Below are 115343 nucleotides of genomic sequence, written 5' to 3'. Positions count from 1 at the left end.
ACAGGACACGATTCTCAAAAGTGGTCTGCATACGGTGATAGCTTTGTGCATCACGTGCAAGCAAAAACAAATGCGGATTTTTCTTGTAGGCCGCTTGGCTTAACCGCTGTTCTTTTTGGCCAAAAGGCGTCTCTTCGAAATGGATAGATTGCGGAAAAGAAATCGTCAAATTATTAACAAAAGTCGAGAAAACGGCACGGCGCGCAGTCTCGTGGTCCGTATAAAGGCTGCCCATGTTGCCGCCGCCAACAAAAGCGACGATATCTTGGGAAGTGATGATTTTCTCAACTGCCGCCATACCGCTTTCGTTATCATCTTCCATAATTTCAATGTATTCAAATTCAGGAAATTCAGCTTCAATATATTTACGTGCAGCTAAAGAGACAGCCTGATCACCCATGTTCGTATAACTAGGAACCCCAAACATAAAAAATTTCGGCCGGCTGTTAGTTGGCAGCACAGAAGCTGCTTTGGTCGTTTCAATAAAAAAATCAGGCATGTTTTTCTCCTTTTTGTGTGACATATTCGTTTTGCATATAGGCTGTGTGGACGCGGCGGCCGTCCAAAACAAAGATTGACAGCAGCACACTGACACCGTTTGCAGCCGTGAAGATAAAGAAGACTGCCGCAGTGCCGAGCGCTGTGATCAAGATAGGATAGATCAAAGCAATCAAAAAGTTCGTCATCCAAAGTGTCGTGGTTGATAAAGCCATAAAACGCGCTTTAACACTGGCTGGGAACATTTCCGACATAATCAGCCAGGTAACAGGGCTGACAACACCTTGGTGACTGGCCAAAAATAGTGCTAACAGGAGCAGAATCACAATGTTGCTAAGCCAGCCTGTCAATAGATGGAGCTGCAGAACCAAGCCCAGAAGCCCTAAAAAGAAGATGTTTCCGGCCAGGCCGATCAAAAGCATTCGATGATGGTCATAACGATCGATCATGCTCGTACCAATAATGCTGGCAATCACTGAGACAATCCCGATCAGAATATTGGCATACAGCGAAGCGCTTTGTCCCATGCCGCTGCGTTCCAACAGAATCGTGCCGTAATACATGACCGTGTTGACCCCCGAAATCTGCTGAATCAAAGCAACAATTGAGCCCGAAATCAGCAGATAAATCAAGCTGCGGCTTTTAAAAATACTGCGCCAGCTCAGTCCCTGAGATGCCTGCCCTTTGGCCGGCTGACTCTCTTTGATACGAACCAGGTCAGCTGCATCGAATCCGAGTTTTTTAAAGGCACGCCGCGCTTTTGCAAACTGCTTTTGCAACAATAGCCAATGCGGGCTGTTAACGATATGAAATGAATTAATCCATAGGACAATCGCAGGCACGCTGGCTAGTAAAATCATGATGCGCCAGATTGGGCCCCAACTGCCCCAGACGTTTCCCAAAAGGGCATTCATACAAAAGGCTGCTAATTGCCCCAAGACAATAAAAATGGCATTTTTGTTCACATTGAACGCCCGCACAGCCTCCGGCGAGATTTCAGCTAGATACATGGGTGACAGACTCGATGCTGCACCAACGGCTAAGCCGAGGATGAATCGAAAGACTGCCATAAAAACAAAGTTCATCGACAAAGCACAGAAGATCGTCGAGACAGTAAATAAAAAAGCGACCCATCGAAGGCTTCGGCGGCGGCCAACTTTATCGGCAACGCGTCCGCTGGCCAAAGCACCAAAGCAGGCGCCGAGAACCAAAGAACTCGACACAATTCCCTGCAGCGCCGGTGTTAGATTCAGCTGATCAGGTTTGCTCATGAAGACCAAAGCACCATTAATGACGCCAGTATCATAACCGAACAGAAAACCGCCCAGTGCAATCACATAGCTGCTGTATCGCAAAAAGCCGTTGCTAATTGAATTTTTCGACATTTTATTAAAGAAAATAACCGCCTCCTAACGGAATTTGTTCATGACGCCAAATAAAAAAGGAAAAAGATCTTAAATAACTTCAAGACTGGCAAGAAAATACCAACCCTGATTCCCGCAAACATGTTGCACAATGAAAACTCTCTTAAGAAAAGATTACCCTTTTTTTACTAATTTTTCAGCAAGACGGATGAATTTCAGTCGGAAAAAGCACAATAAAAGGGCGGAAAAGCCTTAAATGATCGGCATTTCGGCAATATAGGTTTTATCCAGCGCAGCCATCACATAAAGGGTTAATCGGCTTTTTTTGCCAGCAGTCTGTTTTTTGATTTCTGATAAATCTAGGTAAACATTCCCAGATTTAGTCGCGTGCGTATAGTAAAAATGCTGCCCCGCCAAATCCTGGTCTTCTGGATCAGCTGTCAAACTATAAGCCAAGCTGCCGGACTTAATTTTCAAAGGATCGCTGGCATCGGCAAAATCAGCAGGAAAAGCAAGTCGGTGCTGACCCAAATACAAAGCGAAAGTATTTTTTTCATCGGTCGGGCGCAAAAAAGCCTGCTGTCGTTTTGTACGGTCAGCAATCACAGCTGGCTTATTTTCATGAATGATATAGGCCATATGTGTCGACCAGGCGTTTTGAAATTGCGACAGACGATAGCGTTTGGCTGCCTGCTGATTGGAAGCGGCAAAAGGATCGTTGACTAAGACATACTCTGTGTCGTCGATCGTCTGAAAACCGCGTACCAGCAGCAAATGGCCGTGAGTCGGCCCATAGGTGTTTTCCAGATGAGGCAGTGTCTTATCATTGGGGTCATTTGTATACTGCACGCTGACCCCGACCGGATATCCAGCCGCAATTTCTTTTTTCAAGCCGTCAATTGTCGTGAATTCGGCATAAGCCTGAAAACCGTAACTGCCGGCCAAAGCCATGTTAAAAGCCCAATTGCCAAAACCTTGATAGACGTAATCGTAATCCTGATAAGCCGTCTCTTCGACTAAAAGATTGCGGCCCATCCGGTTCATCGCCATCGTGATCGTCGTCGGGCTGCAGATATTGGGCGCCAGCTTCGGATCCCGTACCAGTTGGGCATAGGCCGGCGTCGGGATGTCTTTATTCAACGGCATCCCACTATCATGATCGTGTTTTTGTTCATCTGTCAGAACAGAGAAACCAATCAGCTGCAGCGTCGGCGTCAAAGTCGTGTGATCGCTATGCAAGAAGGCCCTGATTTGGACTTGATCGGCCCGGGCATCGTGCCTGACAATCAGCGTATCTGTATCGACAAAAGCCAGAGAATCGGCATCGTTGGTCACGCTGGCAGAAGCGATCGTGGTTCCCCATTTGCCCCAAGAAAGCCAAGCCGACCACTGATCGCCGACTTTCACGCGTGCCTGCAATTCCAAATAAGTGCTCTGGGGTGTTTGACCATTCCAAGACATTAACAGCTGTGAAAAAGCCGGTGTTTTAAAGGTATCGGACTGAAAAACGCCTTGCGTCTCGTAGTTATCGTCTGTCTTTGCCAGTGCCAATTCCGCCTGGCCCTGATGCCGGTGCAGCGTGAGATCCGTCAAACTGCCGGCAGCGAACTGTCCCTCTTGATTAATTAAAAAAGTATTATCGGCTACTCGGATGAAATTCATGATCAGAAAGGCCCTTTCATGATGATTTTGCTGTTATCGTACCTTAAAAAAGCCGACAAATCAAAAAAATTCGTGAGTTTTCTGAAGGCGGTTTTTCTGTTTGATGCCGGAAGTTGCCGGTGATATTACTGTGATACAATAGCAATAATTATTTGGAGGCTATAGATGCGGAACTAAGCACTTGTTTCAAATTTTCAAAACGTGATGTTTTGTTAATTCAAAGCAATGGCTGCATGCGCATAAAAATAGTTTTTAAAGAGACGCGCATCAGCCCTAATTTCGAAAGAAAAGAGGGCTTTTTATTATGACAAATTTAACTTTTTAATTCACGAAATGTTAAAAAGGAGAATTTATGCAACTATTAACGATCACAAAGCTGCGAAAAGAAATCGCCGGCCAAGTGCTTTTTTCGATTGACCATTTGGCCATGTCCAAAGGCGATCGTATCGGTATCGTGGGCAATAATGGCAGCGGTAAAACAACACTATTGAAGGCAATTTTCAATAAAGACACAGCGATTCATTACCACGTGTCTGCGGCGATGCTGCCACAAATCCAAGACCTCAATCAGCAGAGCGGCGGCGAAAAACAGAAACAAGTACTGCTGCAGCTATTGAAAATGCCGGTTGAAATCCTGTTATTGGATGAACCCAGCAGCAACCTTGATGCAGACAATCAGCAATGGCTGATAAGCAGTTTGAAAAAATTCTCAGGCAGTCTGATGATTGTGTCTCATGACCGAGCTTTATTGGATAGCCTGGCAAACAAGATTTGGGCTTTTTCCGGCGGGCAGGTCACAGAATATAGCGGCAATTACACGGAATACCAAGCACAATTAAAGGCCGCCCAAGCACGCCAATCAGTCGCTTATGCGCTTAATGAGAAGAAGAAATCCCGCCTAGAGGCTCAGGTTATTAAGCGCACTCAAGCTGCTTACCGCGTGAAAAAAGGCAATCGCGGCAAGTTGTCGCAATCTGACAAGAAAGCGGTCAGCAGAAGCAGTCACGATCATTTGGAAAAGAAGCTCCAGAGCGGCGCTAAAGCTATAGAAAAACGGATTGCGCGCATGCCAAAATTGAAAAAACCAGCACATGAATCCCGACTGCAATTTGTTGATTTATCAAGTAAGGAAAAACATGGGCAAACTTTACTCCGTCTTTCGAATTTCACACTAATGCGAAATCACCAGCAGCTGATTGCCGGCATCGATTTAAAACTGATTTTCGGCGAGCACCTCGTTCTAAGAGGACCAAACGGCAGTGGTAAAACAAGCTTATTAACAGCAATTGCTGGCAGCAAAGACCCAAAAATCTGGCGGAATTCTTCGGCTAGAATTGGCTATTTCAAGCAGACACTGCCTCTAGCATCTCCTGATGAGACACTTTTTGCTCTTTTACGCCGGCAATCCAAGCAGACGAATCAAGTGATTCTTCACTTATTAGGCAGCCTCGGTTTTAATCAAACTCTATTTAACCGGCCGATGAAACTGCTTAGCGGCGGCGAACGCGTAAAAGCAAATTTAGCGGCCGTGCTGCTGGGCCGATTCAATCTATTGCTGCTGGATGAAGCGACCAATTTTTTAGATATCAGGGCCATGGATGCCCTGCGGGATTTCATTAATAGTCATCCTGGCGGTGTAATTCTTGTTTCCCATGACCAAAATTTTGCTGACCAAATTAAAGCAGGCCAATTAGAAATTCATCAAAAAGAGCTGATTAATCCAACTGTGCAGCCGAAATCGTCAAAAAGCAACCAGCTGCTGCTTTTAGAGCAGAAAAAAATCGAGCTCATGTCAGACCCCGAGCCCGATTTTATTGCCATTCGGAAAATAACAAGTTTGATTGCTGATTTAAGCCAGCAATCAAACTCATGCAACAAAATTTAATGATCCAAGTAAACAGCCAACTGGCCATCATGATTGATAAACAGCCACTTTTGCCTGCCATCCGGGTAAAAACGCATCTGGTGGTCGCCCAAATGGCGCATCCCCACCTGGCAGCCATCCCCATCAGTCCCTTCAGTCAGCTTCAGGTAATAGAGACCGCCAGGCAGATCAGCAAACAGCATCCGCCCACGCAGGTCTGAACGCGCCATGATTGGTCGCCCGCGGCGTTTTAAAGGTTTCTTACGGTTGACGGCCATTAAATAACCAGTGACACCGGCCATTTCTTGGCGGCGGCGGTCGTAAATCCGCAGTGCCAAATCAACATGATTTTTCGCTATCAATGAAGCATGAATACTGCGGTATAACCACCGTAATTGACCAGCGGCCAATAATAGAACTGCCGCTAAAATCGAGATTTGAATCCAGTTGTTGGCAGTCGCCGCCTGCCTGGCCTGCTGCCCCATGGCAGGATGATAAGCCACGCGATGGCCTGTGACCAAAAGCCGGTGGGAATTGATCATATAAGGCGTACAAGTCAGCAAAGTCACCAGATCACGGCCGGGCTCGATCCGCAAAGCACGATAATTATTCGGTTTAACGACACGAATCCGATCCACCCGATAAGCTAACTTCTTTTTCAGCACGGTCAGGATAAATAAATCGCCTTTTTTCAGCTGATTTAAATTCGTAAACAAAGTCCGTTGCGCCAAGCCGCGATGGCCCGTGATCACAGAGTGTGTGTTCGGTCCGCCCAGTGGAAAGGAAGTTCCCTGCAAAACACCCGCGCCGTAGTTTAAGATTTCTGAATTAGTCTCATCAAATAGAGGAATCCGCAGGCGTATCTTGGCAATTTCAACACTGCCGATCAAATGTTTTTTCAAATCAACACGGTGCGCGGTATCAGCCCCGGAAAAGGGGTCGACGCCTGGATGCAGGCCGAATTGCGTAATCTGCGCATTCTTTTTAGCCATGGCCGCTTCTTTTTTACTAATATCAGCAGCCGTCTCTTTTTCCAGCAACCTGATGCGCTGCTGGTCAATAAAATTATTCACAGCACCAACGTAAAAGGGATAAAGGGCAATCAAGGAACCAGCCATAAAGAGCAGGATCAGCCACAACTTGTTTTTGTGTTTTTTACGCGAAGAACGGTCTTTTTTCATGGCTGCTCCTTTGCTTTATCGCGATAAAAGCGGCGAATCTGCCAGTAGACAAAGTAGATAAATAATAATAAGGCTGCCGCAATCAGTGAGAGATAAAAGGTCAGATAGGTCGTCTGAGTGCTGACTGTTTTTTTCTGTGCCCGGTCAAATTGACGCTTATCCAATCCAACATGCCGGCCCGTCACTAACAGACGATGGGTATTAATCATATAGGGTGTGCAGGTGACAAGCGTGACAAGGTCCTGATCCTGTTTGATCTGAACATCTTTTAAATCGTCGGGCCGCACGACTTTGATGTCAAACACCTGATAAGCCAATCTTTTCCCAAGAATCTTCAGGAAAAATTTATCCCCTTTTTTCAGGCGGTCGATATGCGTAAACAACTGCTGGTCAGGCAGGCCATTGTGTCCGAGCAAGACAGCATGGGTACTTGATCCACCCGTCGGATAGGAACTGCCATCAAGTAACGTAATCCCTTTTTCCAGCAGGGTGTCGTTTGTCTTATCAAAAATCGGCAGGCTGAGCGATATTTTTGGAATAAAGATACTACCCAGTGAATGCTGATAATAATATTGGCGGCTTTTATTGGGCACGCGCTTGACAGCCCGACCAAGAATATCTTTAATCGGCGAAATCCCGATCTGTTGATTTTCAAGACTCTTCTGGCGGTTTTCTTTTTGCAGGCGTGTGATTTTAGCGGCCTGGCGATCGGCGTTACGTGAATTTTCCTGAGCAACCTTTTTGATCTGCCCTTGGTAGGCGAAATTAATCACACTGTCGGCGGCAAAAGGATAGAAGAAGACGAGAAATCCGATCAAAAACATCAAAGCAATGAACAGTTTTAACAAGACGTTGAAAGTTTCCGGACGATGTTTTTTCATCATTCCTGCTCCGCTTTCCAGCTAAGAAAAACTCCGGACCTAGAGAAACGGCATCCGAAGTTTTAAACAACTTTTGAAATTAGATTTCTGTTTGGTCTTGACGCTTCTTGTTCCAGAGATAGGCACTTGCCATCAAAATCGAACCGATGACCAGGAAGATCACAATTCCCGAACCGCCGGTAGCAGGCAGTATACCCTTTTGAATATTGACAATCGTGATTGTGTTTCTGTCACCATAGCTGCCCTGAGTCACAGTGAACTTAACAGGAGCGGTCAAAAGCGCATAACCTGTAGGTGCTTTTGTTTCCAACAGCGCATAGCTTTCGCCGGCTGCCAGCTTAGCAGAGTAGGCAAGGCCCTTCAGGCTCAGCATGCCTGCGGCATCAGAGGTATAAACAGTTGCGCCTGCTGCTGCGGCATTCCAAGTGTAGCTGCCGTCAGCAGCTTGTGTTGCGTAGGCAACGATGTCGCCACTGGCATTAACTCTCACAAGCTTGAATTCAGCACCAGCTAATTTAGCGGCACTTTGCTTGTCTTCCTTGATGAACTTAGCACCGCCAGTATAGATAACCGGTCCCGGTGTATCAGTTGTTGTCAAGTCTGTCCCATTTCCGATAGCCAGAGAAGCAGTGTTGTTCAATCCGGTATCGGGTGTTGCGGCGTTAGTCAGAACTGCCTGATAAGTAATCATTAATTTCTTACCAGCCTGCGCACGAACAGCTGCACTGCTTGTATCAAAGGTAATCTTGTAGCCCAAGCCTTTGCCGGCTGGCTGATTAGCAACAACTGTATAATCAGTGCCCTTGACCAAGCCTGCAACAGCAACTGAGGCTGTATTAATATCGATACCAAGATCAGGTGTATCAACAACAGTAAAGGTATCTTTGTCCTTGATGTTCCAGGGAACAGCGACCTGGATTGTATAACCGAAGGTCTGGCCGTAAGCAGCGTTGAAAATCTTGCTGCCATCAGGCAGAGTCACAGTCAAATCCAGTTTGCTTTGATCAGTCAAATCCTTAACGATCGGATCTGCCTTTTCATTTTTTGGATAAACATGAATATTGGTATTAATCTGTGTGTCAGAACCGTTAGCGTAGATTGGCATAGCCAATACGATTGGTGCGGCTTTGGCAGTCACGTTCGTTGGTGAATCAGTTTCAAGGAAAAGATAAACTTTATCCTTATTGCCATCTTTTAAAGCGAGATTCATAAACGTGTAGGTGCCGTCAGGTGCTGTGGTAACACCGCTGGAGAGCATTGTTGCATATGCCGGCGCACCATCCGTCGAAGCTTCCTGAATTTTAGCGATGGCCTGCTGGGCTGTATCGCCAGACCCACGGAATGTCAGATATTGATCGGTAACATCGTAGGCTGTAAAAGTAACGCCTGCGAGCGGCATGCCGCCAAAATCCGTTGTAACTTCACCGGTATTTTGTTTATCAGCCGGTAATTGTCCTTCATCGAAAACCCGCTTGTGCAGTGTCACATTAACTGTACTTGTGTCGGCTGCAAAAGCCTGGGTTGAAGCAACGAAAGATGAAAGTGTCAGCGGAAGCAGCAGAATTAAGCCGGCTATAAATGTCCATAGCTTATTTTTCATTTTTCAATGTTCCTTTTCTTTTTTTGAAGCCATATGAAACTGGTTGCTAATATTGCCAGCAGTCCGGCTAGAGAAATAAGACCGATTGATTCGCCCGTCTGGGGCAGGAATGGAAAGACCTGGCCGTTGCTGCTTTTAACTGCTTTTTCGTAGTTATAGACTCTTGGTGATGCGTTTTTAAAGACATCGGCGGGAATCTGCCCGGCTACTGTTTTTGCAAGTGCCTGGCCGTTGACCGTGATTGCCGGTATATTGGCCAATGCTGAAGCAGCGGGGATTTCGACTTTGATCTGCGTGGCCGCAGCCGAAATTTCATATCCTGTCAGTGTCTGCAATTCTTCAAAATAATAGCTGCCGGCCGCCAATGTGCTGTTATCCAAAGCTACCAGGCCATTAGACCCGGAAACGATTTTTCTAACAGCAGAATCAGTCAAAGGATGATCGCTTGCCTGCCAGCCGTTTACATTGGTCAGATAGCTTTTCTTGCCAGCGATCAGCTGATAGAAAGCGAATTTAGCGCCTGCAAGAGGCATCTGCGTATTCGTCCGTGTCCGCCCGTATTTGAAAAAATACGGAATCCGGTTGACGATGGCCGACTTCGTGTAAAGATGAATCACAGACAGTGGAACATTGCTGTTCATTGCGTAAATTGGCAGACTGAAGGCAATCGGATCCGACCGCTGTTCAAACATCAGCTGGTTAACCGACTGTTCGTTGTTTTGCAATTGCACAATCAGGTAAGCCTGCTGAAGGCCGCTTGTCAGGTTAAATGAGGCAATGCCCTGGGCATCAGTGGTTTTTTCAGCCACTTTGGTCAAGCTATGATCAGCAATATAGCTGTTGATGGCCGCTTGATCCATCGTCTTAAATTGGCTTAGGAAAACAGCCGAATCGCCCGAGTAGCTTTTCAATTGGCTACTGATGTCGTAAACGGCAAAAGCTGTATTTGCACCAGCAATCAGCCCATCCGAGCCGGCCCGTTCTAACCCGTCGTTTGCCGTTTGCGCCGGTAGATTATCCCAGCTCAAACGATGATGAAGCATGACAGTCACCTGCCCGCTTTCATCAGCTCGCGCAATCGAGGTCTTGACACCATTGACAGCAAACAAGACACCCATCAGAAGAGACGCAATAAGCAGTGATAATATCTTTTTAATCATGACTTATGCCTCCTCTTAATCCGAAATAGATACAGGCCGCTGGCTGCCAAAGCAGTCAGAATAAAGGAAAGCGAGATAACGGCATATTTTTCCGTTCCAGGTCCGCCCGTTGCCGGGAAGACGTTTTTCACAGTATTTTTAACTGTCAAAGCGATTTTATTATTGCCGTTAGCTTCCAATGAAGAAGTCCAGCCATCACTATTCGTCACTGTGACAGTGCCGTCAGCAGCAATTGTTACTTCAATCGTCTTATTGAAAGGCATATAACCGTTAGGGGCTTGCGTCTCTGTCAGCGTATATTTGCCGACCGGAAGGCCATTGAAGGTAAACGTTGCTGTCGCACCGCTCTCTTGAGCGTTAATAACATTGCCATTCGCGTCTTTTAACGTGAATTGTGCGCCAGTAAGCGACTTGCCAGTCGTCTGGTCAATCTTATTAACCACCAGATCAAAGGCTTTAAGCGCGTCATACTTTGCCAGCACAATCACAGGTGCGCCGAGAGCAGTCTTCTTAAGGTAGAAGTTGTCGACACCCAGCAGCGCTGCAGACGTGATTTCTTGATTACTTGCATTAAAGAATTTTCCTTGATCATCAACACGGAAATTAAAGGCCGTTGTCTCTAAAGCGTAGCCGTCCGGGGCTTTGCTTTCCCGGATTTGATAATAGCCCGGCGTAATTTTCGTATTTGCTGATTGGTTGCCGTTAATCGTAATCGGGCTGAAGGATGGATCGACAGTCGTCCAATTACCGATGTATTTCGTAATCACGAATTGCGATCCTGCCAAAGGAGCTTGATTGTTGCGGCTGTATTTCTCCGCATTGACGCCGAGTTCGCTGTTCGTGATTGTAAAGACACCGTTATTATTAGCAATATTGGAAACAAATCCTGTCACTGCATCTTCGGACACGACCGTATAAACGAAATTCGCACCTAAATTATTGAACTTAGGCAGATAAACCGTATTCGCGCCGCTTTGCAGCTGTGTGAAGCTTTTTGTCCAATTGTCGGACTGAGCCAAGGACCCTTTAGCTTGCTGCCAAGCTGTCGGTGACGTGGTCGAAGCACGATTGACAGTGAAGGCAACCGCTGATGGTAATGGGCTGGCAGATGTCAGCAGATTCCAAAGCTTGTTGACCTGTATCGAGACGCCCGGTGCTTTTGCCGAAGGTATCGCAAAGTCAACTTGGTTGGTCGGGTTGGCACTGTTAGGGGTTAACAGAGTCCGCCCGTTGGTCTGATACCAATGATCAGGCTGGAAAGCCGCATCTTCAGTATTAATGCGAATCTGATAATGAATCTGAACTTCCTGATTCAAGCCGATATTTAGATTTGTCGCCTGCAGATTGCTGCCTGAAATCACAGCCGTCGGCAAACTCGTAATCACATTGCTGCCGACACTGGTCACTGATAAACCAGTCGGATTGGCATACAAGAACTGGCTGCCAAGCGGGTCGTTAATAGAACCATTACTGATTGTGCTGAAATAGCTCAGTGCTAGTTGCGACTGTTCGTATAAATATTGCTGAATAGCGGCCGGCGTATTGGCAGCTTGATAATATGGCAAACCTGTTGAATCAGTACTTGCTAAGAGCTTCATTCGTTGTTCAACTTCAGCCTGTGTTAAGTAAGTACCATCGTTAGCTAATTGGATACCTAAAGCATGAATTTCAGCACCAGCCGCCTTTTGAATTCTAGCCTCACCAAGCGTGGCCGCCCAAGTATCAGCAATCGTAATACCACTCGCTGAATAACTACTGTTGAGTCGGGAAGTATTTCCTGGTTGATCCAGTGTCGTCGAAAAGCTTGTACCGTATGCCAGGCCACCGATAATGCTTGCATTCGTGACTTTGTATGAGAAAGTCGGAACGCCATCTGTCATCAGGATCATCATTTTCTTATGATTGGCCGGTAAAGATGCCAGCATAGTACTACCATCACGAATACCCGACTGAGTGAAGGTACCGCCAACAAACGTTGGTGACAAAGCGGTATTGATTGCCGCCGCTTGAGCACTTGTGACTGGCGCAGGATTCACATGTGCACTGGCATAATTATTACCAGGACTAGAATATCCGACTAAACCAACATTGATTTTATCAGCATAACCGGAATTCAATAATGTTGCTAAGAAATCTTTGACACCTTGCCTAGCAGCCGCCGCTTTGGCTGATTCCATACTGCCTGACATATCAACAACCAAAACAATATCCAGTGGATCAACCTGCTGCTGCTCATTACCTTTGACATTCAGATAAACATCATACAGACCAGGTACAGCAGTTTGTTTCGCATACTTCCGGATCGCAAAATCTGGATTATTTGTATTGCTGCCGTACTTGATATAGGAATTAGTCTTATTGGCAGGATCGCCATTCCAAGATGTCACCCCGTCCCAAGCACTAGCTGTACCGCCTTGATGATTAACAACATCCGTCTGTCCAGGGATGCTCCAGCTATTTGCCGGAGCCGGCCGCGTGCCGCTGCTATCGGTCTGATAATTCGGTGCGATATTAGAATAAACAGTCCCGGCAGCCTGTGCAGACCTATTTGCATGCAGTAGACCAGTCATTGGCAGGAAAATAGAAAAAAGCAAAACCAGCAGTGAAAAAATGGTTAAATTTCTTGTTCTTTTCAAGTCATCATTGTTCCTTTCTTCATAACACACGACCAAGAGAACTTATACGCAATTTCCACCATGGCCCAAAATGATCGTGGTTTATGATTGTTTTCCTCTTAAGATGTATACGAAGAAGGACAAAGTGATTTCCCAAAAACCTAGACTGAGAATACCTGTCCGCGTTAAATATACCATAAATTGTAAGCGCTTACAATATGTTTACCACTTGATTCTAATAAAGATTTGTGATAGCGATTCCACATTTTTCACATTTTCGATTATTCCAGAAAGAAAAATAGAACGATCTTGATCTTGACATTGACCTTAGGTCATACTCTAAGCTAATCTTTGTCAAGGAGGCAGCATGTATCAAACCAATGAATTAGCCGAGCTAGCCGGTATCACGCCCAGAGCCGTTCGATATTATGAAAAAGAAGGCTTGCTAAAAGCCAGACGCGAACCCGAAAACAACTACCGGCTGTTTGATGAGCAGCAAGTTGATCGACTCCAGCAGATTCTCTTTTACAGGGAACTCGACTTGCCCATCCAGCAGATTAAAAGAATTCTATCGTATCAACATATTGATCGTTTGCAGATCTTAACAGTACAAAAACAGGCCTTGCAAGCTAAAAGACAAAAGCTGGACGCGTTGATCAGGCTGGCTGATCAGACAATTATTGACGAGAAAGGACAAAAACATATGACAGACGAAGAAAAATTCACAGCTTTCAAAAGGCAGATGCTGAAAACAAATGAGCAAAAATATGGTGACGAAATCCGAGAAAAGTACGGCAGACAAATCGTCGAAGAAGCCAATGCAAAGATGCTGCACATGACTGCAGCAGATTACGAGCGTTTTCAAAATTTGGAAAAAGATCTATTCAAACAGCTGATCACACTGTTAGCAACTCAGGATCTCAATGGTCCAGAAGCCAAACAGGTTTTTGAAGACCATAAATCTTGGCTGAAAATGACGTGGACTAGCTATTCCCCAGCAACTCACCGCGGCCTAGCAGAGATGTACCTGCAGGATAATCGCTTCCAAAGCTACTACGATGATAAAGTCGGTGTCGGCGCCACGGCCCTGCTTTGTAAAATTATCAAAAAATACGCAAAATAAAAACGGGTTTTGCCCGTTTTTTTAATCATCATTTCCTGACAAACAAACTCACAACATGTTGCAAAACCCGGTCCAGATAACAGCCAGGCGTTAAAGGCGTCTCGCCTAACAGCATGCGGTACACAATAATTGCCAGGATCACGAACAGTTCGACTGCAGCCGCAAAAAAGAGTGTAAATAGCACACCATCTAAATAAGACTGTTTAATCTCTTGTTTGACCCGCTTATAATCGCGTGCCCATTTCAAATTCCTCTGTTCTGCCTCGGACAAATACCAAGTGTGAACACCGCCTTGATTCGGCGACTGATAAACTCCCTTTGATGCCATGCTGCTCCTAGTAAAATCAATTTTCAGTTAGAAATTAAGATCATTATATGGTAAAAATATGTTTCCACCATTTACCGAAAAGTGGAACTTAATATAAGCGTTAATTTTATCACGTATTTTGTCATCAATTTTCCTATATGAAGCAAAAGGAATCGCACTTTAGCCACTTATAAAACCCTTGAATTGTCCATATATGCCGATTCGGTGTTTTTCTATAACTGTTAGATACATCATCGCTTCTTGGAAATTGTTGTCCTAGAATCTTCACACATGGAAGCCGTTGCCTGCCAATGCTTTTTTTCAAAGATGCCGCTGTCTTTAGCAGCTCATCTTGGCTAATCGCCTGCTTCCAATATTGTTCTGTTGCAAATTTTAACTCTCGATGTGCACCTATCCTGGGAAAACCGATGATAGTAGTTGTCATAAAAACCTCTTTTCAAATATCTACTCATTGACAAAGCAAAACTTCTGGCACTTCCTAATGCGTAATCACACAAACACAACAGATTTCAATCCGGAAACAAAGGTATAAAAAAATCGCTCCTGAAATACAGAAGCGATTAACGCGTTACCATCCTGCTTTACTTGTTTTGTTACCAAAAACAAGTCTTGCCAACCATCTAAAGCAAAGCGTATGAGCTGCCTCTAATGGCGTGCCCGATAACGAGGGCCATTCCGTCTGGTGTTTTCCGTAAACGGTTCGCACCAGCCAATCACCGGCCATGTTCATCTCTCCCCGCACGTTGGCTTGCATCAAACGCCAACTTTCTCTGCTTTGGTTCAAAACTACTCTCCGGATCAAGTCGTTTGAAATCTATGACTCCCAAGATAACACAAAATTCCTAATTGTCAAACTAATCAAAAATTACAAAAATACCACAGCAAGTTGCATGACGACCAGTAGTACACTCGCAATCACGATATCTCTTTTTTTGATCACAACTTTTTTAAAGTGAGTCCGCGGCGCATTCTCAGTGAAGCCATGAGAAATCATGGCCGTCGACAGACGGGACGACCAGCGCATGGAAATCAGAATAGATTTAAAAAATAATTGCGGTGAATAGGGCGCCATTTTGACGCCGCGCATCATAGCAGCAACGCGAATTACTTTAATTTCCTGTTTGACGCGAGGAACAAAGGACAGTGCGCCGCGCAAACCGTAAATAAACACAGTCGGAAGATGAAAATTTTGTTCCAAAGAATCCAGCAGCCAGTCCATATCTGTCGTAAATGAGAAAGCAGCACCCAGATAAACATAAACTAGGATACGTGTCATCATGACCCAAGCCATCTCCCTGCTGCCAAAAGTATTAAAGGATGTCCAGGCGCCGAGCATGGGAATGATCGGCAAAAAGATCAGCAGCAGATAACGATACCAACTTAGTCTAGAGGCTAACAAGTAAATTATGGTACATCCAGCAACGACTAAATTAACACGATAATCCAAAATCACCGTGATTTCCAGACTGACAATCAGAATTAAAATAAATTTGATACTCGGGTTCATGGCATTCATGATAAACGCTCCTGATAATGCAAAGTCTGATTCTCTAGTCGCAGATAAAAATCGACTACCGGCAGCAATTGATCCAATTGGTGACTGATGATCACAAAACGCTGACGCTTGCGATCGGCAATTTCACGTAAAATGGCAGCCACCTGCCTAACAGATTGAAAATCCAATCCAGCTAAAGGTTCATCGAGCAATAAGACCGGCGTTTCCATAATCAGCATCACAAACAATTGCAATTTTTTCTTTTGGCCGCCAGACAGTTGATAGACAATGTGATCACCGAGGCCTGACATATTCAAACGCTGCAAGTAGGCCGCGACCGCTTCTGGCTGCCAATTCTCTGGATGACGCGTTTGCTGCAAACTTAATGCTAATTCCTCATCAACAGTCATTCGCAAATACTGTTTCTCAGAATTTTGAAAAACAAGTGCGACTTCCTTCAAATACGAAGGAACCTTTAATTTAGAAATATCCCGATCTAAGTAGGCGATTTCCCCCTCGTAATCTTTCAACCGCGTTAGGGCGTTAAACAAAGTTGACTTGCCAGTTCCATTATCCCCAGTCAAAAGTGTAATACCGGCCGCCGCTAAAAGCAGATGCTGAATTGAGAAAAGTTTTCTGTCCCCGACCGAGACCTTTAAATCATCACAAACAAATGCGCCCCTTGTTGGAACTGCGAAATCAAAAACCTGTTTAGTCGGCAAACGTTTCTTAAAATCACTTTCGCTGATCGCCTGAATCGTTTGGTCAGCCATCAGCCAAACTTGATTGGCTAGGTCCTCATAACCGGATAAATCATGATCGACAACAATAATGGTCGTGCCGTCTGCTTGCAGCTGCTTGACTTTTTTTAGTAAATAACGTCTGGACGGCTGATCGATATTAGCGAAGGGTTCGTCTAAAAGCAAGACTTTACTCTGCATAGCCACAATGACAGCTAAGGCAACTTTTTGTTTTTCGCCGCCAGACAGTGTATTTATTTTTAAATTAGACAGTTGGTTAATCCCGACAAAGTCAATCGCTCTCTGTGCTTCTGCTTGAATTCGTTCTTGAGGAACCTGCAAATTTTCCAGCGTAAAGACCAGTTCATCAAAGGGTGTTGGCATAGCAAATTGTGTATTCGGATCTTGAAAGAGCATACCAACATGACGAGCGCGCTGATTGGCCGGCAGATTATCGACGATCGTATTATCGGCAATCACCTCACCTTTCAACTGCGGATAAAAGCCTGCCAAAACACGCAAGAACGTCGACTTTCCAATACCAGAAGCGCCAATCAACAAGTTAAAACTAGCATCCTGAAACGAAATACTGAGATCATTAATAATTTTTTTATTGCCATAAGAAAGAGTCACATGGCTTAAGCTGGTCGTCATTTATCCCGATATTTATCCGTTTTCTTGGCAATCGTGAGTACATCTGATTTTGTTGCCATGTTAATTTTGCTATAAACCATGACCGGTACATCTGTAATTTGAGCAGCAACTTTGGGCAACTCTTTTAAAATAGCCATCAACTGGTCGTAGTCGCCTTCCAAGGTAGATTCAAACGGCCCGACCTGATAATTAACACCACTTTTATCAATATAAGCAATCACGTAATCGACAATCCGAATGACGTCGTCCCGATCTGCCGTGATGGGCAATACTTGCACTGCAATACTAGAAATCATTTAACAATCTCCGATTTATCGTTTGAAAGAATGCCCGATTTTGCAATTAGTTTCTCCGTGAAATACACAATCACACCCGAAAAAATGGCAGCTGAAATCAGACGCGTGATAAACAGACCAATCAAAAGTCCTAATGCGTATTGTGAGTAACCGTTTCTCAATAAATCCCAAATAAATGTGACAAGCGTAACAGTCACAACCGACAAAGATAGGCTCGTCTTATCCCAGCGGCGGTAACCAAAGGCGGCAAAGCCAATTTCCGTCCCAAAACCCTGAATAGCGCCAGCGACGATATCCATAATGCCCCACTGTGAACCAAAAACCATTTCAACGATTCCAGCCAGTGTTTCCCCAAGAATAGAAGCACCAGGACGACGTAAGATATAACCCGCCATTGGTCCAGCCATCAGCCAAGGGCCAATGGTGGCATCATTGGCAAATGGACTGAGTCCCATCGGTGTTAGCACGGCTGCGAGGCCGTTATAAGCAAATGCCCATACCCAAAAAATAAAACCAAAAAAAATACTGATCAAAGCCAGAAAAATGAAATCACGCAAGGACCATTTTGTATGCATAAGATACCCTCCAAAAAAAATTTTTTAAACATCGCCATGCAGGACTTACCATCAAAAAAGCCAGTCTCTGTAAGAAGACTGGCTTGAAAAGTATCTATTACGACCGAATATTTATGTGATCAGAACAACGAGCACACGATAATAAAGCGGTAAATCTCTCAAGTAATCTCCCTACGCTAGTGCAAACTAGATCAGGTTATGTGGGTGTAATCTCAGCCTTCAGGCACCCCAGATTTTGATGTTTTGGTTATTTGCGATCAAATAACAATCTAAAGTTTATCATAGCTAATTCCAGCAAGCAAACGCAATTACTGATGATGATCGCATACCTTTTTCCAAATACATAATTTTCTATTTTTTGAACAAACTGAATCTCTTGGAATCACAGCATCTTCATAACCTAATGCCGACAGTTCTTAAGCCAAGGCACGGCGGTCAACCCAAAAGATTTGATTAGTACCAGTAACTCGCACTTGTGCATATTCATATAATCGCGGCTTCGTTTTGCTGCCGCGATTGGTCTCGACAACCGCTAGCACAGTCACAGTGCGATTTTGCAAATTCAAACTGCTTAACGATGCTGTTGGCAGAACCGTATCATCACTCGTCAAAGCCGGACCATCGGTATAAACCATATCCTGCCGTCCCCGAGGTTCAATGATCCGAGCTGAACTGGCAAAGTTAGTGATTGTCCGCCTTGTGGCATAAGGCTGTACATTCAAAGAACGAGCGTCGACCCAAAAAGTCTGAGAACCATTCGTAACCTGTACATAGGTGTAGCGAAGATTATTGCTTGCGCGCGTCGTCGTGACACTCTGAAGAATCCGAACTGTCTGATTACGATAATTATCGATTGAACCATTACCGTCCAGAGTAGCAGTGCTGGTCAATGCCGGCCCTGCGTTGTAGATTGAGTCAGTGCGGCGGCCAGGGTCGATAATCGCATAATGACCAATTGATGCAATTGGCGCAGATTGGCTGTCAAAAACTGAAACAGACCGTGTGTCAATCCAATACTCGTTGATACCAGCACCATTTTGAATATTCTGATCGTGAACGCGCAAATAAATATAATGCTGGCCGTTAGCCCGAACAGTATCCACGGACTCAAGCACAGTGACGATATGATGGTTAACCGCATCAGATATTGCAAAATGGGTTTGCGCGCCAGGTGTCGATAAGGCCGCAGCATCCTCGTAAAGGCCATCGTGACGAATGCCCGCCGCAATATAGGCCTGGTAATTCAATCCATATGAATTGTGAATGACACGAGAAAACGGTGCGAAATTCAATGCACGTACATCGACCCAATAAGACTGGTTGCCATCGCTGACATAGGCATACTGATAATCTCGATTATTAGTCTTTCTGTGAGTTGTTTCGATTTGCAGAACATACACATTATGCCCATTGAAGTCAGAGGCCCGCCCGTTACCACCAGCAGCAGAGGTCTCCACGCTTGTGTTTGCTGGGCCAAGAAGATAAATACCATCATAAGGACGGCTGGCAACGGTTGCCCATTGGTTTCTCGATTGATTTAAGATAACTGAATCATATTCGTCAGCAGCCACACCTCGCTGGTCGATCCAGAATATCAAATTGTTCTTATCGACGTCCCGAACCCTCAAAAATGTGTAATAGCCGCCATTAGAACGGACTGTTAATACTTGCTCTAGTACTTGAACACGGTCTCCTTGAAAATGCGAAGAATGATATTCAGCAGAAGGTACATTCGTATCAGCGGAAGTAAGCGCAGGCCCATTTAAAAAGATACCTTCATCGCGGCCGGACAAATTCCTGATTGTGCCAGTATAATTTGTCGCATTAGAAGACACAATTGCAGCTTCATAATGATCGACTGTGGCCAAAAGAGCACCAATGGCTTTAGCCGAGGCACTTTCAGCAATCGCTCCTTGAGCCATGACAGAACCCGGAATCACGCTGGTCTGATCCCCGTTAATAGCGATTTCAAAAGAAGGGCCGAAGGTGGCATAATTATTGGCCCCGGCCGCGAAATTACGATTCGTCATATAAGTGGTAATAATCACACGATTACTGTTGGGGACTTTGATCGCAAAATAAGAATAATTGAAAGTCTTACTATTGCCAGGTTGCGAACTTGATACGACTAAGCCGTTGCCATTCAAAGGACGGTATTGACCGTTAATCGTATCCGAAACAAAGCCTAGCATCATCACATTATCTGCGTTGTCAGAGTTATTAATCGAGGAACGCCCGATCCTTGTCGAGGTAAACAAGTAATACTTGCCATTTAGGTAAACCATCGATGGGCGCTCTAACTCTTCTGAAGCCAAAGTCGCTGTAATTATCGGTGCCATAACCGTGACGCTATTGTCATCGTTCAGCTTAATCAAACCAATCACGGAATTGGCAACTTTAGCAATATTGATACTGCCACTATCAGAAGCAAGCAAAGAATATTGCTGATTGACAGCATCTTGAGAATCCGATGAATAGGAAGATAGATTATTTAAATCTTGGAGATGATCTGGCGTGTTAATCGGTGCCGAACCTTCAAAAGCCAAGTAACGGTCGACGCCGCCATTTGCATTGGCAACGAAAATGATATGCGGGTCACGCAGAGCCGTATCCATTAACGGCTGGCCATTTTTCGTTGCCTGGACCTTACCATTGTAAGCTTGTTCATTGGTCATATATTGCTGACCATCGGCATCGAAAATAATATGATCATCCAAAACTTTCGTGTAGAGGCTATCATCGGGATTCGCATATAACCCAAGCTGCGCGGTCGCTAAATGTGAATAATTATCGGCAATTTCGACAGAGGTGTAATAAAGCTGAATTGTATTATCCGCATTCAAGATAGCCGAACCCGACCATTGCTGAGATTCAATCGGATATTGTTGATGAAAACCCAAACGATCATCTTTGATATCTGGATTAGAAGCAGCATAAACATGTGCCTGAGGGTTATCGGGGTTATACCCCCACTGGTAATTCTCTTGTACCACATCATTTTGAAAAATTGCGCCGGTTGTTTGCCATTGATCAATCGCAGCTGATGACAAATCGGTGCTTTTTTGATCATCGTTTTTATAAAAAAGATACAAATGCCCGTCAGACCAATTAGCGCCAACACCAGCCATGGCAATCACCACTTGATATGTATGCTGACCGATCGTAATTGTTTGAATCGAGCCATCGGTTGGATTTTGCACTGGCCATGAATCCCAGACATCCAATTGCGTTGGTTGATGATTGACACGACCGCTTGCAGGATCCGGACTAGTATCGGCCGTAACTGCGGCTGGTAGACTTTGGATTTTTGTGGGATCGACTGCTGGGTAGGAATAATTAGGATTCTGCCAGTTTGCGGACTGGTTCATACTGTTCAAATCAGAGATGGTCAGATTTGGCGTTCCTTGGCTGCCATTCCAATGATCAGAATTTAACGCATTGATCTGGCTGTCAGTCAAATTATTAATTGATGCGTCCAAAAATCCCGCATAAAAAACGCCATTGTCATTTAATTGTGAATAACGGCCATGAAAATATTGTGAACGAGCCTCTTGGGCATCGGTATGAGTCAATCCATCGCGGCTATTATTTGTATTTGTCGCAACAGGCGCAGTAGGAGTTTCAGGCTGTTGTGCATTGGCCGCTGGCTGAGATGTCGTTCCTTCATTGGCTGTCGATGATTGGCCAACGGCATTTTGTGAACCTGCATCGGCTGTGCTGCTATCGGTCTCAGGACTTGTTGTCACTGGATTATTATTAGTAGGCTGTGTGTCCGTAGTCGAAGACTGATCCGCTGTCTTTGCTGCAGGATCTGGATTGGCCGGCTGTTGAGAAACCTGCTCAGCTGTTTCTGGCTCTTGCGGCACCTGTGTACTGTCGGCTGATGCTGATAACTGAGGAGTTACGATGGCCACCGCCGCAATCACAGACCCAATCACCCAATTTTTGCCAGATTTATAAAGTTTCTTTCTTAAAATTTGCACGCTGTGCCCCAAACCTTACCAAATATTCTCAAAACATTAATAGAACGAAGCAGAAGAACATCTTTGCCTATCTCAGAAAATACTCAACAAATATCATTTCAATAGTAAAACAGTTGTTAATTCTAGCACAAACCTCTATTCTCATACTAAACGCTTTGGTTTGAAAGCGCATACATTATATTTTTAAATAGTGAATCATCAGCAGGTTAATGCCTGACTGAAATGAATCGAAGGGTTGTAATTGATAAATACGATAAATAAAAAATGGCCGATATCGGTCATTTTTTGTCAGCCAATTATTAAGAACATAGAAAAGATAATTAGCAGACTTTCAGTTTCTTCTCTAAAGCTTCAGTCAGAATCTGGAAGAAATTAATGCCTTGTGTTTCTGCCCTCTTAGCTAAATCAGCTGGGATAGTTGTATGTGTTTAACCAATAAAGACTTAGTTTGTTCGCGCGCTTGAACTAAATTGACTTCGACTGGATAAACGACTTGCTGATTCTGAACTTTGATTTGGCTAATATCAGTTGCAACCGAATAGGCATCCCGATAATCAACAATTAAAATAGCACCCAGAACTTCTGATGCGTGAATCAAAGCCTGCTTGAGATTATCTCCTTCAGTAAAAACGTTAGGCACATCGGGAAAATTGGCAATATACCCTACCCATCTTTTTGAAAATTAGCCGGATAAACGAGATAACGTTCTTTCATCAATTCCTCCTGAAATGATACCAAAAAAATGAAAGCGCTTTATTTTTTTGGAAAAAAATAATATGATTTACTTGATTAAACAGAAGTTCACTAGTGCGCAAGAGAAAGTAGGTATAAAAATGAAATTAATTGCTTACCACGTTAGTTCTGAAGAGAACAAGTATGTACAGGAATGGAGCAAGATCAACAAAATAGAAGTGGATGTTTGCAATGATTTTCTGACACCCGAAACTGTTACTAAGGCTAAAAATTACGATGGCATAAGCGCATTGCAGAAAGTTCCATATTCAGCAGAACTATTTTTGAATATGCAAACATTCGGGATACAGTATTTGTCCCTTCGCAATGTTGGAACTGACAATATTAACACAACCGTAGCTCAAAAAGCCAAAATTCATATTGCTAATGTTCCAACTTTTTCACCCAATTCGATTGCTGAATTTGCTGTGCTACTTGCCATGTCCTTAATTCGGAAAATGGGGTTCGTTAATCATGCAAACAATAATGGTGATTTTCATAAAGATCCTTCCTTTGAAGGAAGGGAACTGAAGACTTTGACAGTTGGTGTAATTGGTGCAGGCCACATTGGGAAAGAGGTTGTGCGAATCTGCAAGGGCTTAGGAATGAAGGTATTAATTTATGATTCTCTCTCTCACTCTCAAAGTTCTAGTGATAAGCAAGAACAATATGTCACCAACTTAAATCGTCTTTACGCTCAATCGGATATTATCACGTTACACGTCCCTGGCGTTGCAAAAAATTATCATTTACTTAATAAAGATACATTTGCTAAAATGCAGAAACACCCATATATCATTAACACGGCGAGAGGAAACTTGATTAATACAAAAGATTTGATATCCGCCCTTGAGTCAGGTGTCTTGGCAGGAGCTGGTCTAGACACATATGAGAACGAAAATCATATTTTTGAAGATCAAAAAAGCGGGAAAGCCATTTCTGACCCTGAGTTCCAACAATTAACAAAAATGCCAAATGTGATTTTAACGCCTCATATTGCTTTTTATACTGAGAGCGCTATTGCTAATATGGTGAAATTTTCTTTGGATAATTTGAAAGAATTCGTAGAATCTGGTCACAGCAATAACGAAATTTTTTAATCTCCGCCTTGTATGCGGCCATCTGACAGTTTTTCACACTACTAATGCAAACATTTTTACAAGAAAGTGTTCAGTCGCCATGAATTTTAATGAACGTTTGATAAATTCACGTTACAAATTATCTGAAGCCGAAACCAGCCTAGCGGTCTTTATTGCACACAATTTATCATCCACCAGTAGTTTTAGCATTGAAAAATTAGCTAAGACAAATTTCACTGTTCCAAATACAGTGACAAGACTATGCAAAAAACTCGGTTATTCTGGGTATGCAGAATTACGTATAGAATTTCGAAATATCAAAAAAATAAAGGATGCAAAACAAAACTTTATAAGCGAGAAACAATTGATCGAACATACTTTTGATTTAATTGACGCAAGTCGTAATCAGAATATTGTTTCCAAAATGATTAAGGCTGAGAAAATAATTCTTTTTGCTGTTGGTGAAACCTCATTCCCTGTTCATGATTTTGCGAATACGATTAATTCCTTGAACCATAAAACAGTTTTTTATACCTACGAAAATCAAATCATAAACGAGTTTCAATCTTCAAAAAACATATTGACAATTCTAGTGAGCTTGTCCGGGGAGAACGAGCATGTGTTACAAATCGCTAAAATTGCGAAACAGAATCAGCAATTCATCGTGAGTCTCACACATTTGTCTAATAATACACTTCAAAGAATGTCCGATATCCAACTTTTTTGTTATTCCCCCAATAGGCAAGTTTATGGGATCAATCTAACTGATAAAGCGCCATTATATCTAATCCTAAATGCTCTACAAGAGCAATACCTACAAGAGACGTGTAAAAATACACAGATCTAGACAAGTGTGATCGAACGCGTGTAATTTTTCTTGATAATGTATGCGCTTACATTACCATATATATCATTATCCTTGTGGGCGGATACAAAGAAAGGATAAAATATTATGGATCTCACTAAAGCTACATCGCCTAATCTGATTTTTCTGGATCAGGACTTTTCAAGCAAACAGGACGTTTTCAATTTTCTTACTCACAAGCTTTATGAGGCTGGCAAGATAGACTCAGAAAAAAAATTTTTACAGGCTTTGGCTGATCGCGAAAAAGAATCCGTTACCGGCCTAGAAAACGGTCTTGCGATTCCACATGGTAAATCCAGCACTGTGAAAAAAGCAGTATTCGCAGTACTGAGAAACAGGCACAGCATTCAGGATTATCAGAGCCTAGACCCCAGTAATCAAGTACAATTAATTTTTCTATTAGCTATCCCAGTTTCGGGAGCAGACGGCGTCCACCTAGATATCTTATCTTCCTTATCTACACGCTTGGCAGATAAAGATTATCGTATTCAACTAATGAAAGCTACATCGTCACAACAAATATTGAATTTACTCAGTGACCAGCCAACCGCCGAACCGATAATCACCTCTGATAATAACGTAAATACTGTATTACTGGGAATTACCGCATGTGCAGCCGGAATTGCTCACACATACATGGCCGCAAAAGCATTAGAACAAGCTGCTGCAAAAAAGGGATACAAGATTTACGTCGAAAAACAAGGTGCTAAGGGACTTGAAGACAGAATCACAACATCACAAATCAGAGAAGCCAAAGCTATTATTTATGCACATGATGTAGCGCTAAAAGAATTAGACCGTTTTAATGGACTACCGAGTATTGACGTGCCGGTCGCTGAACCAATTCGCAATGCTGACAAAGTTTTAGACCAAGCCATAGCAAAGTCAAAAAATTATATTCCAGGGAATTCTGACATCCCTCAAGTTGATACAAATGTTAGCAAACAATCGATAGGCACAGAAATCAAGAACTCTATTTTAACTGGAATCTCTTACATTATTCCTATTATCATAGCCGGCGGCATGTTAGGCGTGTTCGCAGTTGTGATCACTCAAGTTTTTGGATTACAATCCATGCTAAACAACCAAACTAGTTGGCTGTTCTTACTAAAAACACTTGGAACAAATATGCTGGGAACTTTAATGGTCCCGGTTTTATCAGCTTATATGGCATACTCTATCGCTGATAAACCAGCTCTCGGACCTGGATTCGCCGGCGGACTCGCAGCCAATATGATTGGCAGTGGTTTTTTGGGGGGCATGCTAGCAGGATTTATTGCTGGTTATGCAGTGAAATGGATGAAAAATCATATTAAAAGCAATGGGTCCTTGTCCAGTTTGATTACGTTCTGGGTCTATCCAGTACTGGGTTCTTTAGTGGTAGGCATCTTGATGTTACTTGTAATTGGTAAACCGGTAACATGGCTAAATACATCTCTAATCAGCATGCTAAACCATATGTCTGGTTCAGGTGCGATTATTCTTGGCATTGTGCTAGGCATCATGACCTCCTTTGATCTTGGGGGCCCGGTAAACAAGGCAGCATATGCATTCTGTTTAGGAGCAATAGCTAACGGCAATTTTGCGCCCTTTGCCATTTTCACCTCCATCAAGATGGTCTCAGCGTTTTCAGTGACCGCAGCATGTGTTTTAAGGAAAGATTTATTCAACGAAGAAGAGAGACAAATTGGGAAACAAACGTGGGTACTGGGTCTAGCCGGAATCACAGAAGGGGCCATTCCCTTTGCAATGCTAGATCCTATCAGAGTAATCGGTTCCTTCATTGTTGGTTCGATGGTAACCGGAGCCATCGTGGCATACTTTAAAGTCAAACTCAGCATGCTTGGGGCGGGCATCTTTTCAATGTTCTTCCTGCAAGGCAATGTTGGATTGGTTGGCAACATCGCCATTTGGTTGGGTAGTGCCCTACTAGGGGCTCTTATATCAACGATCTTATTAATCCTAACACGAAGTCAAAAAATATCTAAGTCACTAAAAACGGCACCTTCATCGAAGAAAGGATAATGTATGGTCAAAGAAATTGATTTAGTGAATCATACACATTGGGATCGTGAATGGTATTTTACGACCCAAGATTCGCAGGTCCTTAGCGAACAAGTTTTTACAGAAATGTTGGAAGAACTGACAGAGCACCCTGAGGCTACTTTTACTTTAGATGGACAAACATCGATTTTAGATGAATACATTTCCTTGCATCCAGAAAAGCTAGACATTGTACGCCAGCTAAATGCAAGAAAGCAACTCTTTATCGGTCCGTGGTTTACTCAAACTGATGGTCTTATTCCTGATGTAGAATCCATCATTAGAAATCTAGTGATAGGGATCACTAGTACACGCAAAAGATATGGTAATCCAATGATGGTAGGCTATTTACCAGATACATTCGGATTCAATGCGCAAATGCCAACAATACTGAATCAAGTTGGTATCAAAAATTTCCTATTTTGGCGGGGCCTTGATCTCAAACAGCAAGCTGGTCAAGTGTATTTTAAATGGAACGGGTTAGGAAACCAACAGGTCATTGCTGCTGCATTTCCCTTTGGCTATTTTACTGGTCAAATAACACTGGAATCTAAAAGTAGATTATTGGATTTTGTGATCAAAAGATATGACCCAGCTGCTGAATTTTCAAGACAAAATTCATCAAGTGAAACCATATTAATGCCATCAGGAATTGATCAACAAAATATTATTCACAATATTGCAGATACGGTTAAAAAGTTAAACCGAGATAGCACTTTTCTAACCAAAATTTCATCATATCCAGATTTTTTCAAAAAATTAACAAAAAGCGAAGATCAACTCCCAACTTATCAGGGCGAACTACGCGATCCTGGTTTTGCTAGGGTCCATAGAACAATTGGATCAGTTCGCCACCAAATCAAATTTCTCAATTTTGAATTGGAACAAAAAATATTGCGAAGAGTAGAACCTCTAGCAATCATTGGGCGCCAGTTGGGAATTCACGTGGGTAATGGCCTATTCATTAAACTTTGGAAAAAATTACTTGAGTGTCAACCTCACGATACATTAGGTGGCAGCATTTCAGATAATGTCGTTACTGATGTCTACCACCGGTTTAAGGAGGCAAACGAAATTGCAGATGGCATTGAAAATTTAATTGCTAGAAAAATTGCCTATGGACTGAATCTCACTGACCACGACTTATTAATATTTAATACTGATCCGTTTTCATTTTCCGGTAGAAAAACAGTGACATTAATGGCGCGATCAAAACACATTACTTTTTCCGAAGGTACTCAAGCGGAAATAATCAACTCGACTTTTTTCCCAAAAAGAGAACATTCTAGGACACGTAGCGTTGAAGGCTATACTTATACTGATGAACCCGCATATTGGCTTCTGACAGTGGAGCTGACCGTACAGCTACCGGGATTAGGATACAAAGTTGTTCACTTTCAAGACTCTAGCAATTCTCTTCCAGAAGAGAAGCTGCCACTCAATCATAATCAGATTAAAAATGAGTACTTTTCTGTCTCCTTCGAGGATGGCCATCTGAATTTAGTAGACATTAAAAGTAACCGGCGATTAACTAATTTTCTGAATCTACTAGATTCAGCTAACGACGGTGACACCTACGATTATTCACCATTAAAAGGCGATGCAGAGAAGACAATAAAATTAATGTCGGCTTCGACAGAGAAATCACCGCTGAACTTATCACAGACACTTCGCGTCACTGCGGTGTCACAATTGCCTTACGATCTTAGCGATAGATTGAATCCAAAAACTACTAAGTCATTTGTATGTGAAATTTCGTTGACCCTACGACAATCGAGCCCAATTATTGATACTAAAATTATTGTCCACAATGATATCCTTTCGCATAGACTAAGGCTAAGGTTGAATAGTGGTATTGACTCTGCTCAAGCTCACGCAATGATACAAGGAGGTTTTGTAGATACCAGTAATAAAGAGATAGCGCCAGACTGGGACAAAAAATACTCAGAAAAACCTGTTAACATTTATAACTTTGACAAAATTGTTGGAATTCGAGACAGCCAAACAAGCTTTGACGTAATAGTGAAAGGAATTAAAGAATATGAGAGCCGTGCCGGAGAACTTTTTCTCACTCTAATGGCAACCACTGGTGAACTTGGAAAATCAAATCTGCAATGGCGTCCTGGCAGAGCATCGGGAGATACAGCTGATTTTGGTCACACTATGATGTCAACTCCATTAGCACAAGAATTAGGTGATAACACTTTTGAATTAGGATTGCTTATAAGTACCCCCCCGTTAGATAACAATCAATTAGCTCAAACAGCCTATGGTTGGCTATCGCCTTCTATTAGCTATCAACTTCAAAACTTCAATTTCTTCGTTCACAGATTAGACAATAAAATTTGGAAATCGGAATACGATCCTAAACATCTTCCTAGTTCCTTATCATTGCTTAACATCAACACGTCGCTTTCCGTCACAGCTCTTTATCCAGCCTATACAATTCCAAAAGCAATTATCCTTAGATTACAAAATGTCAGCAATCACGAGGTCGACATAAGTAATTTACTTCATCAGGGTTTTAAGATTATTAATGCGCTTGAAGAGTTTCCAAGCAAAACCAGCCAATCGACAGTAGGAGCATTCGACTTAATTAGCTTGATGTTAAAAAAATAAAGATTCCAATATTCAAAAAACGCCTTTAATTCTCACTACTTTATCTAGTATGACAATTAAAGGCGTTTTAATATTGGACTTAAAATAACCCCCAGTGCTTCTGAATGCGTTATAGAGCAAGTTCCTTCAAACAGTTAATCATACTTTGCAAGCGCAAGGTTACCACCGCTCTATACTCCATCGATTGTCCTAATCAGCTTTCATATTTCGAGTTTTATTTTTAAGAGGGCCCTGAACGTTATTTATAATGATTATAAAACTCCCACAAGCCTCATCTCAATGTGGCGCCTCAGGCCCGATAATGTCCCCTCAGCTTGCTCAGCTGAAACAGCATGAAGACAAAAGTCGTGATGGTTAGATAAGTCAATATATTGAAGGCAGCATGCAAATATGGTTTGACCGTCGTGACCAGCAAATCCACACTCAGCCATTTGAAATAGAAGCCAACCACGATAGCCGCTATCAAAGTCATGATGATTACAGCCAATTGTAGTTATGTTTCAAAGTACCATTTTCAGCTTGATACTGAAGTGCCCAACCATCAACCTTCTCAATCCTAAATGAGTCGCGCCAGCTGGATAGGTGAACAATAATTTTGAACCAAATCGTCAGTTCGGCCGGGATCGTCGTCAAAGCGAAGAGCACATCTACCCATCGCTTATTTGGCGTCTTAATTGTCGCCACCGTGTTAAGCATCGCTGAGACAAGAATTGGCAAGAACCAGATATAAGACCAGACAAATTCGTGAAGCAGCAGCGCAACAGGGATTAGAATAACCAGCATAATTCTGATCAACAGGTTAAAGCCCATCAATAATTCTTGACTCCACAGCTGACGCGCATAAGCAGTCGACACACCAGCTTTGGTCATATATTGAATTATACCGGCTTCCCACTTTTTCCGTTGATTATATAAGCTGCGGAAAGTGGTCATCGAGTCCACATAACAGCGAGCCGAATCACTAATTTTGCATTGCCAGCCGACTTCTCGAATCTGCTGTGTCAGCAGCAAATCTTCTGTATCGCTTTCATTGGAATAAATACCGTTCATTTTAAAATGTCGGTAAATATCTCTTAATGTTTCCGGGCGAAACATAGAACACTGGCCGCCGGCGATCTGTGCTGTATGATTATTCACTTTTTGTTTGATTGTCCAAGTCGAAAACTCGACATTCTGTGCAACGGCATAAAAACGTGATAAGGGGCCGCCAAATTTACCGTGTTTTAATAAATATTCCCGATTAGGATCATTCCGTGGAATGACATTGATGCTTTCGGGGAGCAGACACTGATAATTCGCACTGACAGCACCGGTCTTGTATTGGTCAATGAGCTCCTGATACAAAGTCAATAAACAATCCTTAGCTAAATAAACATCCGCATCCATGCCAACAAAAGCATCAATATTAGCTACGGCTTTTAAATGCTGATCAGACAAAGCTTCATTTGTCAGATCTCCGAAGAACAGACGGTATACTTGATTTAACGCACCCGACTTACGTTCCTTATTGTTAACGGTCTTGAGCAGATAGAGATTCAATTGATCAGCATACTTGGCTATCTCTTGTTCAGTACCATCTGTACAGTTGTCCAGCGCAATGAAAATATCGAGAATATGATCTGCAATACCCACTTGCTCCGCAACGCTTTTAAGCACGTTCCCTATTGTATCGGCCTCATTATGTGCGGGAATTACCAGCGCAATTCGCTTTGATACATTGTCATTAAAAATTCGATTGTTTACCGCATCCTGGTAAGTAACCTTTTTCAACATTCCTGATTCTCCTTAGAATTTAATCAATAACGTTGTTGCATAACCAATAAAGTTATTGTACATTACTTGTATGGCAAATACAATAACTTTGTTGTAAATTTTGTTGTATACTTATTCTATGAAGAAACGAATTACATTTGCGCTTGAGGAAGACCTCATAGCTGAACTCAAGACAATTTCAAAAGAAACCATGATTCCGCAATCCCGCTTGGTAGAAAAGGCCATTGAGGATTTGATTGTCGAAGAAAAGAAAAAGATCGATCAAGGGTTAATTTGAATGGTTTCAAAATAAAATAAATTCGATTGCAAATTGTTTTAAGCGCAATCAAAAACTCCCGAGATATTTCGAGAGTTTTTTTGATGACTAGTTGCCGGAACGTTTTTATCTTTTTATCATACGTTAGGGGTACCTATGCCAAATATTCCACAGAGACTCAGCACTACAAATGTATCTATCGATAAAATGCTTATCATGAACTTTTAGTAACAAGCAGCGAAGAAGCAATTTCTAACAAACGCAGATGCAGAGTTGGCCATGACACTGTGTGAATCTTGATGGAGTGACAAAAGCTTTATAACGAGAGAAATTCCAGATCTCATAAATGAGTATAAAAAAACGCCTAATCAAGACTAGGCGTTTGAATATCATATGATAAATATAATGATTCGGTAAATTCGCTTATTGATTGCTCTGAACCGCATTATCGGCGTACTGTTGCAATTGCTGAACATCTTGGATCGCATCAGATAAATCGGAGCTATCTTTTTTTCCAGAATCGACTTGTTGTTGCAAAGCGGTCAGCTTGTTGTTTAAATCGTTAAGACTTTGCTGAGCGGCAGCTAATTGATTGTTAGCCGCATCAACTTCTTGTTGTTTAGCGGCGACTTTGTTGTTGCCATCCGCGATTGCTTGTTGCGTCTCGGCAATTTTTTGTTGGATCTGAGACTGATATGAAGCACTTTGGTTATTAGCATCAGTTAACTGGCTTTGAAGAGAAGCTAATTGACTCGTCAATGAGGTTACATTTCCCTTCGCGGTATTTAAATCATTCGTTGCTTGAGAAAGCTGTGAATTTAAGTTAGTCAACTGCGTGTTTTTATTTTGAACTCTAGAAACCAAGGTATCAATATCAGACTTGGTCTGTGCGACATTAACGTGTCCGGCTCAAACGCTATCGGCAAAAGACTTAACGCCAGCTCCCGCTGACAAAAGTAGCAAAGCTACACCAGAAACAATCAGATACTTTTTAATTTTAATCATAACAACCTATCTAAAATTTTATTTTTTTGGAAGGGATATTAATAAACCCGACAAGAAAAGATGATACTAGCCATAAATAGAATTGTCAAGAAAAAATCGTAATTTCTTTAGTATAACTCAAGGAATCTATCTAGCACGCAATCGGCATATGGCGAACTTATTTCTCCACATCCCCGGAGATCAGCCAAGAATTAAATATAGACTTAGCCTTCTTAACTTTGAACAAAGCCGTGTCGCCTTTCTTTAAACCATATTGCTGTGACGCCGGATAAAAATTCCGATGTTTGCCAGCCTGAAGATTTTGTCCTAGCACAGTCTTATTTTCGCCCTTCTTGATTTTGATCTTAATCACAAGGTTCATCATGCCATATGCTTTTTCGATATCGTTGATCGAATGCCTTGAAGAATCCGATCAGCAGAATGGCCGAAGCGCTGAGCGACAAGCATATAGAGACAATCATTAATGGCAATTTGGGAAGTCAAAGAAATTAAAGCCTCGGATCGAAATTGAAAATCTTCAGAAACCGAGAAAAAGCAGACCTGCCCGAATGCCGCTAGCGGTGAACTCGGAAAACTTGTAATAACGATCATTGGAACATGGCGTTCCGCTAACGATTCTGCTAATTCCAATGTGTCAGAATCATTACCGGTATGGGAAATAATCACAGCACAATCTTGATCTGTTAGTCGAGTTGTCTGCATCAAAGCCATATGATATTCCGTATCATAAATCAAAGTTAGAGGCACTCGCAAAAATTTATGATAGGCATCCAAAGCCACAATATTGGACCCGCCTAATCCAAAAAAAGCGAGTTCGTGGGATTTTACAATCATGTCCGTTGCTTTGGTGAGATCCTTTTCTTTCATCAAATTGAAAGTCCCATTAAGTGTGGCAATGTTTTCGTCGAAAGTCTTCTTAGCCACCATCATTGGACTGTCACCCTCGCTAATCGAAACATCAGACAAATTCTTTGAGTTAATTTGATTGGTAAAATCCCATTTGAATTGCGCAAAATCCGTATAACCCAGTCGACGAATAAAACGAGAAATCGTCGATATTGAAACACCGCTTGCTGCAGAAAAAGAACTCACATTTACAGGAATCTCATTATTTGCAAGAGTCAGATAATCTGCGACCTTTTTTTGGCCTGAGCTTAATTTTGGATAAATGCTTTTGATTCTTTTAACAATACTCAGTTCCATTTCAATCCTCCAAGAAAACGTTTTATCATTGCAATGAAAGCGTTTTCGTTTATAATAGTAAATGAAAAAACGAATCAATTAAATTATACTTTTTATGACTTATTTTTTCATATCATAGACGCATTGGAGGAGAAATGGAAGTCATTCCAAGATTATTACCTGATCAAATACAACTGAAAAAGCATGCCGAAGATTGGCAATCAGCTCTTCGGTTAGCGGCCAAACCGCTATTAGATCAGAAATACATTACAGCAGATTATGTTCAGAGCATGATCGACTCTGTCAAAAAGTTGGGGCCGTATATTGTTATTTCGCCTGGCCTAGCGTTGGGCCATGCCAGACCGTCCAGTGCGGTTAAAAAAACAGGATTTTCGATTACAACTTTGGACAAAGCGGTTAAATTTGGCAACAAAGATAATGACCCAGTGGATTTAATTGTAATCCTCGCTTCGATTAACAATGTTGATCACTTAGCTCTCTTGCAAAAACTGGTGTCATTTCTTAATGATTCAAAGAATTTAACCTCTTTGCGTCAAATGACCACATCAGATGAAGCAACGAAAGTTGCGCAACAAATAAACGGAGATTTTTAACATGAAAATAATCAATTTTCTTGTCTATCAAGTCCTCAGCAATGAAACCATATTTCTTGGTCTGATTGCTTTAATAGGATTACTTTTACAAAAAAAGAAGTTCCCTCAGGTAATTGATGGAACCGTTAAAACAATTATAGGTTTGACTGTTCTATCTTCGGGGGCCGGTATACTGATCAGTTCACTCTCACCAGTCGTCACAAAGCTAAACCAGACACTACACGTCAGAGGCGTTTTGCCGACGAACGACGCAGTCTTTGGCGTAGTTTTAAGATTTGGCACAATTGCTAAGAATACCGTCATTACTTTTCTTTTAGCATTCTTTTTGCACTTGCTGCTAGTGAGATTGGCACGCCATCAGGTGTTCAAAAACGCCTACCTGACAGCTCACCTCATGCTCTATCATGCGGCTTTTATGAATGTGACCCTGCCAATTGTCTTAAAAACGAATAGTTTTTGGACAATTGTAGTCGGTACCATTTTAAACGCAGCGTATTATACCTACTCACCAGCCATTACGAGAATCTTGGCTCGTCCTTGGATGCACGATGTCTCAACACTAGGCTTCATGGATCAAGTGGGTTCGATCATTGCTCATTTCATCGGCAAATGGTTTGGCAGTGCAAAGCCTGAACAAGATGCCGACAATATGAAACTACCAAAATGGGCCTCAATGTTCCGTGACAATACGATCGTCTTGTTCTTCTTGATGCCAATCATCTTCATTGGTATCGGATTAGCCGTTGGGCAAAAAGGAATCCAGACACTAGCTGGCACCGGTGCCGGTTCGACCAACTGGATTATTTGGTTAATTCTCGAAGGATTCACATTCACGGCTGGTATCGTCGTTTTGCTTCAAGGCGTCAGGATGTTTATCAACTCAATCGTTCCAGCCTTCAAAGGTATTTCTGATAAATTTCTGCCCGGTGCCATTCCGGCTCTTGACGCACCAACCATTTTCCCATACTCCCCTATGGGCGGCATGTTCGGATTCTTGGGCTCAACTGTCGGTTGTATCTTAGTGACTATCGCTACTATTGTTTTTCATTCGCCTGTCATAGTCTTTCCGAGTCCGATCATTATGTATTTTGATGGCAATGTCATGGGAGTCTTTGGAAACAAGGCCGGTGGTTGGCGTGGCGCTATTGCAGCCGGCTTAGTAACCGGTATTATCTCATCAGCCGCTGTCATCTTGTTCTACCCACTGACCGGCGCGGTCTATGGTAGCGGTCTAACCTGGTCCAATATTGACTATGCCGTCGTGTGGATGCCGATTATGTATCTTTTGAAATTAGTTCGTGGTGTGATTGTAGGATTCTAAAAAATTAAGGAGAATATCATTATGAAAATCGTTGCTGTATGTGGTTTAGGAGTCGGTTCTAGTATTATCGCAAAAATGAATATTGAAAGTATCCTTTCTGACGAAGATAAAAGTGATGTCACAGTGGATACTGTCGATCTCGGCAGTATTACCAGTGCGCCAGCTGATATTTATGTCACTACTAGAGAATTAGCAGACGAGTTCCCTGAAGACCTCAAGAAAAAAACAATTGTCTTAACAAATTTTGTTGATAAAGCCGATATTAAAGCACACTTGGATCCAAAAATGGAGGAATTAGAAGGTAAATGACAGAAAGAAACATTAACCAAATTACCGAACAAACTTGGATTAATGAAGTGTTTCCGGAATGGGGTACATGGTTAAACGAAGAAATTGATAGAACCACCGTTGCGAAAAACAAATTTGCTATGTGGTGGTTGGTGAATATGGGTCTTTGGATTAAATCTGATCATCAAACAAATTTGGCCATTGATCTCTGGTGCGGAACAGGTAAAACAACACACGACAAAGCAAAAATGTCGCCTAGACATCAGTGGTCTCGATTAACTGGTGGCAGAGACATCCAGCCCAATCTACGCGCACAGCCAATGGTTATCAATCCTTTTGCGATTCACCAGCTAGATGCCTGCCTGGTCACTCATTTTCATCATGACCATATCGACATCAATGTTGCCGCTGCGATTCTGAAAAATGTCAAGAACCCTATTCCCTTTATTGGCCCCAAATATGTTGTCGATCAATGGATCAACTGGGGCGTTCCCAAAGCAAGATGCCAAGTGGTCAAACCAGGAGATGTGCTGCACATTAAAGATATTGAAATAGATGTAACTGACTCCTTTGATCGATCCGTTTTGATTACTGACCCGGATAACGAGGAAATACCAGCCGATACAGAAGTACCGGATATGGACCTGAGATCGGTCAATTATGTGATTAAGACAAGTGCCGGTACCATATATGATGCTGGTGATTCACATTTTTCATCTTACTTTGCCAAACACGGACAAGATTTTGATATCGATGTGGCTATCGTTGCTTATGGTGAGAACCCTATTGGTATTCAAGACAAGATGACTTCTATTGATGTACTAAGAACAGCGGAAAATCTTAATACAAAGGTTATTATTCCGCTCCACTGGGACGTTTGGACGAATATGCTTGGCGACCCTTCTGAAATTCAAAAGCTTTGGCGCATCAGAAAGGACAAATTTAGTTATCAATTTCATCCTTTCTCATGGTTGCCCGGTGGACAATTCATTTTTCCAGATGACCAAGACAAATTAGTCTATTATCATGAGAGAGGTTTCAAAGATAAGTACACCTATCCAATCAATTTGCCTTACAAATCTTTCCTATAATTGTGTTTCCAATAGTTAAAATATAACTCCTTGAAAATCAAAATACCCTTATTATTTAAGCCGAACACGCTCACATAATAAGGGTATTTTAGTTCCCACATATCTTTTGAAAAATTCATCTGTGCCGTTTTCATAAGACATTTGCATCCAAAAACCGCCAGCCTTAGCCAGCAACTCCTAGTTACTCCACAGACACCACCACATTCTGTGCTTCGATAATCTGCTGGTCATCGGCCTGCAATGTCTCAGAAAAGACTTTGATCAGTCTCTTGCCCATGGGACGGAAGGTCAAGAAAGTCAGGCCGCCGGAGGCGATACCGCCAATAATGGGAACTGTCTTAGTCACTAAGCTGGAAGCCGTCTTTTTAGTAACCTGCAAACCAATTGCGGCGCCGATTTTTTTCATCAGCGGGTACCAGAAGGTCTTCGTCAAAGCAGCCTGCAGCATTTTTTTACCAGCGGTTGCGCCTAGCCCACGGGAAACAAGCATCAGACCTGAATTAGCTGCAGCCACCCCAAGCATGGCGCCAAGATACAGCATCACTTCTCGTTCGCCAGCTTCAGTCAAAGCGCCGTCTTCATTAAAAATGCTCGGCCGGCCAAACACATAAGCCACTTCTTGAGCCATACGGACAGCAAAAGCAAAATACTGCAGGATGTCCGCTGTTGCACTGCCAGCCATAATCAAAGGCATAGACGGCAGTCCTGCAGCAAAAGAAAAAACCGTACTTTTCTCTGTATCATTGAGTACCACGCGGTTAGCAGCCTTAATCAGATCCTTGGCTTTATACAGACTCTGCGGACCCTGATCCACAAGTTGCGCCAGCTCAGTGTCTTTTAGATGATTAAAAGTCTTCGCCAGAAAAGCCCTCCGATCTACCTTGACTCCCGGTAGTTTAATCGCTTTTGACACAATCTCCGGCAGGAACTGATCTTCTTCTTCGTCCATGACTCTCCCCATATCTATTCATTGACATCAAACTCAAAAGAAGTATATAACAAAAAACTCTGCTCACTGACAAATTCTTTCAGATCGATCAAAGTTGCGTGTGTCACACGGTTAAATATACATTACCTAATTCTTCAGACCAAGAATTTTCTTAAGAACCTGTCTAGTATCTTTTAAGAACTATCTTCAGGAAGGCCAATACAACCATTTGAAGACTGCTGTTAAGGGCACGTTCACAGTTTTTCCAAAGTCGCCGACATTTGTCTAGCCAACTCCATGAACGTTCAATGATCCATCGTTGCGGTAACACCGTGAACGTATGCAACTCGTTGCGTTTAGCTACCGTCGTCTTAGCATTCAAAATGAGCTTCACCTGATCCGCAAAGTCATTGCCAGTGTAGCCACCATCAACCATGACATGCTGAACCAGCTCTAAATTTTGGCTAGCCAAACTAAACATAGCCAATGCACCTGAACGATCTGATACATTAGCTCGTGTCACGAGAATGGCTTGTGGTAAACCATTAATATCAACCGCCATATGACGCTTAATCCCTGAAATCTTTTTGCCGCCATCGTAGCCACTATTTTTCGTTAAATCAGTGGTTTTAACACTTTGAGCATCAACAATCACAAACGACGTTCGGGCCGATCGGCCCTGTGCAAAGCGATAGGAAGCGACAGTTTTTTTAAAAGCCTTTCTAATAGCGAATCAGCTGTCGGGTCTGGTTTATCTCGCCACATATCGTAATAGCGGTAGACAGTGTGCCATTCCGGGAAATCGTGCGGTAATTCACGCCATTGACACCCTGTAGTAAGCGAGTAAAGGATGGCATTGAATACGTCATAAAGATCATAACGACGCGGTCTTGTATGCTTGCGGAAGTTTTCTAAATCAGGTTGTATTAACGCAAATTGCGCTCGAGAAATATTGCTTGGATAATCTGGCATGACAAACTCCTCAGTCGGTTTTCCACAATTCTACCAGATTCAGCAGATACTAGACAGGTTCTAAGCAAAGCAACCCACCACTCAAATCGATGCAAGATTAATTTGTCCCCTGAGTCTGCTTTGTGCGTAATCAGATCCATACACATGCAGGTTCTGTTGAAGAACCTTGATTCTTTTATTTAATGCTGCCCTATATGTATTTTCATGAAGCACCTGAGCCGCTTCTTCTTTGCTCAAACTATGTTCCTTAGCAGCATCCGTCATATTATCTATCAAAATTTGGTATTGATAAGTCGAGAACAATAATTCGCGATAGCTGCAAATAAAATTACTTACAATATATGCTGTTGGACCTTTAAAAACAAATTTAGCAGTCTGCTCTCTGCCTTTGAATGACTCCAATTCCTTCAAAAAAGCTTGATGTTTGGCGGCATCCTTCGCATCTTTAATGAGCGGCGTGATACCAGATAGTTCTGCGTTGTTCGTTAACAACCAAAGATCAAAGTCATTTGCCATCTCAATATCATCTTTTTCATTTAAAACGGCTGGGGTCTCACGAATCAGACTGGCCAGACTATCAGCGAATAAAAAAATCTGCAGTCTTTTCTCAAAGAGTGACTGCTTATTGCTATTACGTATTTGCCACCATGACATGAAGATGCCAATAATAGCCGTGGCTGCTGTCACAATTGCAAAAACAAAAGTCATGTTAAATTTCATAGTAAGTATGTCCTTCTTTCAATGGAGGTAAACAATGCTTAGAAATGTAAACCAATCTTTTTAGTATACAGGAACAACCGGATGTATCAACACATTATAAAAAACTCTGAACTCTTTAGAAATATCTTGAAAACCCTATTATCTAGATCCGCTGGTTCATACAGAAATTTAATTGCTTTTAAAGCAATCTCAAGTAGAGACCGATCTCCATAATTCCCTCAATCAGATAAACTTGGAAAAGTATAAAACAAAAAACTCCGTTCAGTGACGCAGTTTTTTTACGCAAGATCAATATATTCCGATATTTCGATCATTCGGGAAGTCTTATTAAAGGTATAACCAAATTATTACTTTAAAGCACTCTCCAATTCATTATGCACACGGTCTTTTTCAGCCTGGCTCATCAGCTGCATGGATTGGCCATTGATCATAGCACCAGTCCCGCGCATCTGATCAGATTGAATATTGTTTAATGCAGCTCTGTATCTAGTCGTGAGGCTGCTAAAACTATTCCAAGATATATCAGTTAAGATATTCGAGGAAAGTGAATCAATGAAGCTTTGATTAAAGATCGTACTTACATGTCTACGCGCTTTTGCTAAGATGGCTTGCATGACTTGTTGCTGGCGCATCTGGCGGCCGTAATCACCTTGTGGATCAAAATGGCGTTCGCGGACGTATAACAACAACTTAGTTCCCCTTAAATTGGGATATGTTTCTCCCTTAACAAAGGACATGTTATCCTCTGTGAAAGTTAAATTCGAAGTGATATCTACACCACCAATCGAATTGGCAATCGACTCTAGGCCGCCCATGTTGATCAAGGCATAACCATTTAATTTGATGCCGGTTAGCTTTTCAACCTGCTGAATCGAGGAATCAGCCGATCCATAGGCATAGGCCGCATTGAGTTTGGCCATCTGGCCATTGACATAAATCGGCGTATCGCGCTGCAGGCTCATCAGTAAGGTCTGCTGTTTTTTCGGGTTGATCACAGCCACCATCATAGAATCGGTGCGGCCTTTATAGTTTCGGTCTAAAGCGCCGGTATCTGTACTTAAGTAAAAACTTTATCTATTTACGCAGAATTAATGGAATTATCTTAGCAAAAACATCAGTTAAATTTCTACGATTAACCACAATCAAGCTGATAAACAAAAAAATATTTATTGTATAGTGAAAATCAAATTTGAATAATGAAATAAATATCATCGATAAAACAAGAAGCTGAGAAAAAATAGCATTTTGCCAATTGACCGTGATTTTTATAAAACTTCTTGTCTGATATAGTCTAATTAGTGAAGCTACTAAGAATCCTAAAGCCCCGCCAATACCGGCACCATGGACACCAATTTGTGGAATTAAAGTTAATGAGACTAGCAAATTTACAGCCATACCCGACATCGTCGTAATCAAAATTCCAGATGTTTTCTTCGCAGCTAAATATGCGGTACCTAAAAAAGATGAAAAATTTGAATATGTGGCAGCTAACAACAACATCGGCACAAATTGCCAAGCAGAATAGAATTTCGGAGACACATATAAAAACATAAACGGGTGAATTAACAACGTAAAAACAGCTACCAATATAAAGGAGAAACTAATTAGTAAATCGAATACTTTGGAATAAAATTTCTCCGAATTTTTATTCGCAAATTCGTCAATTGCTGATATTTGCCACGCCTGTGCAAAAATCGAAAAAAGCACGTTCAAAATTGTTGGAATCTTATTTGCAACAGCAAATAAACCGTTGCCGGAAACACCAACAAAAAAAAGAATGAAAAATCTACTTGCGTCATTAGTTAGCCACCACGAGAGTCCATTAGGAATCAAAGGAATACTGTACTTTAAAAATCTGGTAATATCACGTAACGACAATGCCGATATCTTGATGTAACACCAGATATGGCTTGCAAATACAACAAAAAAAATGGAAAAAAGAATAGAAAACAAAATTGACCATAGGTAGCCATCAACTCCAAGATGAAAGATCATCAGCAGAAGAATATTTGAAGCGCCGAGCACAATCGTTCCAACGATCCCGGCCAAAGCAAAAACCTTGACACGTCCCACAGCTCGAACAAAATTCTGTAAAATTGAAAAAATATTCGTTAAAAAAGTGATAGTTAACAAAAACACGCCGAACGGAACATGTATCCATAGCAGTAAAGGCAATGCAAGGAAAGACAACGCCCCAGTAACAATGGCAAAAAAAAGACTATTAGTGAAGATTCTAGACTTATTTTCAAACTTATCCATAGCAAATCGAAAAACTGCATCGGAAATACTTAATGAAATAATAGGAGCTGCCACACTAACCGTAGCAGTAATTAAGTCCACCAACCCGAATTGCCTAGTACTTAAGGCATATGTATATAATGGTACAAGCAAAAAATTGACGAGTTTGCTGCCTAAATTCCCGATAGCAAAAATCACGGAATTTCCCAATAGTTTTTGATATTTTGGCCTCATTTTTTAGGCTCCTTTTTTGTATTGAAAATAACTACCGCTAGGTAACTGAATCAACTTGTTCATGAACTTTAGTAAAGCAGCTTAGCCCTTCAATCTTTTAAAAAACCTTTTTTAGTATGAGATAATGATTGCTCAGTCCATTTAAATTACTATTCTCAAGAAAATATATAATAGGCATTTTGATCGGACGATATGTGTCCAAATCGCTTTGTTAAAACGTCGCCTTTGATTCCAATTTAGCGATGTAACTTTTGAATCAGTAATATAAAGAAATCAAGCCAAGAATAAAAACCCAGTGATGTAGGACTGCGCTTTCTATAATTGTTAAGGCATCTTTTTTTCAAAAAACACCATCAACGAATACTATCGATAAATAAATCACTACATCGTGAAGTCCGTTCTCGGTCACCACTCCATTTTCCAAGATTTTTTTCCTTAAAAATCACGCAAATGTAAAAAAGTTTTGTTGTATCGTCTCATAAAACTTCTAAAATATTTTCCCAACGGAACCCATCCTTCAGAATCTCAAGTTACAATTTTTTAAGCCATATTATTTATAACGGTGGCAAACAAAAAAATGCCTCAAAAACTAATTATATTCCTTCATTTTTTTACTTTTTAAAAAAGAATCTAAGAAAGCAAACTGCTGCTCTGCTGCGTTCGCATAATGTTTAACCAAGGAACACGGCATAGTAACCAGGCTTTTGAACTTAAACGGTTGATCGTCATTACAAAAGCTATTAAGTGTTTCAGTCGTTTGTTTAGGAAACAAATCATTTATTACACTCGTAGTCTTCTCTGAGTATGGAATGGCTAATTGTTTAATTCCTAATATCCAAGCTAAAATCATTGCATGGAATCTGCTTCCAATCAAATACTCCGTATTTGCCAGAGCTGCAAATATGTTACCTACATCACCTGTTACTACAACGATATTCTGACGATCTTCCTTCGAAAATCTAGCAACAATTCTTGCAATACATTTATTGTCTCCTTCATCCAGACAAAAAGAGATAAATCTTATCTTCATTTTTTTTCTTAATGCTTCATATGCGATCCGATATAAATGTTCCTCATATTGTTCAGCATACTGAGCAAGTTGCATGTAATTAGCACGCTTTGGATACTTCAAATCAACTGGAACTATCGAAACCCAATTTATGTGCTGGCTTCTCGACCGAAAGGGAACCGCTTTGTCGAATAAACTGAAAACGACGTCGGGAGCATAGCTGATATTGGATAAATCAGAGAATAGGTCATACGACTTGAAGTCTCTAAAAACTACGCCACCGGTTTTTTTAAAAAAATTGTGATAGGCGCTGATATATCCCCCGCTAATAACAGGACCAAAATTGCTGCCAATCACAAAATAATTTTCAACTTTTTTAAGTAGCTCTGTCCGTTCCGGTGAAACAACATTTTGTTTTTCTGACTCTTGCTGAAAAATGGAGCCTCCAATTTCTACAACTGCTTTATAGCGGGATGCACGTACTGCCCACAACAACCTGCTAGAAAAATCAGCAACGAATCGGTGCATAAGAAAATTCAGGCCTCTCAAAAACAAATTTTTATTAATTATGGATAAATTCTGAATTCCAAGAAAAGATCTAGCAAATCTGCAACTAGTCAATAGCTCAAAATTTTCTTTAGGATATCTCTCGACCAACGTTTTGACAAAGAGATCGTCACCGACATTGCCTCTAAAATATCCAATTATTAAAATTGCCCTTCTATTCATAATCAGTCTTCTCCTCAGACTTTTTTAAAGTTCCATGTTTTGCAGAATACAGGAAAACATATAGCCAGTCCATGTTCAGAACAAAGAGAACCAAAGCAAATTTTGCTTTTAAGCGAGTACCACGTGATTTAATTGACAACCAAACAAACTTTGAGAAAGCATACCTTTTTTTAATCTGATACGATAAAACCACACGTTTCCATATTCTTTCAGGCGTACCCACTCTGCAATAATTTTGAACTATGGATAAGTATGTATTGGCAACACAATTATCCCAACCTTCCTGCAGCATTGGATAAATTGATAATATATTCTCTCTGACCCATTCGTTCACACTAATCATATCTTTGGGAAGTGATGGAATATAATGAGCAGTAACTGAACCGGTATGAATTTGGTAATTATACAGCTTCTCCGGGATGACTGAAATCTTGCGACAATGAGTTACATATTCAACAATGAATTGAAAATCTTCAGAAATATGCATTCTCAATTTAAAAAAAATGTTAAATCTCTTTATTGTCTCTCGTCTAAAAAGGAAGCGCCAGACATAACCTAAAAATTGACGAGATGAATCAGTGGATATCAAATTAGCCAGCACCTCTTCTCTGGTAATTGTTCCCGTAAACTGTCTCAGAGATTCCATATCATTCTGCCGCGAATCATCACCAATAACATTAAATCCACAGAAGGCCAAGTCGACATCTTTGCCTGAAAAACAGTTTTTTAGCTTATCCAACATTGTAGTTTCTAAAGTATCATCCGAATCAACAAACAGAATAAATTGACCTTTGCTGAGAGTAATTCCTGCATTTCGTGCAGCACTCACACCTTTATTTTCTTGAAAAAAATAACGTACACGAGAATCTGATCGACAAAATTGGTCACAAATCTGTTTAGTGGAATCCGTTGAACCATCATCCACAATAATTAATTCAAAATCTGCATAGGACTGTTGTAAAATCGACTGGACAGTTAGACTCATCACTTCCCCAGCGTTGTGTGCTGGTACGATAATACTAATTAAAGGATTCAATTGTGGCCTCGACATTTTAATCATGCACCTGTGACCTCATCATTAGCTCTTAAACGTAAAGGTTGAACGCCATTACTGTTAAGATATGAAATGGATCCGATAGCCAGATAAGTCAGTAGCCAAGCAAACATACTAGCAATACTATGAGAAGTGATCATATTAAGGATTAGATAAATCATAACCACAAACTCGTACCAATTTCTCTTACTAATGTCTATTAAATTATTGATAAAAAACGCCAGCCCAACAGGAGTTACTTCTAAAATAAATGATGCTGCATCCATCTCTAAAGAAAAACCGAAATGATTCATCATATATGTATAAACTGACCCTAATCCATCATTTATAAAATTAGGATTTTGGTAAATTAATAAAAATCTATCCGATCGAGACATGGTAAATTGATTCAAATCAAAGTTAAAGTGTGAAAACAGATAGGAGGACATTTCAGGCGTCATGGTAATAAAATATAACACTGCAGAGAGAAACAACAGAATTTTAGTTAGACAAACGATATGTCTGTTGACAGGTTTGGTACAGTCCACGATCAGAGGAACAAAAAAAAGTATCAAAGCCGTCACAACCGCTAAACGTTTAAAGGTGAACATCACAAATAATAAGCTAAGAGCTACTCCGACTTTGTTGTTCCGATAAAAAAGATAGTACAAGACCAACGACATCGAAATTCCAGCAAAACTACTAGACTCCAACAAAGAAAATGAATCGGTAAAATTAATGGATGATATGGCCGATAAAATTTCCGTTGCAGACATATGTAAACTAAAGAAATATCCTACCAGCGAAATGCATAACAAAATGAACATGACATGGTTTAAGTCCTTGAATTCAACAACATTCAATAAAAAAAATGTGTAAATTGCAGGTATGGCAAGAAAAAATAATTCATAAAGTGTGCGAGAAGTAAATTGACTTGTTGAGACAATAAAATAAAGAGAGATGATTCCAAAAACTATGACAATCTGTAGGACTTTCCTTAATTCATACGAAAAGACAATATTGTGGCGTTTAAACAGAAAAAAGCTGCCGGCAGATAAAAAAATTCCAAATAAACAAAAAAGATATTTCATTTGACTAATAAAACCAGCATCCTCATATTGAGCAGTAAAAACTTGAACAGTCATGATTATGAGGAAAACATATGCATTTAACGCAGAAATTCGCACTCTCCAAAATTACCTTTCTTTATTTTTCTTCAGGCAAGGTTCGGATATATTCTAGGACGTTAGAATACATCTCTTTCCAAGATTTTAAAGATTTTCGGAAATCCAAAATTCCTTCGCCATGTGAATGTCTTACCAAAAGTTTTGGAACCTTAGCTATTAAATAGCCGTCCTGCAAAATCCTATAAGCAACCTCTATATCTTCTCCTCCCGCACCTAAAGCTTCTACAAATGGGTGGGAAAGCAATAAATTTCTACGGATACATGCGTTATTACAACTTAGTATTCCCTGATGTATAGCACTTTCTAATGTCACCGTCCGAGAACGAGATAAGAGGATATTTTTAGCATAGCCCAAACCATTGAACAATTTTTCAGTGACACTGCCATCTGATAGAGCCACAACATCACCGTAGCAACCTCCAATCTGATCATTTTTGAAAATCTCAAGAGTTCTCATAAGGTAAGTATCGGAACACGGTACTGAGTGGCCACTTAGAAAACAAACGAGTTCCCCACTAGCGTTCTGGACACCGATATTACTAGCATAACTATAGTTGAAATTTTGTTTTCGAATATGAACGATATTAGCACCATACTTTTTAGCTATTTCCAATGTTCTATCGGTGGATTCCGAATCAACTACAATGACTTCAAAATTTTGAAAAGTTTGAGACCTCAAAGATTGGAAAACCTCCTCCAAATGTTTGTCTTCATTATATGTTCGAATTACCACACTAATTTTATATAACATTAGTTTTCTTCCCCAAAAAGTTCCGAAACAATTTTTTTAATATCAAAATTGAATTGCGAGTTATTCATGTCAACTCGTGAAGATAAATTTCTTACCAAGGTACCATAAGATTCAATTGATCGAATAAGAGTCTTCTCATCACGAGCAACGATGAGATTTTTCTTACGTTGCTCTACCATGGAAACAAATTCAACTTGATGATCATTGACATGTTCACCGTACCTTTTTTCTCGAGGAACAACGATTGGTATCTTACCGATCTGCAGAGGCAGAATAAAACTAGATGGCCCACCATGAGTAATAACTATTTTCGCCTCTTTGATATTTTTAATTATTTGCTGGTATGAGAAAAACCTCTCGTAAGTACAATACTTAGGCAAGTACTTTCCATATCCTATTTGCATAATCACACGTTCTGAAATCACATGATTTTCAACCAAATGGTCAATAATTTTGATCAAACGATCAAATGGCTGTTCATGTGTGCCAACAGTAACAAAAATCATCAGAAAATGCTCCCTAAGCAGATAGCCTTACGATAAACTTTTTTCATTTCTGGCCATTGTACAATAAACTTATCTGCAACTGGGTAAACCAACCTTCCAGTCATGGTTGGCCTATCAATGCGATCAAAAACCTCAATATAAATTGTCTTGGCACCGAACATTTTTCCTAGATAGAAAAAGGGCACGGCAACCGCAGCGCCTGACGAAATAATTAAATCAGGCCTCTCTTTCTTCAATACTTTAAAAGCCAGCCATGTGTTTTTAATTAAATTTTTGAGATTACGATTAGTGGGAAAATACGCGTTATATATTTTTTCCCCCTGTAAAACACTTCTAGCGTCTTCTTTATCGAAAGTGACCCAAAAACGGTCTTCTGTTTCCCAGAATTTTTTTAGCATATATAAATGAGTAAGATGTCCACCACTAGATCCCACTAGGGCAATTTTGAGTTTTTTTCTGTCTTTAATGCTCATGGTCAATAAGCCCCCGAGTTCTTACTTAATACCAACCAAATTGTTCTCAAGCAAATACGGATATCGCCGCGAATGGACCGTTCGCGGATATATTTTAAATCGAGTTCGATCATCTCAGAAAAATCAAGATTTGATCTTCCGGACACTTGCTAAAGACCAGAAATACCAGGCTTAACGGCTAAACGTTGACGATCATAATCAGTGTACTTATCTAGTTCTCTTTCTAGACAAGGTCTTGGCCCAACTAAGGACATATCACCCTTGAGGACATTCCAAAATTGCGGCATCTCATCTAATGAATAGTGACGAATTTTCCGACCAATCTCAGTCACGCGAGGGTCATCCTTGATTTTAAACATGCCACCATGTAGTTCGTTCTTCTCCAGCAATTCGTCCTTTAAATCGTCAGCATTTAAGACCATGCTGCGCAGCTTATACATTGTAAAGACTTTGCCGTTCTTGCCGACACGCTTTTGAGAATAAAAAATGCACCCACCATCCTTTTTTATCCAATAAGCCAAGACTAAGATTGGCACAGCACTGAGGACAAGCCCCAGCAATCCGCCGCTAATATCCATGGCACGTTTGCTGACATGATAAAAAAGAGATTCACTGTATGGCTGATTTAAATTTTCCCTCTGATGTTCATCTATTCTGACCAATCTCATTAGCCCCCCCGAGCCCCTCTTAAAACTCTTCGACAGCAACACTATCAACGGGCAGCCCGCTAATAATACGGACAGCATTTTGCCGCAGCATTTTAATACGCTGACTGCCAATAATCCGATTAGCAGTCGCATATGCATCTGCTAATTGATAAGGAATTTTCACGGAAAAATCTTTTGTATCACTAGCAATCGTGGTGGCAAAACCACGACGCAATAAATCGATTGAAAAATCTGCAATGCGTTTGCCAAAAGCCCCGTTAATTGATGAACTATTGACTTGGAAAAGAGCACCTTTCTGCGCCAATAAATTCAATTTTTTCGGGTTGGCCAGAATCTCTTCATTACGCTCCGGATGAGCAATAATCACGGTCACACCCTGCTGCTTTAATTGAGTCACAATCGCATGCGTGATTGACGGGATATGCCGCTCGGGCAACTCCAGCAGAAGATATTTCTTTGTATCAGCGATTGTCAGAATTTTGCCTTGATCAAAAGCAGCCAATAGATTGGAGCTTAAGAAAGCTTCCTGGCCAGCCAGAACTTTCAAATTAATATCCGCTTCTTTGAGAGCTTTGATCAAAGCCACAACAGCCGAGAGAACTTTTTCTGGGCTATTTGACCAGCGACCGTCTAATTGGTGCGGTGTGGCAACTATTGTCTCGATACCATTTTCAACAGCTTCTTTAGCTAAGCGCAAGGAAGCTTCCATAGATTGAGGGCCGTCATCAAGATTAGGCAAAATATGTGAATGAATATCGACTAAAGGAACAAAATCGCTTTCTGTCTTCGGCTTATTAGTCAGCTGGTCATCAGAATGGACTGACTTATTTTCTTTTGTGTCATCGTAACTCGTCCAGATATTAGCGGGTGGTTCGGCTACAGGTTTATTCTCGGCGGTCATTTGAGAAGTCACTGGCGCTTTGACTGCCGGTATTGCTGTGGCAGCCTGCGGCTGAGCGGCCTCGTCCAGCTTTGGATCGGTTAACTTATTCGTCGAATCATAGCCGTATGCATATTCATAACCGTACCCTCGATCACTGCGTTCGCGGCTTCGGGAGACCAGTCCCAAGATATTTGCTTTAGCTAATTTAAGAATGTGCGTAGCGGAGACCAAATTGCGTTTTTTTGTCTTGCCTAATAAAGCAACCAGAACAACACCGTCGGTTCTTGGAATCAAAGATTGTGCATCCGGCACGGCCAGCAAAGGTGTGCCATCTAAAACAACAAGATCGAACTGGCTTTTCATCCACTCCAAAACTTGCAGCATCTTATCAGAGGCTAATAAACCAGATGGGTTGGGCGGCATCGGGCCAGAAGTCATAATGTACAGATTGGGTGTCGAAGTCGTATGGATGGTTTGTGCTGGTTGATCGCCCAAGACAAGTACACTGGACAGTCCATGATCGTTGCTGACATTAAAGGTCTGGTGAACAACCGGCCTGCGAAAATCAACATCTAATAACAGGACACGTTTGCCTACTTGAGCCCAAGCTACAGCACAGTTCTCGGCAACCGTCGATTTGCCATCGGACATCTCAGAACTAGTAAAAAGAACTGTCTTGAATTCTTTCCCGGCTGAGGAAGCCGCAAAATCAATATTGGCGCGAAGGACACGGAACTGCTCAGAAACAACATTATCCGGATCCTGAACAGTCACCAAGGGAACACCATATCGAGAAGAACGCAAATCTATCGCAGATATTTTAGGATTCTTTCTTCTTGATGACATCAGTTATTCTCTCCTTTATGAAAAGCTGCGTAATTAACAGTCCCCAAATTATTCAAACCAAGCTGGCCAAGGAATTCCGGATCACGGTAGGCATTATCTGCCATCTCACGGATCAAGACAATCATGACGCCAATAAAAGCACCTAGCAAAAAACCAGCCAGAGTATATAGACGCACATTCGGAGATACAGGTGTAGCTTCGCGAAGGCCCCGGGAGACAATGGAAACATTAGAAATAGAACGGCCCATAATTTTAACAGCTTGATTCTTAAAAACATCGGCTGTTGTATTGGCAATATCACGCGACTCATTAGGATCCTCAGAACGCGCACTAATCGAGAAAATCTGCGAATTTTGGTTACTGGAAATCGTGATCATGCCCGATAGACTGCTGGAAGTAATATCGGCATAGCGGCCACTTAAAGCACTGACGACACGATTCAAAATGACCGGTCGTGTAGCCAAGTCTTTATATGTATAAATCATCTGAACATCGGCTTGCTGGTCACCTAATGCCGTATTCGTATCACTATTTTGGCGGCGGTTAACCAAGAGAGCAGCTGTCGATTGATATTTAGGCTGAATGAGAAAGCGGCTGATAGAATATGCTGCTGCCGCGAAGACAAGTGCCAGAAACAATAGCATGACAAAATTCTTTTTAAATAGCTGCCAAAGTCTTTGATATGAAATCGTCGTGTCCATTTACTCTCCCACAAGCCTTAACCATTGTTAACCCAAATCAAATCAATTTTAATCTTAACACGCAATAAGCATGGCACAGAACCATTGAAAGTTACATTTTGGTTACCCGCGTCAGAATCGTCTGCGTTTTACAATACCTTTGTATGCTTTTTTTATATAATCAAATTATATGAAAAACAAAAAGATAGATTGGCTGGCTAGTGCCGCTTCAGTGGATATTTTTACCTACAGCAACCATAAATTGCAGGATTTATCAACGGGTGATAAACACTTCAATCGCGGCATCATGCTCAAGGCGAGCAAGCAGGCTAAAAGCGGTCTGTATACGATTGTTCAATATAAGTCTGGTTATATGCTGCTGGTTCCGATAAATGAAAATGCAGGCCTGATTTTATTGCCAAAAATGGATATTAACGAAGACCTGAGGAATGTTTTTTCCAGCATTGACTTTGTTAACCATTCGATCAATACGGCCAAACTTGCTTTTCATCTTTATACAGGGTTAGACGCGCCGGACTGGGATATCACAATGGTCCAGCTGCACGGTGATTATAAAGTTGTCGAGCAGACGCGGCCCATGAATGAAATGGTCGCCTTCCACGTGTATACCGTGAAAATGATCGAAGCCCTCAGCAATCTAGATGAGGATCGATTCAAAGAAAGCCTGACAGATATGAAAGGCTGCCGTGTCTTTGGCGAAGCACTGACGACAATGAACGTCATCCGCGGGCAGAAAGATATCCTGATTGATTTAATCAGCAAATTGACCGACAATGTCACCAAATTAGGTTTGCCAATCGAAAAAGTCATCCCGATTCAGATGGGATCAATTCAAAAGATCGAATATCAGACCAATATCCTGAATTTCGATGCCTGGCTGGAAGAAATCCCCTGGATCTTCTTTAATGCCTTTCGCAATTATCGTCAGTCGCTGTTCAAAGATAAGGCTGAGCGGATCAAAGATTATCTGAAAAATCACGCGCAGGATAATCTGCGTTTGAAAGATATTTCTGAGGTCTTAGGCATTTCCGAGCAGAACCTGAATCAGATTTTTAAAAAGAAATTCGGTGCGACGATCAAGCAATTCTCGATTCAGCTGAAGGTCGAAGCAGCCAAGGGCCTGCTGACGACGACCAGACTGAAAATCAAAGATATTGCCGATTACCTCTCATTTGCCGATGAGAGCTACTTCGTCCAGACTTTCAGTAAGCTGATTGGTGCGACCCCGGCTAAGTTCCGGCAAGCACATATTCAGGCAAAATTAACAGAAACAAAAAACGCGCAGCTGTAACACTGCACGTTTTTTATTGCTTAATTATAAATCTTAATCTTCGTGGCGCTTGCGCTTGAGCAGCCAAGCTTCGGCAGCTGAAATTGCAATGAGCGTCCCACTGATCGTAGAGAACCAGATGACCTGTTCGCCCGTATTAGGCAGCTCATTGTGCCCATTAGAGAAAGCGGTGGCAGATGGCTTCTTGTAGTTGACCAGTTTGCCAGCGTTAACCGTTTCCGGCTTGCCGGCTGCCTGATCGCCAATGACGAAGCTGACCGCCTTGCCATTGAGCTTGTAGCCAGCAGGTGCTTTGGTCTCGATGAATTGATACTTGCCCGGAGCCAAGTGATCAACTTTTACAAGGCCATCCTTGCCAGAGACAAGGCCTGACTTAATTGTCCGGCCAGTCTGATCGACAAGCTTGAATTCAGCGCCGGCTAATGGATTACCTTGTGCGTCAGTCTTTGTGAGAACAGCAGAACCTTGATAGTTGACAAAGTCTTGCGGCATCTTGACTGTCACTGGCTGGCCTTTAGCAGAAGCAGCGATCGTGAAGTCGGCTTTCGTCGTATTCAGGATGTAGCCCTTTGGTGCTTGTGTCTCGACGAAGCTGTAATCGCCAGGCTTCAGATCCGTAACTGTGACATGACCCTTGGCATCCGAGATTAAGCCGGTCTGGACATCTTTGCCATCTTTATCGATGACTTTGAATGTTGCGCCAGCAAGCGGATTGCCTTGTGCGTCAGTCTTTGTCAATTCGGCTGTGCCTTGGTAATTAACAAAGTTCGAAGCGACTTTGACGATAGCCGGTTCACCCTTGGCTGCTGTGTGAATGATAAATGGTACACCGGCTTTATTCAGGATGTAGCCTTCAGGCGCTTTAGTCTCATAGAAAATATATTGACCAGGTGCCAGATTATCAATCGAGACATGTCCTTGTGCATCGGAAACAAGACCAGTCTTCACAACTTGACCGTCCTTGTCGACAACTGTGAATTCAGCGCCGGCAAGTGGATTGCCCTTACTATCAGTCTTGGTCAGTTGAGCGGAACCCTTGTAGTTGATGAACTGAGAAGATGCATTGACAACTTCTGGTTCGCCTTTAGCTTGGGTGTGAATCGTGAATGGCGTTCCTGTGCTATTGAGAATGTAGCCATCAGGAGCAGTTGTCTCATAGAGAATGTACTGTCCTGGAGCCAGGTTAGTTGCAGAAACTTTACCTTCAGCATCGGAAGTCAGATTCGTCTGTACATCATTGCCTTGTTTATCAACAATCTTGAAGACAGCGCCGGCTAGTGGATTGCCCTTGGCGTCGGTCTTTGTCAGGGTCACAGAACCTTTGTAGTTGATAAATCCAGAAGAAGCATTGACGACAGCTGGCTGTCCAGCTGCTTGAGTATGAATCGTAAACGGTGTGGCAGTCGTGTTCAGAACATAACCATCAGGTGCTTGTGTTTCATAGAAGATATATTGACCTGGGGCTAGATCCGTCACAGTGACAAGGCCTTTGGCATCGGAAGTCAGATTTGTCTGAACATCTTTACCATTTTTATCAACGACTTTGAAGACAGCGCCGGCAAGTGGATTGCCTTGTGAATCAGTCTTTGTGATCGTTGCAGAACCCTTGTAGTTGGTCAGTGCACCGGCATCAACCGTTGCGGGCTGACCAGCTGCTTGGGTGTGGATCGTGAATGGTGTGCCGACTGTATTTAAGACGTAGCCAGCAGGTGCTTGTGTCTCATAGAAGATATATTGGCCAGGTGCCAGATTATCGACTTTGACAACACCAGTTGCATCAGAAGTCAGATTCGTCTGAACATCTTTACCGTTTTTGTCGACAACTTTGAAGATAGCGCCGGCAAGTGGATTGCCCTTTGCATCAACTTTTGTCAACTGAGCGGAACCCTTGTAGTTGATAAAGCCTTCTGAAGCGACAACAACTTGTGGCTGGCCTTTTGCTGAAGCGGCAATCGTGAAGCTTGTCGGATTCGTATTTAAGACGTAGCCATCAGGCGCTTTCGTCTCGACAAAGCTGTAGTCACCAGGTGCCAAATGTGTGGCCGTAACTTTACCAGCCTCATCGGAAACAAGTTTGCTGATAACCGTGTTGCCCTTACTGTCGACGACTTTGAATTCAGCACCAGCTAATTTCGTACCGTTTGCTGACACTTTGGTCAGCGTTGCCGAACCCTGATAGTTAATGAAGTTATCAGAAGCATCGACTTGTACCGGCTGGCCTTTGGCCGCTGTATGAATCGTAAAGGCGATACCTGTCTTGTTCAAGACATAACCGATAGGAGCTTGCGTTTCATAGAAGATGTACTGTCCTGGTGCCAAATTAGCAACAGTCACCTTACCATCAGAACCAGTCGTCAAGCCAGTCTGAACATCTTTACCGTTTTTATCAACGACTTTGAAGATAGCGCCAGACAATGGGTTGCCTGCTTCATCTTTCTTTGTCAGTGTTGCAGAACCTTGATAGTTGACAAAGTTTTCTGTGACTTTGACAACTGCTGGTTCACCCTTGGCGGCAGTGTGAATCATAAATGGTACACCAGTCGTATTCAGGACATATCCGGCAGGCGCTTTAGTCTCATAGAATTCATATTGACCAGGTGCCAGATTGTCGACTGTGACATGGCCATCTTTATCAGAAATCAGGCCAGTCTGGACATCTTTGCCCTGTTTATCGACAACTTTGAATTCAGCACCGACTAGTGGATTGCCTTGACTGTCAGTCTTAGTTAATTGAGCAGAACCCTTATAGTTAATGAACTCATCGGAGGCTGTCACAATCGTCGGCTCGCCTTTGGCTTGCGTATGGATTGTGAATGGCGTACCAGTCGTATTTAGGATATAACCAGCAGGTGCCTGTGTCTCGACAAATTCATATTGGCCAGGCGCCAGCTTGTCAACGCTGACAACACCTTGATTGTCAGAAGTCAGATTAGAGGCAACGACTTGACCAGCTTTATTGCGAACTTCAAATGTTGCACCAGCTAATGGCTTGCCATCTTTGTCTGTCTTGATCAGCTGTGCTTTGCCTTGATAATTGACAAAGTTGGCTGCCACTGTCACGATAGCTGGTTCACCTTTAGCGGCAGCATGAATCGTGAATGGTGTGCCTGTCGTGTTCAATACGTAACCTGTAGGTGCTTGTGTCTCGTAGAAAAGATACTGTCCTGGAGCAAGATCCGTTACCGTGACCTTGCCTTGGGCATCGGAATGCAAGCCGGTCTGGACATCTTTGCCGTCTTTGTCGACGACTTTGAAGATCGCGCCTTGTAATGGCTGACCAGTTGCATCTGTCTTAGTTAATTGTGCAGAACCCTTGTAGTTAATGAACTGAGAAGCTGCGTTAACAACAGCAGGTTGTCCAGCTGCTTGGGTGTGAATCGTAAACGGTGTGCCTGTCGTATTCAAGACATAACCATCAGGGGCCTGTGTTTCGACAAATTCATATTGACCCGGTGCTAGATTAGTAGCAGTGACAATACCTTGTTCATTCGAAGTCAGGCCAGTCTGCACATCTTTGCCGTTTTTATCAACGACTTTGAAGACAGCACCTTGCAAAGGATTGCCCTTAGCATCGGTCTTAGTGAGTGTGGCGGTGCCTTGGTAGTTCATGAATTCAGAGGAGGCATTCACAACAGCTGGTGCATTTTGTGCAGAAGCAGCAATCGTGAAGTCCGTCTTATTCGTGTTCAAGACATAACCGTCAGGTGCTTGCGTTTCAACAAAGCTGTAATCACCAGGTGCAAGATCAGTCACTGTGATCTTGCCATCAGCACCAGAAGTCAATCCAGTCTGAACGTCATTGCCATCTTTATCAACGACTTTGAAGATTGCACCTTTCAGTGGATTGCCTTGTGCGTCAGTCTTTGTCAAAGTGGCAGAGCCCTTATAGTTGGTCTCAGATGCCGTGGCAGGAGTGCTTGTTGGATTAAAGGTAATTGTGAATGGTGTGTGAACAGTATTCAGTACATAACCATCAGGCGCTTTTGTCTCGACGAAGTAATAATCACCAGGGAGTAAGTCATCTTTACGAATTCGGCCATCTGAATCAGTTGTCAGATTTGAGGCAACAACACTATCGTCAGATGCCTTGCGAATTTCGAAGACAGCACCAGCAAGATTTTGGCCGTTGCTGGACTTCTTTGTCAGAATGACGGATCCGCGCTTTTCAGCATTTGCAACAGCGACCGTTTTAACATCGGTTGTTGATGGATTGAAGTCAATCGTGAAGGCGTACTGCTTAGTGGAATCCAATGAATAACCAGCTGGTGCATAGGTCTCCTTGAAGTAATAGTCGCCAGGCTTCAAATTGCTGACTGTGGCATAGCCATCATCACCAGTTCTCAGATTAGATTGAACTAGGTTGCCATCAGCCTGATAAAGATCAAAGTAAGCACCGGCAAGTGGCTTATTTGTGTCGGCATCGGTCTTAGCTACACGAGCAGAACCAGTCTTCTTCGTGTTTTGAGCACTTACACCAAGTGATGTGACTTGGTTGAAGGCAATCGTGAAGTTATGGTGAGAGCCATCAAGGACATAACCATCAGGTGCTTTTGTCTCGACGTAGTAGTAATTGCCAGGCAGCAAACCATTGGCTGTAAATTGGCCATTGGCATCAGTAGTCTGGTTTGACAAAACTGGTTGGGCATTGCCAACTCTGTAGATAGAGAAGATGGCGCCTTGCAAAGGCTGATTCGTATCAGCATCAGTCTTGTTCATAACTAAGGAACCGCGTTTCTCAGCGTTGCCTGCATTCACGATTACGGCCGTCGACTGTTGGCCCAATACGATTGAGAAATCATATTGCGTTGTATCACCAAGGGTATAACCAGCAGGTGCGGCAATTTCTTTGAAGTAGTAATTACCAGGTTTGAGATCGCCAACCTGGATTGTACCAGCAGCATCAGTTGTCCGATCACCACCAACTTGTGTCCCATTCGCTTGGAACAACTGGAAGACCGCGCCCTGCAAAGCTTGATTCGTATCGGAATCAGTCTTATAGAGAATGACTGAGCCAGAGGTTTCAGAATCCGAGACATTCACATTAGTCGTGATGTGGCTGGAATCCAAAGTGAAGTTATGGTGCGAAGAATCCAAGTTGTAGCCGGCAGGTGCGGCTGTTTCAACAAAGTAATAACTGCCAGCATCCAGGCCCGAATAAGTCAGCTGACCATTTTTATTAGTCGTCAAACCAGCCTGAATCAAATTGCCATTAGCACTGTAAAGGCTGAAGATTGCACCAGGCAAGACGCTGCTTGTATCGGCATCGGTTTTTGTTAAGGTAACGGTCCCCTTTTGGTTGGTTACACTCTGAGTAACAGTCGTGTTGTCTGTCGTGGTATTTGGAACGGTAATTCTGCGTCCCGAAATTAGGTCAGCAGGAACAATGTAACCATCAGTCGTTGGGCCTTGTGTTTCAAACAAAAGATAATTGCCACTCTTGATGCTTCCCCAAGTAATTTGGCCAGAAGCATCAGTCGTACCGCTTCTCAAAAGCATACCCTTTTGGCCGTTACTGATAGACCACAACTCGAATTTCGCACCTGCTAATGGTGTGCCAGAATCCTGATCCGTCTTAACGATCTGCAAACTGACATTTTTGCCCTGAGATGTACCGCTACTATTAGCAACGGAGATAGATTGGGAGCTTGGCTGATTAACAGTCTTTTCACCATCAGCAGTAGCGGTAACGCTATTGTCCAATGTATCTGTTTCACGAGAAGAATTGATTAAGGCACGGTATTCAATGGCGTAAGCAGTAGAAATTTCATGCAAAAACTTAATCGTCATCGTCTGAACGCCGGTGGTCTGATCAGTTTGCAAATCAACCGTATAATCAACGCCTTCTGTTAATTTGGCATTGAGATTTGGTGAGATATGCTGATTGGCCTGGCCAGGATTTATCATAATCACACCATTAGCATCAATATTTGCACCATAAATGGCAATTGAATTTGGATCAATGATTTGGTTCGTTGAAGGATGATCTACAAGAGTGACATTGTGAACTGTAGATTGTGATTCATTGACACCTAAATACCATTTCGCATATGCGGAATCAGTTGTATCTTGTTCACCAGTCTTTGCGACATAACTGCCACTATTTGGCACTGAGACTGAAGCTGTTAAATCATGCTCACTCTGTCCATTAGTATATTTGGCAGTATTATCATATGAATCTTGGTCAATCACTTTCCCAGTCAGACTGGTCTCATAGGTCAGGATATAAGTTTTGCTGCTTGGGCTTGGCAGAATCGCTGTCAATGTACCTTGTGTACCGCCGGTCGTATCTGCAGCAGGTGTGTAAGTGATGTTAGCCGAATTAACCAAGGCTCCCTGGATAGCCTGTCCATTGGATGAATTAATCGTTGCCTCATACAGCTGTGCACTGCCTGCGACATAGTCCTGATCACCAATAATATCATCAGAAATGCTTGCATTGTCTAGTGCAATTTGGTTGTAATTAGCGATCACGGTCCAAGTAATGTGCTTGGTCTGCGCATTATAGCTGCCAGACTTTGTGCCGTCGCTTACAAAAGGTGTGTGCGGCTGAAAGGTGTCGTCCGCATGATTCTTGTGGGTAGCACCATTCCTATCCACCCAAGTAGCGTCGGCAGAGTTTGTCCATTGGCCATTGGCAGGCAGTTGCAAGCCGTTAAAACCAGTCGTGTAAGTCAAAGTGTAGTTATCACTCGTAACAGCTAAGGAACCAATAAATGTAATTTTGAAACCATCACTCGTTGGTGCGATTGTGTAATTAGAAGCTGCAACATCGGTATTTGTCACATTATCATGCAGAACATATGAACCCGGCACGATAGTTAAGCCAGCCGGTGACATGGTATCTGTCAAAGTATAACCATGCATTTCCTGACGGCCATCATTAATATTCAGATGCCACTGTAAGGTTTTATTGTTGTAGTCAACATGATCATGACCCTTGGTCAGCCCTTCTTCACCAACTGTGTTCCCACCAGAAGTCGCTGTTTTGTTATTGCTTGTAACATTATTGCTAATGCTCGTTGACCCATTGATAGGTGTCGTTACTTGCGAATCATAATTAATGACGATGCCGCTATTCAATCCGTTCGGGAAAGTAATCGTCATTTGTTTGTTGCTAGAATCATAAGTGATCTTGTAATCGGAAGCTGGTACAGTACCACCATTGCGATATGTTAACGTCGGTGTGCCCGTATAAACTTGATCGCCAACCAGACTGTCCGTCAGCGTTGTCCCGGCAGGCAGACTTTTTTCACCAAAATTATAATCAACGTGCCACTTGTATTTCTGGCTGCCACCATCGGTACCATCAAACCCTTTTGCAAGCAAGCCGCCGTAGGTTGGCGAGACAGAAGCAGAAGCTGTGTAATCTTTACCATTATTGGTTAAAGTCGCTTGGTTAGTGAAAGTAACAGTGCCACCATCATCTGGGATGGCTGAGGAATTGATATTTGTCGTATATTCAATCTTAAATGCTTGGTGCGTATGCGCATAAGTGCCGCTAAATTGAACAGTGCCATTCGCGTCAACTGTATAGTCAGTTCCAGGAACCAAGGCTGCACCAGTAGCAGTCACATGACCGTTCATATCGATTGTTAGTGGATAAACAGCCGTATTGCTAAGTGTGGTGCCAGCTGGCATTGGATCTGTTACGGTAGCATCATCTAGCTGCTGCCCGTCTGTATTGATAGTGACATCCCAAATAGCTTGTTTAGGATTAGGGCCTGCCGACAGGCTGCCAGCTTTCGATATATCGTGGCCGCCGGTTGGATTAACAACAATGTGAGTTGTTTGATCACCACTTTTAACCGGGATATCAATTGTAGTCGTCCCGGGAACATTCACATTGATTTGTGATTGGTTGTAGTTAAAGGTGCCACTAATATCTGAATGACCTTCTACCTGATCAGTGAAAGTAAAAGTAACTTTGCCTTGGTTATCGATCGTGTAGTTAACATATGGGCCAGCAGGAAGAGGGGTGCTGTTAGGACGATAAGTAATATTAGAAGGTAATTGGAAACTAAAAGTATCACCAGCTTGTAGCTGATAACCATTTAACAGATCATTTGGAATAGACCAAGTGTAGGCAATATCAATCCTGTCACTGGCATTCAGTGATTGGCCGTCCACAAGAGGGCTGCCATTCACTGTAATGTCAGCCGAATCAATGATTGTGCCGTTATCGCTAGCTGGCAAATATTGAGAAATATCATGAGCATCATTTGCAGCCATAATCCTAGGAGCCCTCGCTGCCGGCTTAGCAACACTTGCACTTGAAGAACTTGCAACCGATGATGAAGCAGCACTGCTAGTAGACGAGGTCGCTTGAGTCAAATCAGCAGAAACTTTCTGATCTTGATAGGTCAGCTCGATTTTGCTCGTGTTGCCGATTGAGCTGCTGTCCAAAGTGACTGGAATTGTCACTTCACCTTGGCTGCCTGCTTTGGCAGTCAGCTTGATATCGTTCTTTTCAGTCACATAAGTAACTGACGAATTCTCTTTTGTCGCTTGTTCATCAGCTGTTTTAAAAGCCAGTGGCGAATTAAGAGAAATCTGATAGTCGCTGTCAGCAGTTGCCGTTGGCAGATCAACCTTCAAATTATATTGATTTGCATTCTCTGGATCAGCTTTGACGCTTTCCAGGCGAATACTAGTACCACTTTGTGCTGACGTAGTGACAGCATAGACTTGCGAACCGATTCCAATATATTGGAAGGCAAGAATCAAAGTCATGATAATCGCATACGTCCGTTGAAATACCTTATACATAGATAAACTCCTCAGTGAATTTAAAACTGCAGCAATGCCCGGTTACTTTTGTGCTGAAATGATCTGATCAGAATCAGCCGTTTGTGAAACGTTCTAAAAGAGCTCATCACAAAAGCGGGCGGAATGTGCCATAAAGGAATATAGCACTTAGACGCAGAAAATGAATGTAAAAAAATAATATATTAGTGTAATTTTTTAATAGTTTTTTGAAATTTTTAGTGTTTTTTTATAAAATCAACGATTCTCAACCCATAAATGTGAAATCGTTATCATAAAATCTCATTCCCTGTGGAATAATTGCGCTCGTTTTTCTTAAAAAAAAATCTTTTTCACAAACTTTTTTAGCAATTTGAGATCCAAAACAAAAGAATCGTCCTATAACGATATAGATTTACTGATTTCAGAGATTTATCGTAACTCAGACAAGGGATCGCTTGCAGGCAAGACAACAGGTCAACGATAAATGCACAAACTCCCCCATCCCCAACCGTTTTTCTTTATAATGGCTTTAATGCAGGTGCTGGGAGCTTTAATCAGATTTACTTTCATGCGATTGAAAAAATCGCATTTTTTTGCTGTACTGGCCGGTCTGATCATCGTTGCCAGCTTCGCGTTCAGTTTTTCGTCTCTTTTCGGACAAATGGGCAGCCGCATTAACGAGAATGCCAGTGAATATCAGGCTTCACAGAATGCTTTGGTCGTCTACGATGGCTATGCAAAAATCCCAGCAGCCATTCAGGCCAGCTACAAAAACCTTCAAAGCCAGCTGAATCAAGTGGCTGGTGTCTTGGCCGATGACCAGATGGAGCATGGCAGTTCTTTTAGTCAATTGGATCTCTCGTTACGCCGAACACAGCTCAAGCAATTTGCCTACCGCCACCATATTCCTGTCAGAAATTCTCTTTCCTATCCGCAAGTCCAGGCACGCATCGCGCTGGATCACTACTACCTGTCTCATGGCCGCAATGAAAATTCCCATATCCGTACACTGGCCGATGTCTTAAGTAACTGGACAGGCCTTTTGCTGACAGCCTTCAGTCTTTTCTGTGCCATTATTGCAGCGGCGGTCGGCTCAATCAGCGATACAAGAAAATCGGCCTTCAAGGGTCTGCCTATAAAAAATCGCCTCTATACCATCGCGAATTTTCTGGCAACAGCTGCCATCACTCTTTGTTCTCTAGTCTTCAGTAGTGTGTTAGTCGCCCTGTCTGCCTTATTATTTGGTGCTCGCTTAACTCTTTGTAAAATTATCTTTTTGTCTTTTGACCGCTTTCAGGCTATCAATTACTGGCTCGTATTCGCACTGATTCTTTTAACCAGCCTGATTTTATCGCTGCTTTTTTCCTTATTAGGACGCATCGTCGAACAGTTCACGCCAGTCAATTATTTTTTTGGCATCGGCTTTGGCCTGCTTTTCTCCTTGCCGGCTAATATCTTTGGCATCTTGTCACTGCTTAATCCTCAGCAGATTCTCAGCGGCGATGCGGGCTTTATCATAGGCCTGCATACCAATCTGCTGCCGATTTATTACGTCATTGTGCTGGTCTTGATTATCGTCAGTTCCCTTGTCTTGTCCCTGCTGACTAATTTTAAAAAAGGAGGACGCCTCTCATGAAAGCTAATTTTCTTTTTGAATTAAAACGAATTCTAAAACGCAAAAAGAACCGCCTGGCAATCACAGTTTTTTTGCTGCTGGCCGTCATCTTTGCAATCTTTTTCAGCCAGAAAACTTTTCAAGGCGAGCGCGTCAATCAAGAACTGCTGACACAGAATAACAATTATCAAATCCGCACTTTGCGCCATGTACGTGCACATCATATTCCCAACGGTCCTGTGTTGACCTTCTATCCTAAATCAATCGCCATCAATAGTCGCCGGGTTGCAGATCTGAAAAGCCATAATTGGCAGAAATATGCCCGTGACAGCGCTGCTTATTTTCCGGCCTTCACGCGCTGGTATCAACAAGGCGCTGCCCAAAACATGAGTTATCCGACCAACTACGGCGATACGAATAACTACCCAATGGGTTTTGTGGATTCGGCCAATTATTATTATCGTTATTCAGCCAGCTACTATCGAGCAGCAGCTAAAAGCAAGTCTGTCAACCGTCACATGCTTGAAGAGGCTTCATCGGCCGGCAGTACGCTTAATTTTCTAAAATCCGACGCAATTTCAGTCTTTTTTCTCCTTTTGATCATCATCGTCTGCGATCAATTGGTTTCCGATAGAAAACATCGGTCGATTTTTCTCGGACAACCACTTTCTTTGTATCGGCGTACTTGGTCCAAGACGGCCGCGGCATTGACGAGCTGGCTGATTCTTTCGGCCATCGCGATCGCACTGGTCGCCCTTGTAAACGGCCTGCGCTTCGGCTTTTCCGACTGGTTGATCAATCATCCTCTGGCACATAATGGCCGTTTTTACCCCTATTTCACACAAATTCAACCTGCACTAGAATTGCTTCAGGCAATCGCATTATTAGCAATTTTGGGGCTTTTGATCAGCCGGCTAGCCATCTTGCTGAACCTTATTTTAAAAAACGAATTCCTGACAGCGTTGGCCTTGGCCATTCTCGTCTTTTTTGAGCGCATCTACTGGTATCCTTACTGTGGCATCGCTAGCGATTATTCTATCTATCCTTTTCCCTACTTTCAGGTCGGCCGACTGGTCACAGGCCTGCAAAGCTTTATGTACGCGCAAAACGGGCTAACCTTCGCTAAGGGGATGCTCGTGATTGCCTGTTATGTGCTAGCCCTAGAAATTCTGATTCAAATTATTCTGCTCGCGACAAAATCAGGCTATCTAAGGAGAAAATCATGATCAAAGTAAGTCAATTAGACAAAAGTTTTAAAAATAGAGGCAGCCGGCAGGATGTCTTAAAACAAATCGATCTCACTTTCAAAGAGGGCCAGATTATCGGTCTAGTCGCGCCAAACGGCACTGGTAAATCGACCTTAATCAATCTGATCATGGGCTATCTGCAGCCGACTGCCGGATCGATCGAAATCGATGGCATCCGTTACAAAAACGAAAGTCAGCGCGTAAAAATTCATCGGAAAATCGTCACTTTGCCCGATCAATTCGACTTGGAACCGGCTCTTTCCGGCTTGGACCATCTAAGACTCTACGCCGGCACTTACGGCCATGATAAAGACCGTGTTAAAAAAATTATCGATCAATTAAATATGGCCGGCTACGTGAATAAGGCCGTTTCCAGCTATTCATTAGGCATGCGCCAACGACTGACTTTTGCGATGGTACTGGCTGCCGATGCCGATTATCTGATGCTCGATGAAGTCATGAACGGCTTGGATTTAAATAACGTCGAGCTGCTGTCCGATATCTTACGGGCGCTGCGCGATTCCGGGAAAACACTGATCATCGCTTCGCATATTCTAGCTAATCTGCAGTCAATTGCCGACCGGATTATCTTTTTACATCACGGCAAGGTGGTACTGGATTCCACACAGCAGCAAGAGGAGCAATTATTCGTGAAAGCCGATCTGACCCAAGCAGAATTAGCCAAATTGCCCGACGTATTAAGTCGCCATGCCATCAATTCTGTCGGTTACCGTAAGCTTTTTCCGGTTAGTGAACAAGGCTACAATTATGTGATTCAGGAAATCAAAAAAATCTCGCCGGCCGAAATCAGTTTCGGGACGAGAAATCTGGAAGATTATTATTGGAAATTCTTTGGCCAGGAACAATCGGCCGTCTGACTACTTTTTAATGATTGAAGCTGCAATTCGGCTAACCAATTGTTCGCCGCTTGTCTGATCGGTGTTATTTTGCGTCAAGATCGCGACTAGGTAACGTTCTTTTTCAGAAAAACCGATCGAATTCACATACCAGCTGCCATTGTCGGCATTGAGCCAACCGTTTTTAAAGGCAGGATCTTTCATGACACCAATACCAAAACGCTGGCTGGCAGTAATACCCTTCATCAAGTTCAGGATGTAGTCATGATCAGCAGCCGGAAGCGTTTTAATGTCTTGCAGCAATTTAATCTGATTGCCAGCTGTGGAAGTAGACAGCCCAAAACCATTGTAATTAGGAATGGTTTCAGTCATACCCAGATTCGACCACAGCCGTTCTAAGGCTGGAAATCCACCAGCAGCGTCAAACAAATCAACGGCAGCATCATTATCTGAATAAGTGATCATAGCTTGAGCCTCTTGATCCAAGTCGCCAGTCAGAGGGCCGTCTTCTTTGACTAAAGCCGTTAAAATCGAGGCCTTAACCGAGCTGGCCAGCCAAAAATTTGTACCGCCGTTGTAGTAGGTCAGCTTATGGCCGGTTTTCGTGTCCAATACATAGACATCAGCCTTGGCCGAGCCAACTAAAGCGTTCACGCGTTTAGTGAAATCAGCTTGCGGCAGCATTTCCCCAACAATCGCAACATTGCGTTTTTTGTTTTTTTTAGCAAAAAACATTTTATCAAAAACACTTCTTGCCTGACTTTCAAACATCACAAAACGATTGATCGGCCGGCCCTTTACGGTCTTGGCCACTACTGGAAAACTATGGGCTACGCCGACACCGAGCAAAAGGGTCGAAAGCAGCAACGCGCAGCATATAGATAGGTACTTCTTTCTCATTACAAACTATCATACGCTTAATAAATATAATGAAAAAAAATTGATTAAGCTTCCCGGGCGATCGTTTGCCAATCGTCCATATAGACAAATCCGACGGCCTTTTCTCCTGTATGTACACCGATCAAAGGACCGATCGTGATCAAATCGCTTCGCAAATCCGGATAGGCTTCTTTAAAAGCCGCCTGCCACTTTGTCGTCAGCTCACGGTTGTTGGCATCAGCCAAAAGCACGCGGACTGGTTCGTCAAAACTGGGACGGTCTATCTCAAAGCGTTTTAATACCCAATCCCAAGCGCGCTTCAGATGCCTTTCTTTGGCAATCGCCACGATTTTGCCTTGATCATTAAAAGTCAGAATCGGCTTGATATTCAAAAGCCCGGCCACCAGAGCAACGCCGCCAGCCAGACGCCCAGTCCGTTTTAAATGGCTGATATCATCGACGATAATAAAGACATGCGTCGAATTGCGCAGACGAGCCACTTTTTCCATGATCTCGTCTCGCGTCTTGCCTTGTGCCGCCAGATCAGCTGCCATCAATGCCTGCACGCCAGAAACCATAATCGTAAAACGCGAATCCCAGACTAAAATATCCAAGCCTTCGTAATCGGCTGCCAGATTGACGGCCAGATTATAAAAACCGGAGATACCGCTGGACATAGTCATAAAAATAGCCTGCTGATAGCCATCGGCTTTGACTTGATCAAAAGTCTTCAGTACATCGGCCGGGCTGGCCATGGATGTTGACGGCATCTCTTTGGCTGCATTCATATCTTTAAAAAACTTGGCCGGGCTGCTCCAGTCCGAATCGTATCTGACTTTGCCATTGAACAGGATCGGGGTCGGAATGACATAGATACTGTATTTTTTTTCGTCTTCTTTGGAAATGTAAAAAGTGCTATCAACAATAATAGCGATGTTTTTTGCCATTTCAGTCCTCCAATGATTTATAGTCTTGCGCCCAGATAAAGCCGACAGCTTTCTCGCCCGTGTGGACGCCGATCAAAGGACCGATAATGCCACGCTCAAAAACAATATCCGGCCATAGTGCCTCGCCTTTTTTTACCCAGGAATCAGCCAGCGTCGGATTATCAGCATCAACAATCGTCACGCGCATGGGCCAGTTCGAATGAGCATAACCTTCAACAATTTTACCGAAATTTTCCTCGATATACTTCCAAGCACCGGTCATTTTCCGCTCTTTAGCAACGGCGACAATCTTGCCCTCTTTACTAGGGTCGATATTTAAGATCGGCTTGATACTCAGCAGCCCGGCGATTAGGGCCTGGCCGCCGGAAAGACGGCCGGTCCGCTGCAGGTGTTTGATCGAATCAACCACAAAGAAGACGCTGGTCCGGTCTCTTAGCAGCCTGAGCTTTTCCAGAATATCTGCCATCTGCCAGCCTTTTTCTGCCAGATCAGATGCCAATAAAGCCTGATTGCCGGCACCCATGGTCGCAATCCGCGAATCCCAGACATGGACATCTAAATCCGGATACTGTGCCGCTGCGGCAAAAGCCGCTTGATAAGTGCCGGAAAAGCCTGAGGACAAGGTAACTAAAACAGCTTGATCGTAGCCGTCTTTTTTAACCTGATCAAAGATCGCCATCAAATCCCCGATCGAAGGCTGGCTGGTCGTCGGCTGCGCAGAACTGGTCGCCATCTGTTTGTAAAAAGCCGCATTCACGGGCCAGTGAGATTCGTGATACACTTTGCGGCCAAACAGCACAGGGTTATCAGCCACGTAAATGTGTTTGGCCAACTGGATTTCATGAGGAATATAACTGGAACTATCAACAATGATGGCAATCTTGCTCATAAATTAAAATCTCCATTCAGAATCTAAGAAAGTTTCGCTAGAAAAAAGGGTCATAAGCTATTCTAACCCACTTGTTAAAAATCGTGATCCAAAAAAAGCACAGGTAAACTGTGAGCCTTTTCATTTGGAAACAAAAACAGTCTGCCCTTTTAATAGGCAAACTGCTATGTCAGACTTATGGTTTAGGCTTTTTTATCGACTGCATGGCCGCCGAATTCGTGACGCAAAGCAGCCACCACTTTACCTGTAAAGGTATCATCCTGCATGGAACGGTAACGCATCATCAATGACAAGGCAATTACCGGTGTCGGAATGCGCAAATCCATGGCTTCTTCCATGGTCCACTTGCCCTCACCCGAAGAGTGCATGCGTCCAGCGATGTCGTCAAGATGCGGATCTTTAGAGAAGGCATCTTCGGCCAGTTCCATCAGCCAACCACGGATAACCGAACCGTGATTCCATAATTTGGCAACGGCTTGATAATCATAATCGAATTGTGAAGCTTCCAGCACTTCGAAACCTTCAGCAATCGCCTGCATTTCGCCGTACTCGATACCGTTATGCACCATCTTCAAGTAATGGCCGGATCCAAGCTTACCGGTATATAGATAGCCATCTTTTTCAGAAATGGCTTTAAACAATGGCTCAATCGTCTTCCAGGCTTCAGGATCATCTCCGCCGATCATGAAGTTGCCGCCTTGACGTGCGCCTTCCATTCCGCCCGAAGTACCGGCATCAAAGAATTTAATCCCGGCTTTGGTCGTGCGAACGTTTTGTTCCAAATTATCTTTGAAGTTAGAATTCCCACCGTCGATTAAGATATCACCAGCGTCCATCTTGCTGATCAAGTCATCGATGGTCGAGTTGGTTGGTTTGCCAGCTGGTACCATCACCCAAATGATGCGCGGGCTTTCCAGCTTGTCGACTAATTCCTGCGTGTCTTGAGCGGCTTGGGCGCCGTAGTCGACCGCTTCTTTGACTGATGCCGGATTCAAATCCAAGCCAACGACTGAAATATCGTGGTCAATCATGTTCTTAACTAAATTCAGGCCCATTTTGCCAAGGCCGATCATACCAATTTTCATCTCTGCTCCTGCTCCTAATGTCCTTTATTATTTTATGAAATTATTTTACTCATATCAACTAATATAATGTAAAATATTTACATAGAGGTAAATCATGAATAATGTCGCAGAAGCAATTCGTTCACAATACCAGCAGCTCCATCCGGGCGAGAAAAAAATTGCCGATTATATTTTGGCTAATCAAGAGACGGTTGCTGATGCCACGATTCAGGGCCTGTCACACAAAATCGGTACCTCAACCGCGTCCATTTCCCGTTTTGCCCGTCATATCGGCTACCCGAATTTCCGTGATTTTCTGATCGCTTTATCAGCCGGAAGAAAAAGCAGCAGCTCGGATTTTTTCACAGAGATCAAGCAGGAAGACCAAAGCGAACAGATCGTGAAAAAACTGTTTTCTGCCGGTGTCTCGGCGCTAACGGCCACAGCCGCCAAATTAGACATGGCTGATTTGAACAAAGTCGTCGATTGGCTGGTCTCGTCATCGAAGATCGGTTTTTTCGGCATCGGCGGCTCGTCAATTGTCGCTTTTAACGCCTATCACAAATTTTTACGCACGAATCTGAATATCGTCAGCCATCCGGACTATGATATCCAAATCATGCAGGCCGCTCATCTGACCAGCCGCGATCTTGGCATTGTTATCAGCCATTCCGGCCGAAATCAAGACACCTTGTTAGTAGAAAACAAATTGCGGGAAAACGGCTCAAAAATCGTTGCCATTACTGCCTTTCCAGAGTCACCGATTGCTAAAAACGCGGATATCGTTTTAAACTCCTACTCTGAGGAGGTAAATTTCCGCCAGGAATCCATGAGTTCTTTGGTCGCACAAATTACAATTATCGACACGCTGTTTACGCTGGTCGGCCATCGCTTGAATAAAGAGACGGACCAAGTCATCGGCGCCATGCGGCACGTGATTGAGCAGACACGCGTGCGCAAATAGTTTTGTCTATCAGAAAATTGATAAAATATAGCTGTAAATCCGATTTAGGTCGGATTGGATAAGAGGACGATTATGCCGCAAACATATCATTGGGCAATTGTTGGTCTCGGCCATATCGCCGAGAGTTTTGCAAAAGCGTTTCAATCGGATGAAGGGCAGCTTTATGCAGTCTGCTCGCGGTCTATCGAAAAAGCCGAAGCTTTCGCTGCGGCTCATAAGATTCCTAAGGCTTATGGCAGCTTGGATGACTTATTGGCCGATCCAGTCGTGGATATCGTTTACGTGGCCACGCCGCATAATTTTCATATCCAGACGATTCTGCCGGCCTTAAAAGCCGGTAAACATGTTCTCAGTGAAAAAGCTATCACGATGACCAGTTCGGAATTGGCGTCAGCCGTCGACTTGGCCGATAAGCAGCAGCTGGTCTTAGCAGAAGCGATGACCGTTTATCACATGCCTCTCTATGCCGAACTGCATCAATTTGCCAAAGACCGTCAATTAGGCGGACTGAAAATGATTCAAGTCAGTTTCGGCAGCTATAAAGAGGCTGATCCAAGCAATCGCTTTTTCAATCCGCAATTGGCGGGCGGTGCTTTATTAGACATCGGCGTCTATGCCTTGGCTTTTGCAGCGGAATTTTTAAAGGGCCGGCCCCAGATGACAGGTACGAGCATGCATCGCTTTATCAGCGGTGTCGATGAGTCTTCAACTATTGCCCTGCGGACAGATCAGGATGAATTAGCCAACCTGTCGCTGACCTTTCGCGCCAAAATGCCAAAAATGGGTATCGCCGCTTATGAACACGGCTATTTGACGGTCACCGATTTTCCTAGAGCTGACCAGGCTGTTTTCACGAGTACAGACGGCAGCACTGAGCTTATTAAGACTGGCGACAGCAAACTGGCTATGGCTTATGAAATTCATGATTTTCAGGAAATGGTGGCCGGGCGAGAAAGCAATCACAGCCTGAAAAAAACAGAGACGGTCATGCGCCTGATGACTGAAGTCCGCAATCAATGGGATTTTCGTTATCCCTTTGAAAAATGAGTACAAAAAAAGCAGCCAAGGCTGCTTTTTTAATTGAGTGATTAATAACCGCTGCTGCTTTGGCTGCTGTTCGCACCACCACTTAGCAGCGTGGAGATAATTGCGAAAATAACCTGATAAATAATCAGATATGAGCCAAGGAGCCACATTCCTGAGTAAAGCCAGAAATAACGCTTATAGAGGCCTTTTTTGGCAACTGATACGACCGTTTTTTTGGCCGCTGCCGGCTTATCTGTACTGTCTGCCTTAGCCGTTTTGACTGCTGGTGCAGCTGCCTGGTCCAAACCAAAACCGTGTGCGCGGATGAAGAATCCGCCCCAGATCAGGGCAATTCCGAGTCCAAGGAACAAAATCTGCTGCAAAATGATGTACAACCAATCAATGATGGTTATCCATATATTAATATTTGACATGTGTCTTCCTTTCGAACAACTTCTTTATTCTAACAAACGGTTTGAGATTTACTTAAAATACAGATTAAGAAACTTCTGGACTTCTGCTTGATAGGCTGCCGTATGCTGGCCAAAGGCTTGTACATGGCCGGAACCGTCACCGATCCATAATTGTTTTCTCGGATCCGGATCAGCTTTATAGAGGCTGTAGACCATGCGTGTCGGTACGTAAGTATCAGCACCGCCATGCATAAAAAGCATCGGGCGCGTATTTTTGGCCAATTGTTTGACTGTGCTTGCCTCCTGATAGGAATAGCCGGCAATATATTGTGAAAACAGGCTGACAGTCGGAATAATCGGGTCCTTAGGCAGGTGATACATTTGTTTGGCCTGATAAGCCACCTCGTCTTCGACACTGCTGTAGCCGGAATCTTCGATAATCGCCCGCACATTGGCCGGCAGCGAATCGCCAGAAAGCATGGCCACAGTCGCACCGCCCATGGAAATACCAAAAGGCACAATCTCAACATTCTTATTTTGTGCCACTAGATACCGAATCCAGGCTTCGACATCATTTTTATCCAGCCAGCCGAAACCGACAAAATTCCCCTGCGACTGGCCGTGACCGCGATTATCGACAGTCAGTGTATTGTAGCCCAGCCGGTAGAACATATCAGCGTATGATTTCATGCCGGTCTTATTATTGCGAAAACCATGTACGACAATCACAGTCTTATTGGTCGGACGTGCAGCCGGCAGATAATTGGCATCCAAAGTCAGGCCTTGATTTTGAATCGTCAGCTGCCGGCCGGATTGGCTAAAACGCTGCTGATAATCATCGACGTAAGGCCTCGAAGTCGGCGTGAGCCCTTCGTATGTATAATCGCGATTATTATGATTATTGCGAATCTCGGCAACATTAAAGAAATAGGCACAAGCCGCAATATAGATCACTACAAGTAAAATAAAAATTCTAAATAACCAACGTAACATCCGTTTAAATATACCATTCTATTTATATTTTTCTTCTAATCCGCCCATCCACCAGCCAAGCAGCCAACCCAAAGCAAACATCACCAGAGCCAAAATTCCCTGCATCAAATCCAGCTGGCCATAATCGGCGACAGGCGGCAGCACGATCAACAGCGTCGAAGCAAGCACGATGCCCAAAATCGCGTGATAAAGTTTGCTGTAATAATGATCCAAAATTGCCGCCACTAGACAGGAAAACAGCGCTAACGCCAGCAGTGCGCCAATCGCTATCGGGAAAAAAACTGACAGGCTGCCAGCTTTAAAAGCCGTAATCATCGGATCAAACAAGCCTAACAACAACAGAAAATTCGATGGGCTCAAGCCGGGAATAATAATCCCTAGCGCAATCAAAGCACCGGCTAATAACCAGCTAGCAAAATTAGCCGGCAGCTGCCCGAATAGATTATCCATGTTAGCCAAAAAAGCCAGCGACACAATAAAAGCTAGTGTCAAGACCAACCAATCGGACTTGCCACGGCCGTTTTGCCCAGCCTGTTTATATAAGGACGGCACCGTTCCAAGAATTGCACCAGCAAAGGCCCACATAACAATCAGGTTATAGTTGGCAAGCAGCCAACCAATCGGATTAGCCAAGGCAATAATGCCGGCCAGCGCGCCGATCCCAACCGGCAGAAAATAGCGGACGTTTAACCAAAAATGTTTCAGGGGATGAGCCATAAAGGCCAGCAAACGTTCATAAATACCTAAAATGGCGGCTAGGACACCGCCGGAAACGCCCGGAAGGATAAATCCCAGAGCAATAAAGACACCTTTGAAAAAACGGAGCAGGTAATCGAGAATCGGGTTAACAGCAGACTTATTTTTCACTATATTTTATTCTCTCATATCTGGAGACGAACAAAGGTGCGCGTTTAATAAGCAGGCTTTTCCTGATAAGATAGAGGCATGTTTCCAGAGAGACTCAGAGCTTTGCGGCGCGGTAAAGGGATCACCTTAAAACAGCTCGCAAAAGCATTAAATCGGAATTTGACCAAGGGCGAATCAAAGAACACAGAATCCCAGATCGGCAATTGGGAACGCGGCGAGAGAAACCCGAATTACCTTGAAGTCAAAAAATTGGCCGATTATTTTGATGTCTCGATGGATTATTTGGTCGGCCGCTACAATAACGATCAGGTTGACTTGGCTAAGGCCATGATCACGACTTCTAAGCTGACCTATAACGATACGCCGCTGGACAATAACGACAAATACGAAATTCTCCAACTGGTTTCCGGCTATCTGCACGCTCGCGGACGCCGTTCGACCGGTGATTTGCTAAATATCGATCATCAAGAGACTCTGGATTTATTCGACAACCACAATGGCTTTTAATCTGGAGACTTACATCCCCCGCCTCAAAGCCTGCCGGGATTATTTTGCCAAACTTTATTCTGTCAGCGATCTAATTGATGCGCTGCTTTTTTCTGATCTGGCCATCAGCCGGCAAAAACTTCCGGAAAGTCTGCCTGAGCTGGCCTTATCTGATTCGATGATGGTCGATATCCAGGATTTTTTGTCCAAACAGATTACAGCCGGCATGTCGGAACTGGAAATCCAGCAAAAAGTCCGCCCCGCTGAAGAACTGGATCAATTACTGGGCGACTACCGTCAGTATCTGATCGAACGTTACGGTATGTTTGCCTATATCGCCAAACCCTGGATTAATGACTTATATACCTACCTGGATGGCCGGCCGGCGCTGGAAATTATGGCCGGCAACGGCTTTTTGACTGCTGGATTGCGGCAATTACAGATTGATTACCCAATCACGGCCACTGACAATTTCGATTGGAAACTCATGGACCGGCAGATGACACCGATTACAAAAGTCGTCAAGATGGATGCCTCGGCTGCTGTCGAATATTATTTAAAAGATGTCGAGGTGATTGTATTGTCCTGGTCACCCCAGCACGCTAATTCGGACTGGCTGATTTTAAATTTCCTGCGTGTCCATCATTTCTTTAATCGCGGTGGTGAATTGATCGTGATCGGTGAGAAAAACGGCGTCACAAATTCCAAAAAATTCTGGCAGCAGGCTCAATTGAGCGTTCCGGTTTTGCTCAACCAAAATTGGCCGCGTTTTGACTTGGTCAAAGATCAAGTCTTTACTGTGAAATAATCTGGCGCAGTTTGCCGCGATAGGCACTAATATAGGATCCGGAAAATAGATGAGCATGCACCATTAAGTAATAAAGCTGATAGAACATCAGGCGTTGATCGACACCGGTTTGAAAAGGTCGGATACTCTGGTAACCCGCATAAAAATCGCGCGTGAAGCCGCCAAAAACAGTCGTAATACCGATATCGAATTCGCTATCGCCATAGTAAACGTCCGGATCGATGAAAATCGCTTCGCCATTATCGGCATCGAACATAAAATTGCCTGCCCAAAAATCACCATGAAGCAGGCTGGGTTGAACTTGGCGTTTTGCCATTAACTTGCGGAAAATCGAAATTGCCTGATTATAAGCCGCGTCATCCTGCCATTTGCCTTCGGAAATTAAGAGACGGCGCAAGACATTCAGGCGTTGTTCGATAAAAAAATTGGTCCAATCAGACTGCCAGCTGTTGATTTTGATTGTTTTTCCGGCTTTAAAATCGCTATCCAAGCCAAATTTATGGTTCGGACTCGTGATCGCGTGAATCTTGGCTAACCCCTGGCCCAGCGCGTATTGATTGCCGCTGTTAGTTGTGTGCAGGTACTCTAATAAGAGCCACTGATCTTTGCCGACTTCACCCAAAGCAAGTACCTTAGGCACACGGGCAGCCTGGCCTAATAAATGCAGCCCATCGGCTTCGTGCTGGAAAAATTCCGGCACTGATTTGGGCTGGACTTTAAGAAAATAGTGCCGCCCTTGACTGTCGGTCAAAGCATAAGCCCGATTGATGTCGCCGCCATGGACTTCTTGGAAATCAACGACTGGCGAATCTGTCGGTACTTTTTGCAAAAATTCTCGACTTAAAGTAAACATACTTTCATGATAAACATTTTCAATAGGCAGAAAAGCACATAAAAAAAGACGATCCGAAGATCGTCTAGTTTGGCTTTGCAGCTTTACGTTAGCTGCTAACGACAATTGTTACCAATTGCATCCACGTACTGTTAGTCCAGCAGCCTAGCAACTTCCACAAGATCCTAGGCGGCGGCGGAAATGCGTTCCTTGAGATTAAACTCAGCCGTCCGTGTTAGAAACGCGCCGTAGCAAACGTTTCCTCGACTCATCGCATCGAATAATAGTATATCACACACGACGCTTTTTGAACGCACGCAGTAACTTGGCCAGCGGTTTGCCATCATCATAATTCAGCGCATTGCGTGCATAAATACCAGATGCAAAACGCAGCATAATGGCAATCGTGATTACTTCCAAGCCGAAGGCGACCAGGCCATCCAAAGTTGTGGCCGAACCGACTGACATTCTAACCGGCATCACCGATTGGCTGAAGAAAGGAACGAAAGAAATAATTTTAAAAATTGGCGTGTTGGCTGCGGCCAAAGCTGCATAACCCAGGAAATAAGGCACAATCGCCACCCACATGACCGTCGAAGTCGATTGCGGTACATCTTCTTGGCGGCTGACCATTGAAGCAAAGACAGCTGCCAAAATAATATAGATGACAATAGCTCCGATCGTAATCAAAGAAGTCGAGATGATATAGCCGCTTCCCAGCTGCGACCAATCGATTAGATTGAGAAAACGTGCATAGCCGAATGGTCCAGCTAGCATAACGGCAATCACAGCTAAGATGGCATAGAAAATCAACTGGAAAATAAATAGCGAGACAATTGCAATCACCTTGCCGGCAAAATGCTGACGGGCAGGAACGGCCGCCAAGATACTGTCGAGGATCCGTGACCCTTTTTCCGTCCCCACTTCACTACCAGTCATCTGGACATAGACGGTCAGGAAGATGAAGATCGCGACCAAGGCAAACTGAGCAAAAGCATAACGCACGCCGCGATTTGTATTATCGTTGCTGGTACCGCCGTTTGTCACAGAAACATAACGGCTGTTAATCACGGCCGGGCTGGACAAGGAACTAACTTGCTCCGCTGTCAAATTCAAGCTGCTGATAGCAGATTGCACTTTCAGATTCGTGATCGCCTGACGGACCGTGTCGGCATCAATGGTGGCATCGGATTTATTGTTCGATACCAAAGTTGCCTTGGCATAGTCGCTGGAAACTGTCAGATAAGCATCAATGTGTTCTTTGGAGAGGCTTTTTCTTGCTTGAGCAGCTGTGTCCTGACGACGGACATCAGCCTGCCCTTTCAGTGAGGCTCTGATTGCCTGCACCTGCTGTCTGTTAGCGACAACGCCTAATGATGGCTTGTTATCAGAAATCGAATTCGTGACCAAAGCCGCAATACCGATACCGACAAGAATGAAAATAAAGGGCGACAGCAGCATCCAATAATAGGCCGGGCTTTTCAGATTTTTGAGAAAAACGTGTTTGGCTACAATCCAGGTCTTATTCATGAGTAAGTCCCTCCTTTTCGGCCTCGTCAATGGCATCCTGACCGATTTTCATCTTGAAAATTTGTTCCAAAGTTGGCGGTTGTTGATCAAACGCTGTGATATAGCCGTTTTTAGTCGCCAGCTCAAAGACTTGGCGTCCGACTTTTGGATCCGATAAAGTCACCTGCAGGCCGCCGGCATAATCCTCGACACTGACAACGCCTGGAATTGCAGATAGCTCGGCTTTTGTTGCAGGCGATTCCAAATAAATCATGGTCCGGCCAAAGGACTGGCGGACTTGACCGGTCTCACCATTTAAGACAACGTGGCCGCGATTAAGCATAATCACATCGTCAGCGATCGCCGAGACATTATTCATGTCATGTGATGAGTAAATAATCGCGGCGCCATTCTTTTTCTGTTCAACAATAATATCCAATAAAATCTGCGCGTTGACCGGATCCAAACCGCTGAACGGTTCGTCTAAAATAATTAATTTTGGTTCATGAATCAAGGCTGTGATCAGCTGGACTTTTTGCTGATTTCCTTTTGACAGCTTTTTGACTTTATCAGTCAGCTTGCCTTTAACATCAAATTTATCCATCCACTGCTGCATTTTCGGCCGGATTTCCTGGCGCGATTTACCATGCAGTTCAGCAAAGTAAAAAATCTGTTCGCCGATTTTCACATCCGGGTACAAGCCGCGTTCTTCCGGCAGAAAGCCAATCTCATTCATGACCTGGCTGTCAATTTTGCGGCCGTTCCAGGTAATCTGGCCGGAATCCGCTTCGATAAAGTTCAGGATCATCTTAAAGGTCGTGGATTTCCCAGCGCCGTTTTGACCGATTAATCCTAGAATCCGGCCATCGGCCAGTTCCCAAGACTCGTCGACAACCGCGCGAAGATCCCCGAAGGTCTTGCTGATATTTTCGAGTTTTAACATATCGCTCCTCTGAAACAAGTTTGATATCATAATAATAGCATATTAATACCACTGCTTGCTTTAAAAGCGCCAAAGAAAAAAGTCACTTTTTCGTGGCTTTTTTTCTTGTTGTTTTCTTGGCTGCGGCCTTTTTTGGTTTAGCTTCAGCTGCAGTATCTTTCTCTTCTTCTTTGGGCACTGGCGCAACCCAATTCTTTTCGATCTCAAAAAATGCCTCGATCTGATCGTTTAATTGGGTTAGATCATCCAATTGGACAATTTTCATTTTGGAATTGCTGATTTTCTCCGATTCGAATATCAAGTAGGTATGAACTGGAAGCTGAGCATCAGGATGGATCAGCTTGCGATATTCATTTTTATATCTCAAAGGCAGGATATAAGGTGCCAGCTCTAAAGAAATTGTCTGTCCGCCGCCTTCGACGCCACCGGCGATTTGTACTTCGCTGCGGTTAATCTGTGTGGAATCAAAGTTGCCTTCTAATGTATCAGCGACAGCTTGTGTATATTTGTCAGCTGGAAAGGAAATCACGGCATAGTTTTGGCCGTCAATCAAATCCAGTATTGTTTGTCCTAAAATTTCAGTCATCTGCTCCATTCTAACAAAATGTTAGAATGACACTTGTGCAAAAGACAAAATCATCAAGTTCAGACCATTTGGATAAAGATCATATTCTGATTATGATCGCATTAGGCATTTTCACTTTTATGAGCGTTCTGGACGGCTCAATTGTGAATATTGCCCTGCCCTCAATCTCAAAAGATCTGGCCATTCCGCTAAACCAGGCAACTTGGACTGTGATTGTTTATTTAATCGTGATCTCGGGTCTATTGCTGCTGTTCGGCCGTATGGGAGATGTTTTTGGTAAAATCAAAATCTTTAAAATCGGTACGATCATCTTCACAATTGGTTCCTTTTTAGCCGGCATTTCCCGTTTCGGCCTCTACTTCTTGCTAGCAGCGCGTGTCGTACAAGCTGTGGGCGCTTCAATGACCATGTCGACAAGCTTTGGAATCACGACCTCTAATTTCCCAGCCAGCATGCGGGCACGAGCCATGTCTGTGATCGGGATGTTCGTCTCCTTGGGCGCAATTGCCGGTCCAGCTATCGGTGGCGCCATCCTGAGTATCTTCAATTGGACTTTCATTTTTTGGGTAAACGTGCCGATCGGTTTGATCGCCATCGTGATCGGTATCAAATATTTTCCGCAAGATACGATTGCCCAGCCCAACGAAAAAATCGACTACAGTGGTTCAACACTTTTCTTCTCCTTTGTCGCTGTTTTCTTCTTAGCGATTAATGCCGCCGAGGTAGTTGGTTTCCAAGATATTTGGGTCATCATCGGCTTGGTCGTGGCCCTTTTGCTTTTAGCAGCCTTCATCAAAGTCGAGAATTTAATCAAGTTTCCAATGATCAAACTCGAAATTTTCAAAAACCAGCTTTATTCCATTTCTTTGACAACGGCTTTTCTCGTCTTTGCGGTGAACTCCTATACAAATATCCTGATGCCCTTTTATTTGCAGGATCTTCGCGGCCTGACACCGGGTCAATCCGGCCTGATTTTAATGGCCTTTCCGATTGCCAATTTTATTTTTTCGCCGATTTCCGGATGGGCCGGCGACAAATTTGATAAAGAACTGATTACATTAATCGGTTTAGCCGGACTAATGCTCAGCCAGGTTGGCTACTTATTGATCAACGGCGGCTCACCCTATCTATTAATTATCCTGACCTTGATTGCAAACGGGACTTCGGCCGCCATCTTCCAGTCACCTAATAACGCTTTGACAATGAGTACAGTTCCCAAGCCTTTGTTAGGCATTGCCGGATCTGTCACCGCTTTAGCCAGAAATATTGGTTTTATTGTCGGCAATACATTTGCCACAACCATGCTGTTTCTCGGTATGAGTCATCTGGCCGGACGACGTGTTTTAAATTATCTGCCTGCACATCCTGATTATTTTCTGCAAGCCATGCACTGGAGCTTTATATTCGCCGCGGTCTTGGCTTTGGTAGCTTTTGTCCTGACCCTGTACCGCATGCTGAAACGACAAGTTCTCCAAAAATATATTGCTAAAAATTAACATTTTCACCCTTAGCATGCTTTAATGGAAACATGTATTATTCAAACGGGGAGTATTTTGAACTGACATTCAAACAAAAACTCTCGTATTTCTTTATCTCACTGGTCATTATTTCTTTGGGAAACGGCTTATCGATTGCTGCTGCCATGGGGGCAGCCCCTTGGTCGGCCTCTGCTGTTAATCTAGCCAATGTCACGCATCTGCCTACGATGCTTTTTTTAGCTATTGAGGCGATATTGGCGGCCGTTGTCAATCTTTTTTTGGTTGAGCATATCAATTGGCAAAGGACTTGCGGCAATATCATTTTTGGTCTGCTGTTCAGTCTGTTTGTGGCGGAATTTGCCAATCTGTTTCGTCCCTTATTTGTCGGTCTGGCCACCATTCCTAAAGTGATCATCGATCTGTTCGGTATTTGGTGCATCGGCATCGGCATTTCTGTGATTCAGCGCGCTAATTTCGTACTTCATCCCTTGGATAACTTGACAAACGTGGCCCGTTTTAAATTCTTCCATGGGTCGGCGCCATTAGGCCAATTATCCAATTTCGTGATCGCCGTCAGCATCTCGCTGGTTTGCTGGGCAATGTCGGGCCAGCTGCTGAGCTATGGTATCGGCACAGCCTACTGTTTCTTCCTGCAAGGCAATAATATTGCTTGGGGAGACCGGCACCTGTTCAAGCATCTTTTACATATTGATCCGACCAAAATATAAAAAAAGCTTCAGGCAATTTAAGGCCTGAAGCTTTTTTTATTGGAAACAGCATCAGCTTAATCAGCACTTTTGCTGGTGTCCCAATGTTGTTTGATGAAATGGTCACGCTGCATATCCTGTAACGCCATGCGTGCTTGATGGTATTTGTAAAAATCTTGATGATAATCTTCAGCATCCCAGAAAGTCTGGGCATCTTCAATTGTTGTCACGATCGGGTCATCGCCAAATGTCCCTGAAGCAGCTAATTGTTTTTTAGAAGCCTCAGCAATTTGGCGCTGTTCTGGTGAATTGACAAAGATGACCGGTCGATAATTATCGCCGCGATCTTGGAATTGGCCACCCGCATCCGTGGGATCAGTCACTTGCCAATAAAGTTCGACCAGTTTTTCATAAGACATTTTTGCTGGATCGAACCAGATTTTAACTGCTTCGGTATGACCGGTCGTGTGTGACGAGACCTGCTCATAAGTGGGGTTGTCGACATGGCCGCCTGTATAGCCGGAACGCACTTTGATAATACCAGGAAGTGAATCAAAGGGTTCGACCATGCACCAGAAACAACCGCCGGCAAAGATAGCCGTTTGAATTTCGTCTGTCATAGAGCCTCCTTCAATGGAACGGATTCCAAAATCGTCCGCCATTGACAATTATCAGGATAAACCCAAAAATCACAATTAACAAGACAAACGACAAGACGGCCCAGTCGAGTGCTTTCAGTTTCTCAGAGAAATACCAGCTGCGTCTCTTTTTGGCACCAAAACGGCGTAGTTCCATAGCTTGGCTGACAGATTCAATCCGATCAATCGAGCTTAACAATAAGGGCACAAGAATGGCCGAAGCACCCTTCAAGCGTTTGAAAAATGGTGCTTTTTTAGAAATCTCGTTACCTTTGGCCTGCTGGGACAAGCTGATCTGGTGATATTCGCGTGTCACATCAGGAATATAACGCAAGGCCAACGAGACCGAATAACTGATTTTATAAGGAATGCCGATGCGGTTCAGGCTGGCTGCGAATTCAGATGGATTGGTTGTCAGCAGAAAAATCAAAGCCAGTGGAACAGCTACGATATATTCCAGGCCAATGTTGACCAAATACAACAATTCCTGCTGTGTCAAAGCGAAATAGCCGCTGCCCAATAAAATATCTTTGGATTGATAAATCTGACTGCCATAATTTGGCGCAAGGACATAAATCATGACCAGATTAATAGCCATAAACACAAGCACCAGCTTCATCAAAGCGGCCACTTCTGACATTTTCACGCGACTGATTTTCAGCAAAATCAAAGATAGAATCACAAGAAAAATCAGAAAACGTGTGTCTAAAACGATCATGGCAATGCCAGACAGCAGCACAAAACCCAGCAGTTTACTGGCACCGCTGCAACGATCCAGCCAAGTTCCACGATTTTTATAAGCCAAGCTAAAAGAATTATCAGCCACGAGTCATCTCCTCTTGTACCAGCCTTTTAGATAAAGCAACAGCATCTAGACCAGTCGATTCAGCTAAATCGTAAAGACTGGTCGGAGCAAGCGAGGCGCGTTTTAATAGGGCCGGATCATTGAGCAGTTCGGCCGGTGCCATGTCAGCAATCACCTGTCCGTCTACGAGTGCAATGGCACGATCTGTGTATTCCAGCATCAGGTGCATGTCGTGTGTGATCACAATGATCGAACAATCTTGTGTGCGATTCAGTTCTGCCACAAAATTCATCAGTGATCGGTAGTTGAGATAGTCCTGTCCAGCAGTCGGTTCGTCTAATATGAGCACTCTCGGCGCAAGTACCAGCACTGAAGCAATTGTGACACGTTTTTTCTGGCCAAAGCTCAAAGCTGAAATCGGCCAATGACGCATATTATCCAAGCCGGCTACTTCCAGCATGGTCCGTGTCTTAGCCTGGATCTGGTCATCAGACAGGCCACGCAATTTTAGCCCGTAAGCCACTTCATCGTAAACGATATTCTGGCTGATCATCTGATTTGGATCTTGAAGCACGTAGCCAATTTTATCGGCCCGTTCTTTGACTGACTGGCCATCTAGGGGCTGGTTATCAAACAAAATCCGGCCGCTATCAGGCTTCAAAAAGCCGGTCACAAGATTGGAAAATGTCGATTTGCCTGACCCGTTTTTCCCAACGATGGCGGTCATCTGCCCAGCAGGAAATGTCAGGTTCAAATCAGAAAACACAGCCTGTTTCGGGTAAGCAAAAGATAAATGCTGAATGGATAGAATAGGCTCCCTGGATTTTTTAGTCTTGTCGGGCTGTTTTTTCTCAAGCCAGACACTCAGCTGACGCTTGATTGCCTGGTGATCCAGTGAGGCTAAATCCGTAATATGTGCGATTTTGTTTAAATCCACGCCGGCATCGCGCATGGCTGTGATATATAAAGGTTCACGAAGGCCGGCCGAAATGACTGCAGCACTTGTTAAGACACGATCGGGTATATCATTTGCAATAATTTTGCCATGATCAATCACTAAAAGCTTGTCTGCTTGAATCCTCAAGGCTTCTTCCAAACGGTGTTCAATAATAATCACAGTCAAGCCGAGCTTCTTTTGCAGATCGGCAATCAATTGAATCGCCAAACGGCCGGAAGCCGGATCTAAATTAGCCAGTGGTTCATCAAACAGCAAAATTTTACTGTCGGAACTTAAAACACCGGCCATGCTGACACGTTGTTTTTGACCGCCAGAAAGTTCTTGAGGTGAATGTTTCTTCAGGGCTTCTAAATTTAATTCTTTTAACCAGTTCTCTGTTTGCGCAAGTAATTGGCTATGTTCTGTATTCTCATTCTCTAAAAGAAAAGCGGCGTCTTCAGCTACGGTCATGCCGACAAATTGGGCGTCCGTATCCTGCAGGACAGTACCGACTTCAAAAGAGAGCTGAAAAATATCCATTTTGGCAGCATCTTTGCCATTAATCAGAATACTGCCTGAATACTCACCAGGGACACTTTGCGGAATCAGGCCGTTAATCAAGTGGCCAATCGTTGTCTTGCCAGATCCTGAGGGGCCGGCGATAATGATTTTTTGCCCATAATCAAAAGCAAAGCTAACATTATGCAATGTAGCTTGGCTCTGAACACGATATTTAAAATTAACCTTTTGAAATTCGATCGCTGGCATGAATTATTTTTCAGACTTTAATGATCCGGTGCGAGTTCTCGTACGGCTGTATGCAACAAGCAGGATGCTTCCTACAATTGCAATGCCGACCATATTACCGATTCCGGCCCAAAAACCCTGAAGAAATACTTTAGCTGCTGGCTGGCGATAGACAACAATATCACCCAAAGGTGCAATCACAAACCAAGCAATCACGTTGGCAATCACCTGCCAGATATTGAAAAACCACAATTTTTTACTGGTCAATGTCTCTGTATCCAGCTTTAAATAGCGTTTTGCCAATCCAAGCAGCAGGCCCAAAACACCATCAGCAAAGACCCAAGTCCACCAGACGCCCCACCCGGCAACTGTGTCATTTAAGGCGTGACCGATAAATCCGACAAACAAACCGACAATCGGACCAAAAATAGCGCCGATCAAAGCCAGCCATGGCTCTGCTAAGTTAATCGTCGTATTTGCGACCGGCGTTGGAATAGCAACGAAACGCATCAAAACGAAAAAAACAGCAGTTCCGATACCAATAGCAACGACATCCCTGACGCTGATCCAACTCTTCTTCTTATCCTGCATCATCAATCTCCATTTTTAAAAATTATTGCGCAAACAAATCTACCGACATAACTTAGTAGACTGAATTAATATAAAACACATTGAAGCTGACTGCAAACTTATTCAGCTTTCGTCTGGTGCCTGGTTCTCCTGGCGTTTTTTCTCTCGATAAGCCTGGGCAAAATCTTCATGCGGCAAACGGTCCCAGAATTCCGGCTTATTCGTCTGACGCTGACGTGCAATCCCCATCGCGTGCTCGGCAACATCAGCTGTAATCGTCGATCCGGCTGCCGTAATTGCTTCTCTAGCGATGTCGACCGGCGCAATCAGTTTTGTATTGCTGCCGATAAAAGCATGGTCGCCGACCTTGGTAATGTGCTTATTTTTGCCATCGTAATTGACGAAAATCGTCCCTGCACCAATATTGACAGATTCGCCAATTCGAGCATCCCCGACATAGGTCAAATGGCCGATATGCGTATGGGCACCGATTTCAGCATTTTTTGTCTCGACAAAATTACCAATATGGACATCCGTACCTGTAACTGTCTTTTCACGCAAATGGGCATAGGGGCCAATTTCATTATCAGCACCAATCACAGAATCACGCTCAATCACGGTACCGGGTTTGATAACAGTGCCGGCACCGACGACGACATTGGCATCGATATAGGTGCTTTGCGGGTCAATCATCGAGACGCCATTGGCCATTAACTGTTCGTTGATGCGTTTGCGAGCCAGTTGATTAGCATCCGCCAATTGTTTTTGGTCATTAACGCCTAATAAATCGCGCCAGTCGTCTGCTTGAACAATTCGGGCACCAGGCAGCGCATCAGTCAGATAAAATTCTTTTTGCGCATTATTAGCTGTGACTTGTGAAATGGTGCGTTTAATATATTCTGTCCGAAAAAGATAAATGCCGGAATTGATCAGCTGAGTTTGACGCTGGTCATCAGTGGCGTCTTTTTCTTCGACGATTTGTTCAACGACATTGCGTTGTCCAACAGGAATAATCCGGCCGTAACCAAAAGGATGCTTCAAAATTGTCGTCAAAACAGCCGCATCGAAGCCCTCGCCTTTTGCAACCAAATCAGCTAAAACATCACCTGTTACCAGCGGCATGTCACCGTTAATCACGAGAATTTTTTCGGCATCAACTTTAGAAAAAGCTGCCTGCAAAGCATCAGCAGACCCTAATTGCTGGGCTTGAACAACTGTCTCGTCAACATAAGATGCAAAATCTTCGCTCGCGGATTGAACCGCAATAATTTTATGCGGCTCAATTTTTCTCACAGCGCGGCAGACCCACTCTAAAATCGGCAGACCGGCAACCTCATGCAGCGGCTTGGGAAAATTATCTTTCATCCTGCTGCCCTTACCGGCCGCAAGAATGACTACATCAATTTCGGACACTTCGGTTTTCCCTTCCTCGGAATATATTTTCCTTGTAGTTGCCAATCTGCACTTTGATCACTTCACCGGAATCCAGATTTGTATCAACGTGCAAAAGCGACGTAAAATCATCTACCTGCCGCTGGCGGGCACGCCCTTCAGCAAACACAGCTACACCTTTAACGTGAGAATCGAATTCTTTAGCCAAGGTCTTCATGCCGTTGATCGTACCACCGGCTTTCATGAAGTCATCGACAATTAAGATATTTAATCCTGTCGGCAGGCTACGGCGGGACAATTCCATTTTTTCAACATGTTTGGAAGAACCGGTCAGATAATTAACTGAAACAGTTGGGCCTTCGGTCACTTTATTTTCTCCGGAACGGACGATCACAAAAGGTACATTCAATTGAGCCGCAACAGCGGCTGCCATCGGAACACCCTTGGTCGCAGCTGTCATAACGGCTTGAATATCCATATCCAGATATTCGGTGGCAATAATGCGGCCGACTTGGCGCAAAATAGCCGGCTGACCTAAAAGATCAGACAAATAGACGTAGCCGCCTGGCAGAACACGGGTCTCATCGTTAACTTGTTTTAACATGTCGTTAACAAATTCGTCAGCTTCTCGCTCCAGAATATAAGGATAGAATTTAGCACCGCCAGCTGCACCAGGAATTGTCTCTAACAAGCCAACACCGCGCTCTTTCAGTGTTTTTTTTAAAATAGTCAAATCTTCGGAAATTGATGACTTAGCCGAAGAAAAACGATTGGCAAAAAAAGTCAGCGGGACCAATGTCCGCGGCCTTTCCATTAGATAACGGGTCATATCAACTAAACGTTCAGCTCGAGGTGTTTTCATAAATCTCCTTTCGCTAATATTCTACTAAAAAAAAATATAATTAACAGCAGATTCCGAACATTCGTCATTTCAAGCCGTCGGTTTTTCGGTTAGAATAAGGCTTATGAAAATCGTGAAATTTGGCGGAAGTTCTCTTGCAAACGGCGATCAAATCTTAAAAGTCATCAAGATTGTCAAAAGCGATCCGGCTCGGCGTGTCATTGTGGTTTCAGCTCCCGGAAAACGTTTTAGTGGTGATAGGAAAATTACGGATCTGCTTTTGGACTTGGCGCAAGCCGTCTTAAATCGGGAAGACCCGCAGGATATCTATGACAGTATTTTCCAACGCTATACCCAAATCGCGGCTTTTTTCCAATTGGATCCAGAAATTCTAACAGAATTGAAAACACATTTGTTCCAAATTACCCAAGCATCCTACCCTTCTGACGTTTTCTGCCAAGCTGCTTTATCAGCACAGGGCGAGTATATGTCCGCCCGTTTAATCACGGCCGTCTTCAATCAAGTCGGCCTAAAAGCGCGTATGCTGACACCCATGGCTATCGGGATGACTGTTTCCAAAGAAGCCAGAAATGCCCAGATTCTGCCGGCTTCCTATGCCAAAATCGCTCAGACAAAAATCGCTGACGACGAAATTATTATCTTCCCCGGCTTTTTTGGTATTACCAAAGACGGCTTGATCAACACTTTTTCTCGCGGCGGTTCTGATATTACGGGCGCAATTTTGGCTCGCGGGCTGGATGCCGATCTCTATGAAAACTTCACGGACGTCGATTCAATTTACGCGGTCAATCCAAAACTCGTCGACAATCCAGCACCGATTCATGAGATGACTTTTAGCGAGATGCGTGAGCTCAGTTATGCAGGTTTTGCCGTTTTCCACGATGAAGCTATTCTGCCGGCCATCGAAGGCAATATTCCGATTAATGTGAAAAACACGAACCATCCCGAAGCGGCCGGTACCATGATCGTCCCGCGCGCCAGGCTGACACACAAAAATAAAATCACAGGTATTGCCAGCGCCAATCATTTCCAGGCCATATACATCCATCGTTACCTGATTAATCGCCAAGTTGGTTTTACAGCAAGTATTTTAAAGATTCTCGCCGATCTGAATATCTCATATGAGCACATGCCCTCAGGAATTGACGACATCACGATTATTTTTGATAAAAAACAGCTTACAGGCGGCCGCAAAGAAAAACTGACACAGCGGATTCAAGAAGAAATTCAGCCCGACGCATTGGAATGGAAAAACGATTATGCGATTATCATGGTTGTCGGTGAGGGCTTGATTAATCGTGTCGGGGCTATATCAGACGTCGTCGACCCTATGCGCGATGCCGGCGTCTCCTTGACCATGGTCAATCAGGGTGCTTCGGAAATTTCGATTATGCTGGGCGTCAAGCCTGAAGACGAGGCCAAAGCTGTCCGGGCCATTTATGACGCACACTTTGAAAACGGCCATGCAAAAAAAGAAGATTAAAGGCCAAGGCTGGCTTTTAAATCTTCTCCTAATTGATCAATTGTTAATTGTTCGTGAAAACGGACTTTTTTTGTAAACAAGTCTGCGATCGCAGCCGGCACAGGCAGCTTGGCAATTTGCGCGACTTGTTTGAGATTCGCGGCCGGATCATCAGCCGGCTTTTGGCCTAGTGCCGATAGGACAATTTCTGCAAACTTGAAAGGACTGGCCGTTGAAACAATTAATTGCTGCCGCTGAGTCGTAAACTGCTGATTTGCGTAAACAGCCACGGCCGTATGCGGATCCAATAAATAATCATGATCCCTGAAAGTCTCTTTGATCGTCTGGCTGGTCTGGTCAACATCAGCAAAAGCTGCGTTAAAAGACTGCTGCAGCAAGTCAAGGGTTTTGTCGTCGACTGTAAAGGTTTGCTTGTCAGCTAAATCGGCCATCCAGTGACGCGTCTTTTCAGCACCCGCAACATCAAAAAGCAGACGTTCCAGGTTGCTGGAGAGCAGAATATCCATGGCCGGGCTGGTCGTGACATGAAAATCGCGTTTGGCATTGTAAATTCCGCTGGCAAAAAAATCTGTCAGAACATGATTGGCATTGGAAGCGACTGTTAATTTGCCTAATGGCAAACCAAGCTTTTTAGCCCAGTAAGCCGCTAGAATATCACCAAAATTACCAGTTGGTACGGTCACGTCCAGTTTTTCACCAGACTTGAGACGACCGGATTTGAGCAGCTGCGCATAGGCATAGATATAGTAAATAACCTGTGCGACTAAGCGGCCAATGTTAATCGAATTGGCCGAAGAAAAACGCAAGCCGGCCGTCTGCATCTGTTTGGCCAATTCAGGATCCGCCAGCAGTTTTTTAACAACACGCTGAGCATCGTCAAAATTGCCTTCAACCGCCACAACATGCGCATTTTGACCTGGCGTTGTCGTCATTTGCTGACGCTGCAAAGCCGAGACGCCAACTGATGGATAGTAAACAACAATCTGTGTCTGGCCGATATCGCTAAATCCTTGCAAGGCTGCACCGCCCGTGTCCCCAGAAGTGGCCGTCAGAATAACCAAAACATCCTTTTGGCCGGTCTTTTTAACAGCCGCCGTCAATAAATAAGGCAGCAGCGATAAAGCCATATCCTTAAAAGCCAGTGTTGGACCGTGAAAAAGCTCTAGAAGCTGCCGTTTGCCATCTAAGGCATGGACTTTGACGATCTCCGGCCTATCGAATTGTGCATAGGCTTGATGCAGAAAATCCGCTAGCTCTCCTTGGCTGAATTCGTCAAAAAAGGTCGAGAGAACCAGCTGCCCAATTTGAAAATAATCGGCTTTTGCCAACTGGTCCCAATTAAAATCAATCTTCGGGAAAGCTTGCGGCACATATAGGCCGCCGTCCGGCGCCAAACCGTTTATCAGCGCCTGCAGGCCGCTGACGGCCGGCGCATTGCCACGCGTACTTTGAAATTTCATATAACCTCTGCGGTCATAATAGCAGAAAGGCGGATTTCGTGTTAGCATTTGTTCATGAAAAGTTATCGAATCGGTATTTTTGGTCTTGGCACTGTCGCTACAGGTGTTGTCAAAATCCTGCGCGAACAGGCCAAGACTTACGCCAAACGTTTTAACGTCGCTTTTGAAGTCGTCCAGGTCGTCGTCAGGGATACTGAAAAGTTGCGCGATCCCAAAACACAAGATCTCCCGATTTCCGATGACCCGAAAAGTATTTTGGAGAATCCTCATATCGACATCGTGATCGAACTGATCGGCGGTGTTAAGATCGCCAAGCACATCATCGAGCAGGCCTTAAAAGCCGGCAAACACGTAATTACAGCTAATAAGGATCTAATTGCTGCAGACGGCAGGCGTTTAGCAAAATTAGCTGAAGAAAATCAGGTTGGCCTTTATTATGAAGCGGCAGTCGCAGGCGGTATTCCGATTCTTCGGGCCTTATCGACCAGCCTCTCTCCGGACGAAATCCAGCAGATCAACGGTATTATGAACGGTACTTCGAATTTTATCCTGACACAAATGCGCCAGCACAAACTCTCATATGAAGACGCTTTAAAACTGGCTCAGGACAAGGGTTTTGCCGAGGCTGACCCGACCAATGATGTTCAAGGTATTGATGCAGCCTATAAATTACGCATCTTAACTGATTTTGCATTCGGCAAACAGGTCTCGCAAAACGATATCCAAATGACCGGTATTTCGACGATCACACAAACTGATTTAAAAGATGTCTCTGATCTCGGTTATGAAATCAAATTATTAGCGACTGTTAGCAAATCAGCAGCTAATAAATTGCAATTGTCCGTTGCACCAACACTGATGCCTAAAGACCACCCGCTGGCTTCTGTACAGAATGAGAACAATGCTATTTTCGTCAACAGCCGCTATTCCGGCGGTTTGATGTTTTACGGCCCTGGTGCCGGCGAATACGCAACGGCTAATTCCGTCGTCGCTGACTTATTAGCTCTGGTTACAGGATCGGCCGCACCGGCAAAATTTAATACACATCCCAGCAGTTCCTTGGCACTAGCAGGACCAAAGGATCGCATTGCCAGCCGTTATATGGTCTTTAAAGTCGCTGACCGGCCCGGCATTATCCATAAACTATCAGCTTTCTTTTTAATGAGCAACATTAATTTCCGAAATATTCGCCAGTACGATCCAGTTGATGACAGTACCCGCGTCGTGATTATTACCTATCCAGCTTCTGATGCTCAATTAAATCCAGTCAAGACGACAATCCGCCAGGCACGCGGCGTCAGTTTTATCCATGAATATAAATTGCTGGTCGAGCCAAAGGAAAACAGCCATGACTAAAATTATCGTGCCGGCAACCAGCGCTAATATGGGACCAGGCTTTGACTCGCTGGGCCTAGCCGTCAATCTGTATTTGACAGTGACAATTGTCGGCCCCAGCAGCCAATGGCTGGTGCACCACCCCTTCGGCCCCGATGTTCCCAGCGATGAAAAAAATATGATCGTCTTATCAGCATTGACTGTCGATCACGATATTGAGCCGCAAGAGCTGCGGATTGAATCAGACATTCCTTTGGCTCGCGGCCTAGGATCATCCTCTTCAGCCATCATCGCCGGCCTCCTATTAGGCAACGAATTATCATCCACAGTTACATTAAGCAGCGAAACAATTTTCCAGCGTGCTGCTCAAATCGAAGGCCATCCTGATAACGTCGCTCCAGCAGTCTTTGGCGGCATCGTTGTCGCTGGGCCCAACCCAGCCAAACCAAAAACTTTTTTGCACTACCAAGTTCAATTGCCTGCTGATTATCTGCCAATTGTTGTGATCCCTGATCGGCAATTAGCAACAAGCACATCTCGTGATGTCCTGCCCGACCAGACTGACCGTCGTCAATCAGTGCAAAGCAGCGCACAAAGCAATATTCTTGTGGCATCACTTTTCAATAACGACTGGGCTAACACGGTACTCTTGTTAGAGACAGACCGTTTTCATGAACCTTATCGTTTAAAACTCGTTCCGGAACTGGCAGAAGTTCGTCGCATCGCACATGACTTGGGCTTATCCGGCAGCTATTTGTCAGGGGCCGGTACGACTGTCATGACAATCGTCAAAAAAGATCAAGCAGACAGGCTACTTGATCAATTAAAGAAATCCGAAAAATTAAAGGATGCCCAAATTGCGGCTTTATCCTTTGATGCCAAAGGGGCACGGATTATTAGAGATTAAAAAAAGATCCTCATGATGAGGATCTTTTTAAATCACGCGCTTTTAACCTCGCGGCCAAAGTTAATATCAATATTCTTCGTTAAAATATCTGTATAGCTATAAGAAACACGCTCGAACGTTCCTTCGGCCTTATCCAACTGAACAACGAACAGTGACGGATAGGTCTCCAATAAAACACCTTTGCGAGTCGTGGTCTTTTTGCGACCAGCCTGAGCGATTACCGTGATTTGACTACCGATTTTTGAATCGAGATCGTCTTTGATATTCTGCAGTACTTCTGGCATATAACCTCCTCGCGTTTTTACACTCTTACTATTTTAGCAGATATGAGTAAAATTTACAAGTGTTTGACAATTAGCCAGCAGAAATTACAGCGTTTTTGCGCAGATTCAACAGTAATTGTTCGTAATTTTCTAGGGTTAAACGCTCACCGCGAATCGAAAGATTAAAGCCGCTGTCAGTCAGAGATTGTTCAATCCGAGCACGATTTTCATCTGTTTTGCCGTAGCGGAAAAGCAGGTTGTTGACCAGAGATTTGCGCCGATGAGCGAAGGCGGCTTTAATCAAAGAAAAGAGCTCTTTTTCATAGGGAAAGGCTTTAAAACCGGCCTTGGGCGTCAGCATTACGACTGCAGAATCGACATTTGGCGAAGGCATGAAGGCTGACCGGGGTACTTGCAGCTGAATGGCCACGTCCGTACGATATTGGATAGCCAGACTTAATTCCCCGTATTCTTTGCTGCCGACTTGTGCCTGCAGGCGTGCGGCCACCTCTTTTTGCATCATGACCGTAATTGATTTAAATGCCAATTTTTCATTCAGCAGGTAAAAAAGGATCGGCGTTGTGATGTAATAAGGCAGGTTGGCAACAATTTTTAAGGACTTCGTACCGTCAAAAATTGAAAAATCAGCCTTCAAAATGTCCTGATTGATCACTTTGACATTGTCGTACGGCGCTAAAGTCTCCGCCAAGACAGGAATCAGTTTTTTATCAATTTCGTAGGCAACGACCTGCCCGGCTGCTTTAGATAATTGCTCAGTCAGCGAACCAATACCAGGGCCGATTTCCAAAACCGTATCATCCTGATTAATTGCTGCTAATTCAGCAATTTGACGCAGAACGTTTAAATCGATTAAAAAATTCTGTCCAAAACGTTTGCTAGCACGCAGATGATATTTATTCAAGATACCGGCAGTCCGTGCGGGACTGCCTATTTCTGGTCCTTCAATCAAAATTTTCTACCGCTTCTTTCAATTCTTTTTTTGTGATGCCAAACATATTCAGGCGTTTTAACAGTTGCTTGCCATTGGTTTGGCCCAGATGCAGCTTGTCTGTTAATTTGCTGCGGCGAACTGCCGAATCCTGTTGGCCAATCAGGCCCAAGCCGCTTAAATCAGCACGTGTGATGGCTGGTGCTGTTTCAGCGACCGGCTGCTGGACATATTGTGCCAGTAATTTGCGTAGGATGGCCGGATCGGCATGCTCAACACCTAAAGAGCCTTTATGATGGGGCCGGCCTTCTGACTTTTGCAAGAAAGCCTGTCTGATTGTCGGCACCCGATGACTGACGATTTTTCTAATCCGCTCTCCTTGGAAATCGGGATCCGTTAATAGAATCAATTCATGCTGCTGACTGGCTTGGTCAATCATAGCCAGCACAGCCGGACTGATTTTTGACCCACCCGTCTCAATTGTCTGGACTTGATTGCCAAAAGCCAAACGAAGCCTGGCCGTATCGTCTTTGCCCTCGACAATAAAGATCGTGCTTTTTACTTTTTCGGCCATAGACGATGCCCGTTTCTCATCGTAATTTGGGCTAATTCATCACGATCAATGCCTAAAATAGCGGCCAGGCCGTCAACGACAAATTTCGTCCAAGCCGGTTCATTGGTCTTGCCGCGATTAGGAACCGGCGCCAGATAAGGCGCATCTGTCTCGACTAAAAGCCGGTCTAAAGGCACGACTTTAGCCGCTTCATGAATTTCTTTGGCATTTTTAAAAGTGACCATGCCGGAAAAACTAATATAACCGCCCAAATTAACCAGCTTCTCTGCCTGATGCCAATCACCAGCAAAAGAATGCATTTCGAATTTTTTGATGCCTTGTTCCTGCAAAATACGGTAGATATCATCAAAAGAATCGCGCATATGAATTGTGACCGGGAGATCAAATTCAGTGGCCAATTGTAAATGTTTTTCAAAAGCAGCCAATTGTGTCTGACGGTCAAATCCTTTAAAATGCCAATCCAAGCCCGTCTCGCCAACGCCGATCACAGCCGGATCAGATAACTGCTGGCGTAAAAGTTCTTGGGCAGCAGCATCAAATCCGCCCGTATCTTCAGGCTGAAAACCAACAATTGCCCGCACACCCTCATCAGCAAAATCATGGGCAATCTGAATCGCACGCAAATTAGCTTGAGCGTCATAACCGACCACATTCATTTCCATTACACGAAATTCGTGTGCACGGCCAACATAAGCCGCCACATCGTGATATAAAGCATCATCATTTAAATGCGTATGGGTATCGTAAACATCCCCAGGAATTTTAGTCGGATCGTAAATAGTCATGTTTCCAGTATAAAAGAAAAAGGCTATCTAGTTGAGCCTAATACCTGTGCAGTCTTATCTTTAATAAAGTCAGCTGACCGCTCCAGTTTCTCTTTTTCCTCGTCAGTCAGTGCCAAAGCCAGCTGCTTAACAATTCCCTGCTTGCCGATGATTGCCGGATAGCCTAAATAACAATCCAAAGGTGCGTAATAATTTGAAACTGGCAGCTCTTCATGAGCATCTTCGATGATCGCTTTTAGCAATCGACTGGCGGCGGCTGCGATTCCGAAATTCGTATAACGTTTGCCAAAGAAAACTGTATGACCGCCCATTTTAGCATCGTGATCAATTTGATCCAAATCCAGCTGCGTCTTAGATTCTGCCAACAATTCTTGAATCGGGCGGCCTAAGACACGCACAGTCGACCAAGCGACAAATTGCGAATTGCCATGCTCGCCCAAGCTGTAACCATCAACGCTGCGCGGATCAATATCCAAAGCGGCGGCTGTCGCGCGTTTCATACGAGAAGAATCCAGCAGCGTGCCGGTTCCTAGAACGCGATTTCGATCAAAGCCGGTCAAGCGCTGAAATAACGATGCGATCACGTCGCAAGGATTGGAAATCACGACCAAAACACCATGAAAACCGCTAGCCTTTAATTGCGGTGCACTCTCCTCGACATATTTTTTTGTAAAAGGCAGCTCAGCAAAACGATCCGTCGGCGTCTTCCAAGCCTCAGCTATATTGCCAAAAGCGCTGACAACAATATCAGCATCCTTCAAGTCTGCATATCCGCCAGCAAAAACACGCGTATGAGAAGCTAAATTAGCCTGCATATCCTGTAAATCCATGACATCAGCGGCCACTTTATCAGCTTTCGGATCAATTAAGACTAGTTCGGAAGCCAAACCCAATGTGACGATCTGCTGGGCTAAAGTCGAGCCGACATGCCCACTGCCTAAAATCCCAATTTTCGTCATGATCAGCCCTGAGTCCTATTGTGAGAGTGCATCGGAGCCGCATCAGCAGAAGCGTTTAAAACGGCCATATCTGCGTCTGAAATCTGAAAATCAAGCTGGCTGTCTTCTTCAATATGCTGCCGGCTGCGTGCTTTTGGCAAGGTGACCGTGCCATTTTGCAGAGTGAAACGCAGTGCTAACTGCGGCACGCTGACCTGATACTTGTCAGCTAATTGCTGCACAGACGGCGTGTTTAAAATATCGCCCGTAGCCAATGGCGAATAGGCTTCGATACGAATGTCGTTTTCCTTAGCAAAAGCCGAAATTTTCGGCTCGGTAAAACCAATATAATACTGAATCTGATTGACTACCGGCTTAATTTCAGCAATATTCAAAATGTTTGTCATATCATGGACATCGAAATTAGACAGGCCGATCGAACGAATCCGGCCGGAACGTTGCAATTCTTCCAGCGTTTTCCAGGTCTCTGTATTCTCACTGTCAAAGTGGCGACGGCCGGCTTGCGACCAAGGCCAAGGGCCGTGAATCAAATACAAGTCGATATAATCAAGATTTAAAGCTGTCATTGAGCGGTCAAAATCGGCCAGAATGGCATCACGTGTCTTATCGCCGGCTGGTAATTTGGTCGTCACCCAAAGATCTTCTCTTTTAACATCAGAATCCGCAATCGCTTGGCCAACAGAATGTTCGTTGCCGTAAGCACGGGCCGTGTCGATATGGCGATACCCTGTTTGCAAAGCTAAACTGACTGCATCATAAGCCGTCTTGCCCTCAGCTGTCTGCCAAGTGCCAAAACCGATTTTTGGAATCTTAGTTCCGTTATTTAAAGTATACGTATCTGTTAAAACTGACATCGCTGCCTCCTACTAATGAACATTATCCTGCTTCAAAGTGAGAAAATTAAGGTATGGCAGAAAAAGATTTATCACGTTTAACTAAAGAACAATTTAATGTCACACAAAAAGGCGCTACTGAACGCCCTTTTAGTGGAAAATATGATAATTTTTACGAAGCTGGTATCTATGTAGACGTCGTCGATGGCACACCGCTGTTTTCCAGCCAGGATAAATATGATGCCGAATGCGGTTGGCCAAGTTTTACTAAGCCGATTGCCGACCCGAATATCGTCGAAAAGACCGACACCTCTTTTGGTATGACACGCACGGAAGTCAGAAGTAAGGCCGCCAACAGCCACTTGGGCCACGTCTTTGACGACGGTCCCTTAGACAGCGGCGGATTGCGCTTTTGCATCAATTCAGCTGCCTTGCGCTTTGTCCCGCTGGCTGATTTAAAGACCGAAGGCTACGGCGATTACGCTAAACTGTTCGACAAGCATCAAGCGCAGTCGTAACTGGGTTTTTCGCCTTCGTAAACATCAAGAATTTTACCAGACGGATCGACCGTGATTTCATCATACTGCCCGAATAATTCCTCATAATCCGGATTGATAGGCAGATCTTGAAGTTCCTTTTCATTGGCCGTTGGGCCGGAAATAATTAGATGCTGCGGATCAATTTGGTTCAGCAGCTCTTTTTTTTGAAAAATACCGTAATCACTCATTTTCAAATGTCCTTGAATCATTTCGTACACCCCGCTTTCTATGTTAAACATTCGCGAAAATTTTGCATTGCACCGCGTTTAACGACTTAAAATTGCTAAAATCGTGTCCAGCACGCCGTCATGATTGTTATCAGCAGCTGTCAAACGGCTCTTGTCAAAATACTGCTTCAATTCCGCTTGCGAGTTGGGCATGATATAGGGTTGGCCGACATATTGGAGCATCTCCAAATCATTCAGCCCGTCGCCGAAGGCTGCCATCTGGCCAGCCGGAATTTTCAAGTCATTGGCCAGCCTTTGCAGCCCAGTCGCTTTATCAGCACCGGCATTGACAATATCGATCGCGCCAAAACCCGACGTCGGCGTACGCAGGCCGGTTAACAGCGGATCATTTTCCAGCATGTCTAAAAACTGCTGGCCGGAATCCTGTTTCCAGTTGAGTGAAATTTTATCAATCGGGATCGTAATCTGGTCAAAAGAATCAATTGCCTGCCAATTAGGGTAAAAATCGCTGATTGTTCCAGCAAAAAAAATCTGTGTCTTGGGATTTTGGACCGATTCCTGCCAATCAGGTGCAAAAGAACTGCCCTCTCCGGCAAACACAGCCGAAGTCGGTTTCGTGTCCAAAACCTGCAGCAAATCATAAATTCGCCTGACTTTTATCGGATTAATGACAGATTGATGCAGACGTTGATGACCCTTTTGAATGTAAGCGCCGTTTTCTGCAACCATGGAAATCACATCCCCTTGCGGATCAAAGGGCGAAAAGAATTTGTTGATGCGCATGGCTTGATTGCCCGTCGCCAGCACGAAATGCTTCTTTTGCTGGCGCAGCAAGTCGACGACCTGTTTCATTTTTCTCTGATTGAAGTGATTATGGCTGTCTAACAGCGTCCCATCCATATCACTGGCAAATAAGCGAATCGTTCCTGTCTCTGTCATGCTTTCTCCGTGTGCTGGCCATCGGGTAAATCCTTGACTAGATAACCTAAGGCGCGAATTTGATCGCGCAAACGATCAGAAGCGGCCCAATCTTTGTCAATGCGAGCCTGTTTGCGAGCCGCCAATAATTGTGACACATTATCAGGCAGCGGACGAGCGGCAGCATTGGCTTGCAAATCAATCCCAAAGACGCCCATCAATTGGGACAGTATGGCGAGAATGGCATCAGCAGAATCCTGTTTGGCTTGACCGCTGTCAGCATAGGAATTAGCTAGCTTTACGAGCTCAAAAACGGCTGACAAAGCGTTAGCAACGTTAAAATCATCATCCATAGCTGTGACGAAATTCTTTTCAATCACGGCCAAATTATCTGTAATCTCAGCATCGGCACCAACTGTTTTGCTGGCATGGGCAAGACGCTGATAAGCTTGGCGGATGCGGTCCAATTCAACTTTGGCACGATCCAATTCATCAGCTGAATAATTGATCGGACGGCGATAATGTGTGGCTGACATGAAATAGCGAATCACCTGCGGGTCATCATAGGAAGCCAAAAGATCATGCACAGTCGTAAAGTTGCCCAGCGACTTGCTCATTTTTTCGTTGTTCACATTGACAAAGCCGTTATGCAGCCAGTAATGAACAAATGTCTTGCCCGTATGTGCTTCGGATTGGGCGATTTCATCTGTATGGTGCGGGAAAACTAAATCAATGCCGCCACCGTGAATATCAATCGTATCGCCAAGATACTTGGTCGACATGACTGAGCATTCAATATGCCAACCTGGACGCCCCTGTCCCCAAGGAGACTGCCATTTAATCACATGGCGCGGCTCGTTTTTCCAAAGAGCAAAATCCAGCGGATCCTCTTTTAGTGCCAAAGCACCGTCATCCAGACGGCCTGAAGCACCTGTTTCCAAATCATCGAGGCTTTCATGTACCAAAGCCGTGTAATTCTTGGCCTTTCGGACACGAAAATAGACATCCCCAGATGATTCGTAGGCATAACCTTTATCAATCAAATCAGCGATGAAAGCGATAATGTCATCAATGACGTCAGTGGCTTTCGTCCGCGTTGTGGCCGGCAGAATATTAAGCGGCTTGGTATCGGCGTAAAAGGCCTTGATGTATTTATCGGCGATTTCCTTTTCGCTGAAACCCTCTTCTTGGGCGCGATTAATGATTTTATCGTCAACATCCGTAAAATTCGAGACAAAGTTCACCTGATAACCGCGATAAATCAGGTAACGGCGGATTGTATCAAAAGCAATCGACGAACGCGCGTTTCCCACGTGAATATAGTTGTAAACGGTCGGCCCGCAGACATACATGGCCACTTTTCCGGCTTGGATGGGCTTGAAGACTTCTTTGCTTGCACTTGCGGTGTTGTAAACTTTCAGCATAATTCTATTTTACCTATCTCTGTCAATTCGAACATCGAAGCGCATTCAATTCTATTTATTTATTCGTGTGATTGAAAATAGTTGGCTGCGGCCGAATTGAATTCATGAGCATTCCTGCACTAGTTAGAAAAACAATGATCAAAAAACAATACTTTTAAGCGGCTGTGAACGTAAGCCTTAATGCGAAGATTTATCCGAAGATGTGCTATTTTTTAACAATTCCTTTTGCAGTTTTAAGGATTGTTCCAGCAAATCATTATTGCGCTGCTGGGCTTTCAGCAATTTTTTGGTTTCTTCCAACTGAGCATTGTAGCCGAATGCTTCAGAGGCGTTTTTCACAAGGAATTTATTGATTAGTTTCACAAAAAAGAAAACGCAGGCCGCGATCGCACATAAGGTGAGGACGTTTTCAAAAACAGTTCTGAAAGGATCCAGCACCAGTCTGAGATTGGCTGTATGGCGCGGTGAAAATAAAAGCAGCGACATAAAATAAAACAAGTTCGATGCCAGGCTGATGACGCTTTTGATTAAATCGGTCAGGCTGCCGCCGACGATCACACCAATTGACAGCTGAATGATCGTTGGCGAGGTAATAAATTTCCGAAACTGATCGGCCTGTTCGCTGGCCAAAGTATCTTTAAGCTGGATTTTAAAATTCTTTTTCATCAGATTGCTCCTGTCAACTGTATTACTGTCTATTTTTCCATGAAAAAACCCGCTAATCAAGCAGCGGGTTTTAAATATGATGATTTATCTTCAAACTAATTGCATCAAGATCGGTACAACAATGATAAACAAGACAGTCGAAGTGGTCACAACATTCGTGGCATATTCAACATCCCCATGGCTCTGTCCGACCAAAATAGGCAGGACCGCCAATCCTGGAGCAGCCGATTGAATAATCAAAGTTGATGATTCCAAGGATGGCATACCAGCAGCAAACAAATGCAAAATACCAATCATTAAGGCTGGTGCAATGATAAAGCGGCCGATCAGGACAAGAATCGAATCTCGGTCAAAATGAATTGATTTCAATCCAGCATCGGCCAGCACAATGCCGATATAAATCAGAGACATCGGTGTGACAATCCCGCCAACCGTAGAAAAAGTCGTATCAATCCAGGCCGGTACTGGAATGGCCAGCAATAAGAACACCAGCGAAAACAGGAAACCAACTAAAGGCATCGGCAGTAGTTTTTTCCAATTAAAGGATGTTTTGGTGCCTTTGTCTTTTGTCGGATCATCAGCTGAAATGAAGAAGACGCCAATCGCCCAAGTCGAAATCGTATTCATAACATAATAAATCAAGAAATAAGGCATAGACTTGCTGCCAAACAAAGCCAGATTCAAAGGCAGGCCAATGAAAATCGTGTTTGCGTTGACAAACATATTAATAAAGGTACCGCGCCGTCCAGCACGAATTCTAAATATTTTTGTCAGTAGATAAGCAATGACATAACCCAAAAAGAAGCTGGCGGCCGCAAATAACAATCCGCCTGACAGAGACACCAGTCGGCCGCGCGTCAAATAACGCAGCACGCTGACAAAAATCGATAAAGGCAAAGCAATATTCATAATTAAATAAGAAATATTGCCTTTAAAGGAATCGCTCAATTTGCCTGAGCGCCGCAAAATATATCCCAAAGCGATGATCAAAACAATTTCAACTACGCTTTGAACACTTGTAATAAAGGCATTCATTAGTATTCAGGCTCCCACTTCAAATCATCAACGGCCTTATTAACGTCTGCAATCGGCTCTCGGTTTAATCCTTGTTCAACGGCTTTTTTAGCTACAGCAATCGCCAGGGTGCGCGAGAATTCAGCCAGCTTAGCAACTGGTGGCAAGACAGCGGCACCAACCTTGCTAGTATCAACAATGCCGCCCAAACTATGAGCAGCGGCTGAAATCATTTCCGGCGTTAACAATTTGGCTTGTGCAGCAATCGCGCCTAGACCCAGTCCTGGATAAATCAAGGCATTATTCGCCTGGCCGATTTGATAGGTTTGACCTTTAAAACTGATGTCGGCAACAGGCACGCCGGTCCCGATCAAAGCTTGGCCATCGGTCCATTTCAAAATATCCTCGGCTTTGGCTTCGGCTAATTTTGTCGGATTAGAAATGGGGAAAATAATCGGACGAGCTGTGTTTTTAGCCATTTCCTTAACGACTTCTTCTGTGAAAGCACCCGGCTGCGTTGAAGTTCCAACCAAAATCGTCGGGTGAATGACCTTAACAGCAGCAGCTAAATCGGTTAAATCAGATGCATTGACAAAATCTGCCCGTGACGCTGCGAAAGGTTTTTGTTCAGCAGTCAAAGTGTTGTCGTCATCAAAGAGCAAGCCTTGTTTGTCAACCAAGAAGAAATGCTTTTTGGCTTCCTCGTCGGATAAACCTTCTTGAACCATTTCTTCATGCAGCTGCTTGACAATTCCCATACCGGCAGTTCCGGCACCAAAACTCATGTAAGTCTGATCCGTCAGCTTTTCGCCGGAAATTTTTAAAGCACCTAAAACGCCGGCTAAGACGACGATACCAGTTCCCTGGATATCATCATTGAAAGTGGCGATCTTGTCTTCATATTTATTTAAAATCTCAGCTGCATTGGAACGACCGAAATCTTCCCAGTGCAGGTAGAGATTCGGGAAAAGTGTTTCAGCCTGATCCACAAAGTGATCAATAAAATCACTATATTTTTGCCCGCGTACACGTTTGAAACGATTGCCCAAATATAAAGGATCGTTTAACAGTTTTTCATTGTTCGTGCCAGCGTCAATCACAACTGGCAGCACGGTTGCCGGGTCAATGCCGGCAGCAGCTGTATAGACCATCAATTTTCCGACAGCGATATCGACACCTTGGACGCCCCAATCGCCGATACCTAAAATACCTTCAGCGTCCGTCACGACCAAAAGCTTGATATCACGGCCGTTAGCAGCGTGCTTTAAGCTATCTTGAATATTTTCCGGATGCATGATGTCCAGAAAAGCAGCGCCTTGTGTTTGCACAAAAAGACTGGAATAATTTTCGACTGAATCGGCGATCGTCGGGTCATAGACGATCGGCATGAATTCAACCACGTGCAGAGAAAATAGTTTATAAAATAGCACATGATTCGTGTTGAAGATTTCCATTAAAAAGAGGCGTTTTTCTAAATTAGTCTCTTTACTTTGAAATTGTGCGTAAGTCTGGTCAACTTGCTGCTGCAAACTCTGAATTTTGGCTGGCAGCAGTCCGTTCAAACCGAGTTCTTTACGTTCAGCTTCCGTAAAAGCCGTGCCCTTATTTGTAAAAGGGTCGTTTAAAATGCTTACTGGATCTGTCATATTTCTCTCCTAACAAACCCGATCAGCATAAACTTGTGCATCACGCATAGTCAAAATTTATAAATACGATAAAATTAATTTATATGAAATTGACAGACCTTGAGTACTTCAATAAGTTAGTGGATTTAGCTTCTTTCTCAAAGACGGCCGCTTTTTTCAATGTCAGCCAGCCGACGATTTCCTATGCAGTTCAACGTTTGGAACATGAATTTCAGCAGAATTTAATCATCCGCAGCCGTTCTCATGGCAGAGTTCAATTGACAAAGGCTGGCCAATTGCTGCAAATGCACGGTCAAAAAATTATGCAGGATATCCTGGCTGCTCATGAAGAAATCGATCGTCTGGCACTGCCGACATTAGAATTCGGCTTACCGCAGATCATTGGTAATTTTTACTTTCCGAAATTAATTAAGCATTTTATTAACAGTGCCATGTTTCAAAATATTTCCACCCATGAAGCGGGTTCAGGTCTACTGTTAAAAGCACTGCAAAAACATCAATTGGATATGGCACTGCTGTCATCAATAGAAACTATCAGCATGCCCGGCTGGCAGACAGTCGAGATCGATCGGCGGCAATATAAGATCGTGGTTAATCGCCGACATCGGCTAGCCAAACAGAAAAAAGTCGCTTTTGCAGATTTAAAAGATGAAAATTTTGTTGCTTTAAAAGAAGGATTCGTCCATCCGATTGCTTTTCGTCGATTAGAAGAAAAATATCGCATTTTCCCGAAAATCATTTACGAATCACCGGATATCAATATTATTAAAAAAATGGTCGCAGAAAACACTGGAATTGCTTTTCTAGCTGAAATTGCCGTCAGCCCAGCAGACAAATTAGCGACACTCGAGATCGCTGCAGACAAAACGCCAGAATTTATAATCAGTCTCGTTTACCGCAAAGATTTGCAAATGGAAGAGATTGATCATTTTGCTCACGAATTAAAAAAAGAAGTTACAAAAACCCGCTGAATTGAGAATAGCGGGTTTTTAATTTATTTCGTTGCGTTGAATGTTTGCGTCAGCCATTGGTCATAAGCAGGAATCCAGCCGTACCGATAACCATATCCATGATGGATGCCTTGTAGGACTCGGCTTTGGACTGGAACGCCCGCCTGCCTTAGGGCTCGGATATTGGCCTGGAATTCATCGACAAAGGGATCTTCAGTTCCATAGCAGAAATAGGTCGGCGGCAATTGACCGCGGCGCAATTCATTGACATTGCGAGAAGCGATACTCAGCTGACCATAAAAGGAATAGATCATACCATCAGCAGCGACGTCAATCGGAATGCGGTCCAGGCTGTCGGGCTGGTATCGTTTATCTAAAGCCTGGCCCGTGACTGTGCTATCATAATTCAACAGCATTTCACCGGTTAAAATACCACCGGCTGAGAATCCCATGACAGCAATGTTCTTTTTCGGAAAACCGTAAACATCGGACTGTGAACTAACATAGCGGACACCGCGGCCAAATCCAAGGCGCCTTCCTGCTGTGTATATGGCAGCACACGATAATTCACGACAAAACTCACATAGCCTCTTTTGGCCAGTTCTTCGGCGACCGGATAGCCTTCATTGACATTGCTGCGAAATTGAAAAGTACCGCCAGCACAAATTAAAACGGCGCCTTTGATTTTTGTGCCTCTTGCTACTGGAAAACTAATCATGTTCGGCCGGAAATTAGCACCGTCATCATTGCCGCCAGCGGCTTTATAATCCGTCTGTGTGGGCACATTATTTTTCTGCCAGAGATCAAAGGTCTGATGACGATGCGCATCGGCTTTCAAAGTTGGCGACACGACACCAGCCAATGGTGCTTTAGGCCTGCCTTTGTCTGTGCTCGATTCGCCTGAATTTCGAGGGTTTGGATTCTGAGCAGCCGAATTTTGATTGCCTGTAGAGCTTTGACTCGCCTGATTTTTTGATGCAGGAGTCCAAAATGGCCGTAAAAGAAAATAACCAATAGCCGCAATCACGACGAGAGCGGATAATGCGATAATCCATCGATTTTTTTTCAAAAAAATCACCTCTTTTGATTGGGAGCCAGCTGCCGTTCCCAAAAAGCCAAAGCTGAATTCTGCCAGCCCTCGGCACTAGTCCCGATTCCTAAAGCAAAACCATGTTCCAATCGCGGAAAATGATGAAATTCAGCTATCACACCGGCCTTTTTCAGATTATTGATGCGTTGGCGCATGATCGCCGGTGGGACAATCGCATCATCATCGCCCACTACGGCATAAGTTGGCGGATCAGTCCGACGAAATTCACTGCGCGACGTATATTGCATGATTACAGCTGCCGGCCGGCTTTTGAAATCAGCACCAAAGGTATCCGGCCCATAACTGGCAATATCTGCAGCCATTCTAGCGCCAGCTGAAGCGCCCCAGACTGAATAATTTCTTAGGGAGACTTGCAGCTGTTTCTCATTGCAGGAAATAAAAGCCAGTCCGGCAGCCAAATCTTCCGCAGCTTTTTGCTCGCTGCCAAGACGATATTGGACGCTAAAAGGATTGTAGCCCTTTTGACTCAATGCTAGTGCTAGAGGCATACTTTCATGAATCGCACCGACATATTCAAAACCACCGCCGGGGCTAATAACAGCTGTAGGCGCGTTTTTCCGGCCACGAAAGAAAAATAAGCCGCTATTGCGTTTTTCGGGATCTTTTCTCATTTCGGCTTCCGAATAGATCGGATAAAAGACCTTTTCCTGCCGCTGACGTGCCTGAATCAAATCATTCACGACACGCACGGTCGAGGCTGTGTCGATATGGCTGTGATAAGGCAGCAGTGGCTGAATATCATCCAAACGCATGTCACGATCCGGCAGCTGCTGATTAATTGGGAAAATGAATTCTGCAAAATCTTTAAAAGCCGGCAGGCCGATCACATCACGCACGGCCGTCTGTCCAGTAACCAATTGACCCTTTTTTAAAGAACCGACAGGTAATTTCAAACGTCTTTGACTAGATGCTGCCTGGTCAGCTGGTGCTTGCTGATTAGATCGTAAATTGATTGTGACAACCATCGCTGTCAGACCAAGAATGGCAATGACAATAAAGGCATATATTGCGTGTTGATACTTTCGCATGCGGGATCTCCTAAGGTCTTTGAATTGGAAAGGCTGTTTGGTGGCGAATCGCAAACAAATCTAATCTGGGTCATAATAGATGGTGTGTATTAAACGAACTTTAAGCGAGCACAATCGATCGAGAAAAAATGAGCTTATCTAAAAAAATCAAAGATCTTTTGCACAATCAGCCACCCAAGACTGAAAATCAAGACGATCCGGCAGCAGCAATCTCAGGCGACGGCCTAGTCCGTTTTCACTTACTTTTTTCTGGCCGTGTTCAACAAGTAGGCTTTCGCTACGAAGCCCAGCAGCTGGCGATCACCCTGAAGCTGACCGGCTGGGTGAAAAATTTATTTAACGGCCAAGTCGAAATGGAAATTCAAGGCCAGCCTGAAAAAATTGAGTCATTGATCAATCAGTTGTCGACCGTTGGCTGGATCAGAATTGATAGCGTTGAACGCCAGCAACTACCCGTCGACAGGCAGGAAAAACAGTTTATCGTCACAGGCTAGCTATTAGCCCTTCGGCTCAGACGCCGGAAAAACAAGTGTATCTTGGCACGCAGATGCTGGTAGGCCTGGTATGTGTGTCGCGAACGTTCTAGTTGTTTGTAACGGCGCGGATTTTTTTTATAAAACTGCTGATGGAAGTTTTCTGCAGGCCAAAAAGTGCCAGCCGGTTCAATCGCCGTGACAATCGGTTGATCATAAAGACCAGATTTGGCCAAAGCTGTTTTAGAAGCCTGCGCGATCTGTCTTTGTTTGGCATCGCGAACAAAAATGACTGGTCGGTAATTGTCCCCACGGTCAGCAAACTGCCCCAAAGCATCCGTCGGATCCGTCAGCTGCCAATAAAGCGCCACGAGATCTTCATAATGAACAATCCGTGTGTCAAAAATGATTTCCACAGCTTCAACGTGCCCAGTTCCGCCTTGCAAGACTTCTTCATAACTGGGATTTTGCGTGTGTCCACCTGTATATCCTGACAAAACCAACAGAATACCCGGCTTATTTTCAAAGGGCTCGACCATACACCAGAAACAGCCGCCGGCAAAAATGGCCCGGTCGACATAGTCCGGGTCTTTTTCATAATGCCTGGACAAATCAAATTTCGCTTCACTACTGGCATTGTTCGTAAGTTTTAAATAAAAATCGGACAGGTCAGCCGTTAAATTATTGCGGGCCGCCAAGGGACGAAGCTGATATTCTAGATCAGACAAAGCTCCCTTTAAAGGACGGCCAGTTTCAGCTGCCTTTTTACCTGTCAAAAGCTGTTTGCGCTCCCAGTCACGTGTGGCTGGATTTAAAATCAAGTTATAAATGTCATTCAGGATGTCTTCAGGATCGTTTATCATCTGGAGCACCGCCTTTTCGCTGAGGATGAAATCAGCTTCTGTCTTCATTATAAGGCGACGGCTGCCGACACGATTATCATAGAGATTATGGAGAAGCAGGAAAACATGGAAATCACAAAACTCATCACAGAATCTAGGAATCCCAACAGTATGCACATCGACCGTATGCCGACAATTGATCTGGTTAAGACCATCAACGCTGAAGATGCTAAAATCGCCAAAGCCGTAGCTAAACAATCCCAGCAGCTTGCCCAAGCCATTGATGCAGCCAGCAGTCGTTTTAATCAAGGCGGCAGGCTGATTTATTGTGGGGCCGGCACTTCTGGGCGTCTAGGTGTCTTAGATGCCGTTGAACTACTGCCGACTTATGGCCTGGATCCTAAACGCGCAATCGCTTTGATGGCTGGTGGACAATCAGCTATGTACCGCGCCGTCGAAGGTGCTGAGGACTCAGCCGATCTGGCTGACAAAGATCTGGCCGCCTTGCAGTTGTCTGAAAAAGATACTATCATTTCTCTAGCAGCCAGCGGTCGGACGCCTTATGCGATCGCAGCCGTTCGTTTTGCCAAACAAGCAGGCGCTTTAACGGTCGCCGTGACCTGTGTAGCAGACAGTCAACTCAGCCAATATGCCGATATCACGATCGCGGCCGTAACTGGGCCAGAAGTTGTCACAGGATCGACGCGCATGAAGGCCGGAACAGCTGAAAAAATGATTCTGAATACGTTATCGACGGGCATCATGATCAAAGCTGGCAAAGTCTATGAAAATCTCATGATTGATTTATTGGCAACAAACGCTAAATTGGTCGAGCGCGCAATCAATATCATCCACATCACCAGCGGCTGTGACTTAACAACAGCCCAAAACATTTTCCAACAGGCCAAACATCAACTGCCGCAAGCTATCATCATGGCCCAAACAAAATCCGGTTATCAGACTGCCGACAAATTGCTGCAGGCTCACGCTGGCAATGTTACGGCGGCTATCGCAGATTGGCAGGCTGAAAATGATGCAGAATAGTCAGGCGATCGCCGACTTAATGCGTGGCGCGATTGCCGATCAAGCTGTGTATGGTGTTTCTTATGCCTTGATTGGCAATGACGAAAACGAATCCCATTTTCTGGGCTTTCAAGGAGAAAATGCTGATGCTATCCCGATCGAAGCCGGCATGCGTTATGACTTGGCTTCTTTGACAAAAGTTGTCGGCACAAGCAGCCGGATTTTGCAGCTGCTGACTGCTGGCAAACTGCGTTTACAAGACCCAATCGGCCGTTTTATCAGCGGCTTGGACAAACCTGAAATCACAATCAGACAGTTATTACAGCATCGTAGCGGTTTGCGAGCCGACATTGCTCATGTCTGGGATTTTGACCGCAGCAGCTTAATTAAAGCCGTCAAACAAATGCCGCAACTGTGCCCAACTGATACAAAAACTATTTACTCGGATCTGAACTTTATGCTGCTCGGCTGGCTAATTGCTAAAATTGATGGCGATCTTTCAAAAAGCCTTCAGGAACATATCTTTAAGCCTTTAAATATGACAGATACAGGCTATAATCCCGACCAACACAATCTGGCAAATATCGTTCCGACTGAATACCAAGCCCAGCGCGGCGGTATCATTCGCGGTGTTGTTCATGATGGAAAAGCTCGTTTATTAGATGGCGTCAGCGGACATGCCGGCCTGTTTTCGACAATTAAAGATCTAACACATTTTTCGCAAATGTATCTTCATGACGGCCAATACCAGGGTCAGCAAATCTTACCATCAAGTGCTTTTCAGCTTTTGTCTGATAACGTGGCAGGCGGCCGGACGCTTGGCTGGCGCTGCTGGTCGCAACCAGCTGGATTAAAATTGTGGCACACAGGATTCACCGGGACTTCGATTGCGTTAGATTTAGTTAATCAAAAAGCCTTTATCTGTTTGACCAACCGCGTTTACCCAACCCGAGAAAACAAGCGCTGGCTCAGCTGGCGTTTAATGGCGATTCATGCTTTTTACGGCCAATCCGCGATGCAAATCCAATGACAAAAAAACGAGCCTTTCGACTCGTTTTTCATTTATTCTTATTCATCTTCGTCATCATCGACATTTGCAAGCTGTGCTTTGACATCGACAATCCCATCTTTGCCCATGCTCAGCAGCTGGTCAAAATGCAGTGCGCCGCCCAGCAATTGCTGATTGGCAAATTCGATGACCATCGGCAGATTCATACCCGTAACCACATTCAGTTGAGGATAGACAGCCAGCAATTTACTTGTGACATTAGCCGGCGTGCCGCCCAACAAATCCAGTGCAACGACAATATCAGAACCAGCCGCGTCTTCTTTGATGACAGTTTCAATCTGCGCCTGCAGTGTATCCGGACTCATACCCGGCTGCAAACTCAGCGCCGTGACACCTGCCACTTTGCCGACAATCATTTCTGCACTTTGCAGCAAGGCCTGAGACAAAGGACCGTGACTGACTAAAATTAACTTCATTGAACCTCCTTGTTTACATTAAGCAGCTTTGCCCAAAAGACCCAATGCCGAGCAGACAACGGCCACAATAATCACAATAAAAATCGCACGCGTTGACGTCATGCGTTTGCGGCCCAACATCCAGTATATAAGCCAAACAGCCAAACCAGGAATCAGTTTTGGCATAATCATATCCAAATGATCCTGCAGATTGATGGTCATCTTTCCGATATGAGCAACAAAGGGAATATTAACATTAATCAGGCTGGCGACCAAAGCACCTACAACATAGACACCCAGCAAAGTGGCCGCATTAGTCAAAGCATTCATCTGCCCTTGCAGCTTGGTCACAAGGGTAATACCACCTTTATAAGCGAAAGCCAGCTGACGCCAGCGGAAATACATAATTGCTAAATTCACAGCCAGCCAGATAAACAGGCCTGACGCGTTACCTTGGACAGCCATATTCGCAGCGATGGCACCAATGATCGCCGGAATCAAAGAAGCAAAAATCGTATCGCCAATTGCAGCCGTCGGACCCATGAGTCCGTTTTTCAAACCAACGACAGTGGCTAGAGAATTAACACCCTCTTTTTCTTCCAAGGCCAGATCAACACCTTGAATCATCGTATTCAGATAAGGATTCGTATTGAAAAACTGATCCTGCACGCGCATGGCTTGTTTTAACTCCGGCGTATGATCACCATATAATTTACGCAGCTGCGGCAGCATGATAAACAAATAACCGGAACCCTGCATCTTTTCATAGTTCCAGCCTAACTGGTTCATGAAAAGATTTCGCCGGTTCATCTGCCGGAAGTCTTTTTTGGTTAACTTGTAATTAGTCTTCGTCGCCATTGATCTCACCATCCCCATCATCATTTTTAGGTGCAGCTGCTGTGCTATGAGAGGCCGGCAGTTTGCCCACCTCTTGTTTGTAAGCATTCAAAGCCAAGGCAAAACCAATCAAGGAAATGGCTACCATCGGCATGGCACTGAAACTGTTCGTAAAGCCCTTGGCAACAGATGCAAGGCCTGTGCCCAAAGACTGAATATTTGTGAAGACTGTGCTCAAAAGTGCTGTTAACGTAAAGCCCAAAATCAAATAGGCAAAATGTTTTTTAACCGGCAGATAACGCAGCAGAATCGCAAAACCAACAGCTGGCAATAAAGCGCCCGCCGTTGCCAGACCATTACTGAGCCAGACCATCTGTGTATTCAGCACTTTCACAATTTGTGCAACCAGTCCGCCGCCGAATTGTAAAGCAATAAAGACTGGGATACCGCGGGACAAAGCCCAAGGAATCGTGCCATAAAGATAGTTACGTTCAAAACCGCGATAGTTTTCCTCTTCGATCATTTTGTCGACCCGGTGCTGGAAGAAGGTGTTTGTAAAACGTCCTAAGACATCGGTCTCAATCATTAAAGAAGCTACCGGCACACCAATTGCGGCGACGGCCGTTTGGGCATTCATACCGGAACTAATTGAAAAAGCCGTGGCCAAAATCGTGCCAGAATTAGCATCGATTTTAGAGGCACCGCCAAATGTCCCAACACCCAAAACAGTCAGCTGCAAAGAACCACCGATGATCAGGCCTTGAGTCATGTTGCCCATTATGGCTCCAGTAATTAATCCGGCCCAGACTGGCTGTGCCAGAGAGGAAATAAAGGTCAGATCATCAATAATTTGATACATTGAATAAATCGTTAACAGGATTACCTGCCAAAGCAAAATTTGCCCACTCATGCTACTACTCTCTCCCTTATCTTACTTGACTAAATTTGTGTAACAGCTGCATCAAATCCAGCAATGGATCACTCGGCACCATTTGGACTGTCAGATTGACGCCTTTATCATGCAGTGCCATAAAAGCGTCAACATCTTCCTGCAGAACGTTAATTGATTTGGTCAGCGGACGCGTCCCCTCCGACTCGGACATATTGCCGACATTGACATCTGTAATCGCCACGCCAGCTGCAAGCAGATTGACAATCACTTGCGGTTTACGAGCTAGGATAAACACGCGCTGACTGTCATAGCGTCCCTTCAGGATATGATCAATCGCTTTTTCCTCATTTAAAATACTTAAGTTAACACCAGCTGGCCGAGCCAACTTAATCGCCGCCTTTTCAATTTCTGAATCGGCTGTTGCATTATCAATGACCATGATCCGAGTAGGCTTGATCACACTCGTCCACATATTCGCCACTTGCCCATGTAACAAGCGCCCATCAATTCTCACCGCTGCAATTGCCATACTTTCACCTTCCATCTAAAATCAGCTTCCCGGCTGATCCCTGTTCTCCTAGGTACATGCCCGAATTTTAGCCTACCTGGCCGATAAATCCTGAATGATTGTTAGTAAAACTAACATTGGTCTATATAGTTCACACAAGAAAATCACTGGCAAAAAAGCGGTCAAGTTTAATTCGATATAATCAAGTTGTCACCAGCTTCTACTAGCAGATTGAGGCCATCCAGTATGATTATTAAAATCCCGAAAAGATTAAAAAAAGGGCTGGATTTGTTTATCCATTATTTTCAGCAGGCCGATATTTCAAACAACGCCATCGTCTTAGCTTATTACCTGCTCTTATCTTTGCCGCCGCTTCTTTTGGTCTTAGGCAATCTATTGGCCTATCTGCAGGTGAGAAACGCGGACGCCATCAGCTACATCCTGCAAGTAACGCCGGCCGGCATGTCGGGCTATCTCAAACCCATCATCAGCTCTTTTCTCAATCAAGGCAGTAACGAAAGCTTATCTTTGGGCATTTTAATAGCCGTCTGGTCGGCTTCCGGCATGATCGCCACATTACGAAGCTGCTTTAACAAAATCTATCAGCCGAAAAAGCAAGAGAATCCGCTGCTATCACGAGCACTATCTTTTCTGCTGCTGGTCTTGGCTTTGCTGGCATTTGCGAGCCTGCTGACTTTGATCATTTTTGGCCAATACTTGTTAGACTTACTAAAAATTGACTGGCAGCATGCCTCCTTTTGGCTTTTAGAAATCGTTCAAGCCAAGAATCTGCTGGCCTTTGCTGGCTTTTTTGTCCTATTGTGTTCTCTATATTATTTCGTGCCCGAGACAAGGCCTAAAGCCAAATATGTCTGGTTAGGTGCCTTGTTTACCGATTGCTGCTGGTTCATGATGGCCGCGCTTTTTCAAAATTATGTGGCATTATTCGCTCATGGCATTTCTTCTTATCAGACGATCGGTACCTTTATTATTCTCATGTTCTGGTTAAACTTTTCCAGTCTTTTTCTGCTGTTAGGAGCTGTGATTAACGCCTGCTATCAAGCCTACTTTGAGCCGGGACGGCCAAGAAACAGCCAAGTCAAACGATCGTAAGATTTATATATTATAATTAAGTTATTATCAGACTATTTTGTAGGTAGAGTTTCACTTTTCACGCCATCGACAGGAGGTGACGACCTATGAATCTGAAAAGAATGTCGCTTTTATTACTCACGCTTTTTTGTGTCATCTCAATTGCCGTTTTAGAATTTGCCAATTACGGCTCGACCAGCAATAGCCATACGATTGAATTTTTCAATCAAAAACCCGAGGTCACGAGCGGCTATCAAGAGCTGGCTCGTTTATACGAGAAGACACATCCCAATATTAAGGTGAAAATTACGACCGTGGGAAACGGCAGTGGTGCTTCGGCTTTACAAGCCAAGTTTGTTTCCGGGGATGCTCCTGATATTGTGATGCTGGGCGGCTTGCCGGAAATTGACCGTTATCATAACCGCCTGCTAAATTTGGACAATCTGCCCATTCAAAAGAAAATTGTCCCGTCCTTAAAAAGCGGCGGCCGGATATACGGCCACAGCCTTGGCGTCGCTGTTGATATTGAAGGCTACGGTTGGGCATATAACAAAGCCGTATTCAAAAAAGCCGGCATCGATGCCGGTCGGATCAAGGACTATGCCAGTTTCAAAGCAGCAGTTGAAAAATTAAATGCCCAGAAAAAAGCACTCGGCCTCTCTGGTGTTTTTGGTTTTAACGGTGCTGACACAAGTTCAATCACATCATTTTCAGCACAGTTTTTGTCCCAGTCTTATCACAATAATCTGACAAAAGCCTACCGCAGCCAGCACTTAAACTGGCGTTATAGCAAGCGAATGGCAGACTATGTTGATTTGGTCAAACGCTATAATGTCAAGCCGATTTTGTCAGTTCGATATGACGCTTCTGTCCAAGATTTGTTTTTTCATGGCAAAGTAGCCATGATTCCGCAGGGAAACTGGATTATTCCGACTTTGGACGAGGCCCAAAAAGGTTTTTCGGCGAAAAATCTTGGCATGCTGCCTTATTTCGTCAAAGGCCAGGGACAAATTATGACCGGATCCTCTTGGTATTTAGGTATCACCAACGAACATCCGCAGCGGGAAAAGGATGCCAAGGATTTTCTTCAATGGCTTTATAATTCACCCGAAAGTGAAAAAGTGATTGTCCAGCAGATGCGCTATGTCCCGCCAACAATCAATTTTGATCTGAATAAATTACCAGATCCGCTTTCAAAAGAAATTTATCGGATCGGTACTGGCAAACATGCGCAAGTTCCCGTGCACAAACAGTTTCCCAACGGCTTTAATCAAGAAGCTATCGGTCCAAACATGCAGCGTTATTTTGCAAATAAGATCAGCTGGCAGCAGTTCGTACAACGCACTGAATCACAGTATTATCAGCTGCGGCAGATCCAAGGAGGCAAGTAAATGTTTCAGAAAAAATATTATTACTGGCTTTTTGTCCTTCCCAGCCTGCTTCTCATTAGCATCATTATTCTAATCCCCTTTTTAATCGGCATCTATTACTCTTTTACAAATTCCAACGGTATCACAGCTTCATGGATTGGCTTGAAAAATTACTTTCTGCTATTCAGCGATGCCAATTTCCTGCAGAGCTGCTGGCTGACCTTCCTATTTTCACTTTTGTCAGTCGCCGGTATCAATGTGATTGCGCTTAGTTTCGCGCTCCTCGTCACTCGTCAGGATAATCGTTTCACTAAATTTCTACGAACAATCTTCTTCATTCCGAACCTGATCGGCGGCATCCTGCTGGGATTTATCTGGCAATTTATCTTTATTCAGGTCTTTGGTGCTCTTGGCAGTCAGCTGCATCTCTCCTTTTTTAGCGGCTGGCTAAGCACGCCTGAGAGCGGCCTTTGGGGCCTGGTCATTCTCTTCTGGTGGCAGATGAGCGGTTATATCATGCTGATTTATGTTGCTTTTCTCAATGCAATTCCGCGCAGCACGATCGAATCGGCAAAACTAGACGGCGCCAACGAAGGCCAGATCTTCTGGTGGATCAAACTGCCGCAGCTGGCCCCGGCCTTCACGATCAGTCTTTTCTTAACGCTGGCAAACTCTTTTAAACTCTACGAGCAAAACCTGGCCTTAACTAACGGCGGCCCTTACCGGTCAACGGAAATGATTGCGATGAATATTTACAACACGGCATTTGTCAACTACCAGCAAGGTTACGCGCAGGCAGCCGGTATTCTGCTCTTTATCTTCGTGGCGTTGATTTCCTTTGGCCAGCTTTACTTCTCCAGAAAGGGGGAACACCAAAATGAAAGCTAAAGTTGTTAAAAACATTACCTGGATTATCAGCATCCTGTTGGCATTAATCTGGTTATATCCTTTCGTGATTGTGTTCATCAATTCGCTGAAAACAAAATCAGACTTGTTCAGCAATCCATTGATGTTGTCCCGGCCGACTTTCGGCAACTACACTGAGGCCTTCCGCTCTTTGAACTATGTCCAAAGTTTTTTCAATTCGGTTTTAATCACGGTCACGAGTGTGTTACTGATTACACTGCTGGCTTCGATGACAGCCTATGCTTTGGCTCGAACACACGGTAAAATCAGCTCAATCATTTACTACCTTTGTGCGGCCACAATGCTGATTCCTTTTCAGTCGATTATGATTCCGCTGATTTCCATTTTCGGGCGAATCGACTTTTTGAACCGGATCAGCCTAATCCTTATGAATACAGGATTAGCTTTGAGCTTATCGATTATTTTGTATTACGGAGCCTTTCTAGGCGTCCCAACAAGTATTGACGAGGCAGCCATGATTGATGGCGCTAATACGGTCAAGGCTTTCTTTTCAGTTATTCTACCGTCTGTCTCACCCATGACCGGAACCGTTGTTATCCTGAATGCCATGAAAATATGGAATGACTATCTGCTGCCATCGCTCGTGATTAACAAAGACGGCATGTACACAATTCCGCTGCGTATGTATTTCTTCTTCGGTGAAAACAATAGTAACTGGCAGTTGGCGCTAGCAGGACTCGTGCTGGCAATTATTCCAATCATTATTCTCTTTATTCTGCTGCAGAAACAGATTATGCAAAGTGCCACCGAAGGGGCAATCAAATAATCGCTTAATCGCCAATGACAACTTTTGTGTTAAAAGGAACATTTTCATAGAACCATTTGGCGTCAGGCACAGTTAGACGAATGCAGCCATGAGAGGCTGGATGACCCAGTTTCTCAGCTTCGGCCACATTGTAACTTTTATCAGCACTTGTCGGCACACTATGAAAAAGATAAACACCATGATCTTTAAAAGAGACCCAATAATTAGCACCTTCATTTAAGGATGGATTGAAAAAAGAAGGCCCGCGTTCAGCCT

105 protein-coding genes, 3 pseudogenes and 1 riboswitch (2 of these 109 running past the window's edge) are annotated in these 115343 nt (G+C 43.8%); of the genes and pseudogenes, 33 read left to right on the top strand and 75 right to left on the bottom strand.

The annotated features are described in order from the left end of the window. The 3 genes from NRF22_RS05680 to NRF22_RS05670 form a co-directional block, all read right to left on the bottom strand. A protein-coding gene (locus NRF22_RS05680) for a polysaccharide pyruvyl transferase family protein (protein ID WP_263779622.1) crosses the window boundary here: on the bottom strand, nt 1-499 show its beginning. It extends 527 nt beyond the left edge of the window; the window shows 499 of its 1026 coding nt (coding positions 1-499); its start codon is at nt 497-499; the stop codon falls past the left edge of the window. Then, on the bottom strand, nt 492-1883 hold the full coding sequence (locus NRF22_RS05675; protein WP_263779621.1) for a sugar porter family MFS transporter: 1392 nt from the start codon (nt 1881-1883) through the stop codon (nt 492-494). The genes NRF22_RS05680 and NRF22_RS05675 overlap by 8 nt, the downstream gene beginning before the upstream one ends. A 231-nt stretch (nt 1884-2114) precedes the next feature. Further along, nucleotides 2115-3524 carry a C39 family peptidase gene (locus NRF22_RS05670; RefSeq protein ID WP_263779620.1) on the bottom strand — a complete coding sequence of 470 codons (1410 nt, stop codon included), beginning with the start codon at nt 3522-3524 and terminating at the stop codon, nt 2115-2117. A 352-nt stretch (nt 3525-3876) separates the two neighbouring features. Here NRF22_RS05670 and NRF22_RS05665 point away from each other — a divergent pair, with 352 nt between their 5' ends. After that, nucleotides 3877-5409 carry an ATP-binding cassette domain-containing protein gene (locus tag NRF22_RS05665; RefSeq protein ID WP_263779619.1) on the top strand — a complete coding sequence of 511 codons (1533 nt, stop codon included), beginning with the start codon at nt 3877-3879 and terminating at the stop codon, nt 5407-5409. Here the strand turns inward: NRF22_RS05665 and NRF22_RS05660 are convergent. From NRF22_RS05660 to NRF22_RS05640, 5 genes are all read right to left on the bottom strand, one after another. Beyond that, on the bottom strand, nt 5406-6569 hold the full coding sequence (locus tag NRF22_RS05660) for a class C sortase (RefSeq protein WP_263779618.1): 1164 nt from the start codon (nt 6567-6569) through the stop codon (nt 5406-5408). The two genes, NRF22_RS05665 and NRF22_RS05660, sit on opposite strands and share 4 nt — an antisense overlap. After that, nucleotides 6566-7450, bottom strand: coding sequence for a class C sortase (locus tag NRF22_RS05655; protein ID WP_263779617.1), 885 nt, complete (start codon nt 7448-7450; stop codon nt 6566-6568). The genes NRF22_RS05660 and NRF22_RS05655 overlap by 4 nt, the downstream gene beginning before the upstream one ends. A 79-nt stretch (nt 7451-7529) precedes the next feature. After that, the gene (locus tag NRF22_RS05650; RefSeq protein ID WP_263779616.1) at nt 7530-9050 is read right to left on the bottom strand and encodes a SpaH/EbpB family LPXTG-anchored major pilin; all 1521 of its coding nucleotides are present in this window, start codon (nt 9048-9050) and stop codon (nt 7530-7532) included. Further along, a complete protein-coding gene (locus tag NRF22_RS05645; RefSeq protein ID WP_263779615.1) occupies nt 9047-10210 on the bottom strand; it encodes a pilin N-terminal domain-containing protein in 1164 nt (387 codons plus the stop codon). The genes NRF22_RS05650 and NRF22_RS05645 overlap by 4 nt, the downstream gene beginning before the upstream one ends. Continuing rightward, nucleotides 10207-12846 carry a SpaA isopeptide-forming pilin-related protein gene (locus tag NRF22_RS05640; RefSeq protein WP_263779614.1) on the bottom strand — a complete coding sequence of 880 codons (2640 nt, stop codon included), beginning with the start codon at nt 12844-12846 and terminating at the stop codon, nt 10207-10209. Before NRF22_RS05640 ends, NRF22_RS05645 begins: the two co-directional genes overlap by 4 nt. Before the next feature lie 346 nt (nt 12847-13192). Here NRF22_RS05640 and NRF22_RS05635 point away from each other — a divergent pair, with 346 nt between their 5' ends. Beyond that, nucleotides 13193-13948 carry a MerR family transcriptional regulator gene (locus tag NRF22_RS05635; protein WP_263779612.1) on the top strand — a complete coding sequence of 252 codons (756 nt, stop codon included), beginning with the start codon at nt 13193-13195 and terminating at the stop codon, nt 13946-13948. Between the two features lie 28 nt (nt 13949-13976). On the opposite strand, the gene NRF22_RS05630 is transcribed toward NRF22_RS05635, so the two are convergent. The 8 genes and pseudogenes from NRF22_RS05630 to NRF22_RS05595 all read right to left on the bottom strand — a co-directional run bounded on the left by NRF22_RS05630 (nt 13977) and on the right by NRF22_RS05595 (nt 22659). After that, nucleotides 13977-14276 carry a hypothetical protein gene (locus NRF22_RS05630; protein WP_263779610.1) on the bottom strand — a complete coding sequence of 100 codons (300 nt, stop codon included), beginning with the start codon at nt 14274-14276 and terminating at the stop codon, nt 13977-13979. Nucleotides 14277-14563: 287 nt separating this feature from the next. Then, a pseudogene (locus NRF22_RS05625) lies at nt 14564-14700 on the bottom strand (hypothetical protein); the annotation flags it as partial. A 441-nt stretch (nt 14701-15141) separates the two neighbouring features. After that, nucleotides 15142-15783: an energy-coupling factor transporter transmembrane component T gene (locus tag NRF22_RS05620; RefSeq protein ID WP_318528713.1), complete on the bottom strand. Its 642-nt coding sequence runs from the start codon at nt 15781-15783 to the stop codon at nt 15142-15144. 5 nt (nt 15784-15788) lie between these two features. Then, the gene (locus NRF22_RS05615; RefSeq protein WP_263779608.1) at nt 15789-17165 is read right to left on the bottom strand and encodes an ABC transporter ATP-binding protein; all 1377 of its coding nucleotides are present in this window, start codon (nt 17163-17165) and stop codon (nt 15789-15791) included. Next, nucleotides 17162-17461 (bottom strand): MTH1187 family thiamine-binding protein, encoded by a 300-nt coding sequence (locus tag NRF22_RS05610; protein WP_263779606.1) that lies wholly within the window; start codon nt 17459-17461, stop codon nt 17162-17164. Before NRF22_RS05610 ends, NRF22_RS05615 begins: the two co-directional genes overlap by 4 nt. Further along, nucleotides 17458-18036, bottom strand: a complete 579-nt coding sequence (locus NRF22_RS05605; RefSeq protein ID WP_263779604.1) for an ECF transporter S component — start codon at nt 18034-18036, stop codon at nt 17458-17460. The genes NRF22_RS05610 and NRF22_RS05605 overlap by 4 nt, the downstream gene beginning before the upstream one ends. 151 nt (nt 18037-18187) lie before the next feature. Continuing rightward, a riboswitch (TPP riboswitch) is annotated at nt 18188-18277 on the bottom strand. Between the two features lie 175 nt (nt 18278-18452). After that, nucleotides 18453-22019, bottom strand: a complete 3567-nt coding sequence (locus NRF22_RS05600) for a GW dipeptide domain-containing protein (RefSeq protein WP_263779603.1) — start codon at nt 22017-22019, stop codon at nt 18453-18455. Nucleotides 22020-22419: 400 nt separating this feature from the next. Further along, the gene (locus NRF22_RS05595) at nt 22420-22659 is read right to left on the bottom strand and encodes a hypothetical protein (protein WP_263779602.1); all 240 of its coding nucleotides are present in this window, start codon (nt 22657-22659) and stop codon (nt 22420-22422) included. A 193-nt stretch (nt 22660-22852) separates the two neighbouring features. Here NRF22_RS05595 and NRF22_RS05590 point away from each other — a divergent pair, with 193 nt between their 5' ends. From NRF22_RS05590 to NRF22_RS05575, 4 genes are all read left to right on the top strand, one after another. After that, complete coding sequence (locus tag NRF22_RS05590) at nt 22853-23851, top strand: NAD(P)-dependent oxidoreductase (protein WP_263779601.1); 999 nt, start codon at nt 22853-22855, stop codon at nt 23849-23851. 79 nt (nt 23852-23930) lie between these two features. Continuing rightward, nucleotides 23931-24677: a MurR/RpiR family transcriptional regulator gene (locus NRF22_RS05585; protein ID WP_263779599.1), complete on the top strand. Its 747-nt coding sequence runs from the start codon at nt 23931-23933 to the stop codon at nt 24675-24677. Between the two features lie 105 nt (nt 24678-24782). Then, complete coding sequence (mngA, locus tag NRF22_RS05580) at nt 24783-26720, top strand: PTS 2-O-a-mannosyl-D-glycerate transporter subunit IIABC (RefSeq protein ID WP_263779598.1); 1938 nt, start codon at nt 24783-24785, stop codon at nt 26718-26720. Between the two features lie 3 nt (nt 26721-26723). Further along, on the top strand, nt 26724-29357 hold the full coding sequence (locus tag NRF22_RS05575; RefSeq protein ID WP_263779596.1) for a glycoside hydrolase family 38 C-terminal domain-containing protein: 2634 nt from the start codon (nt 26724-26726) through the stop codon (nt 29355-29357). Nucleotides 29358-29646: 289 nt separating this feature from the next. Here the strand turns inward: NRF22_RS05575 and NRF22_RS05570 are convergent, their stop codons facing one another. After that, on the bottom strand, nt 29647-29829 hold the full coding sequence (locus NRF22_RS05570; protein WP_263779595.1) for a hypothetical protein: 183 nt from the start codon (nt 29827-29829) through the stop codon (nt 29647-29649). Between the two features lie 5 nt (nt 29830-29834). Continuing rightward, nucleotides 29835-31130, bottom strand: a complete 1296-nt coding sequence (locus tag NRF22_RS05565; RefSeq protein ID WP_263779593.1) for a glycosyltransferase — start codon at nt 31128-31130, stop codon at nt 29835-29837. A 118-nt stretch (nt 31131-31248) separates the two neighbouring features. Here NRF22_RS05565 and NRF22_RS05560 point away from each other — a divergent pair, with 118 nt between their 5' ends. After that, nucleotides 31249-31407, top strand: a complete 159-nt coding sequence (locus NRF22_RS05560) for a ribbon-helix-helix domain-containing protein (protein WP_263779591.1) — start codon at nt 31249-31251, stop codon at nt 31405-31407. Nucleotides 31408-31809: 402 nt separating this feature from the next. Here NRF22_RS05560 and NRF22_RS05555 read toward each other — a convergent pair whose 3' ends face one another. From NRF22_RS05555 to NRF22_RS05545, 3 genes are all read right to left on the bottom strand, one after another. Next, entirely contained in the window at nt 31810-32217 is a 408-nt protein-coding gene (locus NRF22_RS05555) for a hypothetical protein (protein WP_263779590.1), read from the bottom strand. A 331-nt stretch (nt 32218-32548) separates the two neighbouring features. After that, nucleotides 32549-32743 carry a hypothetical protein gene (locus tag NRF22_RS05550; RefSeq protein ID WP_263779587.1) on the bottom strand — a complete coding sequence of 65 codons (195 nt, stop codon included), beginning with the start codon at nt 32741-32743 and terminating at the stop codon, nt 32549-32551. 8 nt (nt 32744-32751) lie between these two features. Continuing rightward, nucleotides 32752-33594 carry a MurR/RpiR family transcriptional regulator gene (locus NRF22_RS05545; RefSeq protein ID WP_263779586.1) on the bottom strand — a complete coding sequence of 281 codons (843 nt, stop codon included), beginning with the start codon at nt 33592-33594 and terminating at the stop codon, nt 32752-32754. A gap of 134 nt (nt 33595-33728) precedes the next feature. On the opposite strand from NRF22_RS05545, the gene NRF22_RS05540 reads away from it, so the two are divergent. The 4 genes from NRF22_RS05540 to ulaG are packed head-to-tail and all read left to right on the top strand — an operon-like array spanning nt 33729 to nt 36887. Then, nucleotides 33729-34187: a PTS sugar transporter subunit IIA gene (locus NRF22_RS05540; protein ID WP_263779583.1), complete on the top strand. Its 459-nt coding sequence runs from the start codon at nt 33729-33731 to the stop codon at nt 34185-34187. A gap of 1 nt (nt 34188) precedes the next feature. Continuing rightward, entirely contained in the window at nt 34189-35508 is a 1320-nt protein-coding gene (locus NRF22_RS05535) for a PTS transporter subunit IIC (protein WP_263779582.1), read from the top strand. Nucleotides 35509-35529: 21 nt separating this feature from the next. Then, nucleotides 35530-35817 carry a PTS sugar transporter subunit IIB gene (locus tag NRF22_RS05530; protein WP_263779581.1) on the top strand — a complete coding sequence of 96 codons (288 nt, stop codon included), beginning with the start codon at nt 35530-35532 and terminating at the stop codon, nt 35815-35817. Then, nucleotides 35814-36887 carry an L-ascorbate 6-phosphate lactonase gene (ulaG, locus tag NRF22_RS05525; RefSeq protein WP_263779580.1) on the top strand — a complete coding sequence of 358 codons (1074 nt, stop codon included), beginning with the start codon at nt 35814-35816 and terminating at the stop codon, nt 36885-36887. Before NRF22_RS05530 ends, ulaG begins: the two co-directional genes overlap by 4 nt. Before the next feature lie 181 nt (nt 36888-37068). On the opposite strand, the gene NRF22_RS05520 is transcribed toward ulaG, so the two are convergent. The 14 genes and pseudogenes from NRF22_RS05520 to NRF22_RS05455 form a co-directional block, all read right to left on the bottom strand. Continuing rightward, complete coding sequence (locus tag NRF22_RS05520; protein ID WP_263779577.1) at nt 37069-37836, bottom strand: hypothetical protein; 768 nt, start codon at nt 37834-37836, stop codon at nt 37069-37071. A 163-nt stretch (nt 37837-37999) separates the two neighbouring features. Next, nucleotides 38000-38787, bottom strand: a protein-coding gene (locus NRF22_RS05515; protein ID WP_103152732.1) for an IS5 family transposase whose coding sequence is annotated in 2 segments (ribosomal slippage) — nt 38000-38520 and nt 38520-38787 — 789 coding nt in all. Because the reading frame shifts where the segments join, the coding sequence is not laid out codon by codon here. Nucleotides 38788-38868: 81 nt separating this feature from the next. Continuing rightward, on the bottom strand, nt 38869-39507 hold the full coding sequence (locus NRF22_RS05510; RefSeq protein ID WP_263779576.1) for a hypothetical protein: 639 nt from the start codon (nt 39505-39507) through the stop codon (nt 38869-38871). A gap of 347 nt (nt 39508-39854) precedes the next feature. Continuing rightward, nucleotides 39855-40517 (bottom strand): annotated as a pseudogene (locus NRF22_RS05505) (LCP family protein); the annotation flags it as partial. A gap of 64 nt (nt 40518-40581) precedes the next feature. Then, a complete protein-coding gene (locus NRF22_RS05500; protein WP_263779575.1) occupies nt 40582-41943 on the bottom strand; it encodes a lipopolysaccharide biosynthesis protein in 1362 nt (453 codons plus the stop codon). Nucleotides 41944-42568: 625 nt separating this feature from the next. Further along, on the bottom strand, nt 42569-43717 hold the full coding sequence (locus tag NRF22_RS05495) for a polysaccharide pyruvyl transferase family protein (RefSeq protein WP_263779574.1): 1149 nt from the start codon (nt 43715-43717) through the stop codon (nt 42569-42571). Then, on the bottom strand, nt 43710-44777 hold the full coding sequence (locus NRF22_RS05490) for a glycosyltransferase family 2 protein (protein WP_263779573.1): 1068 nt from the start codon (nt 44775-44777) through the stop codon (nt 43710-43712). Before NRF22_RS05490 ends, NRF22_RS05495 begins: the two co-directional genes overlap by 8 nt. Further along, nucleotides 44774-45895 (bottom strand): hypothetical protein, encoded by a 1122-nt coding sequence (locus NRF22_RS05485; protein WP_263779572.1) that lies wholly within the window; start codon nt 45893-45895, stop codon nt 44774-44776. Before NRF22_RS05485 ends, NRF22_RS05490 begins: the two co-directional genes overlap by 4 nt. A 61-nt stretch (nt 45896-45956) precedes the next feature. Further along, on the bottom strand, nt 45957-46688 hold the full coding sequence (locus NRF22_RS05480) for a glycosyltransferase family 2 protein (protein ID WP_263779571.1): 732 nt from the start codon (nt 46686-46688) through the stop codon (nt 45957-45959). Next, nucleotides 46688-47194, bottom strand: coding sequence for a glycosyltransferase (locus NRF22_RS05475; RefSeq protein ID WP_263779570.1), 507 nt, complete (start codon nt 47192-47194; stop codon nt 46688-46690). Before NRF22_RS05475 ends, NRF22_RS05480 begins: the two co-directional genes overlap by 1 nt. Next, on the bottom strand, nt 47194-47667 hold the full coding sequence (gene pssD, locus NRF22_RS05470; RefSeq protein ID WP_263779568.1) for a PssD/Cps14F family polysaccharide biosynthesis glycosyltransferase: 474 nt from the start codon (nt 47665-47667) through the stop codon (nt 47194-47196). The genes NRF22_RS05475 and pssD overlap by 1 nt, the downstream gene beginning before the upstream one ends. 2 nt (nt 47668-47669) lie before the next feature. Then, nucleotides 47670-48245 (bottom strand): annotated as a pseudogene (locus tag NRF22_RS05465) (sugar transferase). Between the two features lie 109 nt (nt 48246-48354). Further along, the gene (locus tag NRF22_RS05460) at nt 48355-50064 is read right to left on the bottom strand and encodes a polysaccharide biosynthesis tyrosine autokinase (RefSeq protein WP_263779567.1); all 1710 of its coding nucleotides are present in this window, start codon (nt 50062-50064) and stop codon (nt 48355-48357) included. Continuing rightward, entirely contained in the window at nt 50064-50765 is a 702-nt protein-coding gene (locus NRF22_RS05455) for a YveK family protein (protein WP_263779566.1), read from the bottom strand. The genes NRF22_RS05460 and NRF22_RS05455 overlap by 1 nt, the downstream gene beginning before the upstream one ends. Nucleotides 50766-50934: 169 nt before the next feature. Between NRF22_RS05455 and NRF22_RS05450 the strand changes: the two genes are divergently transcribed. Further along, nucleotides 50935-52056 carry a helix-turn-helix domain-containing protein gene (locus tag NRF22_RS05450; protein ID WP_263779564.1) on the top strand — a complete coding sequence of 374 codons (1122 nt, stop codon included), beginning with the start codon at nt 50935-50937 and terminating at the stop codon, nt 52054-52056. A 33-nt stretch (nt 52057-52089) separates the two neighbouring features. Here the strand turns inward: NRF22_RS05450 and NRF22_RS05445 are convergent, their stop codons facing one another. Beyond that, complete coding sequence (locus NRF22_RS05445) at nt 52090-60822, bottom strand: SpaA isopeptide-forming pilin-related protein (protein ID WP_263779563.1); 8733 nt, start codon at nt 60820-60822, stop codon at nt 52090-52092. Nucleotides 60823-61333: 511 nt separating this feature from the next. On the opposite strand from NRF22_RS05445, the gene NRF22_RS05440 reads away from it, so the two are divergent. From NRF22_RS05440 to NRF22_RS05430, 3 genes are read left to right on the top strand one after another with little or no spacing between them, the layout of a single operon-like run. Beyond that, nucleotides 61334-62437, top strand: coding sequence for a hypothetical protein (locus NRF22_RS05440; RefSeq protein WP_263779561.1), 1104 nt, complete (start codon nt 61334-61336; stop codon nt 62435-62437). Then, nucleotides 62434-63642: a hypothetical protein gene (locus NRF22_RS05435; RefSeq protein WP_263779560.1), complete on the top strand. Its 1209-nt coding sequence runs from the start codon at nt 62434-62436 to the stop codon at nt 63640-63642. The genes NRF22_RS05440 and NRF22_RS05435 overlap by 4 nt, the downstream gene beginning before the upstream one ends. Next, on the top strand, nt 63639-64541 hold the full coding sequence (locus NRF22_RS05430; protein ID WP_263779558.1) for an ABC transporter ATP-binding protein: 903 nt from the start codon (nt 63639-63641) through the stop codon (nt 64539-64541). Before NRF22_RS05435 ends, NRF22_RS05430 begins: the two co-directional genes overlap by 4 nt. On the opposite strand, the gene NRF22_RS05425 is transcribed toward NRF22_RS05430, so the two are convergent. The 4 genes from NRF22_RS05425 to gnd form a co-directional block, all read right to left on the bottom strand. Beyond that, nucleotides 64542-65420 carry a serine hydrolase gene (locus tag NRF22_RS05425; RefSeq protein WP_263779557.1) on the bottom strand — a complete coding sequence of 293 codons (879 nt, stop codon included), beginning with the start codon at nt 65418-65420 and terminating at the stop codon, nt 64542-64544. Nucleotides 65421-65464: 44 nt separating this feature from the next. Continuing rightward, a complete protein-coding gene (locus tag NRF22_RS05420; RefSeq protein ID WP_263779556.1) occupies nt 65465-66346 on the bottom strand; it encodes a DegV family protein in 882 nt (293 codons plus the stop codon). Between the two features lies 1 nt (nt 66347). Beyond that, nucleotides 66348-67235 carry a DegV family protein gene (locus tag NRF22_RS05415; protein ID WP_263779555.1) on the bottom strand — a complete coding sequence of 296 codons (888 nt, stop codon included), beginning with the start codon at nt 67233-67235 and terminating at the stop codon, nt 66348-66350. Nucleotides 67236-67417: 182 nt separating this feature from the next. Then, nucleotides 67418-68320 (bottom strand): phosphogluconate dehydrogenase (NAD(+)-dependent, decarboxylating), encoded by a 903-nt coding sequence (gene gnd / locus NRF22_RS05410; RefSeq protein ID WP_263779554.1) that lies wholly within the window; start codon nt 68318-68320, stop codon nt 67418-67420. Between the two features lie 94 nt (nt 68321-68414). On the opposite strand from gnd, the gene NRF22_RS05405 reads away from it, so the two are divergent. Further along, a complete protein-coding gene (locus NRF22_RS05405; protein ID WP_263779553.1) occupies nt 68415-69263 on the top strand; it encodes a MurR/RpiR family transcriptional regulator in 849 nt (282 codons plus the stop codon). Between the two features lie 72 nt (nt 69264-69335). Next, nucleotides 69336-70310 (top strand): Gfo/Idh/MocA family protein, encoded by a 975-nt coding sequence (locus NRF22_RS05400; protein WP_263779552.1) that lies wholly within the window; start codon nt 69336-69338, stop codon nt 70308-70310. A gap of 41 nt (nt 70311-70351) precedes the next feature. Here the strand turns inward: NRF22_RS05400 and NRF22_RS05395 are convergent, their stop codons facing one another. From NRF22_RS05395 to NRF22_RS05385, 3 genes are read right to left on the bottom strand one after another with little or no spacing between them, the layout of a single operon-like run. Continuing rightward, on the bottom strand, nt 70352-70723 hold the full coding sequence (locus NRF22_RS05395) for a hypothetical protein (protein ID WP_263779551.1): 372 nt from the start codon (nt 70721-70723) through the stop codon (nt 70352-70354). A 48-nt stretch (nt 70724-70771) separates the two neighbouring features. Next, on the bottom strand, nt 70772-71695 hold the full coding sequence (locus NRF22_RS05390; RefSeq protein ID WP_263779550.1) for an alpha/beta hydrolase: 924 nt from the start codon (nt 71693-71695) through the stop codon (nt 70772-70774). Nucleotides 71696-71713: 18 nt separating this feature from the next. Further along, the gene (locus NRF22_RS05385) at nt 71714-72562 is read right to left on the bottom strand and encodes a DUF368 domain-containing protein (protein ID WP_263779549.1); all 849 of its coding nucleotides are present in this window, start codon (nt 72560-72562) and stop codon (nt 71714-71716) included. Nucleotides 72563-72640: 78 nt separating this feature from the next. Here NRF22_RS05385 and NRF22_RS05380 point away from each other — a divergent pair, with 78 nt between their 5' ends. Both NRF22_RS05380 and NRF22_RS05375 read left to right on the top strand, forming a co-directional pair. Further along, nucleotides 72641-73069, top strand: coding sequence for a helix-turn-helix domain-containing protein (locus NRF22_RS05380; RefSeq protein WP_263779548.1), 429 nt, complete (start codon nt 72641-72643; stop codon nt 73067-73069). Beyond that, entirely contained in the window at nt 73059-73856 is a 798-nt protein-coding gene (locus tag NRF22_RS05375; RefSeq protein ID WP_263779547.1) for an SAM-dependent methyltransferase, read from the top strand. Before NRF22_RS05380 ends, NRF22_RS05375 begins: the two co-directional genes overlap by 11 nt. Here NRF22_RS05375 and NRF22_RS05370 read toward each other — a convergent pair. The 4 genes from NRF22_RS05370 to NRF22_RS05355 form a co-directional block, all read right to left on the bottom strand. Beyond that, on the bottom strand, nt 73843-74709 hold the full coding sequence (locus tag NRF22_RS05370; RefSeq protein ID WP_007744328.1) for a fructosamine kinase family protein: 867 nt from the start codon (nt 74707-74709) through the stop codon (nt 73843-73845). The two genes, NRF22_RS05375 and NRF22_RS05370, sit on opposite strands and share 14 nt — an antisense overlap. A 270-nt stretch (nt 74710-74979) precedes the next feature. After that, entirely contained in the window at nt 74980-76218 is a 1239-nt protein-coding gene (locus tag NRF22_RS05365) for an ABC transporter permease (protein WP_007744329.1), read from the bottom strand. Further along, nucleotides 76211-77140 (bottom strand): ABC transporter ATP-binding protein, encoded by a 930-nt coding sequence (locus NRF22_RS05360; RefSeq protein ID WP_263779544.1) that lies wholly within the window; start codon nt 77138-77140, stop codon nt 76211-76213. Before NRF22_RS05360 ends, NRF22_RS05365 begins: the two co-directional genes overlap by 8 nt. An 82-nt stretch (nt 77141-77222) precedes the next feature. Then, entirely contained in the window at nt 77223-77726 is a 504-nt protein-coding gene (locus tag NRF22_RS05355) for a hypothetical protein (protein ID WP_263779543.1), read from the bottom strand. A 92-nt stretch (nt 77727-77818) separates the two neighbouring features. Here NRF22_RS05355 and NRF22_RS05350 point away from each other — a divergent pair, with 92 nt between their 5' ends. Both NRF22_RS05350 and NRF22_RS05345 read left to right on the top strand, forming a co-directional pair. Then, nucleotides 77819-79222, top strand: a complete 1404-nt coding sequence (locus tag NRF22_RS05350; protein WP_263779724.1) for an MFS transporter — start codon at nt 77819-77821, stop codon at nt 79220-79222. Between the two features lie 32 nt (nt 79223-79254). Next, the gene (locus NRF22_RS05345) at nt 79255-79932 is read left to right on the top strand and encodes a hypothetical protein (RefSeq protein WP_007744333.1); all 678 of its coding nucleotides are present in this window, start codon (nt 79255-79257) and stop codon (nt 79930-79932) included. A gap of 56 nt (nt 79933-79988) precedes the next feature. On the opposite strand, the gene msrA (NRF22_RS05340) is transcribed toward NRF22_RS05345, so the two are convergent. From msrA (NRF22_RS05340) to purR, 6 genes are all read right to left on the bottom strand, one after another. Then, nucleotides 79989-80531: a peptide-methionine (S)-S-oxide reductase MsrA gene (gene msrA, locus NRF22_RS05340; protein ID WP_007744334.1), complete on the bottom strand. Its 543-nt coding sequence runs from the start codon at nt 80529-80531 to the stop codon at nt 79989-79991. A 10-nt stretch (nt 80532-80541) separates the two neighbouring features. Beyond that, nucleotides 80542-81375, bottom strand: coding sequence for an energy-coupling factor transporter transmembrane component T family protein (locus tag NRF22_RS05335; protein WP_263779542.1), 834 nt, complete (start codon nt 81373-81375; stop codon nt 80542-80544). Continuing rightward, the gene (locus NRF22_RS05330) at nt 81368-83059 is read right to left on the bottom strand and encodes an ABC transporter ATP-binding protein (protein WP_007744336.1); all 1692 of its coding nucleotides are present in this window, start codon (nt 83057-83059) and stop codon (nt 81368-81370) included. The genes NRF22_RS05335 and NRF22_RS05330 overlap by 8 nt, the downstream gene beginning before the upstream one ends. 3 nt (nt 83060-83062) lie before the next feature. After that, nucleotides 83063-83632, bottom strand: a complete 570-nt coding sequence (locus tag NRF22_RS05325; protein ID WP_036593654.1) for an ECF-type riboflavin transporter substrate-binding protein — start codon at nt 83630-83632, stop codon at nt 83063-83065. A gap of 99 nt (nt 83633-83731) precedes the next feature. After that, nucleotides 83732-85021, bottom strand: coding sequence for a bifunctional N-acetylglucosamine-1-phosphate uridyltransferase/glucosamine-1-phosphate acetyltransferase (locus NRF22_RS05320; protein ID WP_263779540.1), 1290 nt, complete (start codon nt 85019-85021; stop codon nt 83732-83734). Further along, nucleotides 85008-85862, bottom strand: coding sequence for a pur operon repressor (gene purR / locus NRF22_RS05315; RefSeq protein ID WP_007744347.1), 855 nt, complete (start codon nt 85860-85862; stop codon nt 85008-85010). Before purR ends, NRF22_RS05320 begins: the two co-directional genes overlap by 14 nt. Before the next feature lie 103 nt (nt 85863-85965). On the opposite strand from purR, the gene NRF22_RS05310 reads away from it, so the two are divergent. Continuing rightward, nucleotides 85966-87345, top strand: a complete 1380-nt coding sequence (locus tag NRF22_RS05310) for an aspartate kinase (protein WP_263779538.1) — start codon at nt 85966-85968, stop codon at nt 87343-87345. On the opposite strand, the gene thrC is transcribed toward NRF22_RS05310, so the two are convergent. Next, nucleotides 87342-88805 carry a threonine synthase gene (gene thrC / locus NRF22_RS05305; RefSeq protein ID WP_007744356.1) on the bottom strand — a complete coding sequence of 488 codons (1464 nt, stop codon included), beginning with the start codon at nt 88803-88805 and terminating at the stop codon, nt 87342-87344. The genes NRF22_RS05310 and thrC overlap by 4 nt on opposite strands. A gap of 54 nt (nt 88806-88859) precedes the next feature. Here thrC and NRF22_RS05300 point away from each other — a divergent pair, with 54 nt between their 5' ends. Together NRF22_RS05300 and thrB are read left to right on the top strand one after the other, a co-directional pair. Next, nucleotides 88860-90161: a homoserine dehydrogenase gene (locus tag NRF22_RS05300; RefSeq protein ID WP_007744359.1), complete on the top strand. Its 1302-nt coding sequence runs from the start codon at nt 88860-88862 to the stop codon at nt 90159-90161. Further along, complete coding sequence (thrB, locus tag NRF22_RS05295; RefSeq protein WP_263779536.1) at nt 90154-91047, top strand: homoserine kinase; 894 nt, start codon at nt 90154-90156, stop codon at nt 91045-91047. The genes NRF22_RS05300 and thrB overlap by 8 nt, the downstream gene beginning before the upstream one ends. Before the next feature lie 32 nt (nt 91048-91079). Here the strand turns inward: thrB and NRF22_RS05290 are convergent, their stop codons facing one another. The 6 genes from NRF22_RS05290 to NRF22_RS05265 form a co-directional block, all read right to left on the bottom strand. Then, nucleotides 91080-91331, bottom strand: a complete 252-nt coding sequence (locus tag NRF22_RS05290) for a Veg family protein (RefSeq protein WP_007744363.1) — start codon at nt 91329-91331, stop codon at nt 91080-91082. Between the two features lie 70 nt (nt 91332-91401). Continuing rightward, nucleotides 91402-92280 (bottom strand): 16S rRNA (adenine(1518)-N(6)/adenine(1519)-N(6))-dimethyltransferase RsmA, encoded by an 879-nt coding sequence (gene rsmA / locus NRF22_RS05285; protein ID WP_263779535.1) that lies wholly within the window; start codon nt 92278-92280, stop codon nt 91402-91404. Next, nucleotides 92273-92833, bottom strand: coding sequence for a ribonuclease M5 (gene rnmV, locus NRF22_RS05280; protein ID WP_263779534.1), 561 nt, complete (start codon nt 92831-92833; stop codon nt 92273-92275). Before rnmV ends, rsmA begins: the two co-directional genes overlap by 8 nt. Next, complete coding sequence (locus NRF22_RS05275; protein WP_263779533.1) at nt 92818-93618, bottom strand: TatD family hydrolase; 801 nt, start codon at nt 93616-93618, stop codon at nt 92818-92820. Before NRF22_RS05275 ends, rnmV begins: the two co-directional genes overlap by 16 nt. A gap of 23 nt (nt 93619-93641) precedes the next feature. Next, nucleotides 93642-94580, bottom strand: a complete 939-nt coding sequence (locus NRF22_RS05270; RefSeq protein WP_263779723.1) for an L-lactate dehydrogenase — start codon at nt 94578-94580, stop codon at nt 93642-93644. Beyond that, the gene (locus NRF22_RS05265; RefSeq protein ID WP_007744372.1) at nt 94580-95431 is read right to left on the bottom strand and encodes an aldo/keto reductase; all 852 of its coding nucleotides are present in this window, start codon (nt 95429-95431) and stop codon (nt 94580-94582) included. The genes NRF22_RS05270 and NRF22_RS05265 overlap by 1 nt, the downstream gene beginning before the upstream one ends. A 53-nt stretch (nt 95432-95484) precedes the next feature. Here NRF22_RS05265 and msrB point away from each other — a divergent pair, with 53 nt between their 5' ends. Beyond that, the gene (gene msrB, locus NRF22_RS05260; RefSeq protein WP_263779532.1) at nt 95485-95928 is read left to right on the top strand and encodes a peptide-methionine (R)-S-oxide reductase MsrB; all 444 of its coding nucleotides are present in this window, start codon (nt 95485-95487) and stop codon (nt 95926-95928) included. Here msrB and NRF22_RS05255 read toward each other — a convergent pair. The 6 genes from NRF22_RS05255 to NRF22_RS05230 form a co-directional block, all read right to left on the bottom strand. Beyond that, nucleotides 95913-96188, bottom strand: coding sequence for a hypothetical protein (locus NRF22_RS05255; protein ID WP_241778146.1), 276 nt, complete (start codon nt 96186-96188; stop codon nt 95913-95915). The two genes, msrB and NRF22_RS05255, sit on opposite strands and share 16 nt — an antisense overlap. Nucleotides 96189-96215: 27 nt before the next feature. Next, nucleotides 96216-97076, bottom strand: a complete 861-nt coding sequence (locus NRF22_RS05250) for an HAD family hydrolase (RefSeq protein ID WP_263779531.1) — start codon at nt 97074-97076, stop codon at nt 96216-96218. Next, nucleotides 97073-98479, bottom strand: coding sequence for a cysteine--tRNA ligase (gene cysS / locus NRF22_RS05245; protein ID WP_263779530.1), 1407 nt, complete (start codon nt 98477-98479; stop codon nt 97073-97075). Before cysS ends, NRF22_RS05250 begins: the two co-directional genes overlap by 4 nt. 177 nt (nt 98480-98656) lie before the next feature. Beyond that, entirely contained in the window at nt 98657-99145 is a 489-nt protein-coding gene (locus NRF22_RS05240; protein WP_263779529.1) for an MscL family protein, read from the bottom strand. Between the two features lie 90 nt (nt 99146-99235). Further along, the gene (locus NRF22_RS05235; protein WP_007744381.1) at nt 99236-100180 is read right to left on the bottom strand and encodes an AEC family transporter; all 945 of its coding nucleotides are present in this window, start codon (nt 100178-100180) and stop codon (nt 99236-99238) included. Next, on the bottom strand, nt 100180-101805 hold the full coding sequence (locus NRF22_RS05230) for a malolactic enzyme (RefSeq protein WP_263779528.1): 1626 nt from the start codon (nt 101803-101805) through the stop codon (nt 100180-100182). Before NRF22_RS05230 ends, NRF22_RS05235 begins: the two co-directional genes overlap by 1 nt. A gap of 83 nt (nt 101806-101888) precedes the next feature. On the opposite strand from NRF22_RS05230, the gene NRF22_RS05225 reads away from it, so the two are divergent. Next, nucleotides 101889-102776, top strand: coding sequence for a LysR family transcriptional regulator (locus NRF22_RS05225; protein WP_263779527.1), 888 nt, complete (start codon nt 101889-101891; stop codon nt 102774-102776). Nucleotides 102777-102799: 23 nt separating this feature from the next. On the opposite strand, the gene NRF22_RS05220 is transcribed toward NRF22_RS05225, so the two are convergent. Genes NRF22_RS05220 through NRF22_RS05210 form a run of 3 tightly spaced genes read right to left on the bottom strand, consistent with a single transcriptional unit; the run spans nt 102800 to nt 104894 of the window. After that, entirely contained in the window at nt 102800-103207 is a 408-nt protein-coding gene (locus tag NRF22_RS05220; protein WP_263779526.1) for an alpha/beta hydrolase, read from the bottom strand. Further along, nucleotides 103180-103824 carry a hypothetical protein gene (locus tag NRF22_RS05215; protein WP_263779525.1) on the bottom strand — a complete coding sequence of 215 codons (645 nt, stop codon included), beginning with the start codon at nt 103822-103824 and terminating at the stop codon, nt 103180-103182. Before NRF22_RS05215 ends, NRF22_RS05220 begins: the two co-directional genes overlap by 28 nt. Nucleotides 103825-103829: 5 nt before the next feature. Next, the gene (locus NRF22_RS05210; RefSeq protein WP_263779524.1) at nt 103830-104894 is read right to left on the bottom strand and encodes an alpha/beta hydrolase; all 1065 of its coding nucleotides are present in this window, start codon (nt 104892-104894) and stop codon (nt 103830-103832) included. A 128-nt stretch (nt 104895-105022) separates the two neighbouring features. Here NRF22_RS05210 and NRF22_RS05205 point away from each other — a divergent pair, with 128 nt between their 5' ends. Further along, entirely contained in the window at nt 105023-105388 is a 366-nt protein-coding gene (locus NRF22_RS05205) for an acylphosphatase (RefSeq protein ID WP_263779523.1), read from the top strand. Here the strand turns inward: NRF22_RS05205 and msrA (NRF22_RS05200) are convergent. Next, the gene (gene msrA, locus NRF22_RS05200; RefSeq protein WP_263779521.1) at nt 105385-106230 is read right to left on the bottom strand and encodes a peptide-methionine (S)-S-oxide reductase MsrA; all 846 of its coding nucleotides are present in this window, start codon (nt 106228-106230) and stop codon (nt 105385-105387) included. The two genes, NRF22_RS05205 and msrA (NRF22_RS05200), sit on opposite strands and share 4 nt — an antisense overlap. 105 nt (nt 106231-106335) lie before the next feature. On the opposite strand from msrA (NRF22_RS05200), the gene murQ reads away from it, so the two are divergent. Both murQ and NRF22_RS05190 read left to right on the top strand, forming a co-directional pair. Beyond that, nucleotides 106336-107253 carry an N-acetylmuramic acid 6-phosphate etherase gene (gene murQ / locus NRF22_RS05195; RefSeq protein ID WP_007744396.1) on the top strand — a complete coding sequence of 306 codons (918 nt, stop codon included), beginning with the start codon at nt 106336-106338 and terminating at the stop codon, nt 107251-107253. Next, on the top strand, nt 107240-108262 hold the full coding sequence (locus NRF22_RS05190) for a serine hydrolase domain-containing protein (protein ID WP_263779519.1): 1023 nt from the start codon (nt 107240-107242) through the stop codon (nt 108260-108262). Before murQ ends, NRF22_RS05190 begins: the two co-directional genes overlap by 14 nt. A gap of 38 nt (nt 108263-108300) precedes the next feature. On the opposite strand, the gene NRF22_RS05185 is transcribed toward NRF22_RS05190, so the two are convergent. The 4 genes from NRF22_RS05185 to NRF22_RS05170 are packed head-to-tail and all read right to left on the bottom strand — an operon-like array spanning nt 108301 to nt 110954. Continuing rightward, the gene (locus NRF22_RS05185) at nt 108301-108717 is read right to left on the bottom strand and encodes a PTS sugar transporter subunit IIA (protein ID WP_007744399.1); all 417 of its coding nucleotides are present in this window, start codon (nt 108715-108717) and stop codon (nt 108301-108303) included. An 18-nt stretch (nt 108718-108735) separates the two neighbouring features. After that, nucleotides 108736-109554 carry a PTS system mannose/fructose/sorbose family transporter subunit IID gene (locus NRF22_RS05180; protein ID WP_263779518.1) on the bottom strand — a complete coding sequence of 273 codons (819 nt, stop codon included), beginning with the start codon at nt 109552-109554 and terminating at the stop codon, nt 108736-108738. Then, complete coding sequence (locus NRF22_RS05175) at nt 109538-110443, bottom strand: PTS mannose/fructose/sorbose/N-acetylgalactosamine transporter subunit IIC (protein ID WP_007744401.1); 906 nt, start codon at nt 110441-110443, stop codon at nt 109538-109540. Before NRF22_RS05175 ends, NRF22_RS05180 begins: the two co-directional genes overlap by 17 nt. 16 nt (nt 110444-110459) lie before the next feature. Continuing rightward, a complete protein-coding gene (locus NRF22_RS05170; RefSeq protein WP_007744402.1) occupies nt 110460-110954 on the bottom strand; it encodes a PTS system mannose/fructose/N-acetylgalactosamine-transporter subunit IIB in 495 nt (164 codons plus the stop codon). Nucleotides 110955-111179: 225 nt separating this feature from the next. On the opposite strand from NRF22_RS05170, the gene NRF22_RS05165 reads away from it, so the two are divergent. From NRF22_RS05165 to NRF22_RS05150, 4 genes are all read left to right on the top strand, one after another. Beyond that, nucleotides 111180-112046, top strand: a complete 867-nt coding sequence (locus tag NRF22_RS05165; RefSeq protein WP_007744403.1) for a YihY/virulence factor BrkB family protein — start codon at nt 111180-111182, stop codon at nt 112044-112046. Nucleotides 112047-112132: 86 nt separating this feature from the next. After that, nucleotides 112133-113416 carry an ABC transporter substrate-binding protein gene (locus NRF22_RS05160; protein WP_263779516.1) on the top strand — a complete coding sequence of 428 codons (1284 nt, stop codon included), beginning with the start codon at nt 112133-112135 and terminating at the stop codon, nt 113414-113416. Then, complete coding sequence (locus NRF22_RS05155) at nt 113417-114283, top strand: carbohydrate ABC transporter permease (protein ID WP_263779515.1); 867 nt, start codon at nt 113417-113419, stop codon at nt 114281-114283. It abuts the gene before it with no gap. Continuing rightward, the gene (locus NRF22_RS05150; protein WP_263779514.1) at nt 114273-115088 is read left to right on the top strand and encodes a carbohydrate ABC transporter permease; all 816 of its coding nucleotides are present in this window, start codon (nt 114273-114275) and stop codon (nt 115086-115088) included. Before NRF22_RS05155 ends, NRF22_RS05150 begins: the two co-directional genes overlap by 11 nt. 4 nt (nt 115089-115092) lie before the next feature. On the opposite strand, the gene NRF22_RS05145 is transcribed toward NRF22_RS05150, so the two are convergent. Further along, nucleotides 115093-115343, bottom strand: partial view of a L,D-transpeptidase gene (locus NRF22_RS05145; protein WP_263779513.1) — the 3' end only. Its footprint extends 382 nt past the window's final position; only the last 251 of its 633 coding nucleotides appear in the window; the start codon falls outside the window, past its right edge; its stop codon occupies nt 115093-115095.

Origin of the sequence: Oenococcus kitaharae (genome assembly GCF_025758695.1) — a bacterium.
Lineage (GTDB): Bacteria > Bacillota > Bacilli > Lactobacillales > Lactobacillaceae > Oenococcus > Oenococcus kitaharae_A.
This window is presented reverse-complemented; position numbering and strand designations above follow the sequence as displayed.

Bases quoted from the DNA above. Each gene is read 5' to 3' on its own strand.
- NRF22_RS05675 (WP_263779621.1), bottom strand. From the start codon at position 1,883: ATGTCGAAAAATTCAATTAGCAACGGCTTTTTGCGATACAGCAGCTAT.
- NRF22_RS05670 (WP_263779620.1), bottom strand. From the start codon at position 3,524: ATGAATTTCATCCGAGTAGCCGATAATACTTTTTTAATTAATCAAGAG.
- NRF22_RS05665 (WP_263779619.1), top strand. From the start codon at position 3,877: ATGCAACTATTAACGATCACAAAGCTGCGAAAAGAAATCGCCGGCCAA.
- NRF22_RS05660 (WP_263779618.1), bottom strand. From the start codon at position 6,569: ATGAAAAAAGACCGTTCTTCGCGTAAAAAACACAAAAACAAGTTGTGG.
- NRF22_RS05655 (WP_263779617.1), bottom strand. From the start codon at position 7,450: ATGAAAAAACATCGTCCGGAAACTTTCAACGTCTTGTTAAAACTGTTC.
- NRF22_RS05650 (WP_263779616.1), bottom strand. From the start codon at position 9,050: ATGAAAAATAAGCTATGGACATTTATAGCCGGCTTAATTCTGCTGCTT.
- NRF22_RS05645 (WP_263779615.1), bottom strand. From the start codon at position 10,210: ATGATTAAAAAGATATTATCACTGCTTATTGCGTCTCTTCTGATGGGT.
- NRF22_RS05635 (WP_263779612.1), top strand. From the start codon at position 13,193: ATGTATCAAACCAATGAATTAGCCGAGCTAGCCGGTATCACGCCCAGA.
- NRF22_RS05630 (WP_263779610.1), bottom strand. From the start codon at position 14,276: ATGGCATCAAAGGGAGTTTATCAGTCGCCGAATCAAGGCGGTGTTCAC.
- NRF22_RS05620 (WP_318528713.1), bottom strand. From the start codon at position 15,783: ATGAACCCGAGTATCAAATTTATTTTAATTCTGATTGTCAGTCTGGAA.
- NRF22_RS05615 (WP_263779608.1), bottom strand. From the start codon at position 17,165: ATGACGACCAGCTTAAGCCATGTGACTCTTTCTTATGGCAATAAAAAA.
- NRF22_RS05610 (WP_263779606.1), bottom strand. From the start codon at position 17,461: ATGATTTCTAGTATTGCAGTGCAAGTATTGCCCATCACGGCAGATCGG.
- NRF22_RS05605 (WP_263779604.1), bottom strand. From the start codon at position 18,036: ATGCATACAAAATGGTCCTTGCGTGATTTCATTTTTCTGGCTTTGATC.
- NRF22_RS05590 (WP_263779601.1), top strand. From the start codon at position 22,853: ATGAAATTAATTGCTTACCACGTTAGTTCTGAAGAGAACAAGTATGTA.
- NRF22_RS05585 (WP_263779599.1), top strand. From the start codon at position 23,931: ATGAATTTTAATGAACGTTTGATAAATTCACGTTACAAATTATCTGAA.
- mngA (WP_263779598.1), top strand. From the start codon at position 24,783: ATGGATCTCACTAAAGCTACATCGCCTAATCTGATTTTTCTGGATCAG.
- NRF22_RS05575 (WP_263779596.1), top strand. From the start codon at position 26,724: ATGGTCAAAGAAATTGATTTAGTGAATCATACACATTGGGATCGTGAA.
- NRF22_RS05570 (WP_263779595.1), bottom strand. From the start codon at position 29,829: ATGACTTTGATAGCGGCTATCGTGGTTGGCTTCTATTTCAAATGGCTG.
- NRF22_RS05565 (WP_263779593.1), bottom strand. From the start codon at position 31,130: ATGTTGAAAAAGGTTACTTACCAGGATGCGGTAAACAATCGAATTTTT.
- NRF22_RS05560 (WP_263779591.1), top strand. From the start codon at position 31,249: ATGAAGAAACGAATTACATTTGCGCTTGAGGAAGACCTCATAGCTGAA.
- NRF22_RS05545 (WP_263779586.1), bottom strand. From the start codon at position 33,594: ATGGAACTGAGTATTGTTAAAAGAATCAAAAGCATTTATCCAAAATTA.
- NRF22_RS05540 (WP_263779583.1), top strand. From the start codon at position 33,729: ATGGAAGTCATTCCAAGATTATTACCTGATCAAATACAACTGAAAAAG.
- NRF22_RS05535 (WP_263779582.1), top strand. From the start codon at position 34,189: ATGAAAATAATCAATTTTCTTGTCTATCAAGTCCTCAGCAATGAAACC.
- NRF22_RS05530 (WP_263779581.1), top strand. From the start codon at position 35,530: ATGAAAATCGTTGCTGTATGTGGTTTAGGAGTCGGTTCTAGTATTATC.
- ulaG (WP_263779580.1), top strand. From the start codon at position 35,814: ATGACAGAAAGAAACATTAACCAAATTACCGAACAAACTTGGATTAAT.
- NRF22_RS05520 (WP_263779577.1), bottom strand. From the start codon at position 37,836: ATGGACGAAGAAGAAGATCAGTTCCTGCCGGAGATTGTGTCAAAAGCG.
- NRF22_RS05510 (WP_263779576.1), bottom strand. From the start codon at position 39,507: ATGAAATTTAACATGACTTTTGTTTTTGCAATTGTGACAGCAGCCACG.
- NRF22_RS05495 (WP_263779574.1), bottom strand. From the start codon at position 43,717: ATGAATAGAAGGGCAATTTTAATAATTGGATATTTTAGAGGCAATGTC.
- NRF22_RS05490 (WP_263779573.1), bottom strand. From the start codon at position 44,777: ATGATTAAAATGTCGAGGCCACAATTGAATCCTTTAATTAGTATTATC.
- NRF22_RS05485 (WP_263779572.1), bottom strand. From the start codon at position 45,895: ATGACTGTTCAAGTTTTTACTGCTCAATATGAGGATGCTGGTTTTATT.
- NRF22_RS05480 (WP_263779571.1), bottom strand. From the start codon at position 46,688: ATGTTATATAAAATTAGTGTGGTAATTCGAACATATAATGAAGACAAA.
- NRF22_RS05475 (WP_263779570.1), bottom strand. From the start codon at position 47,194: ATGATTTTTGTTACTGTTGGCACACATGAACAGCCATTTGATCGTTTG.
- pssD (WP_263779568.1), bottom strand. From the start codon at position 47,667: ATGAGCATTAAAGACAGAAAAAAACTCAAAATTGCCCTAGTGGGATCT.
- NRF22_RS05460 (WP_263779567.1), bottom strand. From the start codon at position 50,064: ATGTCATCAAGAAGAAAGAATCCTAAAATATCTGCGATAGATTTGCGT.
- NRF22_RS05455 (WP_263779566.1), bottom strand. From the start codon at position 50,765: ATGGACACGACGATTTCATATCAAAGACTTTGGCAGCTATTTAAAAAG.
- NRF22_RS05450 (WP_263779564.1), top strand. From the start codon at position 50,935: ATGAAAAACAAAAAGATAGATTGGCTGGCTAGTGCCGCTTCAGTGGAT.
- NRF22_RS05445 (WP_263779563.1), bottom strand. From the start codon at position 60,822: ATGTATAAGGTATTTCAACGGACGTATGCGATTATCATGACTTTGATT.
- NRF22_RS05440 (WP_263779561.1), top strand. From the start codon at position 61,334: ATGCAGGTGCTGGGAGCTTTAATCAGATTTACTTTCATGCGATTGAAA.
- NRF22_RS05435 (WP_263779560.1), top strand. From the start codon at position 62,434: ATGAAAGCTAATTTTCTTTTTGAATTAAAACGAATTCTAAAACGCAAA.
- NRF22_RS05430 (WP_263779558.1), top strand. From the start codon at position 63,639: ATGATCAAAGTAAGTCAATTAGACAAAAGTTTTAAAAATAGAGGCAGC.
- NRF22_RS05425 (WP_263779557.1), bottom strand. From the start codon at position 65,420: ATGAGAAAGAAGTACCTATCTATATGCTGCGCGTTGCTGCTTTCGACC.
- NRF22_RS05420 (WP_263779556.1), bottom strand. From the start codon at position 66,346: ATGGCAAAAAACATCGCTATTATTGTTGATAGCACTTTTTACATTTCC.
- NRF22_RS05415 (WP_263779555.1), bottom strand. From the start codon at position 67,235: ATGAGCAAGATTGCCATCATTGTTGATAGTTCCAGTTATATTCCTCAT.
- gnd (WP_263779554.1), bottom strand. From the start codon at position 68,320: ATGAAAATTGGTATGATCGGCCTTGGCAAAATGGGCCTGAATTTAGTT.
- NRF22_RS05405 (WP_263779553.1), top strand. From the start codon at position 68,415: ATGAATAATGTCGCAGAAGCAATTCGTTCACAATACCAGCAGCTCCAT.
- NRF22_RS05400 (WP_263779552.1), top strand. From the start codon at position 69,336: ATGCCGCAAACATATCATTGGGCAATTGTTGGTCTCGGCCATATCGCC.
- NRF22_RS05395 (WP_263779551.1), bottom strand. From the start codon at position 70,723: ATGTCAAATATTAATATATGGATAACCATCATTGATTGGTTGTACATC.
- NRF22_RS05390 (WP_263779550.1), bottom strand. From the start codon at position 71,695: ATGTTACGTTGGTTATTTAGAATTTTTATTTTACTTGTAGTGATCTAT.
- NRF22_RS05380 (WP_263779548.1), top strand. From the start codon at position 72,641: ATGTTTCCAGAGAGACTCAGAGCTTTGCGGCGCGGTAAAGGGATCACC.
- NRF22_RS05375 (WP_263779547.1), top strand. From the start codon at position 73,059: ATGGCTTTTAATCTGGAGACTTACATCCCCCGCCTCAAAGCCTGCCGG.
- NRF22_RS05370 (WP_007744328.1), bottom strand. From the start codon at position 74,709: ATGTTTACTTTAAGTCGAGAATTTTTGCAAAAAGTACCGACAGATTCG.
- NRF22_RS05365 (WP_007744329.1), bottom strand. From the start codon at position 76,218: ATGAATAAGACCTGGATTGTAGCCAAACACGTTTTTCTCAAAAATCTG.
- NRF22_RS05360 (WP_263779544.1), bottom strand. From the start codon at position 77,140: ATGTTAAAACTCGAAAATATCAGCAAGACCTTCGGGGATCTTCGCGCG.
- NRF22_RS05355 (WP_263779543.1), bottom strand. From the start codon at position 77,726: ATGACTGAAATTTTAGGACAAACAATACTGGATTTGATTGACGGCCAA.
- NRF22_RS05350 (WP_263779724.1), top strand. From the start codon at position 77,819: ATGATCGCATTAGGCATTTTCACTTTTATGAGCGTTCTGGACGGCTCA.
- NRF22_RS05345 (WP_007744333.1), top strand. From the start codon at position 79,255: ATGTATTATTCAAACGGGGAGTATTTTGAACTGACATTCAAACAAAAA.
- msrA (WP_007744334.1), bottom strand. From the start codon at position 80,531: ATGACAGACGAAATTCAAACGGCTATCTTTGCCGGCGGTTGTTTCTGG.
- NRF22_RS05330 (WP_007744336.1), bottom strand. From the start codon at position 83,059: ATGCCAGCGATCGAATTTCAAAAGGTTAATTTTAAATATCGTGTTCAG.
- NRF22_RS05325 (WP_036593654.1), bottom strand. From the start codon at position 83,632: ATGATGCAGGATAAGAAGAAGAGTTGGATCAGCGTCAGGGATGTCGTT.
- purR (WP_007744347.1), bottom strand. From the start codon at position 85,862: ATGAAAACACCTCGAGCTGAACGTTTAGTTGATATGACCCGTTATCTA.
- NRF22_RS05310 (WP_263779538.1), top strand. From the start codon at position 85,966: ATGAAAATCGTGAAATTTGGCGGAAGTTCTCTTGCAAACGGCGATCAA.
- thrC (WP_007744356.1), bottom strand. From the start codon at position 88,805: ATGAAATTTCAAAGTACGCGTGGCAATGCGCCGGCCGTCAGCGGCCTG.
- NRF22_RS05300 (WP_007744359.1), top strand. From the start codon at position 88,860: ATGAAAAGTTATCGAATCGGTATTTTTGGTCTTGGCACTGTCGCTACA.
- thrB (WP_263779536.1), top strand. From the start codon at position 90,154: ATGACTAAAATTATCGTGCCGGCAACCAGCGCTAATATGGGACCAGGC.
- NRF22_RS05290 (WP_007744363.1), bottom strand. From the start codon at position 91,331: ATGCCAGAAGTACTGCAGAATATCAAAGACGATCTCGATTCAAAAATC.
- rnmV (WP_263779534.1), bottom strand. From the start codon at position 92,833: ATGGCCGAAAAAGTAAAAAGCACGATCTTTATTGTCGAGGGCAAAGAC.
- NRF22_RS05275 (WP_263779533.1), bottom strand. From the start codon at position 93,618: ATGACTATTTACGATCCGACTAAAATTCCTGGGGATGTTTACGATACC.
- NRF22_RS05265 (WP_007744372.1), bottom strand. From the start codon at position 95,431: ATGTCAGTTTTAACAGATACGTATACTTTAAATAACGGAACTAAGATT.
- msrB (WP_263779532.1), top strand. From the start codon at position 95,485: ATGGCAGAAAAAGATTTATCACGTTTAACTAAAGAACAATTTAATGTC.
- NRF22_RS05255 (WP_241778146.1), bottom strand. From the start codon at position 96,188: ATGTTTAACATAGAAAGCGGGGTGTACGAAATGATTCAAGGACATTTG.
- NRF22_RS05250 (WP_263779531.1), bottom strand. From the start codon at position 97,076: ATGACAGAGACAGGAACGATTCGCTTATTTGCCAGTGATATGGATGGG.
- cysS (WP_263779530.1), bottom strand. From the start codon at position 98,479: ATGCTGAAAGTTTACAACACCGCAAGTGCAAGCAAAGAAGTCTTCAAG.
- NRF22_RS05240 (WP_263779529.1), bottom strand. From the start codon at position 99,145: ATGAAAAAGAATTTTAAAATCCAGCTTAAAGATACTTTGGCCAGCGAA.
- NRF22_RS05235 (WP_007744381.1), bottom strand. From the start codon at position 100,180: ATGAATGCCTTTATTACAAGTGTTCAAAGCGTAGTTGAAATTGTTTTG.
- NRF22_RS05230 (WP_263779528.1), bottom strand. From the start codon at position 101,805: ATGACAGATCCAGTAAGCATTTTAAACGACCCTTTTACAAATAAGGGC.
- NRF22_RS05225 (WP_263779527.1), top strand. From the start codon at position 101,889: ATGAAATTGACAGACCTTGAGTACTTCAATAAGTTAGTGGATTTAGCT.
- NRF22_RS05220 (WP_263779526.1), bottom strand. From the start codon at position 103,207: ATGGGATTCTCAGCCGGTGGTATTTTAACCGGTGAAATGCTGTTGAAT.
- NRF22_RS05210 (WP_263779524.1), bottom strand. From the start codon at position 104,894: ATGCGAAAGTATCAACACGCAATATATGCCTTTATTGTCATTGCCATT.
- NRF22_RS05205 (WP_263779523.1), top strand. From the start codon at position 105,023: ATGAGCTTATCTAAAAAAATCAAAGATCTTTTGCACAATCAGCCACCC.
- msrA (WP_263779521.1), bottom strand. From the start codon at position 106,230: ATGATAAACGATCCTGAAGACATCCTGAATGACATTTATAACTTGATT.
- murQ (WP_007744396.1), top strand. From the start codon at position 106,336: ATGGAAATCACAAAACTCATCACAGAATCTAGGAATCCCAACAGTATG.
- NRF22_RS05190 (WP_263779519.1), top strand. From the start codon at position 107,240: ATGATGCAGAATAGTCAGGCGATCGCCGACTTAATGCGTGGCGCGATT.
- NRF22_RS05185 (WP_007744399.1), bottom strand. From the start codon at position 108,717: ATGAAGTTAATTTTAGTCAGTCACGGTCCTTTGTCTCAGGCCTTGCTG.
- NRF22_RS05180 (WP_263779518.1), bottom strand. From the start codon at position 109,554: ATGGCGACGAAGACTAATTACAAGTTAACCAAAAAAGACTTCCGGCAG.
- NRF22_RS05175 (WP_007744401.1), bottom strand. From the start codon at position 110,443: ATGAGTGGGCAAATTTTGCTTTGGCAGGTAATCCTGTTAACGATTTAT.
- NRF22_RS05170 (WP_007744402.1), bottom strand. From the start codon at position 110,954: ATGGCAATTGCAGCGGTGAGAATTGATGGGCGCTTGTTACATGGGCAA.
- NRF22_RS05165 (WP_007744403.1), top strand. From the start codon at position 111,180: ATGATTATTAAAATCCCGAAAAGATTAAAAAAAGGGCTGGATTTGTTT.
- NRF22_RS05160 (WP_263779516.1), top strand. From the start codon at position 112,133: ATGAATCTGAAAAGAATGTCGCTTTTATTACTCACGCTTTTTTGTGTC.
- NRF22_RS05155 (WP_263779515.1), top strand. From the start codon at position 113,417: ATGTTTCAGAAAAAATATTATTACTGGCTTTTTGTCCTTCCCAGCCTG.
- NRF22_RS05150 (WP_263779514.1), top strand. From the start codon at position 114,273: ATGAAAGCTAAAGTTGTTAAAAACATTACCTGGATTATCAGCATCCTG.